This is a genomic window from Streptomyces sp. Y309, from assembly GCF_056712025.1.
In genome coordinates, this window is the sequence record NZ_CM160048.1 from 4,771,599 (window position 1) to 4,885,980 (window position 114,382).

Sequence of the window (114,382 nt, forward strand, 5' to 3'; positions counted from 1 at the left end):
GGCGACGACCTGGATGTGGTGCTGTCGTGCGTGGGTCACCGCGTCATCGTGCCATCGTCCGGGCGCCGCGGAACGCGCCGGTCCGAGTCGTCCGGCCGGACCGTCCGCGGCTGCCCGGGGCCGTCCGGCTTGCCCTTCCGAATCGGGTCGTTTCGCCCGCCGTGAACGCACAGCATCGGCTTATGGTGCCCTGACAGCCCATGGGAAAAGCTGACTACAGACAAAACTGAACCGATCTGATCGTTTGCTGCTCTCAGGCCGTGACCGAGTACGACAGCGTGGACCGAGGAGAAGAAGCTGTGAGCACCGAGAACGAGGGCACTGAGGTACCCCCGGCCCCGTCCGCACCTCCTGTGCCGGTGGACACTCCCGCTGCTTCCGCCCCCGACGCGCCGGAGCCGACGCCACCGGCGCCGTCGTCGGGCCCGTCCGGGCCGACCACCCCCGCCGCCTCCGAGGGCCCCGGAGGGGAGCAGCCCGCCGCACCGCCCCCCGCCCCGGCACAGACCCCGGCCGCCCCTGCCCCCGCCCCGAGCGTCCCCGATCCGTACGCACACACCGCCGCGCACGTCGGCGCGGGTCAGACCGCCGCCGGTCAGACCCCCTCCGGGCACGCGTCTTCGGGGCACGCCCCCGCCGGTGCCTGGCCGCCGCCCCCGCCGCCGGCCGTGCCGACGTATGCGCAGGGTGGCGGCTCCGGTTCCGGCTGGGGCGCGTCCTGGACGGCGGAGCAGCCGTCGGCGCCCAAGCCGGGCGGGCGGCGCGGCGGCCTGGTCGCGGCGGTGCTCGCGGCGGCGCTGGTCGCGGGTGGCGTCGGCGGCGGCCTCGGCTTCTGGGCGGCGGACCGCAACGAGGACACCGGCACGGACTCGACGACGGTCTCCGCGTCGGACTCCCCGGCCGACCTCAAGCGCGAGCCCGGCTCGGTCGCGGACATCGCGAACAAGGCGCTGCCGAGCGTCGTCACCATCGAGGCCCAGAGCGGCAGCGGCGAGGGCGGCACGGGCACCGGCTTCGTGTACGACGAGCAGGGCCACATCATGACCAACAACCACGTGGTGGCGTCCGCGGCCGAGGGCGGCAAGCTGTCGGCGACGTTCTCGAACGGCAAGAAGTACGACGCCGAGGTCGTGGGCCGGGCCGAGGGCTATGACGTGGCGATCATCAAGCTCAAGGACAAGCCGGCGAGCCTGAAGCCGATCCCGCTCGCCAACTCCGACAAGGTGGCCGTCGGGGACTCCACGATCGCGATCGGCGCGCCCTTCGGCCTCTCCAACACGGTCACGACGGGCATCGTCAGCGCCAAGAACCGCCCGGTGACCTCCAGCGACGGCGGCAGCAAGAGCTCGTACATGAGCGCGCTGCAGACCGACGCCTCCATCAACCCGGGCAATTCCGGCGGCCCGCTCCTGGACGCGCGCGGCGCGGTCATCGGCATCAACTCCGCGATCAAGCCCGCCGACAGCGGCGGCCTCGGGGGCGGCGGCCAGTCGGGCTCGATCGGCCTGGGCTTCGCGATCCCGGTGAACCAGGCGAAGAACGTCGCCCAGCAGCTGATCAAGACGGGCGAGGCGACGTATCCGGTGATCGGCGCGTCGGTGTCCCTGGGGGACACGTCGCACGGCGCGACCATCTCCGACCGCGGGGCCGGCGGCTCCGGCGCGGCGGTGGAGCCGGGCGGCCCCGCGGACAAGGCGGGCCTCAAGTCCGGCGACGTCATCAAGAAGCTGGACGACGTGGTCATCGACAGCGGCCCGACCCTGATCGGCCAGATCTGGACCCACAAGCCCGGCGACACCGTCAAGATCACCTACGAACGCGACGGCAAGGAGCGCACGGTCGACGTGGTCCTGGGCGCACGCAAGGGCGACGGCTGACCCGCTACTCTTGACCCCGCGCCGCCGCCGTCCACCGGCCGCGGGCGCGGGGTGGGTTGCCCGAGCGGCCTAAGGGAACGGTCTTGAAAACCGTCGTGGTTCACGCCACCGTGGGTTCAAATCCCACACCCACCGCGGGTGCCGGCCGTAAGGCCTGACGAGGCGGGGTGACCGAAGCTTTCGGTCACCCCGCCTCGTTTTGGTTTCCGACTCGAACTCCGCGTCGGGGCTCGTGTATCCGTGGGCCGCCCGGGTGAGGTGGCGGTACCTCGGTGGGGTGCGGGCGGGTTAAGGGGGCGGCAGGGCGGTGGGCAGTGGTCACGCGGGCCGGTGCCCCGGAGGTGCGGGCGTCGTGCCCCGTCGGGCGTGCTGCCGGAACTGGAAGGGGAGCTTCGGGCATGAGGATCGTTGAGGCTGTTGTGGGTGCGGTGGGCGCTGTGGGTGCGGTGAGCTCGGCGGGGGCCGTGGGCGCGGTCATGGTGCTGGGGGCGGCGGCGCCCGCGTCGGCCGCCGGGGAATCGTCGGGGGAGAGCCTGGCCGTCACGTCGTTGGTCGCGCGGGATTCGTTCGACGAGGTTCCCGGGGAGGAGATCATCGACGGCTCGGCGTTGCGCTCGCTGCCGATCGCCGGGCTGCCGCTTTCCTAGCCGGGGTTGGGGGTGGGGCCGGGGTTCTGGCCGGGGCCAGGGTTTCTTTCTGGCCGGGGCCGGTCGACCGCTCGCCTAGTCGTGGCCGGTCAGCCGCGCCGCGGACGCGATCGTCGAGCGGGCCTCGCGGAGGGTGAGGCCCACGCGGAGCGCCGCGTCCGTGAGGGGCCCGGCGAGGGCCTCGCCGAGGCCGTTCTCGTAGGCGCGGCAAGCCGCCCAGAACAGGCGGGTGTTGCGCTGGCCCTCGTGCGCGGCGAGGACGAACTGGACCAGGCCCTGGCCCTGTTGGGGTGCCGGCGGGCCGTCCGCGCGCGGGGGCGTGGACCTGCGGCGCGGTGACGGGGCGAGCAGGCGCAGGAGCGCGGGCGGGCAGGCGGCCGGCGGGAGGTGGGCCGTGCCGGGCACCGTGCTGTAGACGCCGTGTTCGGTACGGGAGCCGGGGCCGACCAGATAGCCGCCCGCGCCGCGGATGTCGATTCCGGGGGCAAGGCGTCCCGCCGAGTTGGGCACCACCGTGTCGGGCGGCCCCGACAGCCAGATGTGGCGGCCGCCGCTCGGCGTCGCCACGACGACGGTCTCCGGGATGGTGAACAGGTGCCGCAGCGCCAGCTCGCGCAGCGCGGCCGGGGCGTCGGCGCCGGACTTGGTGTCCAGGTCGATGCCGATCAGGTGGTACGGCGCGAGACCGCACGCGATGCCGTAACCGGAGGCCCAGGGCGCGGCGGCGAACAGTTCGCGGATGCGCAGCGGGTCGGTCGACGCGTCGTACACACCGTGCCCCATGCGGCCGCACTCGCCCCGGCACGCCGACGGCTGCGGGTCCTCGTGGTGCGGCGAGCGCAGCGCCGGGAGCTTGGTCCGGGAGAGCGGGATGACGGCGAGACCGCGCTCGGCCGCGGACAGGGCGTGGGCGAGCGCGAGCGTGGCGGTGTGCCGCTCGGCGGCGGAGCGGGGGTCGGGGGTGGAGCGTGGGCCGGGGGCGTTCCGGCCTACGGCGGGGCCGCGGTCCCTGACGGGGTCGTGGTCTCCGGCGGGTTCGTGGCCCCCGACAGGGTGGTGGTCCCCGGCGGGTTCGTGGCCCCCGACGCGGCCGTGGTCCCCGGCGGGTTCGTGGTCCCCGCCCGGGCAGCCCCGAGCGCGGCCTTCGGGTGCGGGGCCGGACGACATGGGCCTGCGGTCGGGCGCGTGGTCGGGCCTGCGGTCCGAGGCGGGGTCAGGCCTGCGATCAGGCGTGTGGTCAGGGGTGTTGCGGTCTGCGGCATGGCGGTCGATGGGAGCCATGAATTCATTTTCGTACAAGCGTTCGAAGAAGGGAAGGGGGGTGGCCCGGGGTGGCGCGTCGTGAGCGGACGGCGCCCCCTCACTTCGGGTGATTGCCGGAACGCTTCAGCCCGTGCGGCGACTGGGCCGCGCCCCCGGAGCGGCGCCGCGCCGACACGCTGCGGATGCAAAGCGGGTTTATCGACTTGTCCTCACGCTTGCGAGGGAATCGTGTCTTCCGGGGTGGTTCGGCGGGGATTCGGTGGGCAACTCTGGACTCGCGACGTCGTGCAGATCCAGAAACCGAGGCGGTCGGCCAACTGCCTTGGAGCAAGAGCTACTTGAGGCGCTCCCGGCTTCCCGCCGGTGCGTGACTCCCCGTCCTGGAGGAAAAACATGGCAAGCATCCGTACCGCCCGCGCCCTCGCCGCTGTCGCGGCCCTGCCCCTCGCCGCCGCTCTCTTCTCCGGTGTTGCGATGGCCGACAACGGCTCGTTCGCGGACGACGGATCCAACGCGGGTGTGGCTACGGTCACCGGCAGCGGCGTCGGCGACGACAACGAAGGCAACTCGTCCACTACGCAGCAGCAGGCGGTCGGCACGGGCGCCTCGAACCAGAGCAACACGGCCCAGGTGAACGGTTCCGCGTTCACGAACATCGAGCAGTCGAACAGCAACGTCTCCGTGAACTTCAGCGAACTGTGGTGACCACGGGCCTCGTCGGGGAGTGATCCTCGGGGGCCTGCTCAGTGGGGTGATGTGACGGCTGCGCGGCGGTGCCTGGGGCACCGTCGCGCAGCTGTGTTCGGGGCCGTGTGCCGGGCGGCGGTATGCGAGGCCGTGTTCGCCGGTTGCCGGGCACCTCCGGGACGCGCGACCCGCCACGGAGCCCGCCACGGGGCCTTGACGCCGGTTCTGTTTCTGACGGACAGTCAGAAATCCTTGCCGGTACGAGACGGAGAGGCCGCCGCCGTGCACCTCGCCCCCACCGAACGCCAGCAGCGCCTGCGCGCCGAGCTGCGCGCGTACTTCCGCGAACTGCTGCCCGACGGCCCGCCCGCGGGCGACGACCCGGCCGCGCAGCGCCGGATCCTGCGGCGGATCGGCGCCGACGGGCTGCTCGGCCTCGGCTGGCCCGTCGCGTACGGCGGCCAGGGGCGCGGCCCCGACGAGCAGTTCGTGTTCTTCGACGAGGCGTACCGCGCGGGCGCGCCCGTGTCGATGGTCACGCTGAACACCGTCGGGCCGACCCTCATGAAGTACGGGACCAAGGAACAGAAGGCCGCCTTCCTGCCCGGCATCCTGCGCGGGGAAACCGTCTTCGCGATCGGTTACAGCGAGCCGTCCGCCGGGACCGACCTCGCCGCGTTGCGCACCAAAGCCGTACGGGACGGCGGCAGCTGGGTCGTCGACGGGCAGAAGATCTTCACCTCCAACGCCCAGAACGCCGACTGGATCTGGCTCGCCTGCCGCACCGACCCGGACGCGCCCAAGCACCGCGGCATCTCGATCCTCCTCGTGCCGACCGACTCCCCCGGCTTCTCCTGGACCCCGATCGAGACCGTCGGCGGCCTGACCACGACGGCGACGTACTACGACGGCGTACGCGTGCCCGCGGGGAACCTCGTCGGCGAGGAGAACGGCGGCTGGGGCCTCATCACCGAACAGCTCAACCACGAGCGGGTCGCGCTCGCCGCGATCGGCATGCAGGCCGAGGACTTCTACGCGGCCGCGCGCACCGCGGCTTGCTCACCTGATCCGGTGACAGGCGAACGTCGGATTGACGCTCCGTGGGTCCGTTTGAAACTGGCCGAAGCGCATGCCCGGCTCGCGGCAACGCGCCTGCTCAACTGGCGTTTGGTGGGGGATGTGGGGGCCGGTCGGCTGGCCCCCGGGGACGCGAGCGGCGTGAAGTTCGCGGGAACCGAATCGGCGGTCGAGGTGTACCGAATATGTCAGGAGATCACGGGGGACGCGGGGCTCGTGCGGGCCGGCTCACCGGGATCCCTGGCGCTGGGTGCGCATCCGCGCACGGGGACGGGGACGGCCGGGGACGGGGAGCTGGAGCGGATGAACAGGGCGGCGCAGATCAACACCTTCGGGGGCGGGGTGAGCGAGGTGCAGCGGGAGATCGTGGCGACGATGCGGCTCGGGATGCGGAGGGGGCGGCGATGACGCGTGGGGCGACTGAAGCGACCGAAGCGACTGAAGCGGCGGATACGACTGAAGCGGCAGAGACGGCCGGGTCGGACGAGCTGTACGAGAAGTTGAAGGCGTACGAGGGGCGGGCCGCCGCCGTGGCGGGGCGCGGCAAGGACCCGGTGAACGGGCCGATGATCAGGCACTGGTGCGAGGCGATGGGGGACACCGACGCGGCGTACACCGGGCCGGAGGCCGTCGCGCCGCCGACCATGCTCCAGGTGTGGACGATGGGCGGCCTCTCGGGCCACAGCGGCCGTTCGGAGGCGTACGACGAACTGTTCGCCCTGCTCGACGACGCCGGTTACGCCTCGGTGGTGGCGACCGACTGCGAGCAGGAGTATCTGCGGCCGCTGCGCCCCGGGGACGAGATCACCTTCGACGCGGTGATCGAGTCGGTGTCCGAGCACAAGACGACCAAGCTCGGTACGGGGTATTTCGTGACGACGCGGATGGACGTCCGCGCGGACGGCGAACCGGCGGGGACGCACCGCTTCCGGATCCTCAAGTACGCGCCCGCGCGGCGGACGCCGAAGGCGGCGGCTCCCGCCGACGGGCGCAGGCAGCCAAGTGCCAGTGCCAGTGCCGGTGCCGGTGCCGGTGCCACGAGCAAGCGGCCGCGTCCCGTGATCAACAGGGACAACGCGGGGTTCTGGGACGGCGTGGCCCGGCACCGGCTGCTCATCCAGCGCTGCGGCGCCTGCGCCCGCCTGCGCTTCCCCTGGCTGCCGGGCTGCAACGCCTGCGGCTCGCCGGAGTGGGACACGGTCGAGGCGAGCGGCGAGGGCGCGGTTTATTCGTACGTCGTGATGCATCACCCGCCGTTTCCGGCCTTCACGGTGCCGGAGCACGCCGCCGACGCGACGGGTCCGGGGGCGGAGGCGGGGGCGGGGCCGTACGCGGTGGTGCTCGTCGAGCTGGCGGAAGGCGTGCGGATCATCAGCCAGGTGGTGGGGCTGCCGCACGACCGGGTGCGGATCGGGATGCCGGTGCGGCTGGAATTCCTGCGGGCGGACGAGGAGTTGGAGCTGCCGGTGTTCCGGCCGGTCACCGCTGGTGTCCCGGGGGGTGTGCGCTGACATGGACTTCACGCCCACACCGGAACAGGCCGCCGCCCGGGACCTGGCCGCGCGGATCTTCGGGGACCTGTCCACACCGGAGCGGCTCGCGGCGGCGGGCACCGGGACGGACGCCGAGCTGTGGAAGGCGTTGTGCGCGGCGGGCCTGCCGGGCGCGGTGGAGGAGGTCGGGCTGCTCGGCCTGGTGCTGCTGCTCGAGGAGCAGGGCCGGACGACGGCACAGGTGCCGTTCGCGGCGAGCTGTGTGTACGGACTGCTCGCGGTGACGGCGCACGGCTCGGCGGAGCAGCGGACGCGGCTGCTGCCCGGCCTGCGGGACGGGACGGAGGTGGCGACGGGCGCGTTCCCCGCGCGCGGGAGCCGGTTGCGGGCCGAGGGCGGCCGGCTGAGCGGGGCGGTGCCCTGGGTGCCGTGGCTGCGGGACGCCACGCTCGTCCTGGTCGCCGCGGCGGACCACAGCCTGTGGCTGGTGCGTACGGCCGACGTGACCTGCGATCCGGTCGAGCTGACGGCGCCCTGGCGGGCGGGCCGCCTCGAGCTGGACGGGGTGCGGGCGGAGCGGCTGGGTGCGTACGACGCCGGGGTGCCGGAGGAGTCTCCTCCGGGGGCCGCCTACGACGACGTGCTGGCCACCGCCCGTACGGCCTTCGCGGGGCTGCAGGCCGGGGTGTGCGCGGGGTCGCTGGCCCGGGCCGTCGCCCACACGAACGAGCGGGAGCAGTTCGGCCGCCCGCTCGCCGCGAAGCAGGCGGTCCAACTCCGGGCGGCGGACGCGTACATGGACACGGAGGCGATCCGCGTCACGGCGTACGAGGCGGCCTGGCGCCGTGACCAGGGCCTGCCGTACGGCGCGCACGCGCTGACCACCGCGTGGTGGGCGTCGGAGGCGGGTCGCCGCGTCGTGCACGCGGGCCAGCATCTGCACGGCGGCCTGGGCGCCGACGTCGAGTATCCGGTGCACCGGCACTTCCTGTGGGGCCGCCAGCTGGACGCGTATCTGGGGTGCGGCGGCGAAGTCCTGGCCGAACTGGGCGACTTGATCGCGACGGAGGAGGAGTCCGTATGAGCACCGCAGCATCCGGCTCCGGAGCCGCTGAATCCCGCTCCGGTAGCGCAGCGCCCCGCCCCGGAGCCGCTGAATCCCGCCCCGGGACCGCAGCACCTCGCCCCGGAGTCGCAGCGCCCCGCCCCGGGACCGCAGTGCCCCGCCCCGGAAGCGCGGCCCTCCGCCCGGGAGACGCCCTGTCGCCCCTGGAGATCCCGGTCACCCGCACCCTGATCGTCGCCGGGGCCATCGCCTCGCGGGACTACCAGGATGTGCACCACGACGCGGAGCTCGCCAAGGAGAAGGGCTCCCCCGACATCTTCATGAACATCCTCACGACGAACGGCCTGGTGGGGCGGTACATAACGGATCACCTCGGCCCGGGCGCCACCCTCCGGAAGGTGGCGATCCGGCTGGGGGCACCCAACTACCCCGGGGACACGATGACGTTGACAGGGACGGTCGAGCGGGTCGAGCCGGACGAACTGGCCGAGCCTGCCGAGCCGGACGGGGGCGCGGCGACGGTCACCGTCGGGGTCGTCGGCGCCAACAGCATCGGCAAGCACGTGACCGGCACCGTCACGGTCACGGTGCGCGGGGCGGGAGACGACACATGAGCGTACGAGGCAGGGACCGTCTCGGCGGCAAGGCGGCGATCGCCGGGATCGGGGCGACGGAGTTCTCCAAGGACTCCGGTCGCAGCGAGCTGAAGCTGGCCGTGGAGGCGGTGCGGTCCGCGCTCGACGACGCGGGCCTGCGCCCGGCCGACGTGGACGGCCTGGTCACGTTCACGATGGACACCAGCCCGGAGATCACCGTGGCGCAGGCGGCGGGCATCGGCGAGCTGTCCTTCTTCTCCCGCGTGCACTACGGCGGCGGCGCGGCCTGCGCGACCGTGCAGCAGGCGGCGCTCGCGGTGGCGAGCGGGGTGGCCGAAGTGGTCGTCTGCTACCGGGCGTTCAACGAGCGCTCGGGCCGCCGCTTCGGCTCCGGGGTGCGGCACCGCGAGCCGTCGGCGGAGGGCGCGGCGCTCGGCTGGTCGCTGCCGTTCGGGCTGCTCACGCCCGCGTCGTGGGTGGCGATGGCGGCCCAGCGCTATCTGTACACGTACGGCCTGACACCGGAGGTGTTCGGCCATGTGTCGGTCACCGACCGGAAGTACGCGGCGACGAACCCGGCCGCGTACTTCTACGGCAAGCCCATCACCCTGGAGGACCACGCCGCCTCGCGGTGGATCGTCAAGCCGCTGCGGCTCCTGGACTGCTGCCAGGAGACGGACGGCGGGCAGGCCCTCGTCGTGACGAGCGTGGAGCGGGCCCGCGCCCTGCCCCGCCCGCCCGCCGTGATCGCCGCCGCGGCCCAGGGCGCGGGCCGCGCGCAGGAGCAGATGACGAGCTTCTACCGCGACGACCTCACCGGGCTGCCCGAAATGGGCGTGGTCGCACGGCAGTTGTGGCGCACGTCGGGCCTCACGCCGGAGGAGGTGGACGTGGGGATCCTCTATGACCACTTCACGCCGTTCGTGCTGATGCAGCTGGAGGAGTTCGGGTTCTGCGGTCCCGGCGAGGCGGCGGAGTTCGTCGCGAAGGAGCGGCTGCCGCTGAACACCCACGGCGGGCAGCTCGGGGAGGCGTATCTGCACGGGATGAACGGCGTGGCCGAGGCGGTCCGGCAGGTGCGGGGCACGGCCGTGAACCAGATACCGGGCGCCGCGCGCACCCTCGTCACGGCGGGCACCGGTGTCCCCACATCGGGGCTGATTCTGACGGCGGACGGCTGAACGCGGCGCGTCCCCACGCCCGGTGGCACACGCGGCCCGTTCACTCGCTGTATGCGCCAACGAAAGCTGCTCTTGGGACTCGTGCTGGGCCTCGGCCTGGCGACGCTGGCCATGGACACCGACAGACCCACGGACACGGACCCGCCACCGGGAGGACCACTGCCGGAGACCGACTCGGCCTGGGCCGACGCGACCGACACCGACGCCATCGACTACGGCCGCGCCGCGGACACCTTCCAGGGCCGCGCCTTCGACACCTGCCAGGCGCCGTCCACGGATTCGATGCGGCGCTGGCTCGAGTCCGACTACGGCGCGGTGGGGGTGTACTTCGGCGGCCGCGGCCGGGCCTGCGCGGACCAGAAACACCTGAGCCGGGACTGGCTGCAGGCGGTCGACGGGATGGGCTGGCGGGTGCTTCCGGTGTACGTCGGCTCGCAGTCGCCGTGCGTCGTGGCACGCAACAAGCAGCACGTCCGCATCGGCAGCGACCCCTGGAAGCAGGGCACACGCGAGGGAGGAGACGCCGTCGAGAAGGCCCGGGGCCTGGGCATCGAGCCGGAGAGCCCGCTCTACCTGGACATGGAGTCGTACCGCCACGAGCAGAAGGCGTGCGCCCGCGACACGCTCTCCTTCGTCCGGGCCTGGAACCGCGAAGTGCGCAGCCACGGGTACGTACCGGGCTTCTACAGCAGCGCCAACTCCGGCGTACGGCACATGGACCAGGCACGGCGGGCGGGGGTGCGGGACCTGCCGTCGGTGATGTGGTTCGCGCGCTGGCACACCGCTCCGGACGTGGACGGCGAGCCCGTGCTCGGCCGGGACGCCTGGCAGCCCCACCGGCGGATCCACCAGTACGCGGGCGACGTCACGGAGCGGCACGGCGGCCGGACGATCACGATCGACCGCAACCTCGTGGATGCCCCCGTGGCCACGCTCGGCTAGCGGTTCTGCTGGTGCCCGGGGCCGGGCCCGGGCGGTGCGGGCGCGCAGCGCTTCGCTGGAAGTACCACGCGGTCCGTCGTCCGGCTGCGGCGCCGTAGTGGCTGGTCGCGCCCCGCGGCGGAGCCGCATGTCGATCCAGCCCCGCGCGCCGTCGGGGCGCTCCCGTACGCCGGGCGCGTACGCCCCGGCCGCCAGGCACTTTCGTACACCTCAGGGTTGAACCCTCAAGGGTCCGCCCCACCTCCTCCACCTTCAGGAGGTGGGGCTGGCTCCCCTCGTACAACCTGAGGCGGACAACGCTTCGGGACCTGCGGCCGATCCGCTGATGTAGGGGTCGCTTCTAGCGTGGAGCCATGACCGCATCCATGGTGTCCGTGTGCACCAGCGCATCGAAGGCGGCGACGCGGACCACGAGTCCTTCCGCCTATCCGTCGTTCGCCTCCTACGTCCGGGCCCGCCAGCCCGTGCTGCTGCGCACCGCCCGCTCGCTGACGGCGAACCCGAGCGATGCCGAGGACCTGCTGCAGACGGCGCTGACCAAGACGTATGTGGCCTGGGACCGGATCGAGGACCATCGGGCGCTCGACGGCTATGTGCGCCGGGCCCTGCTGAATACGCGCACGTCGCAGTGGCGCAAGCGCAAGGTCGACGAGTTCGCCTGCGACGAGCTGCCCGAACCCGAGACCGTGCCGGCCGGCGACCCGGCCGAGCAGCAGGCGCTGCACGACGCGATGTGGCGCGCGATCATGAAGCTGCCCGCGCGGCAGCGGGCGATGGTCGTCCTGCGGTACTACGAGGACCTGAGCGAGGCCCAGACGGCCGAGGTGCTCGGGGTCTCCATCGGCACCGTGAAGAGCGCCGTGTCGCGCGCCCTCGGCAAGCTCCGCGAGGACCCGGAGCTGACGCCGGTCCGCTGAGCATCGCGCTCCGCGCCGCCGGGCCATCGCCTGACAGGGGCACGCCACCCTCCTCACTCCGGCGCGGTCTTTTTCCCCTCACGTGCTCCCGCGGTAGTGACATACCGAGCGGTATGCGGCAAGAATCTGGGGCTACTGCCAGGTAGAGCGCCGGGAACGCCCGGACGCCTGTTGGCCGCGCCCACCGGGAGGACGCCGTGCTGAGCACCATGCAGGACGTACCGCTGACTGTGACCCGCATCCTCGACCACGGGACCACCGTGCACGGGGACGCGCAGGTCATCACGTGGACCGGCGACGGTGCGCCGCAGCGCCGCAGCTTCCGGGACATCGGCGCGCGCGCCGCCCGGCTCGCCCACGCCCTGCGCGACGACCTGGGCGTCCGGGACGACGAGCGGGTGGCGACGTTCATGTGGAACAACGCCGAGCACGTCGAGGCGTACTTCGCGGTGCCCTGCATGGGCGCCGTTCTGCACACCCTCAATCTGCGGCTCCCCGCGGACCAGCTCACCTGGATCGTCGGCCACGCCGCCGACCGCGTCGTCATCGTCAACGGCTCGCTGCTCGGGCTGATCGCGCCGCTGCTCGACCGCATGCCGACCGTCGAGCACCTGATCGTCTCCGGACCCGGCGACCGCTCCCTCCTGGAGGGCGCCCGCCCCCGCGTCCACGAGTACGAGGACCTCATCGCGGGCAAGCCGGACCGCTACGACTGGCCCGAGCTCGACGAACGCCGTGCCGCCGCCATGTGCTACACCTCCGGCACCACCGGCGACCCCAAGGGCGTCGTCTACTCCCACCGCTCCATCTACCTGCACTCCATGCAGGTCAACATGACCCAGTCGATGGGCCTCACGGACGCCGACACCACCCTCGTCGTCGTACCGCAGTTCCACGTCAACGCCTGGGGCCTGCCGCACGCCACCTTCATGACCGGCGTCGGCATGCTGATGCCGGACCGCTTCCTGCAGCCCGCGCCGCTCGCCGAGATGATCGAGTCCGAGCGGCCCACGCACGCGGCGGCCGTGCCCACCATCTGGCAGGGGCTGCTCGCCGAACTCACCGCCAAGCCCCGCGACATCTCCTGTCTCACCCAGGTCACCATCGGCGGCGCGGCCTGTCCGCCCTCCCTGATGGAGGCCTTCGACGGGCTCGGCGTCCGCGTCTGCCACGCCTGGGGCATGACGGAGACCTCCCCGCTCGGCACGGTCGCGCGGCCGCCCGCCCACGCCCTCGGCACCGACGAGGAGTTCGCCTACCGCCTCACCCAGGGCCGCTTCCCCGCCGGCGTCGAGGGCCGCCTGATCGGCCCCGACGGCACCCGGCTGCCCTGGGACGGCAAGTCCGCGGGCGAGCTGGAGGTGCGCGGCCCCTGGATCGCCGCCGCCTACTACGGCGGCGCGGGCGGCGAAGTCCTCAAGCCCGAGGACAAGTTCAGCCCCGACGGGTGGCTGCGGACCGGAGACGTGGGCGTCATCAGCGCCGACGGCTTCCTGACCCTCACCGACCGCGCGAAGGACGTCATCAAGTCCGGCGGCGAGTGGATCTCGTCCGTCGAGCTGGAGAACGCGCTGATGTGCCACCCGGACGTCGCCGAGGCGGCGGTCGTCGCCGTCCCTGACGAGAAGTGGGGCGAACGCCCGCTCGCCACCGTCGTCCTCAAGGAGGACGCCACCGCCGACTACGCGGTCCTGCGTGACTTCCTCGCCACGCGCGTCGCCAAGTGGCAGCTCCCCGAGCGCTGGTCGCTCGTCCCGGCCGTCCCCAAGACGAGCGTCGGCAAGTTCGACAAGAAGGTCCTTCGCAGGCAGTACGCGGCGGGCGAGCTGGATGTGACGCGGCTCTGACGCGCGGTACGGCCGCCGGGGTGCCGCGGGCGCGGGTGCCCCGCCCGGCCCGGGGCCAGGCCTTTTCCGCCCGGTCCGCGGGCGACGTCAGCCGCGGGCCGGTGCCCGCGTCCGGCGCCTCACCGCCGTATTCGCAGCGAACTCACGCCCCACCCCACAGTCAGGCAGCCCGCGGCCACCGCGCACACCCCGCCCCAGCCCCAGTGCGTGAACGCCGCGCCGGCCAGGGCCGAGGCGAGGGCGCCGCCCGCGAAACCGGCCACCACATAGGCGGTGTTGGCTACCGCCGGGGTGGAGGTGGTGGTCAGGGCCAGCGTCTGGTTGGCGATATGGCTCGCGACCAGCGCCGCGTGCACCGCGACCGCCGCCGCGCACAGCGCCCACAGCCGCTCGCCGCCCAGCCAGAACAGCGGCACGGACACCGCCGCGAGCCCATAGGCCGACGCCACCACCTTGGCCGCGCCGAACCGGTCCACGAGCCCGCCCGCGACCGGTGCCACCACGCTCGCCGCCAGGCCGAAGAGCCCGAACAGACCGGCGGCGCCGGTCGTCATGCCGTACCCCTCGCCGCCGTCGCCCGTGAGCAGGAGCGCGAGGGACGTCCACAGCGCGCTCCACGCGCCGTACATCCCGCCCTGGCGTATGCAGGCGCGCCGCAGCTCCGGTGACGCCCTGACGACGCGCGGGAGTTGGGCGAGGCCCGCGAACAGCGGACCCGTGCAGCGGCGGTTCTCCTTGGGCAGGGCGGCCGCGGAGGCCAGGCCGAGCACCGCCGTGAGCGCGGCCGCGCCAACGAAGACCGCCCGCCAGCCGAAGGCCTGCCCGGCGAGGCCGCCGACGACCCGTGCGGCGACGACGCCGGTGAAGAGACCGGCTATGACGGCCGCGACATGACTGGCCCGGCGGTGCGCCGGTGCCCGCTCGGCGACGAGCGGCACGAGCAGCTGCGGGACGACCGTCGCGGCGGAGGCGACCAGGACGGCGGCTGCCAGCGCGGTGGTGCCGGACGCGGCCGCGCCCAGGGCCAGCGCGGCCGTCGTCGCCAGCGAGAGCGCGGCGACCAGCCGCCGGCGGTTCACACGGTCGCCGAGCGGGGCGAAGAACAGCAGCCCGGCGGCGTACCCGAACTGGGCGACCGAGGCGATCCACGCGACGCCCGAGGGCGTGGAACCGAAGTCCTTGGCCATGAGGGGGAGCAGCGGGGCGGCGACGTAGATGTTCGCCGCTGTGACCGCCGTGCAGACGGCTATGAGCACGAGGAACAGGCGCGGCGGGAGACCCGCGTCGGGGTCGGGCGGGCCCGCGTGCGCCGTCGTCCTGCTGGGCCCGGGCCGGTCCGTCAGGGCGCCCGGCGGGGATGGCGTTGCTGAAGTCATGGGCGGCAGGGCTCCTCCGTGATCCGCGATCCGTAGCCAGAGATCCGAGACCGACCGGGACCAGGATCGGTCTGACAACCAACTGGTTGGTTGAAAAATTCTGCGCCCGCGCCCCGGCAACTGTCAAGCAACCAAATGGTTGGTTAGCCGCGGAAGTCGCTTACGCTGTTTCCATGGCAGTGAGAGACCCCGAGGCCACCAGGGCCCGGATCTTCGACGCGGCGGTCGCGGAGTTCGCGCGGTTCGGCATCGCGGGTGCCCGCATCGACCGCATCGCGAGCGAGGCGAAGGCCAACAAGCAGCTCATCTACGCCTATTACGGCAACAAGGCGGAGCTGTTCGCGCAGGTCCTCGAGAAGAAGATGCTCGATCTGGCCGTCAGCGTCCCCGTCGACGCCGACGACATCGACGGCTGGATGGACCGCCTGATCGACTACCACGCCACCCACCCCGAAGTGCTGCGCCTGCTCTTCTGGGAGGGCATCGAGTACGGCGGCACCGAGGAACTGCCGTACGAGTACGAACGCCAGGCGCACTACGACCGCAAGGTCGCCGCCTTCAAGGACGCCCAGGCGCGCGGTGTCATCACGGACGCCATCCCGGCGACCGACCTGCTGTTCATGCTGGTCGCGCTGGCCGGCTGGGCCTCGGCGGTGCCGCAGATGCGGCGCGTCCTGGTGGGCGCGGGGGACGAGGACCGCGCGCGCCTGCGTGCCTCGGTCCGCGCCGCCGCCCGCCGCCTCACGGCGCCCGCCGACGCCCCGGCGGCCACCGGCTAGTCCGTACCGGTCTGTTAGTTCGTACCGGTCTGTTAGTTCGTACCGATCTTCGCCAGCAGATCCACGATCCGGCTCTGTACCTCGCCGCTCGTGGACCGCTCCGCGAGGAACAGCACGGTCTCGCCCGCGGCGAGCTTCGGCAGGTCGGTCTCGTCGACGGCCGCCGTGTAGACGACGAGCGGGGTGCGGTTCAACTGCCCGTTCGCGCGCAGCCAGTCGATGATCCCGGCACGTCGGCGGCGTACCTGGAGCAGGTCCATGACCACCAGGTTCGGCCGCATCTGGGCGGCGAGCGTGACCGCGTCCGCGTCGCTCTCGGCCCGCACGACCTGCATGCTGCGCCGCTCCAGCGTCGCGGTCAGGGCGAGCGCGATCTCCTCGTGCTCCTCGATGAGCAGCACGCGCGGCGGATGCTGCTCGCTGTCGCGCGGTGCCAGGGCCTTCAGGAGTACGGCGGGGTCGGCGCCGTACGCCGCCTCGCGCGAGGCCTGGCCGAGTCCCGCCGTGACCAGCACGGGCACCTCGGCGGCGACCGCGGCCTGGCGCAGCGACTGCAGTGCCGTGCGCGTGATCGGCCCGGTCAGCGGGTCTACGAAGAGGGCCGCCGGGAACGCGGCGATCTGTGCGTCGACCTCCTCGCGCGAGTGCACGATGACGGGTCGGTAGCCGCGGTCGCTGAGGGCCTGCTGCGTGGTGACGTCCGGCGCGGGCCACACCAGGAGGCGGCGCGGGTTGTCCAGCGGCTCGGGCGGCAGTTCGTCGTCCATGGGCCGCGGCTGCGGCTGGTTGGACACCTCCACCGCGCCCCCGGGGCCGTCCAGGAGCTCGGGGCCCTCGTCGGCGTTCTCGTCCGGAGCGCCGATCGCGTACGCGCGGCCGGTGCCCTCGGTGGTCGGCGAAAGCCGGGGCTGCGGCTGCGCCTTGGCGGCCTGGGGTTGTGCCTGGGCGTGCGCTTGGGGGTGCTGGCGGGCCGCGTCCTGGCGCTCGTCGGTGCTTGCCGCAGACGCCGCGGTCGCCGCAGTTGCCGCGGGCGGCGTGGACAGGCGGCGCCGACGGCCCGAGCCTCCGGCCGACGGCTGCGCCGGGGTGTGGGACGGGTCCGGCTGCGCTCCCGGCTGTGTCCCCGGCTGTGGCAACGGGTGTGCCTGCGGGGGCTGTTGGGGCTGCGGCGGCTGCGCCTGCGGCAGTTGCTGCGGCTGTCCGGGCTGCGGGGCCGGTCCGGCCTGCCCCGGCTGCTTGCCGGCCTGGCGTCCGAACGGCACGCCTTGTCCGAGCGTTCGTACGCTGATGGCGCGCCCCTGCGTCGAGTTCGGGTCGACGGGAGCGGCCTCGGCGGGCAGCGGCTGGGCGGCACGCGCGCGTGGGTCGCGTTCCGGCGGCAGGGCGGCGCCTTGCGCGGGCGTCGGGATGCCCTGGGCGGGCGCTCCCTCGGCGACCGGGGTGCCGCCTGGCGGGGTGCCCTGAACCGGCATGCCCTGGGAGGGCGTCGCGGTCGCCGCGGGGCCGGCGGGCGGTGCCTGCCGGGCGCGCCGACGGCCGGTCGGGGCCTGCGGCTTGCCGGTCCGGTCTGCCGGAGCGGCCGGGTGGGCAGGCGTGGCCTGTCCGGCAGGCGTGGCCGACGCGGCCGGTCCGGCCTGGCCGGGCAGGGCCGGGGGCTGCGCGGGGTGCGGCTGCGGCGGGGTGTGGTCGTCGGCCGGATCGTGCAGCGCGGCGGCGTGCTGTCCGGTGTCGTGCTGTCCGGCGGGTACGACGGGGGGGCCTGCGGGCAGGCTGCCGGGAGCCGCCATGGCCGCGACGCCGTGCGGACCGGCGGCACCGTGCTGACCCGCAGCACCCTGCGCCCCTCCAACACCCTGCGCACCCGCAACACCCTGCGCCCCCGCAGGAACCCCACGCCGCGCCCCCGCGGCCCCGGCTCCCTGCGCGCCCTGTGCCGGGGCGGCCGCCTGCGCTCCCTGCGCATCGGCCGATCGCACTCCTCCGGACCGGGACCCCTGCGCCCCCGCGGCCACACCCTCCTGGACGTTGCCCTGCCTCTCGGGCGCACCGCCCTGCGCGGGCACGCCACCACGGGGGGCCGCCTGAAGTCCGGCCTGCACACCGGCCGGTACGTTCACCGAGGCGCCGACCTGCGCGTGTCCCCCGTGGGCGCCGCCGACGTGCGCGGGCCCGCCCTGCGGGCCACCCGCCTGCCCGGGCGCGCCGTACGGGACACCGGCCTGGGGAGCACCCGCGTGCACGGCACCCGCACCGACCGGAGCGCCCCCGACCGGCGCACCCCCGCCCTGCGGCACACCACCCTGCGGCACACCACCCTGCTCACCGGCCGCACCCTGCGCCACACCCACCTGCTCGGCCCCGCCGGGCGCCCCGCTGTCCGCGTCGCGGTCGGCCTCCGCCGGCGGCAGCGCGAACACGCGCCCGCTGGACGCCTCTTCAGCGGCGGCCCGCTCCCGCGCGGCGGCCAGCGCACGCCGGGCCCGTCGGCCACCGGAACGCGGCGCCTCCGCGCCCTCGCCCCCGAAGGAACCCTGCTCCGGGCCACCGGTCCCCGCCTGGCCCGTCCCCGAAGGCAACGCCAACGCCTGCTGCTCGCCCCCGCGCCGGGCCCGCCGTCCGGACGGCACGGCGACCTCCGCCGACCCCGGACCGCCCTGCGCCGGAACGCCCTGCGGCGGCACCGTCTCGCCGAGCGCCGCCGACCCGGCAGCGTGCTCGGCCGCCGTCATCACGGCACCCTCGGCCGGACTCGGCCGCCCGCGCCGCCGACCCGTACCTCCCGACGTACCGCCCGAAGACCCACCCGAAGAAGAACCAGCGGCCCCACTCCCGCCCGCGGCACCGGCACCCGGACCCCCACCCACAGAGGCCCCGGCACCCGCATCGGCCCCGGCCCCCGCGGCCCCCTCGGCCACGGCCCGCCGCCTGCGCCGCCCAGTACCGCCGGAACCGCCGGACCCGGAACCACCGACCTCGAAGGAACCAGTGTCATCAGAAGCACCACTACCGCCCACGGAACCACCCGGTCCGCCGGAAACGGCATCCCCCGGGGACACGCTCCCGCCGTCCCCGGGAACCGCGCTGTCCAAGAAGGAGTCCACCGAAGACCGCCGGGCCCGCCGACGCCCCCCTCCGGTGCTGCCTGCCGGACCCGTCGCCGTACCCGCCCCCTGTCCGGGCACCAGCGCACCCGAACCAGCAGTCTCCGTAGACCCCGAAGAACTGACCCCGGCCGGGCCCACGCCTGAAGCAGTGCCCGCACTGTCCCCGATGGGCACCTCAAGTACGTACGCGCTGCCGTTCATGCCCGGCACCTCGTGCGTCTGCAGCACGCCACCGTGTGCCTCGACGACGCCCCGCACGATCGGCTCGTGCACCGGGTCTCCCCCGGAGTACGGGCCGCGCACCTCGATGCGTACGACCTCGCCGCGCTGGGCCGCGGCCACGACCACCGTCGAGTCGACGTACGCACCCTGGCCGCCGGACGCACCCGAAACCGCGGCCCCCGCGCGCGTGTTGCCGGTGGCGTCGATTCCGGCGACGTCGGCGATCAGATGGGCCAGCGCGGTCGCGAGGCGCTGCGCGTCCACCGCGACCTCGATCGGCGGTGCGTGCACGGCGAACTGGGCGCGCCCGGGACCGATCAGTTCGACGGCGCCGTCGACACCGGCGGCGACGACGGCGTCGAGCAGCACGGCCGTACGGGACAGCTGCTCGGCCCCGGATTCGAGGCGCTGGTAGCCCAGCACGTTGTCGACGAGGGTCGTCATGCGCGCGTACCCGGCCGACAGGTGGTGGAGCACCTGGTTGGCCTCGGGCCAGAGCTGGCCCGCGTCGTCGGCGGCGAGCGCGGACAGTTCGCGGCGCAGCTCGTCGAGCGGCCCGCGCAGCGACTGGTCGAGGACGGCGACGAGCTGGCCGTGCCGGGCGGCGAGCGTGTCGTACCGCTCCTGTTCGCGCTCGGCCAGCTCTTCGTAGCGGTCCTTCTCGCGCTCGGCGAGGGCCGCGTACCGCTCCTGTTCGGCGGCGAGTTGCTCCGCGCGCAGTTCCGCGGCGGCCCGCAGCTCCTCCGCGCGCAGCTCGTGGGCTGCCCGCAGCTCCTCGGCGTGCTGGGTGAGCGCGTTCTCGTACTGCTCGGCGAGGGTGTCGTACGGCCGCCGGTCGGTGAAGGTCATGACGGCGCCGACGAGCTGGTCGCCGTCGCGCACAGGGGCGGTGGTCAGGTCGACGGAGACCTTCTCGCCGCTCTTGGACCACAGGACCTGCCCGCGCACGCGGTGCTTGCGGCCGGAGCGCAGGGTGTCCGCGAGCGGGGACTCCTCGTACGGGAAGGGCTCGCCGTCGGCGCGCGAGTGCAGGACGAGCGGGTGCAGTTCCTGCCCGCCGAGGTCGCTGGCGCGGAAGCCGAGTATCTGCGCGGCGGCCGGATTGACCAGCACGACGCGCCCGTCGGTGTCGGTCCCGACGACGCCCTCCGCGGCGGCCCGCAGGATCATCTCGGTCTGCCGCTGCGAACGCGCCAGCTCGGCCTCGGTGTTGAGCGCGCCCGACAGATCGCGGACGACGATCATCAGCATCTCGTCGCTGCCGTAGCCGCCGTACCCGCCCTGGCTGCCGAAGCGCTCGTCGTACGCGTGCCTGCTGTCCTGGAGGTTGGAGCTGGTGACCTCGACGGGGAACTCGCCGCCGTCGGTGCGGCGGGCCATCATCCGCTTCGGCTTGGTACGCCCTTGTTCGTCCGTCGTGTCCGGGCGGCGCATGGAGCCGGGGATGAGCCGGGAGTCGAACTCCGGCAGCAGATCGAGGAGTCCGCGCCCCACGAGCGCGGTGCCCGGCGCCTCGAATGCCTCGAGCGCGATGGCGTTCGCGTTCACCACCGTCCCGTTGGCGTTGACCAGCACCAACGCGTCCGGGAGCGCGTCGAGTATGGCTGCGAGGCGAGCAGCGCCTCGGGATGGCCTGCTGCTCACGACGACGCTTCCTCCCTGATTACCGCACCTTGCCGACCGCCCGAGCCATCTTGCCCCGCGGCTCGCGGCGTGTCACGGGAGGGAGTCTACGGGGAGTGGTTGCGGGCGCGACGCCGGATGAGAGGGAGGTCGCACGCAGAAGTCGTGAGCCTTCAGTAGTCCCTGGTCACGGAAGGGTTGCGAGCCCTCTTCACAAAAAGGGCACGTCGGTTCGGTCGCGCCGCGCGGTCGCTCAGGCGCCGGCGGCGGGGAGCACCGGCACGAGGCCGTTCCACCGCGAGATCTGGCACCCGTCGGTGCGCGAGAACGCGGCGTCCACGGCCCGCCCTTGCCACGTGCCCGTGATGTGCGCGGTCTCCGGGCCGCCGTACTGCTGGGTGCACGCGGCGTCGCGCGGGACCGGCTTGAAGGGGTCGGCGCCGTCCGCCGCGAGCTGATCAAGACGTTCGCACGCGTCATCGGGCGAAGGGTGGGTGCCGCCGTGCGTGCCGCCGCTCACGCCCGTCGGGGCGCATTCCAGGGTGTACGTTCCGTCGCCCGCGCCGCCGGTCCCGTCGACGGTGAGGGTGAGCCGGTGCGCGGCGGAGCGCTCGGGGGCGCCGGGATGGTCGGCCGGGCACGCGTGCGCCGCGGCGGGGAACGCGGCGGCCAGGACGGCGACGGACGCGGCGGCGGTGCGGAGGCGGCGGCGCGGGGTGCGGCGCCGCGCGGAGGGCCGGGTGGACGGCAGGGCGGAGGGCTTGGTGAGGGACTCGGTGGAAGGCCGGGCGGAGGGCTCGGTGAGGGACCCCGCGAGGGGCTGGACGGAGGGCCCGGTGAGGGACCCGGCGGAGGGCTGGGCGGACAGCTGGGTGGCGGGTTTCACGAGGGCTCCCTGGGGCGCGGGGTTCCGGCGGGGCGCGGCCGGCCGTCGGTGTCGGCGCCCACCGCGTCTAACGCCGCAGGCCCCGCCGCGTTGCGGCCCGGTTTTGTGCTTTGCCCTGCGGGCCGCCGGACTAGTACCGTGGAGGCCGCGATTGGTGACGCGCCCCCGGGCTGTGTCATCATCTGCACGCACCCCCGCGCTCGCGCGGGATGCAGGTTGGGAGGCGTCGCCTAGTCCGGTCTATGGCGCCGCACTGCTAATGCGGTTAGGGCCCTAAAGCCCTTCGAGGGTTCAAATCCCTCCGCCTCCGCACCACGATCCGAAGCCCCGGTCAACAGACCGGGGCTTCGGCCGTTCCCGGCGGACGGCCGCCGCGCGCCCCCGGCGCGCGGACCCCGCGCTGAGGCCCGCTGAGAGGCATTTGCCCAGCTCAGAGCGGGTACGGGAAACGGATTTCGCCTCACGGCGCAGGTCATGTAATGTTGTTCCCGCAACGCCGACCGGGCCGAAAAGCCCGGGAGGAAGAGCAACACAACAGAAAAATCAAGCACTCGTAGCTTAACGGATAGAGCATCTGACTACGGATCAGAAGGTTGCAGGTTCGAATCCTGCCGAGTGCACATCGACCAGAGGCCCTGTGGATCACTCCACGGGGCCTCTGGCTTTTCCGTTCTCAGGCCGCCGCCCTGACGGTTTTCAGGCCGCCGCCCCGACGGCCGAGGCGGCCTGGGCCCCCTCCCGTGCGACGACGCGGCGGCGTCGGGTCGGCATGCCGAGCATCGGGTTGGCGACGCCCCAGGCCGCGCCCTTGCAGACCAGTTCCTTGTAGACGGCGGCGAGCCGTCCTGTCAGGGCCGCCTTGACGGCGCGGTCGTCGGCGGTGACGTACTGGATCAGGCCTTCCTTGCGGCCCAGCGAGACGCACTGGTTGAAGTAGCGGAGCGGCGCCTTCGGGATCTTGGCGCCGGTCAGGCGGGCCGCGATCGCGTCGGCGGCCTGCCACGCCATGGGGATGCCCGTGGCGCACGACATCCGCAGCGGCTTGTCGCCGGGGCCCATCGCCATGGCCGCGTCCCCGACGGCGTACACGTCCGGGTGCGAGACCGAGCGCATGGTCGGGTCGACGACGATCTGGCCCGTGTCGGTGACCTCCAGGGCCGTGGCCCGCGCGATCGGGTGGACCGCGAAGCCCGTCGTCCACACGGTGACCGCGGCCGGCAGGTGCGTGCCGTCGGCGGTGGTGACGCGGTCGGCCTCGACGCCGGTGACGACGGCGTGCTCGTGCGCGGTGATGCCGAGCCTGGCAAGGACCTTGCGGGCGTGGTCGCGGCCCTTGGGCGAGAGCCAGTCGCCGAGGACGTCGCGGGCGGCGAGGGCCACGTCGAGGTCCGGGCGGCCCTCGGCGATCTCGGTCGCGGCCTCAAGCCCGGTGAGGCCGCCGCCGACCACGACCACGGGCTGTCCGGCGTCCAGGCGGGCCAGGCGCTCGCGCAGCCGGAGTGCTCCGGGGCGACTCGCGATCTGGTCGGCGAACTCGGCGGTGCCGGGGACGCCCTGGCTGTTCCAGCCGCTGCCGAGGGCGTACACGAGGGTGTCGTACTCCAGTACCTCGGTCGCCCCGGCTTCCCCGACTTCGACGGCTTCCCCCGCGTTCCCGGCGTCCCGGGCGGCGTGCACATCGATGACGGCGGTGACGTCGACGGTCTTGCGGTCGACGTCGACGGCGGTCACCTTCGCGAGCTTCAGTTCCACGCCGGTGCCCGCGAACATCTCGCTGAAGGGGCGGGGCTTGAGGTTCTGGCCGACCGCCAACTGGTGCATCCGGACGCGCTCGACGAAGTCGGGTTCGGCGTTGACGAGGGTGATGGCGACGTCCTCGCGGTGCAGCCGCCTGGCGAGGCGTCCGGCGGCGATGGCTCCGGTGTATCCGGCTCCGAGGACGATGATGCGGTGCTGCATTTCCCTGCTCCCTGTCGTCGGCTCTGCGGCGGGTTCGCTCCTTGATCCGCCCCTTGAACCGGGCAGCACGCCGTTTCCTGACAGGGGTGGGGTGTGAAGCACGTCACACCGTGAGGGGAGAGGAGGCGGGAGGTGTCAGAAGGCGGTGAACAGGGGGCTCCCGTGGTCCGCGGCCGCCCACCGCCGGGTCGCGCGGTCGAGCTTGTCGGGATTGACCTGGTTGCGGAACGCGGTGATGCCCTCGGCGGTGACCTCCAGGCACATGACGCCGATGACCCGGCCGTCGACGACCGCCACGACGGCGGGGGCGCCGTTGGCGGTCGCGGCGTAGACCTCCACGGAGCCGCCCACGATGGCGCGCTTGGCCTTGCTGGGCTTGAACAGACCCCGCATGAACTTCGCCACCGCGACGGCGCCTTCGAACGCCTTGGCGCGCGCCGGGACCTTGCCGCCGCCGTCGCCGATCGAGACGGCGTCGTCGGTGAGCATCCGCACGAGCTCCTCGGTCCGGCCGCTGGTGGCGGCGGCGAGGAACTCCTCGACGATCCGCCGGGCCGCGGCCTCGTCGACCTCGGTACGAGACTTCTCGGTGCGGGCCCTGCCGTCCGCGACGCGCTTCTTGGCGCGGTGGGAGAGCTGCTGGCTGGCGGCCTCGGTGATGTCGAGGATCTCGGCGATCTCCCGGTGCGGGTAGTCGAACGCCTCCCGCAGCACGTACACCGCCCGCTCGTTGGGGGAGAGGCGCTCCAGCAGGGTGAGGACCGCGTACGAGACCGATTCGCGCTGCTCGGCGGTGTCGGCCGGGCCGAGCATCGGGTCTCCGGAGAGAAGCGGCTCGGGGAGCCACTGGCCCACATAGGTCTCGCGCCGCGCGCGGGCCGAAGTGAGCTGGTTGAGGCACAGGTTGGTGAGGACCTTCGTCAGCCAGGCCTCCGGGACCTCGACGCGGTCGACGTCGGCGCCCTGCCAGCGCAGGAACGTCTCCTGCACGGCGTCCTCGGCCTCGCTCGCGGAGCCGAGGAGGCGGTAGGCGATGGCCTCCAGGCGGGGCCTGGAGGCCTCGAACCGGTCCACGTCGCTCATGGTCAGGGCCATGCCCGGATCCTAGCTTTCGCGGCGCGGAACGGCTGCCCCGCGTTGTGCGGAACGGCTGCCCTGCGTTTTGTGGAGCTGCCCCGCGTTCTACGGAGCCGCGGCCTCCAGCGCGTCGACCGTGCCGGACATGATCGTCCGCACGTGCGCGCCGATGTGTTCGGCGGGCCAGTCCCACCAGGCGATGTCGAGGAGGCGGGCCACGTCCTCGTCGTCGTAGCGGCGGCGGATGAGGGTGGCCGGGTTGCCGCCGACGATGCCGTAGTCGGGGACGTCGTCGACCACGACGGCGCCGGACGCGACGATCGCGCCGTGGCCGATGCGGACGCCCGGCATCACCATGGCCCGGTAGCCGAACCAGACGTCGTTGCCTATCACGGTGTCGCCCCGGCCGGGCAGGCCGGTGATCAGGTCGAAGTGCTCGGCCCAGGAGCCGCCCATGATCGGGAAGGGGAAGGTGGACGGGCCGTCCATGCGGTGGTTGGCGCCGTTCATGATGAACCGCACGCCCTCGCCCAGCGCGCAGTACTTGCCGATCACCAGCTTCTCCGGCCCGTAGTGGTAGAGCACGTTGCGGGTCTCGAAGGCGGTGGGGTCGTCGGGGTCGTCGTAATAGGTGAACTCGCCGACGTCGATCAGCGGTGAGGTGATCAGGGGGCGCAGCAGCACGACGCGCGGCTGCTGCGGCATCGGGTGCACCACCGTCGGGTCGGGCGGAAGGGTCGGGTCGGGCGGGACGGGCGGCATGGTGCGTCGGCTCCTTGTCTGGCGTCTGACGGCTACTTCGTCTGACAGGTGCCTGTCGGGCACTTCGTCTGACGGTTACTTCGTCAAATCATCGCCTGTGCCCGGGTTGTGACGGGACCTCGGGTTCGCCCCACGTGCCGACGGTCACCTCGTCGCCGACGGAGATCTTGCCGGGGCGCAGCACCGCGTACTTCGTGCCGAGGGCGACTCCGCCCTGTGGCGCCCTTCGGTACGAGGCAAGGGTGCGCAGGGGTTCCGGGCCCGCGCGGCGGCCGGCGTCCTGGTCGACCAAGGTGACGGCGCAGCGGATCGCCGGTTTTGTGTAGCCGAGTTCGGCGGTGCCGATCGTGAGGTGGTGGGCGCGGTCCTCGGTGTGCGGCTCGCCCCAGCCGGCGACCACGATGTTGGGGCGGAAGCGGTCCATGGGCAGGGCCTGTGCGCCCTGCTCGGCCAGCTTGCCGTTCAGGAGGTCCACGGTGGCGCGCGAGATGAGGTGCAGGGCGGAGCTGTCCGCGTAGCCGGAGGTGCCCGGGATCCTGCCGTCGGTCACGCGGTGGTGCTCCGGCGGTACGCGGACGAGTCTGCTCGGCGCGTCGAGGACGTCCGACAGCCACGCGGCGGCCGCTTCGCCCTGGTCGATGCCCTGGTACGCGGCCCCGAACAGGTCCACGTCCCGGCGGGGGCCGGACGTGTCGACGTCGATGTGCACGCCGTCGTGGCCGGGCGCGCGCAGCGTGAGCCGGGTGCCGGCGGTGTCGATCGCGGGCCGGATCAGCGCGAGACGCGGATCCCGCCGCTGCGTTCGATACACGCCCTCCGTGCTCACGACCATGAAGCTCCGGTCGTGCGCGAGGCCCGCGGGCGTCAGCACGGCCTCGCTCGCCGATGTCCCCGCGCAGCCCTTGACGGGGTAGTACGACAGCTCGGCGACGACGACGGTCATGCCTGGTCCCTTCTCCCGGTGACAGGAGGAGAACGTACGTGATCGCCGAGAAATGCCGCTGCCCCCGGGGGATCCGGGGGCAGCCGGTCAGGCATCACGCAGGCATCAGGCCGGGATCACGCAGGCGTTGGGCACATACCCCTTGGTGCCGCGGTAGTTGATGTAGCCCCAGCCGTCCCAGTTCTTGCCGCCGCACTTGGTGTACTTGCCGCCCGTGAGGCCCTTGTACCAGCAGCCCTTCGTGTTCTTGTACCAGAGGCGCAGGGCCTTGGCGTTGGCGTTGGGCTTCGTACGGATCTTCAGGTTCTCGCGTGCCTTGATGGTCTCGCAGGCCGCGGCGGCGGCCTTGGTGCCCGTCGGTGCCTGGACGGCCGCCGTGGCGGACGACGCCATCGTGAGCAGGGAGAGGGCCGCCACTGCCGTCGGAACGATCAGGCGCTTGTTCATGCACGTCTCCATGTGTCGTCTTCCCCGTGAGATCGCCGGGCGATCTTTCGGCCACATGTGTACCTGACAAGTCCTCGATCAACAAACGCGAGTCCTCCGGGAGTTCGGAGGTGGTGGGTGGTTCAGGCGGACTTGACCGTTCCGCCGTCGATGACGTGGTCCGCGCCCGTGATGTTGCCCGCGGCGTCCGAGAGCAGGAAGACGATCAGGGCCGCGACCTCGCCCGGTTCCGTGATGCGGCCCGAGGCGATGTCGAAGGACTGCGGGATCTGCTCCAGGAAGCGCCCGTGCTCGACGCCCGCCGCCGCGGCCACCTTGCCGCCGAAGCCGTTCGGGTCGTCCCAGATCGCGGTGCGCACGACGCCCGGCGAGACGGTGTTCACGCGCACCCCCTGCGGGCCGAACTCCTCGGAGAGCGCCTTGCCGAAGGCCGTGAGGGCCGCCTTGGCGGTGCTGTAGGCGATCGGGCCCGCGCCGGGGACGCGGGCGTTGATCGAGGACACGTTCACGATGGCGCCCCGCCGCTCGACGAGACCCGGCAGTGCCGCGCGGGCGGCGCGGATCGCGCTGAACAGGTTGAGCTCCAGGTTGGCCTGCCAGTGGGCGTCGTCGGTGGTGAGGAAGCCGCCGATGTTCACGTCGTCGCCGGCGCCGACGTTGTTGACGAGGAAGTCGATGCCGCCGAGTTCGGCGTGCGCGTGGCCGATGAGGGCGGCGGGGCCCTCGGGGGTGCCGAGGTCGGCCGCGTACGCGAGTGCTCCGGAGTCCTTCAGCTCGGGGGTGACGGTGCGGGCGGCGCCGACGACGCGGACGCCCTCGGCGATCAGGGTGTGGACGGTGGCCAGACCGATGCCGCGGCTCGCGCCGGTGACGACGGCGGTCCTGCCGGTGAGGTTGAGGTCCATGGGGTGGGGTCCCTTCAGTAATTGACCTGCGAGTACAGAAAATGGGTATGCGTGGGTGCGCGAGTACGCAAGGCTGGGTCAGAGGAGGTCGAGGACCGCCTGGATCGTGCGGCGCATGCCGTCCGGGCCGTCCGCGATCCGCGCGGTCACGCGCAGGCCGATGATTGTGTTCAGCAGCAGGCTGCCGATGGCCGCGGCGTCGCGGTCCGGGGCGATCTCGCCGGACCGCTTGCCCTCCTCGATCAGCGCCCGGAAGGCGCCTTCGGTGCGGGCGAACATGCCGCGGACGAGGTCGGCGGCCGTCTCGTCGGTGCGGGCGAGTTCGGTCGCCGTGTTCACGGCCATGCAGCCGCGCCGGTCCGGGTCGGCGAGGTCCATTTCCACCAGGAGCTCAAGTCCCTTGCGGAGCCGCCCCTTGACGGTTTCGCCGCCCTCGGCCAAGAGGTCGGTGAGCGCCTTCGCCTGGGTGTCGCGGTAGTGCCGCAGGGACAGCTCGAACAGGCCGTGCTTGCTGCCGAAGGCGTGGTACAGACTGCCTTTTCCGATGCCGAGGGTGTCGACGAGGTCCTGCGGGGTCGTGTGTCCGTACCCCTTGCTCCAGAAGACCTGCATCGCCTGTTCCACGGCGGTCTCCGGATCGAACTGCTTCGGCCGTCCCATGCGGAACAGTCTAACAAGGTTGTGTACTCGGAGGTCAAGAATTGGGTGTGGTGCGTATTGGCTGGTCACGGGGCGTTGTCAGTGGCGTGCGGCATGCTTTTTCCATGACGTGGTGGTGCACGGGGGTGCGGTGGCGGGCCGGCGGCGGGCCCGTCCTCGGGTGGTACGCGCCGGGGCGTGGCGAGCGGGAGAGTCCGCTGGCGTTCGGGGGCGCTGTGGCGTTCCGGGTCCGGGGCGGGCGGTGCTGCCTCGGGGTGCGGCGGGGCGGGCGGTGGACGGCGTGTCCGGCGGGCGCGGCGGTGGCGGGGCGGGCCACGCGGGCGCAGTGCGAGGAGTGCGCGCGCGTCGACCGGGCGCACTCGGTCGCCGCGGACACGTTCGCCGACGACCCGCGGCCGTATCGCGTGTACGTGGCGTGGTTCGGCCCCGGCCTGGTGAAGGTCGGCATCACCGGGGTCGCGCGGGGCGGGGCGCGGCTCCTGGAGCAGGGGGCCGTGGCCTACGCCTGGCTGGGGCAGGGCCCGTTGATGGCGGCACGCCGCACGGAGGAACTGCTGCGGACGGCCCTCGGCGTCCCGGACCGGATTCCGTACGCGCGCAAGCGGGCCCTGCGGGCGCGGCTGCCGGACCCGGCGGAGCGGGCCCGCGAGCTGACGGAGGTGCACCGGCGGGCGGCGGCGCTCGGCGGCTGGCCCGAGTCGCTGGAGCGGCTGCGGTGCGAAGTCGTGGACCACGGCGGGCCGTTCGGGCTCGACGCGCTCGGCCGGTTCGACGGATCCGCCGGGGCGGGGCGGGTCGTGGACGAGTTGACGGACGGCGGGGTGGTGGCCGGGACGCTGGTTGCCGCCGCGGGGCCTGATCTGCATCTGGATGTGGGGGTGGGCGGGCGTGGACATGAACGGGAGTTGGTGATCGACAGTCGGCTGATGAGTGGGTGGCGGCTTGTGGGGGCGGGGGAGCTGGACAGCAGGGCGGAGGTGACGGTTCCGGTGCGGGAGATACCTGTGGTGCAGGGCGGGTTGTTCTGAGGCTTCTTCGGGGCTTCGGCGAGGGCTTCGCTGACCGGAGGGCAAAGTCCTGTCGCCCGTTGGGCAAGAAGGAGGGCCGGAGGGTGGACAAGGGCTCGGCGTGAGGCCGACTGTGGGTGCCATGAGTGATCAAGAGCTTGGAGCTGTCGGCTCCATCGGCCCCGTCGGCCCTGTTGACGCGGTAGGTCCCGTCGGCCCCTTCGAACCCCCTTACTACGCCGTCGTGTTCAGCTCCCTGCGCACGCCGGGGGACAACGACTACGGCGCGACGGCCGAGCGCATGGAGGAGCTGGTGGCCGACGTGCCCGGGTTCCTCGGGATGGACTCGGCGCGCACGCCCGGCGGCTTGGGCATCACCGTCGGGTACTTCCGGGACGAGGAGGCCATCGCGGCCTGGCGCGGCGACCCGGAGCACCGGGAGGCGCGGGCGCGGGGCCGGAAGGAGTGGTACGAGAAGTACGTCGTGCACGTGGCCAAGGTCGAGCGGAGCTACGGCCATGAGTGAGGAGCAGCTCGGCGACGAGGCGGACGAGGCGTACGAGGTGGACGAAGCGGAAGCAGAAAGGGTCACCGCCTTCTGGGGGCGGCTCGGACTGCCGGGACTCGTCGACGTACACACGCACTTCATGCCGGAGCGCGTCCTCGCGAAGGTGTGGGACTACTTCGACTCGGTCGGGCCGCTGACGGGCGTGCGGTGGCCCATCGCGTACCGGCACGACGAGGAGCGGCGGCTCGCCGTGCTGCGGGAGTTCGGCGTGCGGGCGTTCACGTCGATGCTGTATCCGCACAAGGCGGGCATGGCGGAGTGGCTCAACGGCTGGGCGGCGGAGTTCGCCGCGCGGACGCCGGACTGTCTGCACACGGCGACGCTGTTCCCCGAGCCGGAGGCCGGGCGCTATGTGCGCGAGGCCGTCGAGGCCGGGGCGCGGGTGTTCAAGTCGCATGTGCAGGTGGGCGCGTACGACCCGAACGACGCGCTCCTCGACCCGGTGTGGGGGCTCCTCGCCGAGGCCGGGATCCCGGTCGTGATGCACTGCGGGTCGGGCCCGGCGCCCGGCAAGCACACCGGGCCCGAGCCGGTGGGGCGGCTGCTCGCGCGCCATCCGCGGCTGCGGCTCGTCGTGGCGCACATGGGGATGCCGGAGTACGCGGACTTCCTGGACCTCGCCGAGCGGTACGGGGAGGTGCGGCTGGACACGACGATGGCGTTCACGGACTTCGCCGAGCGGTCCGCGCCGTTTCCGCGGGCGGAGCGGGGGCGGCTCGCGGAGCTGGGGCTCGGCGGCCGGATCCTGCTGGGGACGGACTTCCCCAACATTCCGTACGGGTACGTCCACCAGCTCGACGCCCTGGAGCGGCTCGGCCTCGGCGACGACTGGCTCCGGGCGGTCTGCCACGGGAACGGGGCGCGGCTGTTCGGCCTGGAGTGAGGCGGCGCGACGGCGGGCGGCCCGAAGGCAGGGCGGCCCGGCGCGGCGGTGCGTTTTCTCAGGGAATTCACAGGTGGGCGAAAGCCGTCTCTCACCGCCGCCGCCCAGGCTGAAGCCATGACGACGACCTCGCCCCAGGGGCGTACCGAACTGCTCAGGCCGGACGGGAGCCCCGTCCGCGTACTCGTCGTGGACGACGAGGTGTCGCTCACCGAGCTGCTGTCCATGGCGCTGCGCTACGAGGGCTGGGAGATCCGCAGCGCCGACGACGGCGCGGGCGCGGTGCGGGCCGCGCGGAGCTTCCGGCCCGACGCCGTCGTGCTCGACATGATGCTGCCGGACATGGACGGCCTTGCCGTGCTCGGGCGGCTGCGCCGCGAACTGCCGGACGTGCCGGTGCTGTTCCTGACCGCCAAGGACGCTGTCGAGGACCGCATCGCCGGGCTCACCGCGGGCGGCGACGACTATGTGACCAAGCCGTTCAGCCTCGAAGAGGTCGTGGCGCGGCTGCGCGGGCTCATCCGGCGGGCCGGGGCGTCCGGGCGGCGCAGCGAATCGGTGCTCGCCGTGGGCGACCTGACCCTCGACGAGGACAGCCACGAGGTGACGCGCGGCGGGGAGTCCATCCACCTGACGGCCACCGAGTTCGAGCTGCTCCGCTACCTCATGCGCAATCCGCGGCGCGTGCTCAGCAAGGCGCAGATCCTCGACCGGGTGTGGAGCTACGACTTCGGCGGCCAGGCCAACGTCGTCGAGCTCTACATCTCGTATCTGCGCAGGAAGATCGACGCGGGCCGGGAGCCGATGATCCACACGCGGCGGGGCGCCGGGTATCTGATCAAGCCCGCCACCGTGGCGGTGTGAGACTCCGGCGCGGCTCTCGCACCCTGCGCACCCGCCTCGTCGTCTCCGCCGTCGTGCTGATCGCCGTCGTGTGCGCGGTGATCGGCACGGTCACGACGATCGCGCTGCGGTCGCATCTGTACGAGCAGGTGGACGGGTCGCTGAAGCAGGTCGCGGCGCGGGCCGCCGGGCCGCCGCCATCCGGGACCGAGCTGCCCGGGGGACACCGCGGCAAGGGGCCGGACGACGGCAATCCGCTGAAGTTCGTCACGGTCGGCCCGCAGGAGATCGGCACCGTCGGCGCCGTGGTCGGCGAGGACGGCACCCTCACCGAGGGCGACGTCAGCACCGAGCCCGACGCGTCGAGCCGCTCCCCCGAATCCATCGGCAAGCCCCTCGACGCCGCCCAGCTCGCCGCCCTCGCCCGCGTGGCCCGCGACGGCGAGCCGCACACCGTGGACGTGCCGGACCTCGGCGAGTACCGCGTCGAGTACGCCACCGGCGTCAACGGCGACTACCTCGTCGGCCTCCCGACCACCAAGGTCACCAACACCCTCAACACCCTTGTCGTCACCGAGGCCGGCGTCACCGCCGCAGGACTGGTCGCCGCCTCGCTCGCGGGCGCGGCGATGGTCGGCGTGGCCCTGCGCCCCCTGCGCCGCGTCGCCGGCACGGCGACCCGCGTCTCCGAACTCCCCCTGCACAGCGGCGAAGTGGCCCTCCACGAACGCGTCCCCGACGCCGAGGCAGACGCCCGCACCGAGGTCGGCCAGGTCGGCGCCGCGCTCAACCGCATGCTCGACCACGTCCACTCGGCGCTGCACGCACGGCAGCGGAGCGAGACGCGCGTACGCCAGTTCGTCGCCGACGCCAGTCACGAGCTGCGCACTCCGCTCGCCTCCATCCGGAGCACGGGCGCACCAAGTGGCTGGTGTGGGCGGGCGTCGCGGTCGGCCTCGCCTTCCTCGCCAAGACGCTGCAGGCGTTCCTGATCCTGCCGCCGCTGGCCGTGTTGTACGTGGTGTGCGCGCCGGTGCGGCTCGGCAGGCGGCTCGGCCAACTCGCCCTGTCCGGGCTCGCGATGGTCGTCGCGGGCGGCTGGTGGGTCGCGGTCGTCGAGCTGTGGCCCGCGTCCTCGCGCCCGTACATAGGCGGCTCGCAGCACAACTCCTTCCTGGAGCTGACCTTCGGCTACAACGGCCTCGGCCGCATCAACGGCGAGGAGACCGGCAGCGTCGGCGGGGGCGGTGGGCCGGGCGGCGGTGGCGGCGGCGGTCGGTGGGGCGAGACCGGCATCGGCCGGATGTTCAACTCCGAGGTGGGCGGCCAGATCTCGTGGCTGCTCCCGGCCGCGCTGATCCTGCTGCTCGCGGGCCTGATCGTGACGTGGAGGGCGCGCAGGACGGACACGGCGCGGGCGGCGTTCGTCGCGTGGGGCGGCTCGCTCCTGACGACCGCGGCGGTCTTCAGCTTCATGGCCGGGATCTTCCACCAGTACTACACGGTGGCCCTCGCCCCCTACCTCGCGGCGCTCATCGGCATGGGCGCGACGGTGCTGTGGGAGGAGCGCGCCAAGTGGTGGGCGGGCACGGTGCTCGGCGCCGCCGTCGCGGTGACGGCCTGGTGGGCGTACGAACTCCTCGGCCGGACGCCCGACTACGTGCCGTGGCTGCGGACGGCGGTCCTGGTCGCGGGGCTCGCGGGCGCGGCGGGGCTGCTGCTCGCGGCACGCCTGAGCCGACGGCTCGCCCTGACGGCCGTGGGGCTCGGCTTGGCGGCCTCGCTCGCCGGTCCGGTGGCGTACGCCCTGTCCACGGTGGACACCCCGCACACCGGGTCGATCGTGACGGCGGGGCCCGCGGGGGCCGCGGGGGCGGGGCGGATGGGCGGCGGGCCGGGCGGTCCCGGCGGTGGGCCGGGCGGCGGCCCGGGCGGCGGCGGGATGCGCATGCCTGCGCACGGCCAGGGCCAGGGGCAGCCGCAGGCCGGGGGCCGGCCTCCCACCCAGCCCGGCCGAGCCCAAGGCCAGAACCAGCAACGCGGCCTCCTCGACGGCGCCCAAGTCGGCACCAAGGCAAAGCGGCTCCTGGAGCAGAACGCCGGGGACTACACCTGGACCGCCGCCGCGATCGGCGCCCAGAACGCCGCGAGCTACCAACTCGCCACCGGCGCCCCGGTGATGGCGATCGGCGGCTTCAACGGCAGCGACCCGTCGCCCACCCTCGCCCAGTTCAAGAGCTATGTGGCCGACGGCCGGATCCACTACTTCGTGGCGGGCTCAGGCACGGGAGGCGGCGGAATGGGCGAAGGCATGGGCGGCCGCGGTGGAAGCGAAGGCACCTCGTCGAAGATCACGTCATGGGTGGCGCAGAACTTCACCAAGGTCACGGCGGGCGACGCCACGTTCTACGACCTGACCAAGCCTCTGACCTAAGTCGCTGTACACCGTAAGGGAACTTCCTCTACGGTGTACGTCGCCCCCTCGGCGTACACCGTAGAAGAGAAGGAGCCTCGCATGACGGCGACCACCGCCGACACCCCTGAGGCGGCCGCCGCGCCCGACGGCCGCCACCCGCAGCGCTGGCTGATCCTCGGCGTCATCTGCCTGGCCCAGCTCACCGTGCTGCTTGACAACACCGTCCTGAGCGTCGCGATCCCCTCGCTCACCAGCGAGCTCGACGCCTCGTCGGCCGACATCCAGTGGATGATCAACGCGTACTCGCTCGTGCAGTCGGGCCTGCTGCTCACCGCGGGCAGCGCGGCCGACCGCTACGGCCGCAAGAAGCTGCTGACCGCGGGCCTGGCCCTGTTCGGCATCGGCTCGCTCGCGGCGGGCCTGGCCCAGTCCTCCGGGCAGCTCATCGCGGCGCGCGCGGGCATGGGCGTGGGCGGCGCGCTGCTGATGACGACGACGCTCGCGGTCGTCGTGCAGCTCTTCGACGACGCCGAGCGGGTCAAGGCGATCGGCCTGTGGGCGACCGTCAACTCCCTCGGCTTCGCCGCGGGTCCGCTGCTCGGCGGCTTCATGCTCAACCACTTCTGGTGGGGCTCGATCTTCCTGATCAACATCCCCGTGGCGCTGATCGGCATCCTCGCGGTGGTCAAGATGGTGCCCGAGTCCAAGAACCCGCAGGGCGACCGCCCCGACCTGCTCGGCGCGCTGCTCTCGACCATAGGCATGGCCTCGGTGGTGTACGCGATCATCTCCGGCCCCGAGCACGGCTGGACCTCGGGCCAGGTCCTGGTGTCGGCGGGCGTCGGCGTGGTGGTCCTCGGCGCCTTCGCGCTGTGGGAGCTGCGGATCCCGTACCCCATGCTGGACATGCACTTCTTCCAGAACAAGCGCTTCATCGGCGCGGTGATGGGCGCGGTCCTGGTGGCCTTCGGCCTCGGCGGCTCGCTGTTTCTGCTCACCCAGCACCTGCAGTTCGTGCTCGGCTACGAGCCGCTGGAGGCGGGGCTGCGCACGGCACCGCTGGCGGTCACCGTGATCCTGCTGAACCTGGTGGGCGTCGGCGCGCGGCTGCACGCCAAGCTGGGCACGCCCGGGACGATCTTCACGGGCATGACGATGCTGGCGGGCGGCCTGGCCGTGGTCGCGTCGTTCGGCGCGCACGACTACCCGGGCATGCTGGCGGGCCTTGTCCTGATGGGCGCGGGCATCGCGTTCGCCATGCCCGCGATGGCCAATGCCATCATGGGCGCGATCCCGGTGGAGAAGGCCGGCGTGGGCGCGGGCATCAACGGCACGCTGGCGGAGTTCGGCAACGGCCTCGGCGTCGCCGTGCTCGGCGCGGTCCTCAACTCCCGCTTCTCGGCGCTGGTCGCGGTGTCCGCGACGTCGTTCCCGGCGGCCCTCGCGGCGGCGGGCTCGGCGGGCGAGCGGGAGCGCATCGCGGACGCGTTCTCCTCCGGCCTGGAGACGAGTCAGCTCGTCGGCGCGGTGGCCCTGTTCCTCGGCGGCGCGCTGGCGGCGGCGTTGCTGTGGCGGGCGGAGAGGGCAGACTCGGTGCAGCGGGCGGCGGAGTCCGTGACGGCGGACACGGCGGGTACGGCAGACACGACTGGTACGGCGGACACCGACGGGAAGACGTCGGCATAGCATCGGGGCGGGCCGGCCGGATCGCTCCGGCCACCCGCCCCACCGAGACCCCGCCCCGAGAACAGCACGAGCATCCGTACCAGGAAGTACCAGGAAGGTGCGCCATGACGAAGGCAGCCGACCGCGCGAAGCGAGCGGCGCGCACGAGCGTCTGGCTGGAGGGCAAGGCGCCCCGAGGCACCGGCCGCAAGGGGGCCCAGCCGACCGGCCTCGACCGGGACCGCATCACCGAGGCCACCATCCGGCTCCTGGACGCGGAGGGCCTCGCCAAGTTCTCCATGCGCCGCCTCGCCGCCGAGCTGAACGTGACGGCGATGTCCGTGTACTGGTACGTGGACACGAAGGACGACCTGCTGGAGCTGGCGCTCGACCGGGTCGCCGAGGAGCTGCGGCTGCCCGACCCCGAGGCCGTCCCCGGCGAGTGGCGCGAGCAGCTGCGCGAACTGGCCGCCGGATACCGGGATCTGCTGGTCCGCCACCCCTGGGTGTCGCCGCTGATCGGCGAGTTCCTGAACATCGGGCCGAACTGGCTGGCGTTCTCCCTCGCCATCCAGCGGGCCGTACGGAACACCGGGCTCACGCCCTACCGCCAGAACGGGGCGATCGCCGCGGTGTTCCAGTTCGTGTACGGATTCGGGACCATCGAGGGCCACTTCATCGCGCGTTGCGCGGCCGCGGGGATGACCCAGGACGAGTACTTCAGGGACGCGGTCGGCACCGTGAACGAGGAACTCGCCACCAATGAGGCGGTGCGGTCCGCCCACGAGCTGATGGAGGCCCGGAGCGAGGGCACCGTCTCCGAGATGTGGGAACGGGACTTCACCATCGCCCTCGACCTGATGATCGCGGGCATCGAGGCGCTCCTCGACCGGGACTGAGGCCTCCGGGACGGCCGCCTCAGGGGCTGACGCCGCAGGTCAGGCCTGCGGCAGGCTGTCGCCCTGCACGGCCTGGATGTCCAGCTCCACCTTCAGCGTCGTGCCGATCGCGGAGATGCCCGCCTGGAGGACCTGGTTGTAGTTCATGGCGAAGTCCTCGCGGCGCAGTTCGGCGGTGGCGCGGAAGGCCGCGCGGGTGCCGCCCCAGGGGTCGGCGCCGGTGCCGAGGTAGGCCAGGTCGAGGTCGACGGGGCGCACGACGCCGTGCATGCCGAGCTCGCCGTGCACCGTCCACCGGTCGGACCCGGCGGGCTCGAGTCCGGTCGACCGGTAGGTGATCTCCGGGTACGTCTCGGCGTCCAGGAAGTCCGCGGACTTCAGGTGCCCGTCGCGCATCGCGTTGCCCGTGTCGACGGACGCGGCCCGGATCACGGCCTCGACCCGCGACTTCTCCAGGTCCTCGGCGATCTCGACCCGGCCGGAGAACTCGTCGAACCGCCCGCGCACGCTGGAGATCCCCAGGTGCTGGGCGACGGCGGCCACGGACGAGTGGACGGGGTCGATGGTCCACGGTCCGGGCGGCGGCAGCTCGGTGCCGCTGGCGCGGGCGAGGACCACATTGCCGACGTCGGCCCGCCCGCTCGCGGTGACGAGGGCGGTGGAGGCGGCGGGCGCGTACCCGACGGCGGTGACGATGACGGTGTACGGCCCGGCGGCCAGCTCCGTGGCGTCCCGCACCACGCCCTCCCCGTCGGCCCCGGCGCGCAGCACCTGCGCACCCGTCATGTCCGTGACCGTCACGACGGCGTGCGGCACCGCCCAGCCGTCCCGAGTCCGGATCCGCGCGTTGAGTCCCACGTTTCTTTCTCCTTGCCGAAGTCCACAAGGCCGCGCACCACAAGGCCACAGCCCGCAAAAGCAATCGGCCCCCCGGCGGTGGCGACCGGCCGTCCCCAACCGTCGCGTCGCCACCGTCCCGGGGGCCCTACCGCACCGCCCGGGGGCCGCGTCCGCTCGAAGCGCGGCCCCAGGGCGGGGTCAACTACTCGCCCGGGTGGGCGAGTTCGATGTCGTGCCCGACGACGCTGCCGCCGTCGCCGCCGGTGCCCCCGACCGTCAGGCCGGTGGCGACGGGCGGGTACCCGGTCGCGATGACCGTGTACTCGCCGCCGTCCAGGTCGGTGAAGGCGTACTCGCCGTCCGCACCGGTCGTGGCGGTGGCCACGACATTGCCGGCCGCGTCGACGAGGGTGACGCGCGCGTCGTTCAGCGGCTCGCCCGCGGCCCGCACGGTGCCGAGCACCCGCGCGCCGGAGCGCAGTTCGACCTCGACGCGGGTGACGCCCACGCCGGACACCTCGACGGGCAGCGCCACCGGCCGGTGACCCGCCGCGTTCACGGCGACGGTCACGGGCCCGGGCACCAGCTCGGCGAAGGCGAAGTCGCCCTGTTCACCGGAGGTCCCGGTGGCGAGCACGTCGCCGCGCACATCGGTCACGACGACCATCGCCCCTGCCACGGGCAGCTTGGCGTCGGCGGTGCGCACGAGCCCGCTGAGCCCGCTGGTGCCGCTGAGCAGCAGGTCGTACGCGAGGGGCTCCTCGCCGACCACGACGGTCGAGGCCTGCGGCTGGAAGCCGTCGGCGGAGGCGATGAGGACGTACGAACCGGCGCCGGGCGCGTCCACCGCGTACGAGCCGTCGTCCTGGGCGACCGCCCGGCCCACCTGCCGCCCGCCGAGCGAGATCAGCGTGACCGCGGCCCGCGGCACGGGCGCGCTCTCGGCGCCGCGGACGAAGCCGCGGACCGGGACGCCACCGGTGGCCTGCGCGGACGCGTCACCGGAGCCCGCGCCCGCGACGGACGCCACGGCGGCGAGCCGCTGGGTGCCCTCGGGGCCGGTCCCGGTGTGCGCGGCCACGGAGGCGAGCACGGGCTCGTCGGCGACAGGCGCGACCGGGGCGGCGGCGGAGGCGGCCGAGACGGCGGGGGCCGCCGCGGGAGCGGGGGAGGACGACTCGGCGATCTGCGCCGCCGCCCCCGCCGTCCTCAGCGGCACCTCCTTGATGAACAGCGTCACGAGGAACGCGGCGAACGCGATCGGCGCGGCGATCAGGAACACGTCCGCGATGCCGTGGCCGTAGGCGCTCTCCATCACGGTCCGCAGCGGCGCGGGCAGCGCGTCCAGGTCGGGGATGCCGCCCCCGCCGGTGCCGCCGTGCCCTGCCGCTGCGCCCTTCGGACCGAGGTCGGCGAGGCCGTCCTTGACGTAGTCGGTGATGCGCGTGGCCATCACGGAGCCGAGCGCGGAGACGCCCATGGCGCCGCCGAGGGACCGGAAGAAGGTGACGACGGAGCTGGCGGCGCCGATGTCCTCGGGCGCGACCTGGTTCTGCGTGCACAGCACCAGGTTCTGCATCATCATGCCGATGCCGAGGCCCATCAGGGCCATGTAGCAGGCGATGTGCCAGTACGCGGTGTCGTACCGCATGGTGCCGAGAAGCCCCAGACCGGCGGTCAGCAGCACACCACCGCTGACCAGCCAGGCCTTCCACCGGCCCGTCTTGGTGATCAACTGCCCCGAGACGGTGGACGAGACGAACAGCCCCGCGATCATCGGGATCGTCATGACCCCGGACATCGTCGGCGACTTGCCGCGCGCCAGCTGGAAGTACTGGCTGAAGAACACGGTGCCCGTGAACATCGCGACACCCACGAACAGCGAGGCGATCGAGGCCAGCGTGATGGTGCGGTTGCGGAACAGCCGCAGCGGGATGATCGGCTCGCTCGCCCTGGACTCGACGAGCAGGAACAGCAGGCCGAGCACGATCGCGCCGCCCACCATCGAGTACGTCTGCCACGACAGCCACTCGTACTTCTTGCCGGAGCCGGAGCCCGCGAACGTCACCCACACCAGGAGCAGCGAGACGGCGGCCGTGATGAAGAAGGCGCCGCCCCAGTCGACCTTCACTTCCCGCTTCATGACGGGCAGCTTCAGGGTCTTCTGCAGCACGATCAGGGCGATGATCGCGAACGGCACGCCGACGTAGAAGCACCAGCGCCAGCCGAGCCACGAGGTGTCGGTGATGACACCGCCGAGGAGCGGGCCGCCGACGGTGGCGACGGCGAAGGTCGCGCCGAGGTAGCCGGAGTAACGGCCGCGCTCGCGCGGGGCGATCATCGCGGCCATGACGATCTGGGCGAGCGCCGACAGACCGCCGACGCCGATGCCCTGCACCACGCGGCAGGCGATCAGCATCCCGGCGTTCTGCGAGAGACCGGCCACGACCGAGCCGAGCACATAGATGACCAGGGCTATCTGGACGAGCGCCTTCTTGCTGAACAGGTCGGAGAGCTTGCCCCACAGCGGGGTGCTCGCCGTCATCGACAGCAGCGCGGCGGTGACGACCCAGGTGTAGGCGGACTGGCCGCCGCCGAGGTCACCGATGATCTCGGGCAGGGCGTTGGAGACGATCGTCGACGACAGGATCGCGACGAACATGCCGAGCAGGAGGCCGGAGAGCGCCTCCATGATCTGCCGGTGCGACATCGGCGCACCGTCGGCGCCGCCGCCGTGCCCTCCGTGCGCTCCGTGCTTGGCATGGGCGCCCCGCACACCGGCCGGTGTGGATGTTGCCATGGGCTTCCTTTTCCTGGTTCTTACGCGGGTGTACGGGTTGTTCTCACGCGGATGTACGAGGCGTACTCACGCGGGTGTACGGGTTGCTTCCTCGGTCGCGTGCGAGGTCTCGGGAAGCCGGGCCGAAGCCGCGCGGCAGTCCCCGAAGCTGGCACGCAGGCGCGCGAGCAACGCGCTCAACGAGCCGACGTCGTCGTCGGACCAGTCGTGCAGGTAGTGGGCGAGCGTCCGCATGGACAGCTCGGACAGCTCCGCGAACTTGACCTCGCCCGCGGGCGTGAGCCGCAGGATGCGCGAGCGCTTGTCCGCGGGGTCGGGGGCCCGGTCGATCCAGCCGCGCTCCGCGACGTGCGCGACATGGCGGCTGGTCACCGACATGTCGACGGCGAGCAGCTCGGCGAGCCTGCTCATCCGCATCTCGCCGTGCCGCTGCAGCAGCGTGAGCACGGCGGCGGAGCCGCCCGGGCAGTCCGCGGGCAGGCCACGGCCGAGGCCGCGCTTCACGGCGCCGATGGCGCTGAGCTGGCGGGCCAGCTCCTCGTATTCACGCTGTGCGGCCACGGACCCACCCTCACTTTCGTTGCTTAGGGCAACCATAAAGACAGTTGGTTGCCGCAGGCAAACTAAAACCGGACCAACGGCCTAAAGGCCTGGCAAAGGTCTCGGAGCCCACCCGTAAAGTCGCCGGTCAGCGGGGGTTGGGCCGGGCGGCGGGGATTCGCTAGGGCGTGTCCGATGGGTCCGGTCGGCTGTGTTCCGGGTGCCTGTCTGTGGGGCCGAGCGGTGTCTGGTGCGTGCGGCTGCAAGGCGGAGGAGGGCGTCGACGCGGAGCGTCGGCAACCGACGACAACGCCGCAGACGTGCGTGCCAGGCACCGCGACGCTGGCAGGACCCATCGGGCATGCCCTAGGGTCCTGCTCCATGGCACACAACCCCCATGCTCCCCAGGGCCCCGAGGGCCAGCCGGACCCGGCGGGCTCCACCCAGATGTTCCGCGCCTTCGTCGACGAGGCGCCGCAGGGCGGCCGCGGCGCCCAGCGGCAGGCGGCGGCCCCGGCGGGCCCCCGCATCGGCCTCATCGTCGGCGTGATCGCGGCGGTCGTGATCGTGGCCGCGGTCGCCTGGCTGGCGCTGAAGTAACGGTCCCGCTGATCAGGCCGGCTTGATCGGCTACTTCCACTCCACGTCGACGTCGCGCGTCTCGACGTGCATGCCGAGCGGAACGCGCCACCAGTCGACACAAATCGGCCAAGTCTTCTTGACGGTCTTCCCGGCCCCGATGGGCGCCGGGAGCTTCCGCGTGGACTCGATGGTCCCCCAGTCCACGCCGAGGGCGCCGATGATGTGCGTACCGAACGTGACGCGGCCCGAACGCACCGCTGAGCCACCGGTGTTGCGGAAGCTGACGGTCACGTCCTCGCACCAGCGCTTTTCCGCGGGCGCGCGCCGGGGCTCGCCGACCTTGAGGGCGGCGGGGCCGGGCGGGGCGCTGGTGCCGGGGGCGGACGGCGCCGACGGCGAGTGCGGTTTCTCGCCGCCCGGGGTGCCGGGGCGGGCGCCCTCGTTGCCCTCGCCGTCCCCGTCGTTGTCGTCGCCGCCACGGTCCGGTGGCGCGCCGCCCGGTGTGTCCGTCGGGCGTGAAACCCCGCCGCTGTCGGGCGACTTGTCGTCCGGTCCTGGTGTTGCCCCCGAACTGCCGCCGGACCCCGGGCCGTTGCCGTCGCCCTCGGCTCTGGCGCCCGCGTCGCCGCCCTCGCCGCCTCCCCGGGAGGGCTTGCCGCCGGGCCCGCCGGACGGCTTCCCGGAAGGCCGGCCGTCCAGCGGCACGTACTCCACGTCCCCGCTGGGTGCCACGGCCTCGCCACGGCTCTTCTCCGGGCCGTTCCCGGCCGCACCGGTGGCCACATAGCCGTCGCGTCCGTCGCCGCCGCAGGCGGCAAGCAGGCCGCCCAGGCACAGCAGCGCCGCCGAGGCGCCTGCCATCGCGCCCCGGCGGCCACGTCCGCCTCTCCACGCACCACGAAGCATCGCGCCAGTGTGGCTGACGCCCCGTCAATTAGGAACCCTGTCAGCAGGAATCCGCGCGATCCATCGGAACAGTCACGCGATCCACCGGAACGGCCACGCGACCCGCCGGAACGGCCGCACGACCCGCCGGAGCGGTCGCACGATCGGCCGGAGCGGTCGCGCGACCCCCCGCCGACCCGGTCAGTCGCCGATCAGCCCTTCCCGCAGCTGCGCCAGCGTCCGCGTGAGCAGCCGTGAGACGTGCATCTGCGAGATGCCGACCTCCTCGCCGATCTGCGACTGCGTCATGTTCGCGAAGAACCGCAGCATGATGATGCGGCGCTCGCGCGGTGGCAGCTTGGCGAGGAGCGGCTTCAGGGACTCGCGGTACTCGACGCCCTCCAGGGCCGAGTCCTCGTACCCGAGGCGGTCCGCGAGGGAGCCCTCGCCGCCGTCGTCCTCGGGGGCGGGCGAGTCGAGCGAGGAGGCGGTGTACGCGTTGCCGACGGCGAGGCCGTCGACCACGTCCTCCTCGGACACGCCGAGCACGGCGGCCAGTTCGGGCACCGTGGGCGAGCGGTCCAGGCGCTGGGCCAGGTCGTCGCTGGCCTTCGTCAGGGCGAGCCGCAGCTCCTGGAGCCGGCGCGGCACGCGCACGGACCAACTGGTGTCCCGGAAGAAGCGCTTGATCTCACCGACGACGGTCGGCATCGCGAACGTCGGGAACTCCACGCCGCGTTCGCAGTCGAAGCGGTCGATCGCCTTGATCAGGCCGATGGTGCCGACCTGGACGATGTCCTCCATCGGTTCGTTGCGGCTGCGGAAGCGCGCCGCCGCGTACCGAACGAGGGGGAGGTTGAGCTCGATCAGGGTGTCTCTGACGTAGGCACGCTCGGGGCTGTCCTGGTCGAGCGCGGCGAGCCGCAGGAAGAGGGAGCGGGACAGGGTGCGGGTGTCGATGGCTCCCGGGGCCGGGGATACGGCCTCGGAACCGTTGAGCGCGTCGGGCGCTGATTCGCTCGCACTGTCTTCGAGCGTGAGCGTGAGCACCTTCGAGCTGCCCTGGTCTGCGGACATGCCACCCCCTTGAGGTCGCGGACGGTCGCGGCCGGCGCTCCGCCGAAGGAACGCAGCCTCCACCTGAATACCGGCGGTGGGGCCCCGGCAAACGCGGTTCCAGCAGAATGTCACATGTCGGCAACACGCTGTAGTGACTTGTCGACAAGTGAGGGTGACGTCCGTGCAGGAAAGAGGGGGTCTGAGACTTTTTCGGCCCCGACTCCGTCGGTAACGGCCAAAAGACTGTTCCACCCGATACGGTTACGCCTCGATCCGATTTGCGGACCGAAGCCGCGCGAAGCTTCTGGCCAGCAGTCGTGACACATGCATCTGGGAAACGCCCAATTCCGCGCTGATCTGTGACTGGGTCAGATTGCTGTAGTAGCGCAGCAGCAGGATCCGCTGTTCCCGCTCGGGCAGTTGGACGAGCAGATGCCGTACGAGATCGCGGTGCTCCACGCCGTCCAGGGCCGGATCCTCGTACCCGAGCCGGTCGACGAGGCCGGGCAGCCCGTCGCCCTCCTGCGCGGCCTCCAGGGACGTCGCGTGGTACGAGCGTCCGGCCTCGATGCAGGAGAGCACCTCCTCCTCGGTGATCCGCAGCCGCTCGGCGATCTCGGCGGTGGTGGGCGAGCGCCCGAAGGCCGTGGTCAGGTCCTCGGTCGCCCCGGTGACCTGCACCCACAGCTCGTGCAGCCGCCTCGGTACGTGGACGGTGCGCACGTTGTCGCGGAAGTACCGCTTGATCTCGCCGACGACGGTGGGCATGGCGAAGGTCGGGAACTGCACGCCGCGGTCGGGGTCGAAGCGGTCGATGGCGTTGATGAGCCCGATGGTGCCGACCTGGACGACGTCCTCCATCGGCTCGTTGCGGCTGCGGAAGCGGGCGGCGGCGTACCGGACCAGGGGCAGGTTCGCCTCGATGAGCGCCCCGCGCACCCTGCTGTGCTCGGCGGTGCCCGGCTCGAGCTCCTTGAGCTGGGCGAACAGGACCTGGGTGAGGGCGCGGGTGTCGGCGCCCCGGGTGCTCGGCGCCTTCGCGGGCGGCACCTCGGGGGCTTCGGGCGCAGAACTGGCCGGCACGGTCAACGCCACCCCTTCTCCCGCGAGTCCGGCAGAGCTCGGTCAAGCTCGGTCGATCTCGGTCAACTCATCCGTCAAAAGCGGTCATAGCATCACAAGACATGTGCACTGTGTGCAAGCACCCGATAACTCCGTGTTGAGCGGCAAGTTGGGGCAGAAGACGCGAAGAGGCCCCGCACCATTCCGGTGCGGGGCCTCGGGAAGTTCTCGCGTGCGGGGCCCGTGGGGAAGGGCCCGCGCGGGTCAGAACTCGTAGTCGGCGATCACCCACGTGGCGAACTCGCGCCACGGCGCGACACCCGCCTGGTGGGCCGGGTGCTCCAGGTACCGCACCAGCGCATCGCTGTCGTCGACGGCCGAGTTGATGGCGTAGTCGTACGCGATGGGCCGCTCGGAGATGTTCCAGCCGCACTCCCAGAACCGCAGCTCGGGGATGAGCCCGCCGAGCTCCTCGAAGGCCTTGGCGGCGGCGACGACGCGCGGGTCGTCGCGCTCGACGCCGTCGTTGAGCTTGAAGAGGACCAGATGGCGGATCACGGGCGCTCCCAGCGGGTCGGGCAGTCGGGCCGCCGGGCTGCCCGGCTGCCCGGCTGCCCGGCTGCCGGACGGTACGGCGGTCAGTCGTCCTTGCCGCCGTTGGCGACCCACGTCATGAAGTCGCCGATGGCGTTGGCGGCGTTCGAAATGCCCTCGAACCCTACCTGGACGTAGTCCGCGGCCTTTTCCGGGTCGGTGATGATCACGTACAGGACGAACACCACGAGCACGAAGAGAACGATCTTCTTCGGGTCCTTCACGCTGTGGCCTCCCCTAGCCCGCTCATCCCCGTACTCATCCCCACCCCGTGGGCCGCTTGTTCCGCGGTTTGTTCCGCCTGTGCCGGGCGAGTCTAACGTGGCCCGAACTCACCTGGTTTTTAAGGACCAATGACCCGGCGGCACAGGCCCTTGGACTGCGGGTTCGCGGATTGACGAGGAGCAGGATGGGTGGTGAGCCCGGCGGATCTGGCAGGAATCACCGGGCGCGGGACTGGACTCCACTGCGGGGTCCGCGCCGTCCGCTTCCCCCGGTGACGGCGTTGACTTGTGAGTTCCGGTCCTCATCGGGGGAAGCGGCTTGTCCCCCCGATGCCGCTTCCCCCGTCCTATCGGGAGAAGGCCCCGGTGCCATGGCGGCGCCGGGGTTTTTCCGTGCCTAGGGCCGAAAAGTGAAGGGCCCCGTCCGTGTGGACGGGGCCCTTCAATCAAGAGCGGTAGCGGAGGGATTTGAACCCTCGGTGACTTGCGCCACACTCGCTTTCGAGGCGAGCTCCTTCGGCCGCTCGGACACGCTACCGAGAGAGATCCTAGCCCAAGGTGGGCCGTGCTCTGAAATCCGTTTGGGCTATGCCCCGGGGGGCGGGGTGCCGCGGTCGCGGAAGAAGCTCGTGAGGAGCCGCGCGCAGTCCTCGGCGAGGACGCCTTCGATCACCTCGGGCCGGTGGTTGAGCCGCCGGTCGCGCAGCAGGTCCCACAGGGAGCCCGCGGCACCGGCCTTGGCGTCACGGGCGCCGTACACCACCCGGTCCACCCGGGACTGCTGCAGCGCGCCCGCGCACATCACGCACGGCTCCAGCGTGACGACGAGCGTGCAGCCGGGCAGCCGCCACGAGCCGAGCTTCGCCGCGGCCCGGCGCAGCGCGAGCACCTCCGCGTGGGCGGTCGGGTCGGCGGCGGCCTCGCGTTCGTTGTGCCCGGTGGCCAGGACCGTCTCGCCGTCCACGGACAGCACGACAGCGCCGACGGGCACGTCACCGCCCCGGACGGCCCGTTCGGCCTCGTCCAGGGCGATCCGCATCGGCGCCCGCCAGCGGTCTCGTACCGGATCTGGGAGTTGTGTCACACAGCGAACTTACTTAACGGACGGTTTCGAGGACCTCCGCGGCTCCGAGGATGTCGGCGATCTCGTTGAGCGCGTCGCCGCTCTCCAGACCGAGCAGGTCCTTCTCCGGCACGCCGAGGTCGCTGAGGATCTCCGTGTCCCCGAGCGGCCCCGCCGGCACGGCGTCGCCCGTGGCCTCCGCCCCGTCCGGCTCGTCGTCGGCCTCGGACTCGCCGTCCTCCGTGCCGTCGAGGTCGAGCGCGTCCAGGTCGTCCGCCGAGTCGTCCGGGTCGCGGCCCAGCATCTCGTCGGTGAGCAGGATCTCGCCGTAGGCGCTGCGGGCGGCGGCGGCCGCGTCCGAGACGTACACGCGCGGGTCGTCCTCACCGTCCACCCGGACGACGCCGAACCAGGCGTCTTCCTGTTCGATGAAGACGAGCACCGTGTCGTCGGCCTCGACCTCGTCCCGGTGCTCCCGGGCCAGGTCGGTCAGATCCGACAGGGTCTCCACATTGTCGAGCTCCGTGTCGCTCGCTTCCCACCCGTCTTCGGTGCGCGCGAGCAGTGCGGCGAAGTACACCGTGACTCTCCCACTGTTCATAGGCGCCGGTTGGGGATCCCCCCGGCGGACGTCGGGGGCGGGAGTGCTGTTCCAAGCCCCGCCCACTCGGAATCGTGGCAGAAACAACGGCTCCAGGAGAGGTCTTCCGGCCGCTGTGTCCGCGTCGCGTTTCGAATCACAGGCCGCGTGCGCGCCGCGGCCCCCTCGCGGCTACCAGCGGAACGTACGCATACGCATCGCCTGTCGCAGTCTGGCCGCCCGGGCGCGGCGCGGTGTCACCCGGGCCCGCAGCTCGCGGGCCTCGGCGAGCTCGTGCAGGAACTGGGCCCGGCGCCTGCGTCGCTCGGCGTCGGTCTCGCGTGCTTCCCGGTCGGGCATCGGCCACACCACCCCAGTTCGTACGTCCACCTTCCCTCTGTGGCCGGGATTGATGCCACAGCGGGGGATCAGGAGGCCCGCGGGGGGATCGGGGGGCCAGTTCGCCCGGTTACTGTTGAACAATGCGGATCCACGTCGTCGACCACCCGCTGGTGGCGCACAAACTCACCACGCTGCGCGACAAGCGCACCGACTCCCCGACCTTCCGGCGCCTGGCCGACGAGCTGGTCACCCTGCTCGCGTACGAGGCCACCCGGGACGTGCGCACCGAGCAGGTCGACATCGACACCCCGGTGACCCGGACCACCGGCGTCAAGCTCTCGCATCCGCGGCCGCTGGTCGTGCCGATCCTGCGCGCCGGTCTCGGCATGCTCGACGGCATGGTCCGGCTCCTGCCGACCGCGGAGGTCGGCTTCCTCGGCATGATCCGCAACGAGGAGACGCTGCAGGCGTCCACGTACGCGACCCGCATGCCCGAGGACCTCTCCGGCCGTCAGGTGTACGTCCTCGACCCGATGCTGGCCACCGGCGGCACGCTGGTCGCCGCGATCCAGGAGCTGATCAAGCGCGGCGCGGACGACGTGACCGCCGTCGTGCTCCTCGCCGCCCCCGAGGGCGTCGAGGTCATGGAACGGGAGCTGGCGGGGACGCCGGTGACCGTGGTGACGGCGGCGGTGGACGAGCAGCTCAACGAGAACGGGTACATCGTGCCGGGGCTCGGCGACGCGGGGGACCGGATGTACGGGGCCGCGGAGTAGTACGGCGGTACGCCGGGATGTGCGGGGCCGCCGAGTAGCGCCTCGGGGTACGTCTGGGCGGGCGGTGGTCGGGCTGGTCCCGGGGGTCCGGTTTGGTCTCGGGCTGGTCCCGGGGGCCCGATCGGGTCCCGGGTTGGTCCGCTTTGTTCTGCGGGGCCGCTCGCTGTTCTGTGGCGTCGGCTCGTTCTGTTCTGCTGAGGCCTGGGGTCTCAGCAGTTCTTGCCGTCGGTCGACTCCGCTTTTTCGGGTGTCCGCTCGGGCTTGGCCAGTGCCGCCATGGCCCTGTCGGCGTCCTCCTTCTTCGCCAGGTCCTTGAACCGGCTGCCGAGGATCAGGTCGACCTCCCCGCCCTTGCGGGTGTCCGTCTGCTTCTCGGCGCCCGCGACCTGGGTGCCGAGCACCGGCAGCGCGGTGTCGGTGGCCGATTTCGCGCCGAGCACTATCCCGGGGCCCTCGACCTTCTTGTCGAACGCCTCCGTCGCGTTGCCCACCTTGCCGATGGCGAAGCCGCGCTTCTTCAGCTCGTCGGCCGCGTCCTTGGCGAGGCCGCTGCGCGGGGTCGCGTTGAAGACGTTGACGGTGATCTGGCCCGGCTTGGGGAGAGGTTTCTGCTTGGCCTGCCGCGCGGGGTCCGCCGGTGCCTTCTTCGTCGCGCAGTCCTTCGTCCCGCCCGCCGCCGACGCCTTGTCGTCGCCGGTGAACACGTCGATGAGCTGCAGGCTGCCCCAGCCGAGCAGGCCTGCCACGGCGAGCGACGCGACGGCCGCGAGCACGATCCGGCGACGGCCGCGCGGGCGGCGCATACGCGGGTATTTGTCCCCCGTGATGCGGTACTTGCCGCCCATGCCGGGGGGAGTGAGCATGCTCATGGGCGCAGCGTAGTGCTGTGCGGCGGCGATGCCTACTAAATGATCATTGCTCGGTGGCCAGTCCGACCCGATCGGCGGCCAGGCCAACCCGAAAGGGCCAATGCGGACCGGGCCGGGGGCGGATCAGCCCAGTTCGAGCACGCGGGCGTGCAGCACCTGGCGCTGCTGGAGCGCGGCGCGGACGGCGCGGTGCAGTCCGTCCTCCAGGTACAGGTCGCCCTGCCACTTCACGACGTGCGCGAAGAGGTCGCCGTAGAACGTGGAGTCCTCGGCCAGCAGCGTTTCCAGATCGAGCTGGCCCTTGGTCGTCACGAGCTGATCGAGGCGGACCGGGCGCGGCGCGACGTCCGCCCACTGCCGGGTGCTTTCCCGGCCGTGGTCGGGGTACGGCCGGCCGTTTCCGATGCGCTTGAAGATCACACGGAAAGCCTACCGGTCAAGGCTCTCCGGGCGCAGCCTCGGCGGCCGAGTGTGACCCTGGGAAATGCCGCCGGAAACCGGGGCAAACCGGAAACTCTCAAGCCGGGAGCAGGGGTCGAAGTGAGCGACAGCCAGCCGATGCCGTCCACACCCGAGGGCGGGAATCCCCCGAACGAGTCCGTGTCCGGTGCCGGGGTGACGCCCACCGGGGGTGGGGTGGCCGCGTCCGGCGGTGGTGCGGTGCCGTCCGGCGGTGGGGCGGCCGCGTCCGGCGGTGGCGCCGTGGCGGACGCGTTGCCCCCGGAGGCCGCCGCGATCGTTGCCGGGTACGCCTTCGGTGGGCCCGCGCTCGATCTCGGTGCCCTGTTGTGGGACGGGCAGTGCCACCCGGACGCCCAGGTGCGGATTCCGCTCCCCATGCTCAACCGGCACGGCCTCGTCGCCGGTGCCACCGGCACCGGCAAGACCAAGACCCTTCAGCTCATCGCCGAACAGCTCTCCGTCCAGGGCGTGCCCGTCTTCCTGGCCGACATCAAGGGCGACGTCTCCGGCATCTCCGCGCCGGGCGCGGTGAACGACAAAGTCACCGCGCGGGCGCGGGACGTGGGGCAGGCGTGGGAACCCCGCGGGTTCCCCTGCGAGTTCTACGCCCTCGGCGGCATGGGCGTCGGCATCCCGGTGCGGGCCACCATCACCAGCTTCGGGCCGCTCCTGCTCTCCAAGGTGCTCCAGCTCAACCAGACCCAGGAGCAGTCGCTCGGGCTGATCTTCCACTACGCCGACCAGAAGGGCCTCGAACTCGTCGACCTGAAGGACCTGCGCGCCGTCGTCGCGTTCCTCACCTCCGACGAGGGCAAGCCCGAGCTCAAGAACATCGGCGGGCTCTCCACCGCCACCGCCGGGGTCATCCTGCGGGCGCTGACCTCGTTCGAGGCGCAGGGGATGGGGGACTTCTTCGGGGAGCCGGAGTTCGACACCAGTGAGTTGCTGCGGGGCGCGGCGGAGGGGGGTGGGCTGGTCTCCGTACTTGAACTTCCCTCCGTGCAGGACAAGCCTGCTCTTTTCTCCACCTTTTTGATGTGGCTCCTCGCCGACCTGTACCACGATCTTCCTGAGGTCGGAGATCTCGACAAGCCCAAGCTCGTCTTCTTCTTCGACGAGGCCCACCTGCTGTTCAGCGGCGCCTCCAAGGCCTTCCTGGAGTCGATCACTCAGACCGTGCGGCTCATTCGGTCCAAGGGCGTCGGCGTCTTTTTTGTCACCCAGACCCCGAAGGACGTGCCCGCCGACGTCCTCGCGCAGCTCGGCAACCGGGTGCAGCACGCACTGCGCGCCTTCACACCGGAAGACGAGAAGGCCCTCAAGGCCACTGTCCGTACGTTCCCGAACTCCGCGTACGACCTGGAGGAGACGCTCACCGGTCTCGGCACGGGGGAGGCCGTCGTCACCGTCCTCAGCGAGAAGGGCGCGCCCACGCCCGTCGCGGTCACGCGGCTGCGGGCGCCGCAGTCGCTGATGGGGCCGGTGGAGGCGGGGGCGCTGGAGCGGGCCATCCGGGAGTCGCCGCTGCACGGGCGGTATGCGGAGGCTGTGGACCGGGAGTCTGCGTACGAGAAGTTGAGTGCGCGAGCTCCTGCGGAGGCCCCGGCGGGCGCGGAGGCTCCGCGGGAGCGGGAGCGGGAGCAGGCGAAGGGTGGTGGGGGGTCTGTTGTTGAGCAGGTGGTCGGCAGCGGGATGTTCAAGTCGTTGCTGCGGTCCATGGGTACGCAGATTGGTCGGGAGATCTCCCGGTCGGTTTTTGGGACCGCCCGTCGTCGCCGGTAGCGGCTTTCCCTTTGTGGGGGTTGCGCCGCCCATTGTTCGGTTGTGGGGCGGGGCCGCGCCGGTATGTCCGTGCTCGCGCCTGGGGCGCCAGAAACGTTGTCGGTACGGACGGCGTGGTCGGGCGAGCTGCGCGCGGACATACCGGCACGTCCCCTCCGGTTCGTTGGCGGCTTTCCCTCCGGTGGGGTTGCGGGCTCGGGTGTCCGTCCGGTGGGGGTTGCGGGTTAGTTTTTGGCGGCTTTCGCCGCCGCCTTCATTTCCTGTTTGTGGGTGCGGACCTTCTGGAGGGACTCCGGGCCCGTGATGTCCGCCACGGACCGGTACGCCTTCGGTTCGCCGTACGCCCCCGCCGCCTCCCGCCAGCCGGAGGGGCGTACGCCTAGTTGCTTGCCCAGCAGGGCCAGGAAGATCTGGGCCTTCTGCTTCCCGAAACCGGGGAGGTCGGTGAGGCGCCGCAGCAGCTCTTTGCCGTCGGTCACGTCCCGCCAGACTGCCTCCGCGTCCCCGTCGTAGTGCTCCACCAGGAATTGGCAGAGCTTTTGGACCCGTCCGGCCATCGCGCCGGGATAGCGGTGCACGGCCGGCTTGGCCGACAGGAGTTCGGCGAAGGAGTCGGGGTCGTAGGCAGTGATGTCGTGGGCGTCGAGGTCGTCTGCGCCCATGCGTTGCGCGATCGTGTACGGGCCCGCGAACGCCCACTCCATGGGCACCTGCTGGTCCAGGAGCATCCCGACCAGCGCGGCCAGCGGACTGCGGCTCAGGAGCGCGTCGGCCTCTTTTTGCTGGGCGAGGTGGAGGGTGGCGTTGGTGTTCGCGTTCATGGGGCGATCATCTCGCGGGAGTGACTGGTTCGCAGGGGGAGAAATTCGGGTGCGTGTGCGGTCTGGGGTGCCTAGCCTCGGGGGCATGTCTACGCCCCGCATCTCCTAGCCAGGACACACGCCCTCACGTCACCCGTGTGTCCTTTCGCTGTTGCGGAGCGTTTCCCTGTGATTTCTGTACGTGACGTCGACCTGTGCGTCGGCGCCCGGACCCTGCTGTCCGGTGTCTCCTTCCACGTCGGTCCCGGTGACCGCGTCGGCCTCGTCGGGCGCAACGGCGCCGGCAAGACCACCCTTCTGAAGGCGCTTGCCGGGCAGGCCCCCTGTGCCGCCGGGTGCGTCAGCCGTACCGGTTCGCTGGGGTATCTCGCCCAGGACCCTGCCCCCTCGGACCCCGCCGCCACCGTCACCGACCGCATCCTGTCCGCGCGCGGCCTCGATCGGGCGGTGCGTGCGCTGCGGGCCGCCGAGGCCGCCATGGCCGAGGGCGGTCACGATCGTGCCGCCATGGCCGCCTACGCCCGCGCCGACGACGAGTTCCAGGCCCGGGGCGGGTACGCCGCCGAGGCCGAGGCCGCCCGCGTCGCCGCCGGGCTCGGGCTGCCCGAACGGGTGCTCGCGCAGGCGGTGGGCGAGTTGTCGGGCGGGCAGCGGCGCCGGGTCGAGCTTGCCCGGATGCTGTTCTCGCGACATGACATCTTGCTGCTCGACGAGCCCACCAACCACCTCGACCGGGATTCCGTGGAGTGGCTGCGCGGGTTCCTCGGCGGCTATCCGGGGGGTGTGGTGATGGTCAGTCATGATGTCGGGCTGCTGGGCGATGTCGTCAATCGCGTCTTTCATCTGGATCCGGCCCGTGCCGCGCTCGACGTACACAACACCACCTGGCACGCCTATCTCGCCCAGCGCGCCGCCGACGACCGGCGGCGTGCCCGCGAGCGCGCCAACGCCGAGCGTAAGGCCGCCGCCCTGAAGACCCAGGCCGACAAGATGCGCTCCCACGTCGCCACCGCCACCGTCGCCAAGAACATGGCGCGCCGCGCCGACAAGTTGCTCGCCGGGACCGAGCCCGTGCGGCGCGGTGAGAAGGTCGCGCGCATCCGGCTGCCCGAGCCCGCCCCCTGCGGGCGGATGCCGCTGGGCGCGGTACGGCTGGAGAAGGCCTACGGGGCTGTGCGGGTGCTCAACGGCGTCGATCTTGCTGTGGACCGCGGCAGTCGGTTGGTGGTGCTCGGGTTCAACGGGGCCGGCAAGACCACACTGTTGCGGGTGCTCGCCGGGCGCGAGACGCCGGACGCGGGGCGGGTCGTGCGGGGGCACGGGCTGCGCCTCGGGTACTTCGGGCAGGAACACGACACCCTGGACGGGGACTTGACCGTACGGGGCAACCTTGCCGCCGCCGCGCCGCAGCTGACGGACGGCGAGGTGCGGCAGGTCCTCGGCGCCTTCCTGTTCCGCGGTGACGAGGTGGACAAGCCCGCCAAGGTGCTCTCCGGCGGCGAGAAGACCCGCCTCGCCCTGGCCGGGCTCGTGCACTCCGGCGCCAATGTGCTGCTGCTCGACGAGCCCACCAACAACCTCGATCCCGCCTCGCGCGACGAGGTCCTCGGCGCCGTGGGCACGTACCCCGGAGCGATCGTGATGGTCACCCACGACGAGGGCGCCCTCGCCGCCCTGCGCCCCGACCGCGTCCTCGTCCTGCCCGACGGCACCGAGGATCTTTGGAGTGCGGAGTATCGGGAGTTGGTCTCGTTGGTTTGAGGGGCGGGCCCCCTCCGGGCGGGGCGGGTGAGGATCTCGTTCCGGGGGGACGTCGCCGGGCCGCTGCTCGGTCACTACTGTGACGGTCACCGGCCGGGCAGGGGTGAGGGCGATGACGTCGTACGAGGACCAGGGCGGGGGCGGTCGTGAGGGGCTTGGCGGCCGGGGCGACCGGGGTGGCGGCCGTGAGGGTCGTGGCAGCCGCCAGGGTGGGGCCGATCCGTTTCCCGTGCTGAGTCCCGCCGCGCGCGCCCTCGCGGCCCGCTGCGAGCCCCGCGTCAACGAACTCGCCCGCCGCATGGCCCGCGAGGCCTTCGAGCGGCTGCCCGGATACGCGGCCCTGCCCGCCGACGTGAAGGACGTCGAGATCGCCGCGACCGCACGGCACGGCCTGCGGCTCTTCCTCGACCGGGCCGCGGGCGACCGGCACACCGCGCGCGCGGGCGCTCCGCCCGGCTACGACCTGTTCCGCGAGCGCGCCGCCCAGCGCGCCGACGAGGGCATGCCCCTGCATCTCCTCCTCGGCACCCACTGCTTGGGCGCGCACGTGCTGTGGCGGGCGCTGCGCGACGCGGCCGGGCCCGCCGAGGCGTCCGCGCTCGCCGAACTCAGCGACTACCTCTTCGCCGCCCAGCGGCGCGTGGTCACGGCCGTGACCGAGACCTACCTCGACGAACAGGCCGCCATCGCGGCCGAGCGGCGCGAGGAACGGCGCACGCTGGCCCGCGCGCTGCTCGACGGAACGCCCGCGCCGGGCGCCGCGGCCGCGGGGTTCGCCGGGCCCGCGCTCGTCCTGTGCCTGCGCCTCGACGACGGGGCACGGCTGGGGGCGAACACGGCCCCCGTCGCGGTACGCCGCCTAGTGCGCCGCCTCCAGTCCACCCTCGACCGGACCTTCGGCAGACAGGTGCTGATGCTGGTGGATGGGGGTGGCGGGCATGTGTTGGTGCCGGGGGTGGTGAGGGTGTCTGGGATGTTCGGGGTGCCTGGGGCGGTTGGGGGGCCCAGGCTGCTTGGGGCAGCTGGGGTGCCTAGGGGCCCTCGGGTGCCCGGCGGGTCCGGGGTGCCTTGGGACTCAGGGAAGCCCGGGAACTCAGGGATGCACGGGGAGCCCGGGGTGTCCCGGAGGCCCGGGGTGTCCTGCGACGCCGGGATGTCCTGCGACACCGAGGTGTCCAGGAAGGCCGGGGTGTCCAGGGAGGCCGGGGTACTCGGGGCACCCGGGAACTCAGGGATGCCCGGCGAGCCCGAGGTGCCCCAGGAGCCAGGCGAGGAAGCAACCGCCGCGCAACTGGAGCGCCTGGCCGGGGAGTTGCGCGGCCTCTGCGGCCCCGGCCTGCGCCTCGCCGCCGCCTCGGCCGCCGCGCCGTCCGGCATACCGGAAGCGGCCCGCACCACCGAGGAGATCATCCGCGTCGCCCGCGCGTGCGGCCGCCCGCCCGGCCCGCACCGGCTGGAGGACGTACTCCTCGAATACCACCTCTCGCGCCCCAGCGCGGGCAGCGACCGCATAGCCGCGCTCCTCGAACCCGTCGCCGGGCGGCCGGAGTTGCTGGAAACACTGCGTACGTACCTGAAGCTGCGCCAGGACCGCCGCGCCACTGCCCGCCTGCTCAGCCTGCACCCGAACACGGTCGACAACCGCCTGTCCCGCATCGCAACGCTGACCGGCCTGGACCTCACCAACTCCCACGGGACGTCACTCGCGCTCGCGGCACTGCTGCTGCGGGACGTCGGATAAGGGGTCCGGGACGGGGCGGACCAAGTCCCGCTCGGGGGATGGGTGGTGCTGTGCGGTGCGACGGCTTCAGCGGGGCCACAGCTCGGGCGGCCGGGCCAGTCCCCGGCGGCACGTTGGGGCCTAAGGCTCGGGTGGCCGGGCCCGTCTCCGGCAGTACCTCGGCGCCGACAGGAACAGGCGGCCGGGCCGTCTCCGGGCGGCGCCTCGAGGCCGACAGAACGGGCGGCCGGTCCTGTCCCCGGGCGGCACCGCGGGCCCCACAGCTCGGGCGGCCCCGCCCCGCCCCCGGGCGGCACCTTGGGGCCGACAGCTCGGGTGGCCCGCCCCGTCCCCGGCGGCACCTTGGGGCCGACAGCTCGGGCGGCCCGCCCTGTCCCCGGCGGCACCTCAAGGCCAACAGAAACGGGCGGCCGACCCCGTCCCCCGGCGGCATCGTGGGCCCCACAGCTCGGGCGGCCCGCCCCGTCCCCGGCGGCACCTCGGGGCCGACAGAAACGGGCGGCTGACCCCGTCCCCCGGCGGCATCGTGGGCCCCACAGCTCGGGCGGCCCGCCCCGTCCCCGGCGGCACCTCGGGGCCGACAGAAGCGGGCGGGTGGGTGGGAGAAGCCGCCGCGGAGCGGCGGCGGCAGGGTTGCCGCACGGCGCGACGGGGCCGACGGTTCGGCACTCCAGAGTGGCCGGGGGCCAGGACGTCCGGGGTGCCCCCGGGGTCAAGGGCGTCCCGGGTGCCCCGGGGGCAACGGCGTCCGGGGCCCCGGGGTCAACGGTTCCGGGGACCGGGTGACGGCACCGGTGGCGCAGCGGCCACTACGGCCGCCGCCTCGCGCAGGGCGTACAGAAACTCCCCCAGCACCGGCCCCCCGGGCGCCGTAGCCCGGACCGCCGCCCAGATCGACCGCACCGGCTCGGGGTCGTGGACCTCGCGGACGGCCAACTCGGGGTGGCCGTCCGCGAGGTCCACGCTCGCGGGGGCCGCAAGCCCCATCTCCGGGACCAGCGCCACGCCGACCCCCGCGGCCACGAACCCCTGCGCCGTCGCGTAGTCCCCGCTCTCCACCACGAAGTCCGGCGTGAAGCCGGCCGCCCCGCACGCGTCGAGCACGGCGTCCAGGCACGGACCGGGCAACTCGCTGCCCACCCAGGGCTCGTCGGCCAGGTCGGTGAGCCGGAGGACCGGGTGCGCGGCGAGCGGATGGGCGCGGGGGAGCACGGCGCGGTAGCGGTCGTCCAGGAGGTGGACGAAGCGGACGCCGTCGACCGGGGGCGCGTCATGGCGGCGTACCACCAGCGCCGCGTCCGTGCGGCCCGCCTTCACCTCGGGCAGCGGGTCGTCCGGGTCACTGAGGCGCAACTCGGCCTGCACGCCCGGGTGTTCGCGGCGCAGCCGGGCCAGCGCGGGGGCGACGAGACGGGCGCCCGCGGTGGCGAAATAACGTACCGAGATCCGTCCCGTCCGCCCGGCCCGCAGATCCGCGAGCGCCGTCTCCGCCTGCGCGACGTGCCGGCCGATCGTGGTCGCGCAGTCGGCGAGCAGCCGCCCGGCGTCCGTGGGCCGCACCCCGCGCCCGGTCCGCTCCAGGAGCGGCGTGCCCGCCTCCCGCTCCAGGGCCGCCATCTGCTGGCTGACCGCGGACGGGGTGTACCCGAGGTGCCGGGCCGCCGCGGTGACCGAGCCGCTCGTGACCACCGCCCGCAGGATCTGCATGCGCCGCATGTCGAGCATGCTCACCAGCCTACGCCCAGAATGCAGTTCAGCTTAAGTCTGGCTTCGGATCTTTTCGCTTGTCTTACGAGTGGGAGCGCGGCACCGTCGGCGACGTACGCCGAGTACGTGCGTACGCCGCCGCCGATGTACGTCGAGTAGGCCACGTACAGACCCGACCCACCCTGGAGCCCCGCATGCGCATCGCCGTCCTCGCCCTGCTCTGGGGCTCGAGCTTCCTGTGGATCAAGCTCGCCCTGGAGGGCGGCCTCGCCCCGCTGCACGTGACCGTCGTCCGCTGCGCGCTCGGCGCCGCCGTGCTCCTCGTCCTCGCCCGCGCGGCCCGCCAACGGCTGCCGCGCGGGCGCCGCGTCTGGGCCCACCTGGTCGTGGCGGCCCTGTTCTGCAACGCGCTGCCGTTCCTGCTGTTCAGCATCGGCGAGCAGACCGTCGACTCGGGCGTCGCGGGCGTCATGAACGCCACGACTCCGCTGTGGTCACTGGGACTTGGGCTCTTGCTCGGTACGGAGCGGGGGCTCGGCCCGAAGCGGCTCGCCGGGCTGCTGCTCGGCTTCGGCGGCACCCTGCTGATCTTCGCGCCCTGGCAGGAGTCGGGGCTCATGAGCCCGGGCGCCCTCGCGCTGCTCGCCGCCGCCGTCAGCTACGCCGTCGCCTTCGCGTACATGGCACGGCACCTCATCGGCCGCGGCACCCCGCCGCTCGCCCTGTCCGCCGCCCAGCTCCTGATGGCCACCGGACTGACCACCCTCGGCCTGCCCGCGAGCCCGCACACGGACTCGGCGCCGAGCCTCACCGGCGTGCTCGCCGTCGTCGTCCTGGGCGTCTTCGGCACCGGGCTCACCTTCCACCTCAACTCCCGCCTCATCGCGGACGAAGGGCCGACCGCGGCGGCCACGGTCGGCTATCTGCTTCCGGTCGTCTCGGTCGCGCTCGGGGCGCTGGTCCTCGGGGAGGAGATCGGTGCCCGGGTGGTGGGCGGGATGGCGGTGGTGCTCGTGGGGGTGGGGCTGACGCGGGTAGGGCCCACGCGGGCGGGCCGGGCCCGCCCGGTGCCGCCTCACCTGCCCAGCAGCGACCGGACCGCCGCCTTGTCCACCCCGTTGAGCGCGCGCACGACCAGCGGCGTGAGCAGCACGAGCAGCCAGCCCACGGCCGTGACGCCCGCCACCTGCCAGGGCGACTCGATGTAGTACGCGTGGTGCTCGCCGCCGGAGGTGAAGTCGTACACGCGGTAGCCCGGCCAGTCGAGGTAGTGCTCGAACACCCAGGAGTACGTGGGGAACAGCGCGATCGCCCAGCCGGTCACCCAGAGCGTCAGCGAGAGCACGAAGCTCGTCACCCGCCACGGGAACATGACGACCTGGAAGACCAGGGCCTTCCAGCCCGCCGCGTCCGCGAGCCGCGCCCGTACCCGCGCCCAGCCGCTGTCCCCGCCCGCCGTCCGCACGGGCGCGGGCTCTGCCACGTCCAGGCCGAGCCGCTCCCGAGCCCGCCGCCGCTCGACTGCGCCGAGCCCGCGCGCCCCGGCCAGCATCACCGCGAACACGGGCAGCCCGAGCAGCGTGACCGCGAGGCCCGCGCCGAGCGAGAACAGCGTGACGGCGAAGACGAATCCGGCGATGGCGATGGGGAGTGAGGTGAGGGTGTACCCGAACTCGCGGAAGGTGGCGGCGGCGAAGGGGGCGCGCCAGGCCGAGGGAGCCTTCTTCGGTGCCGGAGCGGTGGCGGTGGCGGTGGCCGTGGCGTAGGGAAGAGTTTCGATCGTCATGGTGGGCCTCTTGTCCGTCTGTCCGTCTGTTCGCCGAGGTGGGGACGTACCGTGCGACGTGCTGTGCGATGTCCTCAACTCTGCTGCGAGCGCGGGCTTCGCGGCATAGGGCGAGGCGGCGTCATGGGGGTGTACCTAGGCCCCCTGAGGGCGAGGTCGCGGCCCGGCGTCCACAGCCGCACCGCCGCCGTCCCCGCCCCCAGCGCGATCGCGCCGAGCACCGCGACCGCCCAGCCCAGACCGGCCGTCGCGCCCAGCCATCCGGCCAGAGGATAGGTCAGCAGCCAGCAGGCGTGCGAGAGCGAGAACTGGGCGGCGAAGGCGGCGGTACGTTCCCTCGGCGGCGCGGAGCGGCGGATGAGCCGCCCGGCCGGGGTCAGCACCAGCGAGGACGCGGCGCCGAACGCCGCCCAGGCCGCGAGCAGCGCGGGCCACCGCCAACCGCCGCCCGACGCGGCCGTGACGGCGCCGAGCGCGGCGAAGACGGCGCCGAGCAGGAGCCCGCCGCGCAGCATCACGGCGCGGTCCCCGACCCGTTCCAGGACCCGGGGCAGCACGAGGGCCACGGCCATCGACCCGGCACCGTACGCGCCGAGCGCGAGCGGCACCGCGCTGGCGGACCGGCCGAGGACGTCACGTACGTACACGACCGAGTTGACGGTGACCATGGCGCTGGCCGCCGCGACGGCGAGGTTGAGGGCGAGCAGGGAGCGCAGCCGGGGGACGGCGAGGAAGAGCCGGGTCCCGGCGGTTGCCTTGGAGTACACGCTTCCGGTGCGCGGCGCCGCGTCCGCGTTCGGCCCCGGACTCGCGCCCGGCTTCGGCAGCGCCGCGGACACCACCAGGACGGCCGAGGCGAGGAACCCGAGGACGGTGCCGGTGAACAGCCAGTTGTACGTGATCACGGAGAGGAGGACGGCGGCGAGCGCGGGGCTGAACAGGTTCTCCAGGTCGTAGGCGAGCCGGGAGAGGGACAGCGCCCGGGTGTAGTCGCGCTCCTCGGGCAGGACGTCGGGGATGACGGCCTGGAACGTCGGCGTGAAGACGGCCGAGGCGGCCTGCAGCAGGAAGACCAGGACGTACACCTGCCAGACCTGGCCGACGAACGGCAGGAACAGGGCGACGGCGGCGCGGGTCAGATCGGCGCCCACCATCAGCGTCCGGCGCGGCAGCCGTCCCGCGACCGCGTCGACGGCGGGGGCGATCAGGACGTACGCCACCATCTTGATCCCGAGCGCGGTCCCGAGCACCGAACCGGCGGCGGCCCCCGCGATGTCGTACGCGAGCAGCCCGAGCGCGACGGTGGCGAGCCCGGTGCCGACGAGGGCGATGACCTGGGCGGAGAAGAGGCGGCGGTAGGCGGCATGGCGCAGGACGGACAGCATGGGGGCTCCCGGTCGCGGTGGGGGCGGGCGGCGCACCGTGCCGTCGAGTCTAGCCTTCATGTGCGCAGTTGTGCACATGTTGACAGGATGGGTCTCAAGCCCGCCCGCTCTAGGCTGGTCGCATGCCCGCAAGCGACCCCGCCCCCGCCGTGCCGGACGCGCATCCGGGAGACCCGCACCTGCGCGAACCGGACGGCGCCCGCCTGACCGAGGCGACCCGGGTGTTCGCGCTGCTCTCGGACACGACCCGGCTGCACGTGCTGTGGCTGCTCGCCCTGGCGGAGGCGGACGCGGGATCCCTGGCCGACCGCTGCGAGGCCTCCCGCACGGCAGTCAGCCAGCACCTGGCGAAGCTGCGCCTCGCGGGCCTGGTCGAGACCCGCCGCGAGGGCCGCCACATCTACTACCGCCTCACCGACGGCCACCTGCGCCGCCTGGTCATGGAGGCCCTCAGCCACGCGGACCACCGGGTGAGCGGCCGGGCGCCGCACGACTGAGTAGCGGCCGTCGGTATCCGGGGCGTCGGCGTCGGCCGCCGTGACGTCACCAGGTCATGGCGGTGGGGTCGTTGCCGAGGGCGGCGGCGAGGAGAGTGCGGAGGTGGTCGGCCTCCGGGAGCAGCGTGGCCTCGATCTGGTCGTCGGTGCGGCCGGCCAGGGTGAGTTCCTGGATGCGCCGGAACATCAGCCGGTCCGCCGCGGCGATCAGGGCGGCGTCGGCCCGGGGCGCGATGGCCGGGTCGGGGTCCGGGGCGGCGGCGGTCAGCGCCGCGGCGAGCGCCTCCTCCCGCAGGTCGTGCAGTTCGCGCAGCCGGGCGGTGAGCGTGGGGCTGTCGGCGATCATGCGGGCGAACGCGGGGCCGGTGAAGCCGACGACGGGGCTGTGTTCCAGCAGGGCGGCGCGGAATGTCCGGCCCAGGGCGGTGAGCGGCTCCTCGCCGGGCCCGCGCTCGGCGACGGTCCGGGCCAGGCCCTCGGTGAACGCCTCGTATTGGTCGAAGGCCAGGTCTTCCTTGCGGGGGAAGTAGTTGGTGACCGTCTTCTTGGACACGCGGGCCGCGGCGGCGATCTCGGCGATGGTGGTCTGCTCGAAGCCCCGCTCGATGAAGAGCCTGGTGGCGCAGTCGGAGATCAGCTGCCGGGTCTCCTGCTTCTTGGACTCGCGGAGCCCCATCTCGGTAGTCATGAGGGAATCTTACATCCAGCGTAAAAATATGCTTGACCGACTGAGGGGTCGTGGCTAAAGTTACGTCCGTTGCAAAATTCCCCTGGGTGAACAGACCTGAATGCGCAAGCTCAAGCAGGAGGATCAGGGCGCCCAGGGGAGCAGGAGGACGTTCCGGCTCACGGCGTAAACCGGACCCGCACCTGTCGCACCCCGCACCCGCCCCGCCCCTACCTGCCAGGAGTTGCCCTGAACGTCACCGCCTCCACCCTGTCCCTCACCGTCGCCGACGTGGACGCCTCGACTGAGTTCTTCCGCACCCACCTCGGCTACCAGGTCGCCATGGCCGCCGACGGCTTCGCGTCCCTGACCCGCGGTGACGGTGCCGCTGACGTCGTACTGCTCCGCCGCGGCAGCGAGGTGCTCCCGCCCGAGCAGCGCGACCAACGGGCCGCGGGCCTGATCCTCGCGCTCACCGTCACCGGCATCGAGGCCGAGGAGCGGCGCCTGCGCGAGGCCGGTGCCCCGATCACCATGCCGCTGCGCGAAGAGCCCTGGGGCGAGCGGCTGTTCCAGCTGACCGACCCGAACGGCGTCGTAGTCCAGTTTGTCGAATGGGCCGTGCCGGACGAGCCCGCGCAGAACGACGAGTCCACGCAGGAAGAGGAGCCCGCCATGCACGTGATCACCCCCGCCGCCGAGAACGTCACCGAGTCCCCGAATGCCCGCATGACCGGCCTGGCCGCCCCCAGCCGCGGCAGCACGGAACTCAGCACCTGGACCGTCGAGATGGAGGCGGGCCAGAGCGGCCCCGAGCACGCCATCAGCCGCGAACAGGCCTGGACGGTGACCGCCGGCGTCCTCGACGTCACCTGCGACGGCCGCACCGAGAAGATCTCGGCGGGCCAGACCTTCGTCCTCCCGCCGGACGTGCTCCGCCAGGTCCACGCCCCGCAGGCGGCCGAGGCCCACGTCGCCATGCGCGCGGACGGAGTGGCCTCCGTACCGGGCACGGAAGGCACCCGCACCCTGCCCTGGGCTCAGTGACACCCCGTACAGCCCGGCGCAGGACCGCACCGACCCCCTCGCACCTCTTCCTCTGACGGAGACAGCTTGTCCATACGCATCACCGCCCTGACCGACCCCGAGGAGACCCCCGCGGGCCGCCGCCTGGCCTGGCTGGCCTCCGGTGCCGACGGCAGTCCCGCCGGGTACGCCTTCCTGCGCCTGTTCACCAGGGAGGGCCAGCGTCACCTCGCCGAACTCGACGTCCAGGTCCACCCCGCCGAACGGCGCGCGCGGGCGGGCACCCTGCTGCTCGACGCGGCCGTCGCCGCCGCCCGCCGGGACGGCCGGAGCACCGTCGTCGCCCAGGCCGCGGCCGGATCCCCCGGCGCCGCCTTCCTCACCGCCGGCGGCTTTCGCGCCGCGCTGGCCCTGACGTACGCCCGGCTGCCGCTGGCCGACGCGGACCTCCCCGCGCTCACCGCCCTCGCAGAGAAGCCGCACCCGGGCTACTCGTTGACGGCATGGGAGGGGACGGTGCCCGACGAACTCGCCGACACCTACGTGGCGTCGCGCCGGGCCATGGACGACATGCCGATGGGGGCCGTCGACTACGGCACGGTGGTCTGGGACCTCGACCGGGTACGGGCGGCGGCGGCCGCAGTCTCCGCGCGCGGTGACATCCTCCACACCGTGGCGGCCGTCGACCGCTCGGACGGTGCCATCACCGGCTTCACCGAACTGGTCGTCCCCGGTGACGGAACGGGCGACGCCCAGCACTACGGCACGGCGGTGCTGCCCGAGCACCGCGGCCACGGCCTCGCCCGCTGGATGAAGGCCGCCGCGATCGCCCGGGCCCAAGAACGCCACCCCCGCCTCGGCGGCCTCCTGACCGACACCGCCGACAACAACCCGCACATGCGGCGCGTCAACGACGAACTCGGCTACCTCCCGACGCACACGGCCCACGAGTACCAGCTCGACCTGTAGACCACCGCCGCTCGAAGCACACACGTCGGCCGGTCAAAGCACATGCGTCGCCCGGTCGAAGCGCACACGAAGAAGGGCCCCACCGCGAACGGTGGGGCCCTTCGACATCGTGCCCGGTGAGGCACTGGCGGAGGATACGAGATTCGAACTCGTGAGGGGTTGCCCCCAACACGCTTTCCAAGCGTGCGCCCTAGGCCTCTAGGCGAATCCTCCGCCGCAAACAATACAAGACGCGGAGGAGTGCTCGCGAACTCGTTCCGGTCCCGGGGACCTGGTGCGTTCTCGTGCGGGGAGCGGGCTCGTTCGCACCCCCCGGGATCGGCTAGGGTGGGGGACAGCCCCTCACGCGGCGCTATCTGACTGAACTCCCCCAGGGCCGGAAGGCAGCAAGGGTAGGTCGGCTCTGGCGGGTGCGTGGGGGGCGCTTTGCGTTCCGGGGCGGGCCGGGCCGGGCCGGGCCGGGCGGCGGGGCGGGCTTGCGGCTTCGGCGGTCCGGGTTGTCACTCGGGCGGTCCGGGTTGTCAGTGGGCGCCTATAACCTCGTATACGTGTCGTCTCTCGCGCTGTACCGCCGTTATCGCCCGGAGTCGTTCGCCGAGGTCATCGGGCAGGAGCATGTAACCGACCCGCTGCAGCAGGCGCTGCGGAACAACCGGGTCAATCATGCGTACCTGTTCAGTGGCCCGCGCGGCTGCGGCAAGACGACGAGCGCGCGCATCCTCGCCCGCTGTCTGAACTGTGAGCAAGGTCCCACTCCCACGCCCTGCGGCGAGTGCCAGTCCTGCCGCGACCTCGCGCGGAACGGGCCGGGTTCGATTGACGTCATCGAGATCGACGCCGCCTCGCACGGCGGCGTGGACGACGCGCGTGACCTGCGCGAAAAGGCCTTCTTCGGCCCCGCGTCCAGCCGGTACAAGATCTACATCATCGACGAGGCCCACATGGTCACCTCCGCGGGGTTCAACGCCCTGCTAAAGGTCGTCGAAGAGCCGCCGGAGCACCTCAAGTTCATCTTCGCGACGACGGAGCCCGAGAAGGTCATCGGGACCATCCGGTCGCGCACGCACCACTATCCGTTCCGGCTCGTGCCCCCCGGCACGCTGCGCGACTATCTCGGCGAGGTGTGCGGGCACGAGGGCATCCCCATCGAGGACGGCGTGCTGCCGCTCGTCGTGCGCGCGGGCGCCGGGTCCGTGCGTGACTCCATGTCCGTCATGGACCAGCTCCTCGCGGGCGCCCGCGAGGACGGTGTGACGTATGCCATGGCCACGGGCCTGCTCGGGTACACGGACGGCTCGCTCCTCGACTCCGTCGTCGAGGCCTTCGCCTCCGGTGACGGCGGCGCCGCCTTCGAAGTCGTGGACCGCGTCATCGAGGGCGGCAACGACCCGCGCCGCTTCGCCGCCGACCTGCTCGAGCGGCTGCGGGACCTGGTGATCCTCGCGGCCGTGCCCGACGCCGCCGAGAAGGGGCTCATCGACGCCCCCTCGGACGTCGTGGAGCGGATGCAGGCGCAGGCCTCGGTGTTCGGCGGCGCCGAGCTCAGCCGCGCCGCCGACATCGTCAACGAAGGCCTCACCGAGATGCGCGGGGCCACCTCGCCCCGGCTGCAGCTCGAGCTGATCTGCGCGCGCGTGCTGCTCCCCGCGGCGTTCGACGACGAGCGCTCGGTGATGGCCCGCCTCGACCGCCTCGAGCGCGGGGGCAACTTCATGGCCGGAGGGCCCGCCGCGGCTCCTTCCATGGGGTACGTCCCCGGGCCCGAGGCCCACGCCGGAGTGCGGCAGCCCGGGGTCGACGTGCCGCCGATGGGGCCGGGGGTGCCGCCCGGTCCGCCCGGTCCGGGTGTTCCGTCGATGTCGCAGGGTGCGCCGGGGCCGGAGATTCCGCCGGGGGGCGGGGCCGCGGCTGCTCGGGCCGCGGTGCGGGGGGCCGGGGCGGGTGGTTCCGGTGCGAGTGCTGGTTCCGGCGCCGTCGGCCAGCCCGACTCCGGCGCCGCTCCCACGGCTCCGACGACCCAGCCGTCCCAGGCAGCGTCCCAGCCGTCCCCGCAGGCGCCCACCACGGCTGCACCGGCGGCCCCCACCGGCAGCCCTGCCCAGCCGTCCGTCACCCCGGCGCAGGGCCCGGACCAGGCCTCGGCCCAGACCCCGCCCCCGGCGGCGCCCCCCGCCGCCAACCGCCCCGGAAGCTGGCCCACGGCCTCGGCCCCGGGCAGCGGCACCCCGGCGCCGGGCAGTGGCGCCCCCGCCCCGACCGGCGGCGCCACCCCCTCAGGCACCCCGGCCCCCGCGGCCAACCGCCCCGGCGGCTGGCCCACCGCGGCCCCCGCGGGCGGCAGCCCGGCCCAGCCCCCCGCCGCACCCCCGGCTCCGGCCCCGGCCCCGCCCGCGCCCCCGGCGGCCCAGACACCCACGGCGCCCCCCGCGGCGTACATGGGCGGCGGCCCGGACCCCCGCTCCCTCTGGCCGAACATCCTCGAAGCAGTCAAGAACCGCCGCCGCTTCACCTGGATCCTGCTCAGCCAGAACGCCCAGGTGGCCGGGTTCGACGGCACCACGCTCCAGCTCGGCTTCGTGAACGCCGGCGCCCGGGACAACTTCGCCAGCAGCGGCAGCGAGGACGTGCTGCGGCAGGCGCTGACCGAGCAGTTCGGGGTGCAGTGGAAGGTCGAGGCGATCGTCGACCCGTCCGGCGGCTCGGCACCGCCGCCCGCCGCGAGCGGTTTCGGCGGCGGCGCTCCGGCGGCCCCGCGCCCCGCGCCTCAGCAGCCCGCGCCGCCGCAGGCCCCCGCCCCGTCCCCGGCGCCGCAGCAGCAGGGGCCCGCCCGGCCCACCACCGCGTCCGCCGCACCGGCGCGAGGCTCGTCCCAGCCCTCCGCCCCGGACCCCGAGCCCAGCGCCCCCCGGCGGCACGTCGCCCTCGAGGACGACATCCCGGAGGACGACGACCCGGACCTGGTCGACTCGGCCCTCTCCGGCCACGAGCTGATCGTCCGCGAACTGGGCGCGACGGTGGTGGAGGAGTACCCGAACGAATAGGGGAGAACGAACAGAGGAGTACGTGAACGACCAGGCGCGGCCAAGGAGCGGCTCCGGCCCGATCAGGCGCGGCCAAGGCTCGGCCCGGCCCGCCCGAACAGGCCCGGCCAGACCGCCCCAACTGCCGCCCACCGCACGGCTATCGGCACCCCACGGACGTACCCAACGGACGTGCCCACCCCACCGCAGTCTGTAGGAACGTACATACAGACCCGCCCCGCCCCCTCGGATGCCCGGACAAAGGCGCCCCGCCGGACCCGGCTAGGCTGACCCCGTGAAGGTCCTTGTCATCGGCGGCGGTGCCCGCGAACACGCCCTGTGCCGCTCCCTGTCCCTCGACCCCGCGGTCACCGCCCTGCACTGCGCCCCCGGCAACGCCGGCATCGCGGACGTGGCCGAGCTGCACCAGGTCGACGCCCTCGACGGCAGGGCGGTGGCGGCCCTCGCCGCCGAGCTCGGTGCCGGACTCGTCGTCGTCGGGCCGGAGGCACCGCTCGTCGCCGGGGTCGCCGACGCCGTGCGCGAAGCGGGCATTCCGTGCTTCGGGCCGTCGAAGGAGGCGGCCCTCCTCGAGGGCTCCAAGGCCTTCGCCAAGGACGTGATGGCGGGTGCCGGCGTGCCCACCGCCCGCTCCTACGTCTGCACCACGCCCGAGGAGGTCGACGCGGCCCTCGACGCCTTCGGCGCTCCGTACGTCGTGAAGGACGACGGCCTCGCCGCGGGCAAGGGTGTCGTCGTCACCGCCGACGTCGAGCAGGCCCGCGAGCACGCCCTGGCCTGCGGCCGCGTCGTCATCGAGGAGTTCCTCGACGGCCCCGAGGTCTCCCTCTTCGCCGTCACCGACGGCGTGACCGTCGTCCCGCTGCGCCCCGCCCAGGACTTCAAGCGCGCCCTCGACGGCGACGAAGGCCCCAACACCGGTGGCATGGGCGCCTATTCGCCGCTGCCGTGGGCCGACCCGAAGCTCGTCGACGAGGTCATGGAGACGGTCCTCCAGCCCACCGTCGACGAACTGCGCCGCCGCGGCACCCCGTTCTCCGGACTGCTCTACGCCGGGCTCGCGATCACCAGCCGCGGCGTCCGCGTCATCGAGTTCAACGCCCGCTTCGGCGACCCCGAGACCCAGGTCGTCCTCGCCCGCCTGAAGACCCCCCTCGCGGGCCTCCTGCTCGCCGCGGCGAGCGGCAACCTCGCGGACCTCCCGCCGCTGCGCTGGAGCGACGACGCCGCGGTCACCGTCGTCATCGCCTCGCACAACTACCCCGGTACGCCGCGCACCGGCGACCCCATCGAAGGCCTCGCCGACGTCGCGGCCCAGGACGCCCCCGACGCGTACGTCCTGCACGCCGGGACCAGGCACGACGGCGACGCGGTCGTCAGCGCGGGCGGCCGCGTCCTCTCCGTGACGGCGACCGGCGCCGACCTCGCCCAGGCGCGCGAGCGCGCGTACGCCGCCGTCTCCCGCATCCGCCTCGACGGCTCCCAGCACCGCACGGACATCGCGGAGAAGGCAGCGCGGTCCGAGGTATAGCCGGTCCGAGGCGTAGCCGGTCCGAGACGTAGCCGGTCCGAGGCGCAGCCCGAGACGCGGCAGCGCTGTGGCGCGCGTCCTGCACGTGCAGGCGCGCGTCATGCGTTTTCGGGATCGGGCGTACGACGGCGTCCGCAACCCCCTCCTCCCGGGCGCCCCCGCCGTGTGCCGTACGTGACCACGGACGGCCGTAGACCCACGCGGCGATACGGAGCGTGAGCACTGAGCCCGCCGTATGACGGCCGCCGACTTGCCGGACCGGCGGGCCCGGTCGGCCCGGTGGACGTCGGCCCCGAGCCCCGCGCCGCCGCCCTCCGTGGAGCGGGTCAGCTTTGCCCAAAGCCATTCCATCGAGTGACCGCTCCCCCATCCGGCTGACGGTGCCCGGCACCCCAACTAGGGTTCGGCGCAGGCATTGAAGGCACTCAGAGCCAAACAGCCCACCGGCATTGCGATGTCGGTGGCGGGTGCCACAGTGGGGGAGTGTGCAACGCCATCGACGTGCGCCGTCGGCTCCGGCCGCCGGCCGAGCTCTAGGCAGCAGGGGGTGACTTCGGTCGTGTCAGGGATGGGTGTGGAGGCGGGTGCGCAGGCCGCGCGCTCGCGGGCTCTCGCCGTGCTGCGCATCCGCAGCCGGGCGCTGGCCGTCGCCCTGCTGCCCGCGGCCGTCGCCGTCGTGCTGCTCGCCGCCGCGGCCATGGGGCACATAGGCGGCGGCGGTTGGGACGCCGTGCGCTGGACGGTGACGGCGCTCGCGGTGCTCGTCCTGCTCGGCGCCGGGGCGGTCGCCCTCGTCGTCGCGCGCGCCAGACCCGCCATGAGCCCCACGGTCCCGATCCCGGAGGCCTCCGCCCCCGATCTGTACCGCCTGGTGCGGGACCTCGCCGACCGCCTCGAAGTCCCCGCCCCCTCGGCGATAGCGCTCACCCCGGACTGCGACAGCTGGCTGGAGGACCGCACCCACCGGGCGCACGGCACCCCGGCCGACGGCGGCGCGCCCCGCACAGGCATGGACGCCCCGGCCGGGGGCGGCCCGGACAGCAGCACCATGGCGGCGGACATGGGGCCGGGAGACGGAGCCACGGCGATACGCGGCGTCCGCGCAGGCCAGCGCCGCGCCCCCGCCGCTCCGGTCCTCGTCATCGGCTCGCCCTTCCTGTGGTGGATGCGGGTCGGCGAGCTGCGCGCGGTGCTCGCGCCGGTCGTCGCGGGCACGGGCCCGTCGGCGCACCCGGACATAGCGGCCGCCCGTCGTTTCGTACGCGGCCTGGACGCCGCCGTCGCCGTCGCGTCGGCACCCGGGCGCGGGCCGCTCACGGGCACCGTCCTCGGCGGCGTCGGCTGGGTGGCGCGGCTGCTGCTGCGCAGTTGCCGGATGCACGCCGCGGAGATGGAGCGAGGCGTCGCGGCGGCCGCGGCAGAGCGCGCGCAGACCGTGGACTATGGGGTGCGGATCGTCGCCCAGGAGCAGGTCGGCCTGGCGTACGCCGGGTGGGACCGGCTGCTGACCCGGGTCGCGCTGCCCGCCTGGCGCATGGGGCGCTGGCCCTCGCGGCTCGACGCCGGCGTGGTCTCCGCCCTCACCGAGCTCTCCCGCAGGGACCGCCTCGCCGAAGGCTTCGCGTCCCGGCTCGGCGAGCGGCCCGCGTGCGACCTCCTGGAGGAGCCCGGCGTGGTGGACGAGGCGGCCTCGCTGCTCGCCGCCCGGCTGTTCCACGGCGGCCCCGCCGAGCCGGGTCCCGGCTGGGCGCCGGTGGCCTGGCAGGAGTATCCCGACGAGGTCGTCGACCGGAAGTGGCGCACGGACGCGGCCCGCCTCCACCGCGTCCTGGACTCCCTCGGCGTCAGCCACTCCGCCGACCCCACGGCCCCCGACCCCAAGGGCCCGACCCTCGGCCGGGTCCTCGATCACCTCACGGACCCGGAGGCGACGGCACGCCGGGCGGCGGCGCAGGCGCGGGCGGACGCGGCGGAACGGGCCGAGGCCCGCACGGCCGCGGGCCCGACCGCGAGCACCGACGCCGCAGCCATCTCCGCCCCCGCAGCCACATCCACATCCGCTGCCACCCCCACACCCGCAGCCGCATCCGCTGCCCCGGACACCCCCTCCACCGCCGAAGCCACCACCGAATACATCGGCTTCGCCGACGACGAGGGCGACGAAGGGGACGCGTCCGAAGGCCGAGGCGGCACGCTGGCCGCCGGACTCAGCGCCGAGCTGGCCCGCGAGGAGGCCGCCGCGCCGCCCCGCCCCGCCCCGGCCGGGCAGGGGCCGGACGAGGCGCTCTGGGACGACGGCGTGCTGCCGCTGTTCCCGCTGCAACCGCCCCGCTCGGGCCGGGAGTTGCTGGCCGACCATGTCACGGCGATGGTGTGCTGCGCGGCCGTGGACACGGCGGGAGCGGCGCCCGGCCTCGACTGGCTGGACGGCCCCTCCCTCCTGATACGCGGCGAGCGTGCGGCCGACCTCACCCCCCGCGTCCTCACCCTCGTAGAGGACGGCGACCCCGAACCCCTCCGCCACTGGCTCACCACCCAGGGCATCCGCCCCGAAAAGCCAGTCCGCCTGGTCTGACGCCTCCAGGACGATCCCAGACCCACGGCACCCATCACGTAGACGACAAGCAACCCAACGGACAGCGCCCCCAAAGGATTTCACGACGAACGGTGACGGCCCGCGTGCGTAATGTGATGTGCTGGGGCCGGTAGCCGTGACAGGCACGCCAGCCCAGGCTCGGGGGAGCGAGGGAGGGGACAACGCATGGGACCGGAGCCGATCCGCCGCTGGGAGTCGGGCGCCCTCGCCCACGCCGTGACCGACCCGTTCGGCCAGGGCCCACTGCCCTGGCTCCGCGGCGCCGAGCACTACTTCGACGACACGGGCCAGGTCGTCCCCTGGTACGTCGACCACGCCCCGGGCGCCACCGCCCCCAAGTCGGTGCCCGCCCCCCGCCCCGCAGGCGGCCCCCGCACCGCCGACGACGTACACCGCCAGATCAAGGGCTTCACCGGCACCGGAGCCGCCGCCCCCGGTGAGGCGATCGACTTCCACATCACCGTGGACCCGCCCCAGCAGTTCAGCGTGGACATCTACCGCATTGGGCACTACAGCGGCGACGGCGCCCGCAAAATCACCACCAGCCCGCGCCTCGCGGGCATCGTGCAGCCGCCCCCGCTCACCGCCGACCGCACGGTCTCCTGCCACCACTGGTGGCTGTCCTGGCGCCTGCAGATCCCGTCGTACTGGAACATCGGGGCGTACGTCGCCGTCCTCACCACCACCGACGGTTTCCGCTCGCACGTCCCCTTCACCGTCCGCGACAGCGTCCAGCCGGGCACGGGCGAGCTGGGCGCGGGCGAGCTGGGCGCCCCCTCCGCCGACCTGCTCGTCCTGCTGCCCGACATCACCTGGCAGGCGTACAACCTCTACCCCGAGGACGGCCGCACGGGCGCCAGCCTCTACCACGCCTGGGACGAGCACGGCCGCCTCCTCGGCGAGAGCGAGGCCGCGACCACGGTCTCCTTCGACCGGCCGTACGCGGGCGCGGGCCTGCCCCTGCACGTGGGCCACGCCTACGACTTCATCCGCTGGGCCGAGCGCTACGGCTACGACCTCGCGTACGCCGACTCCCGCGACCTGCACGCGGGCCGCATCGACCCCACGCGGTACCGCGGCCTGGTCTTCCCCGGCCACGACGAGTACTGGTCGGTCGAAATGCGCCGCACCACCGAACTGGCCCGCGAGCACGGCACGTCCCTGGTCTTCCTCTCCGCCAACACCATGTACTGGCAGGTGGACTTGGGCCCCTCGCCCTCCGGCGTCCCGGACCGCCTGCTCACCTGCCGAAAACGCCGCGGCCCGGGAAAGGCCGCGCTCTGGCGCGAAGTCGACGTGCCGGAGCAGCAGTTGATGGGCATCCAGTACGCGGGCCGGGTCCCGGAGCCGCACCCGCTCATCGTGCGCAACGCCGACCACTGGCTGTGGGAGGCGACCGGCGCGCACGAGGGCGACGAGATCGACGGCCTGGTCGCGGGCGAGGCCGACCGCTATTTCCCGCGCACGGCGCTCCCCGAGCACCAGGACCGCATCCTGCTCGCCCACTCTCCGTACGCGGACAGCGAGGGCTCCGTGCGGCACCAGGAGACCTCGCTCTACCGCGCCCCGTCCGGCGCCCTCGTCTTCGCCTCCGGCACCTTCGCCTGGACCCCGGCCCTGGACCGCCCCGGCCATGTCGACCCGCGCGTCCAGCGCGCCACGGCCAACCTCCTCGACCGCATCTGCAAACGCGACTGAGCGCGCGCCACAGGCCGGACCGAGCACCTCCGCCGGCCGACCTGCCCGACCCATGGCCAAAACCATCCCCCCGCATACGGGAGAATCGGATCACTTGGACAGAACCACGGGGAGGAACCGTGTCCGGATTCGTCGAAAAGCCCGAACCGATCCAGGTTCCGGGCCTGGTGCATCTGCACACTGGGAAGGTGCGCGAGCTGTACCGGAACGAGGCGGGCGAGCTCGTCATGGTCGCCAGTGACCGCCTGTCCGCCTACGACTGGGTGCTGCCGACCGAGATCCCCGACAAGGGCCGGGTCCTGACCCAGCTCTCGCTGTGGTGGTTCGACCAGCTCGCGGACCTCGTCCCGAACCATGTGATCTCCACGGACCTGCCGCAGGGCGCCCCCGCAGACTGGGCGGGCCGCACCCTCATCTGCAAGTCCCTGCAGATGATCCCGGTGGAGTGCGTCGCCCGCGGCTATCTGACGGGCTCGGGGCTCGCCGAGTACAAGGAGTCCCGCACCGTCTGCGGCCTCGCCCTGCCCGAGGGTCTGGCCGACGGCTCGGAGCTGCCCGCGCCGATCTTCACGCCGGCCGCGAAGGCCGCCGTCGGCGAGCACGACGAGAACGTGAGCTATGAGGAGGTCGCCCGCCAGGTCGGCGCGGAGACGGCGGCCCAGCTGCGGCAGACGACCCTCGCCGTGTACGGCCGGGCGCGGGACGTCGCGCGGGAGCGCGGGCTGATCCTCGCGGACACGAAGTTCGAGTTCGGCTTCGCCGCGGACGAGCTCGTGCTCGCGGACGAGGTGCTGACCCCGGACTCGTCCCGCTTCTGGCCCGCGGACCAGTGGGAGCCGGGCCACCCCCAGCCCTCCTTCGACAAGCAGTACGTGCGCGACTGGCTCACCTCGTCCGCGTCCGGCTGGGACCGCGCGAGCGAGCAGCCGCCCCCGCCGCTGCCCGCCGATGTGGTGGACGCCACCCGCGCCAAGTACATCGAGGCCTACGAGCGCCTGACCGGGACTCCCTGGACCTAGCCGGGCCCGAAGCGCACGAGTCGAAGCACGCGAGACCCGAAGCACACGACGAAGCCCCCCAGTTCAAGGAACTGGGGGGCTTCTGTATGGAGCGGACGACCAGGTTCGAACTGGCGACCTCAACCTTGGCAAGGTTGCGCTCTACCAACTGAGCTACGTCCGCAGTGCGCCGAAGCGCGGTAGCCACTATACCCAACCTCGCTCGCGTGCGAGACGCACTGCCGCATGCCGGTTCTCCGCACCGATCTTCGTCACCGCCGAGGAGAGGTAGTTGCGGACGGTCCCCTGCGACAGCGCGGCCCGCTCCGCGATCTCCGCGACGGGCGCCCCGTCGGCGGCGAGTTCGAGCACCTCGGCCTCCCGCTCGGTCAGCGGGGAGTCCCCCGATGAGATCGCGTCGGCGGCCAACTCCGGGTCCACGAAGCGGTTTCCGGCGTGCACCGTGCGAATGATCTCCGCGAGCCGCTGCGCGCTCATCGTCTTCGGGACGAACCCCCGCACACCGACCGCGAGGGCCCGCTTGAGGTGTCCCGGTCTGCCATGACTCGTCACGATCATGACCTGGCAGTCCGGGAGTTCCGTACGCAGGGATGTGGCCACACTCACACCGTCGAGCCCCGGCATCTGCAGGTCGAGCACGGCCACGTCGGGCCGGTGGGCCCGCGCCATGGCCAGCGCCTCGGGCCCGGACGCGGCCTCGGCGACGACGGTCAGGTCGTCCTCCAGGGCCAGGAGCGCCGCCAGCGCACCTCGGATCAGATGCTCGTCGTCGGCGAGCAGCACACGCACGGTCACAGCGCCCTCGCCTCGGGGAGCACCGGCCGCGGCTCGGCGGCTCCGGCGCCCGGTTCGCGGTCGGGCAGCGGCACCCGCGCGGTGAGCCGGAAGCGGCCCCCGGCGCTGTCGTGCTCCAGGCTCCCGCTCACCTCGGCCAGCCGTTCCCTGAGGCCGGCGAGCCCGGATCCGCCCGGGGCCGCGACGGCCTCCGGCACTCCGTCGTTCTCGATGATCAATGTCGTACGTCCTTCCCCGGCCGAAAGCTCGATGGCGCAGCTTCGCGCGTCGCCATGCCGCAGTACGTTCGTCGTGCCCTCCCGCACCACCCAGCCCAGTGCCGACTGCACGGCGTCCGGCAGCCCGGCCGGCGAACCGGTGACCCGGCAGGCGATGCCGGCCGCCTCCAGGACGCCCTGGGCGCCGGTGAGTTCCACCCCGAGGTCGACGTCGCGATAGCCGCGTACGACTTCCCTGATCTCCCGCTGGGACTCCTGCGCGATCCGCTGCACCTCGATCATCTGCTCCACGGCCTCGGGCCGTCCGCGCCGGGCGAGCTGCACGGCGAGCTCGCTCTTGAGCGCGATGACGGCGAGGTTGCGCCCCATGACGTCGTGCAGGTCGCGGCCGAACCGCAGCCGCTCCTCGGCCACCGCGAGCCGGCCCTCGACCTCCCGGGCCCGGTCCGCCTCCCACATCACGGACAGCGACCAGGCCCCGCACCGCGCGGTCAGCAGGGCGGTCAGGCCGCCGAAGGCGACGAGTCCGACAAGGCCGAGCAACCGGCTGTCGCGCATGCCGACGGCGGCGAAGCCCGCCACCAGCACGGCGGCGCCCAGGGCGAGGCGGCGGAAGAAGCTCTTCATCGGTACGGCGAAGGCCAGGGCCTGCGCGTACGGAGTGATCAGGAACAGCGCGGCGAAGCTGATCAATCCGTCCGGGACGATGCCGTCGACGCGTTCGAGCGCCAGCGCGAGGGCGAAGGCGACGAGGGTGAGGGCGAGCGCGACGGCCAGGTCGCGGCGCGGCAGTTCCGCGCGGCCCAGGTAGTGGTCGAGGGACCGCCGCAGCGAGCGGTTCATGTGGGCGCACTGCAGCGCGCCCACCGCGATCAGGGTCCAGCCCAGGAGCTGCGCCGTGACTTCGTGCCGCAGGCTCAGGCCCACCGGCAGCACGGCCCAGCCGACGAGCAGGAACCACGGCATGACGCGCCACATGACCATGCTCTGGAACTCGACCTGCTCGATCTTCTTCAGACCACGCCAGTCGCGCCGCAATCGCCGTATCCGGCCCACCGTTCCCTATCCCTTCGCCCGCTCAGCAGCCCCTGGCAGGTCCTGCCCCCTGGGACCTAGCGACGCGGCTCCCAGCGGAACCACCTTCGTACAGCAAACACGCCGACCACGATCCAGGCCACCGCGACCGCGAGGGCGCCGAGCGCCTCGGACGCGGCCATGTCTCCGGTCCAGCCGCCGCGGAGCAGCTCGATCGTCGGGGTGAGCGGCAGCAGTTCGCAGACGGCGGCGACGTTGTCCGGCAGGACTTCGAGGGGCACGAACGTGCCGGAGCCGAGGAACGAGACGAACACCAGCGGCAGGGCCGCGACCTGGGCGCTCTCCACGCTCCGGCTGAAGCTGGCGGTGACCGCCGCGAGCACGGGCCACAGCACGAGGGCCAGGAGCAGGCCGAGGACGGCGTAGAGCGGCGCGTCGGGCACCCCGACGTCGAGAAGCGCCCCGCAGGCGACCGCCAGCACCAGGCACTGCGCGAGCCCGATGGCCACGGAGGGGATCGCGGCGCCCGCGAGGATCTCCAGGTCCCGCACCTCGCCGGTGCGCAGCCGCTTCAATACGAGTTCCTCGCGTCGTGCAGCGTAGACGCTCACCAGCGCCGAGTACACCGCGAAGAGGAGGGAGAAGCCGATCGAGGACGGCAGGACGACCGAGCCGACCGACAGGCCGGTGCCGTCCAGGTCCATTTCTTTGGTGGCCTGGCGCAAGCTGAACGGCATGATCAGCGGCACGAACAGCGCCGTGAACAGCACGCCCTTGCTGCGGCCGAGCAGCGTCAGCTCGGCTCGCGCCAGCGCCCGCAGCCGCCCCGCCGGGGTGGTCCGGGTGACGGACAGGTCGGCCACGCCCCGCGGCGCCGTGGTCGTCGAGCTCATGCCACCGTCTCCTTGTACGTCGTGTGGGAGCCGTCCGGAACGCCCGAGGTGCCGTCGGCCTTCTCGGCCGTCCGCGTCGCGTCCTGCGCGATCCGCAGGAACGCCTCCTCCAGTGAGGCGGCCCGCACGTCGAGCCTCCCCAGTTCGACTCCGGCCTGCTGGGCCCAGGTGAGCAGCGCGGTCGCGACCCGCTGGAGCTGGTCCGTGCGGAGCCGCACGGTGCGGCCCTCCACCTCGTGGCCGGTCACGCCGAGTTCGGCGAGCGGCGGCAGGTCGCCGGGGAAGTACCCCTCGGGCAGTTCGAAGGAGATGCGTGCGGGCTGGGCGGCGACGACGTCGGCGACGGTGCCGGTGGCGGCGATGCGCCCTTCGTGCAGGATCGCGAGCCGGTCGGCGAGCTGCTCGGCCTCTTCCAGGTAGTGGGTGGTGAGCAGCACCGTGGTGCCCCGCTCGCGCAGCGCGCGCACCAACTTCCAGGTCTCGCGGCGGCCTTCGGCGTCGAGCCCGGTCGTCGGCTCGTCCAGGAACAGCACTTCGGGGTCGCCGATGAGCGCCATCGCGAGGTCGAGGCGCCGCTTCTCGCCGCCGGAGAGCTGTTTCACGCGGACGCCGCCGCGTGCGGCGAGCCCGACGGCGTCGAGTGCCTCGCGGACGGGGCGCGCCCCGCTGGTGCATCCGGCCCACATGCGCGCGGTCTCGGCGACGGTCAGCTCGGAGGGGAAGCCGCCTTCCTGGAGCATCACCCCGATCCGGGGCCGCACCACGTCCCGCTCCCGGTACGGGTCGTGCCCGAGCACCCGCACCGCGCCGCCGGCCGGCTCCGCGAGGCCTTCGAGGAGCTCGACGGTGGACGTCTTGCCCGCGCCGTTGGTGCCGAGAAGAGCGAACAGTTCACCGCGGCCCACGGTGAACGAGATCCCTCGGACCGCCTCGAAACCGCCCGCGTAGCTGCGTCGCAGGCCGGTCACGTCGATCACTTGGTCAGTCATGACTCCAGGCTCGGCCGCCGTCGGGGCCGCGGGCAGTGCGCGTTGTCATCGACCCGCATGACAAATGTCAGATCCCCCGGGGAGGGGGACACGACGAAGGCCCGGCGCCTGGGGCGCCGGGCCTTCATATGTGGAGCGAACGACGAGGTTCGAACTCGCGACCTCAACCTTGGCAAGGTTGCGCTCTACCAACTGAGCTACGTTCGCATTGCCCCCGACCAGCTCTCACTGATCGGTGCGAGCACCAGCTTACCTCACCCGAATGGATGATCGGTGAGCGGTGCGGAGCGGGTGACAGGAATTGCACACTGCGCCTTCCCCCTGGAAGGGGGATGTTCTACTACTGAACTACACCCGCACGACTCCTCGGGGTTCGGCCTTTCGGCCTCGCCCCTCGGCGTGCTCCAGACTCTAGCTGACCAGCAGGGGTGCTGCGCAAGTCGGCTGCACAGCACCCCCGTACAGAGTTCGTCGGCGACTCCGTCCGAGATCGTCGGCGGCCCCCGTACCGAGTTCGTCGGCGCCCCCGCACCGGGATCGTCGGCAGCCCGGTACGGAGATCGCCGGCCGGCTCAGTTGGCGGCGGCGAACGCCTCGTACACCTTCTTCGGGATCCGCCCGCGCGGTGGCACGTCGAGCTGGTGGGAGCGGGCCCAGGCGCGCACGGCGGCCGGGTCCGGCGTCACCGCGGTGTGCCGGAAGACCTTGCCGGACTTCGTCTGCTTGCGGGCCGCCTGCAGGTAGGGGGCGAGCACCTTGCGGAGTTTCTCGGCATTGGTTTGGTTGAGATCGATCTCGTACGACTTCCCGTCAAGACCGAAGGCGACCGTTTCCGCCGCTTCTGAGCCGTCGATGTCGTCATAGAGAGTGACCACGACACGCTGCGCCACGAATATCGGTCCTTTCGTGCGACGCCACCGCATTGACGTGCAATGACGTGCGGTGATGCCGACTGTCCGGCAGTTATGGGACAAAGTATCGGCTATTGCCAATTCCTTTGTACAGTGCCTGGCATTGAATGGTGAAGCCGACGAAAACTGACCGCGTGTTCCGGCGCCGTGTCCGGGAGAATACGGGCAGGTCGGCCACTGCCCAAGCAGGGTGGGGGCGGCGGGGTGGCGGGCGCAATGGCGAACTGTGATCTTTTCCAGGATTTTTCGCGGACGTGTCCTGTTCGACGCCCCGACGACCGCCGTGAAGTGACTGCGGTCACGTATGTTGCTACGAATCTACGCGGGTAGAAATTTTGTACGGGTAGTCTGAAGGAACCTGCTCGGCGACCTGCTCAGCGCAGCCGGGCGATACCCCGCAAGCAGCACACGCAAGCACCACACACCGGGAGTGCCAGTGGCACGCGTCGTAGTCGACGTCATGCTCAAGCCGGAGATCCTCGACCCCCAGGGACAGGCGGTGCAGCGTGCACTGCCGCGCCTCGGTTTCCAGGGCATCTCCGACGTACGTCAGGGAAAGCGCTTCGAACTCGAGGTCGACGGGCCGGTCGACGAGGCCGCGCTCGCCCGTATCCACGAGTTGGCGGAAACCTTCCTCGCCAACACCGTGATCGAGGACTTCGTCGTAAAGGTCGAAGAGCCCGCGGAGCCCGCGGTGGGGGCGAAGTGACTGCTCGAATCGGAGTCGTCACTTTTCCGGGAACGCTCGACGACCGCGACACTCAGCGCGCCGTCCGTGTCGCCGGTGCCGAGGCCGTGCCGCTGTGGCACCGCGACAAGGACCTGAAGCAGGTCGACGCCGTGGTGCTGCCGGGCGGTTTCAGTTACGGCGACTATCTGCGGGCCGGCGCCATCTCGCGTTTCTCGCCCGTCATGGAGTCGGTCATCGACCAGGCCAGGGCCGGAATGCCGGTGCTCGGCATCTGCAACGGCTTCCAGGTCCTGACCGAGACGCACCTGCTGCCCGGCGCGATGCTGCGGAACAACCATCTGCACTTCATCTGCCGTGACCAGAAGCTGCGGGTGGAGACCAACTCGACTGCCTGGACGGCCGATTACGAGCCCGGCCAGGAGATCTCGATCCCGCTGAAGAACATCGACGGGCGGTACGTCGCGGACGAGCGCACCCTCGACATGCTGGAGGCCGAGGGCCGCGTCGCCTTCCGCTACCTGGACATGAACCCGAACGGCTCGCTGCGCGACATCGCGGGCATCACGAACGCGGCCGGGAACGTGGTCGGCCTGATGCCGCACCCCGAGCACGCCGTGGAGCCGCTGATCGGGACGGGCCGCACGGACGGCCTGGGCTTCTTCACCTCGATCCTGAAGAACCTGGTGGGTGCACGATGACCCTGGACACCGTCAAGCACGCCGAGCAGACCCCCGAAGCCGGCCAGCCCTGGGCCGAACTCGGCCTGAAGCCGGACGAGTACGAGCGCATCCGCGAGATCCTCGGCCGCCGCCCGACCGGTGCCGAACTCGCCATGTACTCGGTCATGTGGTCCGAGCACTGCTCGTACAAGAGCAGCAAGGTGCACCTGAAGCAGTTCGGCGAGAAGATCCCCGAGAACGACGCCATGCTCGTCGGCATCGGCGAGAACGCGGGCGTCGTCGACGTCGGGCAGGGCTACGCGGTCACCTTCAAGGTCGAGTCGCACAACCACCCCTCGTACATCGAGCCGTACCAGGGCGCCGCGACCGGTGTCGGCGGCATCGTGCGCGACATCCTCGCGATGGGCGCGCGCCCGGTCGCCGTCGTGGACCCGCTGCGGTTCGGCGCCGCCGACCACCCCGACACCAAGCGGGTGCTGCCCGGCGTGGTCGCGGGCATCGGCGGCTACGGCAACTGCCTGGGCCTGCCCAACATCGGCGGCGAGGTCGTCTTCGACTCCTGCTACCAGGGCAACCCGCTGGTCAACGCGGGCTGCATCGGCGTGATGAAGCACGAGGACATCCACCTCGCGAAGGCGTCCGGCACCGGCAACAAGGTCATCCTGTACGGCGCCCGCACGGGCGGCGACGGCATCGGCGGCGTGTCCGTACTCGCCTCCGAGACCTTCGACTCGACCGGCCCCGCCAAGCGCCCGGCCGTCCAGGTCGGCGACCCCTTCCAGGAGAAGCTCCTCATCGAGTGCACTCTGGAGATCTTCGCGGAGAAGCTGGTCGCGGGCATCCAGGACCTCGGCGGCGCGGGCCTTTCCTGCGCCACCAGCGAGCTGGCGTCGGCCGGTTCGGGCGGCATGCGCGTGGACCTGGACACGGTCCCGCTGCGGGACTCCTCGCTCTCGCCCGAGGAAATCCTCATGAGCGAGTCGCAGGAACGCATGTGCGCGGTCGTCGAGCCGGACAAGGTCGACCGGTTCATGGAGATCTGCGAGAAGTGGGACGTCATCGCGACCGTCATCGGTGAGGTGACCGAGGGCGAGCGCCTGGAGATCTTCTGGCACGGCGAGCAGATCGTCGACGTACCGCCGCGCACGGTGGCGCACGAGGGCCCGGTCTACCACCGGCCGTACGAGCGCCCGTCCTGGCAGGACGCGCTCCAGGCGGACGACGCCAACAAGCTGGCGCGCCCGGCGAATTCGGCCGAGCTGAAGGACCAGATCCTCAAGCTGGTCGCGTCCCCGAACCAGGCCTCCAAGGCGTGGATCACCGACCAGTACGACCGTTTCGTGCAGGGCAACACGATCCTCGCGCAGCCCGAGGACGCGGGCATGGTCCGCGTCGACGAGGAGTCGAACCTGGGCGTCGCGATGGCGACGGACGGCAACGGCCGGTACGCGAAGCTCGACCCGTACGCGGGCGCGCAGCTCGCGCTCGCGGAGTCGTACCGCAACGTCGCGGCCTCCGGCGCCAAGCCGCTCGCCATCTCCAACTGCCTGAACTTCGGCTCGCCCGAGGACCCGGACGTGATGTGGCAGTTCGCGGAGGCCACGCGCGGTCTCGCGGACGGCTGCCTGGCGCTCGGCACCCCGGTGACCGGCGGCAATGTCTCGCTGTACAACCAGACCGGCGAGACGGCGATCCACCCGACGCCCGTGGTGGCCGTGCTCGGCGTCATCGACGACGTCACGCGCCGCACGCCGATCGCGTTCAAGGAAGAGGGCCAGCTCCTCTACCTGCTCGGCGAGACCCACGAGGAGTTCGGCGGCTCGGCCTGGTCGCAGGTCGTGCACGACCACCTCGGCGGGCTGCCGCCGAAGGTCGACCTGGAGCGGGAGCGGCTGCTCGCCGAGATCCTGATCTCCGCCTCGCGCGACGGCATGATCGACGCCGCGCACGACCTGTCCGACGGCGGCCTGATCCAGGCGGTCGTGGAGTCCTGCCTGCGCGGCGGGGTCGGTGCGCGCCTGGTGGTGCCGGACGGGCTTGACGCCTTCACGTTCCTGCTCAGCGAGTCCGCGGGCCGTGCCGTGGTGTCCGTGCCGCGCAGCGAGGAGCTGCGGTTCACGGACATGTGCGGGGCGCGGGGGCTGCCCGCCACGCGGATCGGTGTCGTGGACGGTGACGCCGTCGAGGTGCAGGGCGAGTTCTCCCTGTCCCTGGAGGAACTGCGGGTGGCGCACACGGAGACGGTTCCGGGGTTGTTCGCCTGACGCGACCGTCACCAGACTCGCGGAAGCCCCCGTTCGGACGTGGTCCGGGCGGGGGCTTTTCCGTTCCCGACTTGATTGAGATTACGTAATTACGTAACTTAGAAGCGTGGATCTTGAAGAGCGCGTCGCCGAGCTGGAGCGACGCATGGCTGCCCTTGAGGGCGAAGACCGGCCGGCGCCCGCCGTCGGGCGCGGTGACTTCTGGGCGCTCGAAGGCCTGAAGGCCCAGCTCGCCGAGCTGGGCGCCGAGGACGGCGGCGTGCTGTACACCGGCGCCGTGCGACTGCCGACCGGGCAGCGCTACGAGTGGCAGACCGGGCAGGTCACCGACCGACTCCTCGAAGAGGACTGGGCGGCGGCCGCCGACGCGTTCGCCGCGCTCGGGCACCCGGTGCGCCTGCGCCTGCTCCGCGAGATCCTCGGCGGCCGCCGCACCGCCACCGAGCTGGCCGCGCTCGACGACATCGGCACGACCGGCCAGATCTACCACCACCTGCGGCAGCTCACCGCCGCGGGCTGGCTGCAGACCACCGGGCGCGGGCGGCACGAGGTGCCCGCGGGTCGGGTGGTGCCGCTGCTCGTGGCGCTGTCCATCGCATGCCCGTGACGCACACATCAGGGGGAACGACCATGTCCATACGCCTTCGCAAGCTCCTCTTCGTCATCAGCCGCGTCCTGTGGGTGGTCTTCTTCACCCAGGTGACCGTGGGCCTCTTCGTCGACCTGCCCTACAACTACTGGCTCACCTGGCTGCCCGCGCTCGGCGCGATCGCCCTCGAAGTCCTGCGGGGCCGTACCGCCAAGAACCACATCCAGGCGGAGTCCCGGGCGGCGGTCGAGGTCGGGCCGCCGGTCACCGGCCGCTGGTCCGCGCTGAACAGCCCGGCCGACAAGGTGCCGAGCCACGGCACGCACAACCTCGGCCAGACCTACGCCATCGACATCACGGCCGAGCCGGAGCAGGGGCCGGCCCGCCCGGCCCCCGTCTGGTTCTGGCCCGTCGCCCGGGGCGGCCGGGCATACCCCGCCTTCGGGGCGCCGCTGCACGCGGTGGCCGATGCCACCGTCGTGCACGCCGAGGACGGCCAGCGCGACCACCTCAGCCGCAGCTCGCTCGTCGGGGTGCTGTACTTCTGGCTGATCGAGGGCGTCGGCAGGACGATCGGCGGAAGCCGCCGCATCGTCGGCAACCACATCGTCCTCGACCTCGGCGAGGGAGTGTTCGCCATGTACGCGCACGTCCAGCGGGGCTCGCTCGCGGTACGGGCGGGGGACAAGGTCGTCGCCGGGCAGCGGCTCGGCGGCTGCGGGAACTCCGGCAACTCCACCGAACCGCATGTGCACTTCCAGCTCATGGACGGGCCCGACCTGGAGACGGCGCGGGGAATTCCCTTCCGGTGGCGGGGAGTCGGGGTGCCCGCCAACAAGGAGGTATTCACGGTGGACGCCAATTCGTATACTGAGTCCATTTTTCATCCGTAATCAAAATTCATCCTGGTATAGTCCCGACATGGCAGCACAAGGAGCCGCGTCGGCGGACGAGCCCGAAGTCCGCGAGCCGGGAGGCCGCACACTGGGGCTGCGGGAGCGCAAGAAGCAGCAGACCGCCACGCGGATCTGGGGTGCCGCGATGGAGCTGTTCGTCGAGCGCGGCTTCGACCAGGTGTCCGTCGCGGAGATCGCGGCCGCCGCCGACGTCTCGAAGATGACCGTCTTCAACTACTTCGGTACGAAGGAGGACGTGCTCCTCGCCCCCATGGAGGCGCACGTCGCGGACGCCGCCGACGCCGTGCGCGACCGCGCCCCGGGCGAGTCCGCCGCCGACGCGCTGCGCCGGCAGCTGCTCGACCTGATCGAGGCGCGGGACGCGTCCGTCGGCCTGAGCGACACCCCCCGCACGCTCCAGGTCATGCGCCTGATCACCGAGACGCCGGTGCTGCTGCACCGCGCGCACTCCTTCCACCTGCGCCGCCAGCAGCTCCTCGCCGACGTCCTCGCGGCGGAGACCGGGGACCCCGTCCTCGCGGAGGTCGCCGCGGCCCAGTTGATCGGCGTACGCAACGCGGTCTTCGCCGAGGTGCACCGCCGCCGCATGACCGACGCCCCCCTGGACCAGGTCGCCGCCGACGCCGCCCGGCTCGCCCGGGACGCCTTCGACCTGGTGGAAAAAGGACTCAGCGGATACGCCGTCAAGGCTTAGGCTCGCCCCCATGCCACCGGCCAAGAAGCGCACGCGCAGCTACGACCCGACGAAGATCCGCACCGCCGCCCTCACCCAGTTCGACACCGTGCGGGCGGCCGTCGCGGGCCTGACCCCGGAGCAACTGGCCGCGCCCACCCGGCTCGGGGACTGGACCGTGCGCGAACTGGCCGCCCACCTCACGATGGTGCTCGGCTCCGTTGCCCGCTATCTGGACGCCCCCGAGCCCGACAAGCTCGAAGTGCCGCTCCAGGACTGGCCGTTCCGCACCTCCTCGGCCGCGGGCCAGGTGGACGAGGACGTGCACGCCATTGTCGACGCGGGCACCGACCTCGACGCGCTGTTCGCGCACGCCGTCGACCGGCTCGCGGACACCCTCCCCGGCGCCGCCGGCACCCGCCTCGTGCCGTCCCGCTTCGGCGGCATGACCCTCGCCGACTTCATGGTCACCCGCACCGTCGAACTCGTCGTCCACACCGACGACTTGAACGACGCCCTGCCCGGCCTCGGCGTGCCGTACGACCGCCAGGCCCTGGCCGCCTGCACCCGGCTGCTCGCCGACGCGCTCGCCGCGAAGGCGCCCGGCGGCTCGGTGGAGGTCCGCGTTCCGCCGTACGCCGTGGTGCAGTGCGTGGCGGGCCCCCGGCACACCCGCGGCACCCCGCCGAACGTCGTCGAGACCGACCCGCTGACCTGGATCCGGCTCGCCACGGGACGCACGACATGGGCGGCGGCGCTCGACGCGGCGCAGGTCAGCGCGAGCGGCGAACGGGCCGACCTGGGCGGGCTGCTGCCGATCATGTCGTGACCGCCGTCGGCGGACGGCGCGACCGCGCGTGACCGCGAAGGGAACCGGTCCCGGACCCGCCCCGTCACAATGACATGTACAAGCAGCGTGTGACCCAGACCCTCACCGTCCTCGCCGCCGCCGGGCTGCTCGCTGCCTGCGGCTCCGAGTCCGGCTCCGGCGACGGCGGTTCCGACAAGGCCGGCCCCGGCACCGGCGGCTCCGGCAAGGGCGGCTCCGAGTCCGCCCTGACCGGTGTCCGCTGGAACGTCGAGAGCCTCACGGTCGACGGCAAGAAGCAGCAGGCACCCAGCGGCGCCTACGTGAAGTTCGGCGGCAAGGGCGGCACCGGCGGCAACTTCGGCTGCAACGGATACGGCGCCAAGGTGTCCGTGCGGGGCGACACCGTCGACTTCGAGCCAGGACCGCACACCGAGATGGCCTGCGACGCGCTCGAATTCGAGAAGAGCCTCGCCCGCGCCATGGACGGCAAACTCAAGGCCCAGGTGGACGACGAGCGGCTGACGCTCACCACCGCCAAGGGCGACCGCATCGCCCTCAGCGCCGAGGCCGGGGCGCCCCTGAAGGGCACCGAGTGGACCGTGACCTCCGTCGGCGACGGAAAGACCGCGACCTCGCTGCCGAAGGCGCTCGACGACAAGGTCAAGCTCACCTTCGGCAAGGACGGCAAGGTCAGCGGCAACCTCGGCTGCAACCACGTCACCGCCGACGCCGACGCCCGCGACGGCAAGATCACACTGGGCGAGCCAGGAGCCACCCGCAGGATGTGCCCCGGCAACGTCATGCCGACCGAACGCGCACTCCTGAAACTCTTCGGCACCAAGGTGTCGTACGAGGTGAACCACCGCACACTGACGCTGACGGCCGCGGACGGCAAGACGGTCGCCACGGCCCATGCACCGGCCTGACCTGCCCATACCGGCCCGACCCGCCCGGCGCCCGCACCACCGGGCTCGCCGGGCCGCCGGACCGGGGATCACGCTCCGTGCCGGCTTCGTATAGTCAATTCGGACCAGTGGTCGATCTCGCCTACACTCGGTGGCGTGCCACGTGGTGACGGTCGACTCAATCACGATCTGCTTCCCGGAGAGAAAGGCCCCCAGGACGCTTGTGGCGTCTTTGGTGTCTGGGCTCCGGGCGAAGAGGTCGCAAAGCTCACGTACTTCGGGCTGTACGCCCTCCAGCATCGGGGCCAGGAATCCGCGGGTATCGCGGTCAGCAACGGCTCCCAGATCCTCGTCTTCAAGGACATGGGGCTTGTTTCCCAGGTCTTCGACGAGACCTCCCTCAGTTCCCTCCAAGGGCACATCGCGGTCGGTCACGCCCGCTACTCCACGACGGGAGCCTCCGTCTGGGAGAACGCCCAGCCCACGTTCCGCGCCACGGCCCACGGCTCCATCGCCCTCGGCCACAACGGCAACCTGGTCAACACGGCGCAGCTCGCCGAGATGGTCGCCGACCTCCCCAAGCAGGAGGGCCGCACCACGCGCGTGGCGGCCACCAACGACACGGACCTGCTCACGGCTCTCCTCGCCGCCCAGACCGACGCCGACGGCAAGCCGCTGACCATAGAGGAAGCCGCCGCCGCGGTGCTTCCCCAGGTCAAGGGCGCCTTCAGCCTCGTCTTCATGGACGAGCACACGCTGTACGCGGCCCGCGACCCGCAGGGCATCCGCCCGCTCGTCCTCGGCCGCCTGGAGCGCGGCTGGGTGGTCGCCTCGGAGAGCGCGGCGCTCGACATCTGCGGCGCCGCCTATGTGCGCGAGATCGAGCCGGGCGAGTTCATCGCCATCGACGAGAACGGCCTGCGAACGTCTCGATTCGCGGAAGCGAAGCCCAAGGGCTGTGTCTTCGAGTACGTCTACCTGGCCCGCCCGGACACCGACATCGCCGGCCGGAACGTGTACCTCTCGCGGGTCGAGATGGGCCGCAAGCTGGCAGCCGAAGCCCCGGTCGACGCCGACCTCGTCATAGCGACCCCGGAGTCGGGCACGCCCGCCGCGATCGGCTACGCGGAGGCGTCCGGCATCCCCTTCGGCGCCGGCCTCGTCAAGAACGCCTACGTCGGCCGGACCTTCATCCAGCCCTCGCAGACCATTCGCCAGCTCGGCATCCGGCTGAAGCTGAACCCCCTCAAGGAAGTCATCAAGGGCAAGCGCCTGGTGGTCGTCGACGACTCGATCGTCCGCGGCAACACCCAGCGCGCGCTCGTGAAGATGCTCCGCGAGGCGGGCGCCGCCGAGGTCCACATCCGGATCTCGTCGCCGCCCGTGAAGTGGCCGTGCTTCTTCGGCATCGACTTCGCCACCCGCGCCGAGCTCATCGCCAACGGCATGAGCATCGAGGAGATCGGCACGTCACTGGGCGCCGACTCGCTCTCGTACATCTCCATCGACGGCATGATCGAGGCCACCACCATCGACAAGCCGAACCTCTGCCGCGCCTGCTTCGACGGCGAGTACCCGATGGACCTGCCCGACCCCGAGCTCCTCGGCAAGCAGCTCCTGGAGACCGAGCTGGCGGCAGGCCCGGCGGCCACGGCAGCGGCCGACGCGATTCGCCGTCCGTAAGCCGTCGCCTTCACGTAGTCAACGACACGAAAGCTCTCACCTCATGCCCACTGAGTCCTCTGAGCGCGCTCCGCACGCGGGCACCGGCGCCAGCTACGCCGCCGCGGGCGTCGACATCGAAGCCGGCGACCGCGCCGTAGAGCTGATGAAGGAGTGGGTGAAGAAGACGCAGCGCCCCGAGGTCGCGGGCCTCGGCGGCCTCGGCGGCTTCGCCGGCCTCTTCGACGCCTCCGCGCTGAAGCGCTTCGACCGCCCGCTGCTCGCCTCCGCCACGGACGGCGTGGGCACGAAGGTCGACCTCGCGCGCAAGCTCGGTGTGTACGACACGATCGGCCACGACCTCGTCGGCATGGTCGTCGACGACATCGTCGTGTGCGGCGCCGAGCCGCTGTTCATGACCGACTACATCTGCGTCGGCAAGGTCCACCCGGAGCGCGTCGCCGCGATCGTGAAGGGCATCGCCGAGGGCTGTGTCCTCGCGGGCTGCGCGCTGGTCGGCGGCGAGACCGCCGAGCACCCGGGCCTGCTCGGTCCGGACGACTTCGACGTGGCGGGCGCGGGCACCGGTGCCGTGGAGGCCGACCGCGTCCTCGGCGCCGATCGCATCCGTAAGGGTGACGCGGTCATCGCCATGGCGTCGTCCGGGCTTCACTCCAACGGGTATTCGCTGGTGCGGCACGTGCTCTTCGACCGCGCCGGGATGAGCCTCGACGCGCAGGTCGAGGAGTTCGGCCGCACCCTCGGTGAGGAACTCCTGGAGCCCACGAAGATCTACTCCCTGGACTGCCTGGCGCTGCTCCGCACCACCGAGGTGCACGCCTTCAGCCACATCACCGGCGGCGGCCTCGCGGCCAACCTCGCCCGCGTGATCCCCGACACCCTGCACGCCACCGTCGACCGCGCCACCTGGACGCCGGGCCCGGTCTTCGACCTCGTCGGCCGCGCCGGACAGGTCGAGCGCCTGGAGCTGGAGAAGACCCTGAACATGGGCGTCGGCATGATCGCCGTGCTCCCGCAGGAGTCGGTCGACGTGGCCCTGACGACCCTCGCCGACCGCGGCGTGGACGCCTGGGTCGCGGGCGCCATCGTGGACCGAAAAGAAAGCAGCACGGACCGTGGTGAGCACACGACCGGCGCCGAGCTCACGGGCACGTACGCACGCTAGGGGCGCCGCGGAGCGGGCAGCACAAAACCCGGTCCGGCGGTGTTCCCACCCCGGACCGGGTGAAGTGCGGTCGCTACGGAATCGGCGCGAACCGCGAATCCTCTGTGATGTACGAGTACCGCGAGGTCAAGCGCCGCGGCGCTGCGACGAAGGACCGGACTGGTCGTCCTCTTCGTCCTCGTCGTCGTTGTACAGATCCGCGTACTGCGCGTACGGGTCGTCTTCCTCGTCCTCGTCCTCGAACGGCTCGCCATTCGGCGGCTGCTGCGAAGTCGAAGCGCCCAGCTCGTTGGCCAGACGCGACAGGTCAGTCCCGCCGCTGTTGTACTTCAGCTGGCGGGCGACCTTTGTCTGCTTGGCCTTGGCCCGGCCGCGCCCCATGGCTCGACCCCCTCGGTATCGGGGCTTCATGGCCCCAGAGTCTTGACACGCGTTCATGATCTGGAACGGACTCTCCATGGAGAGACCGGTCCGTAGGGCTTCCACGGTACCTGCTCCTGCGGCCATACGGTACGTCGCCCGCAGGACGCGCCTAGGCGCACGACTGGCAAGGTGCCCTTTCCTCGCTGGTCAACCGCGATTTTAACCTCTTCTTGGCGGCGACCCGCCGACGGGGGTGAGTCTTGTCTCCCGAGGGCGTCGGCGGGCCCGGGCCCGAGGCTGTCCGGCGGCCGCCCGACGGTCGTCGGGCGGGGACGCGTCAGCGGCGGCGTGCCTCCGCGATGCGCTGCTCGGCGATCCGGTCGGCCGCCGCGGCGGGCGGAATCCCATCCGACTTCGCACGTGCGAATATGGCGAGGGTGGTGTCGAAGATCTTCGAGGCCTTCGCCTTGCACCGGTCGAAGTCGAAGCCGTGCAGCTCGTCGGCGACCTGGATGACGCCGCCCGCGTTGACCACGTAGTCGGGCGCGTAGAGGATCCCGCGGTCGGCGAGGTCCTTCTCGACGCCGGGGTGTTCGAGCTGGTTGTTGGCCGCGCCGCACACCACCTTCGCGGTGAGGACCGGCACGGAGTCGTCGTTGAGGGCGCCGCCGAGCGCGCACGGCGCGTACACGTCCAGGCCTTCGGTGCGGATCAGGGCCTCCGTGTCGGCGACCGCGGTGACCTGGGGGTGCTTGCCGGTGATGCGCCGCATCGAGTCCTCGCGCACATCCGTGATCACGACCTGGGCGCCGTCCTCGAGCAGGTGCTCCACGAGGATGTGGCCGACCTTGCCGACGCCCGCGACGCCGACCTTGCGGCCGCGCAGTGTGGGGTCGCCCCAGAGGTGCTGGGCGGAGGCCCGCATGCCCTGGAAGACGCCGTAGGCGGTGAGCACGGAGGAGTCGCCGGCGCCGCCGTGCTCCGGGGAACGCCCGGTGGTCCAGCGGCACTCGCGCGCGACCACGTCCATGTCGGCGACGTACGTCCCCACGTCGCAGGCCGTCACGTAGCGGCCGCCGAGCGAGGCCACGGCCCGGCCGTAGGCGAGCAGCAGCTCCTCGCTCTTGATCTCGTCGGGGTCGCCGATGATGACGGCCTTGCCGCCGCCGTGGTCGAGACCGGCCATGGCGTTCTTGTACGACATCCCGCGCGCGAGGTTCAGCGCGTCGACGACGGCCTCCTCCTCGGTGGCGTAGGGATAGAAGCGCGTGCCGCCGAGGGCCGGGCCCAGGGCGGTGGAGTGGATGGCGATGACGGCCTTGAGTCCGCTGGCGCGGTCCTGGCAGAGCACGACCTGCTCGTGGCCCCCCTGATCCGAGTGGAAGAGGGTGTGCAGGGCGCCGTCGGTTACATCGGTCACGGTGGTGACTCCCGGTTACGTAGCGGCGGTTGGGCGGGTGCCCGTGCGGGTGGCGGGCCCCCGTTTGCCATGAGAGTAGAGCCTGAGAGTAGAGCCTGAGGGGACCCGTCCGCCGGACGCCCTGGGCATCACTTTGCCCGGGCGCGGTGAGGGGCGCGCAATGTCCGGATTGGCGGGCGGAGGCGGATCCGACACCGGGGTCGCAGGACGGAGTACGGCACTGTTCGGCCATGGCACGATTTGCAGTGTTTTCCAGCCGGTACGCGGGGGAGGGGAGGAGCCGTGCCCAAGGTGTCCTCGGTGATCGTCCCGTACGCGTCGTACTTGCGTGTGTATGAGCCCCTCGCGGCCTTCCCCGAGCCCGAGCGCAGCCACTGGGCGCGCTACGCCCGGCGCCCCGGCCGCCCCTCCTACCAGGACGAACTCCGCCGCTCCCTGGCCGACTTGGTGCCCACGCCGCCCGTTCCGGTGCCGGTGCACGAGAGCAGCGACGCCTTCGTCCTGGAGAAGGACGGCGTGGTGTGCGTGTGCCCCTGGCGCACCCGGCTGCGCGGCTGGCAGGCCCTGGGCGAGCTCGCGGGGCAGTTGCCGATGCCGCTCCTGGACGCGGTGCTGCCGCCGGTGGTGCGCCGCCAGGCCGCCGCGGACTACGAGCAGTGGCTGGCCCGCAACCCCGACGCCCGCCCGTGGATCCGCACCGCGACCTGGCACGTGCCGCTGAACTGGTTCGTCCTGGTGTCGGACGAGGAGCGCTGCTTCGAGCGGTGCGCCGAGGACACCGGGGGCACCGAGGGTGTCGCGGGCGCGGGCGTGGAGGAGCCGTCCGGGGCCGGGGCGCCGGTGCTGCGGTACCGCACGCCGATGGTGGAGGCGCGGCGCCGGGTGGCGCGCGGCCTGAAGGCCCTGCGGGACGCGATGGACGAGGGGCCGCTCATCGACGGCCTGGTGGACGTCGGGCGGTGGCTGGAGGAGTTCCACCCGCGCTCCCTCGTGGAGCTCGACTACGGCGGCCTGGTGCACGCGCTGCCGGAGGAGCTGCTGGACGAGGACCACTCGGCGGCGGACGTGGCCGCGGGGATCGCGGCGCTGCGGGCCGGCGACGGGACGGGGGCCGGCGAGGCGTATGCGAGGCTCGTGGAGCGGTGGCGCGCGGTCCGGGAGCGCCAGTTCTCGAACTGAGGGCGCATTCGAGTCCTACCGCGTACGACATCATCCTGTTTTCCGCTGTCCCGGCGCCGGGACGTAGGTCCCGATCCGGGCCTTTGCCTCAAGCGTGATGGACCGCACTTAACTGACCCTTGCGCCGATCGGCCTTCCTCGTGCCAAAATAGGACAAGGAGTCCGGACAGGGCTCCTTCCGTCCAACTATGGGCGGAATGCTCAGCATTGCACGCTATGGGGGGTCCTGTTGACTCCTGATCGCTCTGTGACTGATCGTCACTGTGGCGTGACTGTCCGCTATGGCATGGTCCATCGGCTTCCGTCGCTGATGGACACCTGGGAGGGCAATTCCATCGGTTTGGCCGACGCGGCTGGACGGATGGTGTAGTTGTAGTGCCGAGGACAAGCCGTTCGTCCTATAACCGACTCGACTCGCGTCCGCCATTTCGGGCAACGCGGGTCAAGGTGCAGAATTTAGAGGAATGAACCGAGAAGGTTCGGTTCTCCCGAGGAGGCCGCTCATGACCGCTCGCACCCCTGATGCCGAGCCGCTGCTGACCCCGGCTGAGGTCGCCACGATGTTCCGCGTCGACCCCAAGACGGTCACGCGCTGGGCCAAGGCTGGCAAGCTCACGTCGATTCGCACGCTCGGCGGGCACCGCCGTTATCGCGAGGCTGAGGTCCGCGCTCTGCTGGCGGGTATTCCGCAGCAGCGCAGCGAGGCCTGAGCACGGCGTTTGTGCAGTAAGCAGCAGTAAGCAGTACACATCGGACGATGAGCACGACCACTGCCGGGTCCCCCAACCTGGCCGTAACGTCCGACATATAGCTACACACGACACGGGACCCGCCCCAACGGGCCCCACGCCTGTGCCACTTGGGTGCGTCGTTGATCGCGCTGGACTCCGCCGGGTCCAGCGCGATTTTTTTGTGCCCGCGCCGGCCCGCACCCGGCCTGTACCCCGCCCGCGCCCGTCCTGCGGGCGGCCCGCGCCCGGCGTGCGTTTCGGTCGATGCCCGCCGGCGCCCGCCGGTGCGCGCTGTTGGGGGCCTCTGTGAGCCGTCCTGTTGATCCCTGGGGGAGCCTGTCGGGCGTGCTCCGGGGGGTCTGGGAGGCGCGTCGTCAAGGCGGCGCGTCAGGTGGTGCAATTGCACATATTAGATTGACGCGTTGTAGGGCAGGTGTAAGTTCCGGGGTTTTCAAAAGCAGTTCGGTGACTACCGTCACACGGACCGTGGCTTGTTGCCCTCGATGTCCGTGCGCTAGGGGAGGCGCGGCGCTTCGGTATCGGGAGAACACTCCCGCCCTCCGTTCAGCTTCCCACCCGGCGGGCGTGCCGCGCCTCGGCTTTGGTCATGCCTTGGGAGGACTTTCGTCCTCGCATTGCTCTGGGGTCGCCTCGATGACCTCTGCGGCCTCTGTGAGCTCACGGGCGTCGCCGGAGGGCTCCATGGCGAGGCGCAGGAGCTGGTGGCAGATGGGGCAGTGCCGGGTCAGGTGGCGGTAGCTGGTGGCCGCCGCGAGGTGGGCGCGCAGCAGGGCGCGTGTCTCGTGCCGAGCGGATGCGGGGTATGCGGGCATGCGCCACCTCCTCGGGAGCGGGCGGCTCGCTCCCTTTTCCGGGGTACCGGCGGAATGTGACGCCGTCAACCCTGGCGTGTGCGGCGGGCATACGCCCGCCGAGGCAGTGAGGCCCGCACCTTGGCACGGCTGCGGGTCCCTCAACGCAGCGAGGGGCCGCACCCTTACGGGTGCGGACCCCAACGCAATGAGGCCCGCACCCTCACGGGTACGAGCCTCACATGCACTGCGGTCCTGACGGGATTTGAACCCGCGGCCTCCACCTTGACAGGGTGGCGAGCACTCCAAACTGCTCCACAGGACCAGGTTTCGCAGCTCCGATTGTTGCTCTGGGCTGCGAGAAAAGACTGTACAGCAGCTCGGCTTCCTGGTCGAACTCGCTCTCTGTGAGCCACCAGTTACAGCCGTACGGCTAGAGGGCGGCGGCGTCGATGGCCTTCACGATGCGTTTGTCCGAGACGGGGTACGCCGTGCCGAGCGCGTGCGCGAAGTAGCTGACGCGGAGTTCCTCGATCATCCAGCGGATGTCCAGGACCTCCCGCGGCACGGGCCGCCCCGGCGGCAACTGCTCGAGCAGCCACGCGTACTCGTCGCGCATCTCGCGGACCTTCTCCATGCGCGTGGTGTCCCGCTGGACGTTCGTCGGCATCTGCTGGAGCCGGCGGTCGGCGGCGACCATGTAGCGCATCAGGTCCGGCAGCCGCCTGAGGCCCGTCTCCGTGACGAAACCGGGCTTGATGAGGGCGTCGAGCTGCTCGCGGACGTCCGCGAGGTTCGCGAGCAGCGCCGGGCTCCCGCTGGACTTCAGGCGCCGCTCGCAGGCCTGCCAGGCGGCGAGGACCTGCTGGACCTGCGCGACCGCGTGCACGGTCGTGTCGACGATCTCGGCGCGCACCTTCTCGTACAGCTTGCGGTACGACTCCTCGTCCCACGCGGGCCCGCCGAAGTCCGCGATGAGCTTGTCCGCGGCGGCCGTGGCGCAGTCGTCGAAGAGGGCCTGCATGGAGCCGTGCGGGTTCGCGGACAGGGCGAGCTTCTGCTGGTTGGTGAGCTTGTCCTGGGCGAACTTGGCCGGGTTCACGGGGATGTTGCGCAGGATCAGGCGGCGGGTGCCGCGCCACATCGCCCGCGCCTGCTCCGCCTCGGTGTCGAAGAGGCGTACGGAGACGGTGTCGCCGTCGTCGACCAGCGCCGGGTAGGCCTTCACGGGCTGGCCCGCGCGCCTGGCCTCGAAGACGCGGGAGAGGGCGCCTATCGTCCAGTCCGTGAGGCCGGTGCGCTCCACGGACTCCCCGCCGGAGCGCTCGGCGGTCGCGGCGGCCGCCTGCGACAGGGCCTTGCGGGCCTTCGGCCTGAGCCGGAGCTTCAGGGCCTCCAGGTCCTTGTCCTCGGCCAGCTTGCGGCGCCGCTCGTCGGTGATCCGGAACGTGATCTTCAAGTGGTCCGGTACGCGGGTCAGGTCGAAGTCGTCGGCGCCCACCGGCACGCCGACCATCTGCTGCAGCTCGCGTGCCAGCGTGACGTGCAGCGGCTCCTGCCGGGGCGTGGCCCGCTGCAGGAACTCCTTGGCGTAGTTGGGCGCGGGCACGTAGTGGCGGCGGATCGGCTTGGGGAGGGAGCGGATCAGTTCGGTCACGACTTCCTCGCGCAGACCCGGGATCTGCCAGTCGAAGCCCTCCGGCGACACCTGGTTGAGCACCTGGAGCGGGACGTGGACGGTCACACCGTCCGCGTCCGCGCCCGGCTCGAACTGGTACGTCACCCTGAACTTCAGTGGGCCCTGACGCCACGTGTCGGGATAGTCGTCCTTCGACACGTCCCCCGCGCGCTCGTTGATGAGCATCGACCGCTCGAAGTCGAGCAGCTCCGGCTCCTCGTGGCGCTTCTTCTTCCACCAGGAGTCGAAGTGCGCGCCCGACACGACGTCTTCGGGCACGCGCTGGTCGTAGAAGTCGAAGAGCGTCTCGTCGTCGACGAGGATGTCGCGGCGCCGGGCGCGGTGCTCCAGCTCCTCGACCTCGGTGAGGAGCCGGCGGTTGTCGGCGAAGAACTTGTGGTGGGTGCGCCAGTCGCCCTCGACGAGGGCGTTGCGAATGAAAAGGTCGCGGCTCGTCTCCGGGTCGATGCGGCCGTAGTTCACCTTGCGGTCGCTGATGATCGGGACGCCGTACAGCGTCACCTTCTCGTACGCCATGACGGCCGCCTGGTCCTTCTCCCAGTGCGGCTCGCTGTACGTGCGCTTGAGCAGGTGCTGGGCCAGCGGCTCGACCCACTCCGGTTCGATCTTCGCGTTGACGCGGGCCCACAGGCGGGACGTCTCGACGAGCTCGGCCGACATGATGAAGCGCGGGGGCTTCTTGAACAGGGCCGAGCCCGGGAAGACCGCGAACTTGGCGCTCCGGGCGCCGAGGTACTCGTTCTTCGCGCCGTCCTTCACGTCCTTCATGCCGACGTGGGAGAGCAGTCCGGCGAGGAGCGAGACGTGCACGTGCTGCTCGGCGGCGTCGTCCTCGTTGAGGTGGATGCCCATCTGCTTGGCGACCGTGCCCAGCTGCGTATAGATGTCCTGCCACTCGCGGATGCGCAGGAAGTTCAGATACTCCCGTTTGCACATGCGGCGGAAGGCGGAGGAGCCGAGCTCCTTCTGCTGCTCGCGCACGTACCGCCACAGGTTCAGATACGCGAGGAAGTCGGACGTCTCGTCCTTGAAGCGGGCGTGCTGCTGGTCGGCCTGCGTCTGCTTGTCGGCGGGGCGCTCGCGCGGGTCCTGGATGGAGAGCGCGGCGGCGATCACCATGACCTCGCGTACGCAGCCGTTCTTGTCGGCTTCGAGGACCATGCGGGCCAGGCGCGGGTCGACGGGGAGCTGGGCGAGCTTGCGGCCCTGCTGGGTGAGGCGCTTCTTCGGGTCCTTCTGCGTCGGGTCGAGCGCGCCCAACTCCTGGAGGAGCTGTACGCCGTCCCGGATGTTGCGGTGGTCCGGCGGGTCGATGAACGGGAACTTCTCGATGTCCCCGAGGCCGGCCGCGGTCATCTGCAGGATGACGGAGGCGAGGTTCGTACGGAGGATCTCCGCGTCAGTGAACTCCGGGCGGGCGAGGAAGTCGTCCTCGGAGTACAGCCGGATGCAGATGCCGTCGGACGTACGGCCGCAGCGGCCCTTGCGCTGGTTGGCGCTGGCCTGTGAGATCGCCTCGATGGGCAGGCGCTGCACCTTGGTGCGGTGGCTGTAGCGGGAGATGCGGGCCGTGCCCGGGTCGATGACGTACTTGATGCCCGGGACGGTCAGGGACGTCTCGGCGACGTTGGTTGCCAGGACGATTCTTCGGCCCGAGTGCTGCTGGAAGACGCGGTGCTGCTCGGCGTGCGAGAGCCGGGCGTAGAGCGGGAGCACCTCGGTGAACCGATAGTTCTTCTTGTTCAGCGCGTCCGCCGTGTCCCGGATCTCGCGCTCCCCGGAGAGGAAGACGAGGATGTCGCCCTTGCCCTCGGCCTGGAGCTCCTCGACGGCGTCCGTGATCGCGGTGATCTGGTCGCGGTCCGGGTCGTCCGTGTCCTCTTCGAGGAGAGGGCGATAACGGACCTCCACCGGATACGTGCGTCCGCTGACCTCGACGATCGGGGCGTCCCCGAAGTGGCGCGAGAAGCGCTCCGGGTCGATGGTCGCGGAGGTGATCACGACCTTCAGGTCCGGGCGCTTCGGAAGCAGCTGCGCGAGATAGCCGAGCAGGAAGTCGATGTTGAGGGACCGTTCGTGCGCCTCGTCGATGATGATCGTGTCGTACGCGCGCAGCTCGCGGTCCGTCTGGATCTCGGCGAGCAGGATGCCGTCCGTCATCAGCTTCACGTACGTACCCCCGCTCACCTGGTCGGTGAAGCGGACCTTCCATCCGACGGCCTCGCCCAGCGGCGTGTTCATCTCCTCGGCCACGCGCTCGGCGACCGTGCGGGCCGCGATGCGGCGGGGCTGGGTGTGGCCGATGAGGCCGCGCACGCCGCGGCCCAGTTCGAGGCAGATCTTCGGGATCTGGGTGGTCTTGCCGGAGCCGGTTTCACCCGCGACGATCACGACCTGGTGGTCGCGGATCGCCGCGAGGATGTCGTCCTTCTTCTGGCTGACCGGGAGCTGCTCGGGATACGTGATCGCGGGCACGCCCGCGGCGCGGCCCGCCATCCTGGCCTCCGCCTTCGCCACGTCGTCCGCGATCTCCGCGAGGACGGCGGCGCGGGCCTCGGGCTTGCGGATGCGGCGCGCGCCTTCGAGCCGCCGGCCGATGCGGTGCTCATCGCGCAGCGAGAGCTCCGTCAGGCGGGGGGCGAGGGCGTCGAGGGTGAGGGCGGGCTGCGTAGACATACGCGGTCCAGGATCTCACCCGCCGCTCGGGAACGGCCAACCGATTTCCCGTGGGGCTCGGGGGAACACGTACGATTCCGGGCATGTGGTCCCGTGCGCGGCTTGCGTGGTGCTCCCTGGTGGGGGTGCTGGTCGTCGTGCTCGGGGTCGGTGTGCTTTGTGGCTCCGCCGGGGCTGTTGGCTCCGCCGGGGCGCAGGTGGCCGGGTCGGCCGGGGTTCAGGTTGCCCGGTCGGCGGAGGCCGGCGTCTTCGTTCAGGCCGCCGACGGGCAGGGTGTGCCCGGCTGCGGCAAGGGCGGCCGGGAGGACGACGGGCAGCGGCCCGCCGCGCCGCCGCGGTCCCCCACCTCGTACGAGCTGCTGCCCGCCCTCTACGACACCCGTGCCGCCTCCGGCTCGTGGATCGCCGACCAGGCCGTCCTGACCGTCTCGCCCGGCCGCGCGCCGCCCGCGCTGGTGCCGCCCTCGCCGATAGACCTCTCCGTTCTGCGCGTGTAGGAGGCCCCTGTCTCAGGGGTTTCTCAGCTACGTACGTCACACGCAACGCAACAGGAGAAGTGCATCACCATGCCGTCGTCCAAGGGCAAGTCGTCCGCACGCAAGAAGAAGAACGTCGCCGTCGTCGCCGGAGTGGCCGTCGCCGCCGCGCTGCTCGGTGTCGCCTCGTACACCGCCACCAAGCCCGAGAAGCCGTCCGTCGCGAGCGCCGAGAAGGGCTCCGAAGCCGGGGCCCGTGACGCCTCCGCCGCCCCGCGCCCGGGCGTCTTCCCCGAGCTGGAGGCGCTCGCCCGGCGCGACGCCAAGGATCCGCTCGCCCAGGGCAAGGCGGACGCGCCCGTCGTCATGATCGAGTACGCCGACTTCAAGTGCGGGTTCTGCGGGAAGTTCGCGCGGGACACCGAGCCGGAGCTGGTGAAGAAGTACGTCGAGGACGGGACGCTGCGCATCGAGTGGCGGAACTTCCCCATCTTCGGCGAGGACTCCGAGCGGGCCGCACGCGGTGCGTGGGCCGCCGGGCGGCAGGGCAAGTTCTGGCAGTTCCACGAGGCCGCGTACGCGGACGGCGCCAAGGAGAAGGGCTTCGGGGACGGGCGGCTGAAGGAACTCGCCCGCGAGGCCGGGGTCGGGGACGTCGGGCGGTTCATGCGCGACGCGGGCAGTGACGCCGCGAAGGCCGCCGTGAAGAAGGACCAGGACGAGGGGTACAAGCTCGGCGCCACCTCCACTCCGTCGTTCGTGATCAACGGGCAGCCGATTGCGGGGGCGCAGCCGGATGCCGTGTTCGAGCAGGCCATCGAGGCGGCGAAGGCCTCTGCGGCCGGCGGCGGTAAGGGTGGTTCCGGTGGGGGCCAGGGTGGTTCCGGTGGTGGCAAGGGTGGCGACAAGTGAGCGCCGACGTCGGGTACTTCGCCGCGTTTCTTGCGGGGCTGCTTGCTCTCGTCAGTCCTTGTAGTGCGCTTCTGCTGCCCGCCTTCTTCGCCTACTCGATCGACTCGAAGTCGCGGCTGCTCGCCCGTACCGGGATCTTCTACGCCGGACTCGCCACGACGCTGGTGCCGCTGGGGGCCGCCGGGTCCGTGGCCGGGCGGTTCTTCTTCGGGCACCGGGAGCAGCTCGTCTTCTGGGCCGGGTGGCTGATCATCGCCCTTGGTGTCGCGCAGGTGGTGGGCCTCGGCTTCGCCTCGCGGCGCATGGCCGAGCTGTCCGGGCGGATCCGGCCCACCACGGCGGTGTCCGTGTACGCGCTGGGGGCGGTGTACGGGCTTGCCGGGTTCTGTGCGGGGCCGATCCTCGGGAGTGTGCTGACGGTGGCCGCGGTGAGCGGGAGCCCTGTGTATGGGGGTGCTCTGCTGGCGGTGTACGCCCTGGGCATGGCTGTGCCGTTGTTCGTGCTCGCTGTGTTGTGGGAGCGGTTTGAGCTGGGGCGGCGGCGGTGGCTGCGGGGGCGGGTGTTCCGGGTGGGGCGCTTTGAGCTGCATACGACGTCGGTGCTGTCGGGGTTGTTCTTTGTGCTGCTCGGGGCGCTTTTCCTGGCGTACGACGGGGCTGCGGCGTTGCCTGGGCTGCTGAATGTGGACGACTCGTTTGCCGTGCAGGAGTGGGCCGGGCGGGTGGGGGACGCTGTGCCGGACTGGGTGCTGCTGGTGGGGGTCGTGGTGGTGGCCGGGGTGGTGTTCCTGGTGCGCCGGCGGTCCGCCGCGGCGCCGGAGGCCGAGGCCGACGCCTCGTCGTCTTAGCGGTTGTCTCTCCCGCCGTGGGGGTTGCTGCCCCGCCTCTCTTCGGTTGTGCGGCGGGGCCGCGGCGGTATGTCCGTGCTCGCGCCTGGGGCGCCGTAGGCATTGCCCTGATGGACGGCGTGGCTGGGCGAGCTGCGCGCGGACATACCGCCACGTCCCCTCCGGTCCGTCGGCGGCTCTCCCCCGGTGGGGGTTGCGGGTTCGGCCGTCTCTCCGGTGGGGGCCGCGCGTCCGGCTGCCGGGCCATGTGTGCTGCTACGTGCTGTGGGCAGCTGGGCCGCCAGGGGCGGCACGGGTGGGCACAGCCTAGGCCGACGGTGCTGTTGATGTGAGGGGTGAGGTGGGGCCCAGGCCGACGGTGCCGGTATGTGGAGGGGGTGGGGCCCGGCCCCGGGCGCACGCGGCGAAGGCCTCGTCCAGGTGGACGAGGCCTTCGGAGAGGTGGCTGGGGCCGGGATCGAACCGGCGACCTATCGCTTTTCAGGCGATCGCTCGTACCAACTGAGCTACCCAGCCACGCGACCCCGCGAGCGGAAATCGCAAGCGGTCCTGACGGGATTTGAACCCGCGGCCTCCACCTTGACAGGGTGGCGAGCACTCCAAACTGCTCCACAGGACCAAGCGTTGTGCGAGCACTAGTCTCGCACAAGTGTTGCGTGCCCCCAACGGGATTCGAACCCGTGCTACCGCCTTGAAAGGGCGGCGTCCTGGGCCACTAGACGATGAGGGCTAAGAGGCCCGCCGTGGGCGCTTTGCAGCGCGTCGGGGACGTGAGAAGCATATGGGATGGGGGGAGGGATCGCCAAAACGCTTATCGGGGGCCCGGGGGCCGCTCCCTGGAAGACCGGGGCGGGGAGGGGGTCGGCGGGGGCGTGGAGGGGTCGGCGCCGGGCTGGTTCTCCTTGGGGAGATGGCGGCTGACCTCCGCCTTCGTCAGGCCGAGCCCGCCCAGTTTGATCTCGTCCCAGGCCTGGAGGCGTTTGGTGGTGCGGTCCAGGTAGAGGACCGATGTCTCGACCGGGTCAGGGTGTTCTCCTTCGACCGCGCGCAGCCCGCTGCCGCCCGTCGAGCCCTCTACGCGCAGCCGCGTGCCCTCGTCCATGACCTCCATCTCTTGGTGGTGCAGATGGCCCGCCAGGACGAGTGGCACCGTGCCGTCCGTCTCTCGTGCGGCCGTGGGGTTGTGCGTGACCGCGATGTCGACCGGCCTGCCCTTGGCGGCCTGCTCGCGCAGCGACATGGCCAGGTTGATGCCCGCCATCTCCTCGACCGGGTTGTCCTCCTGCTTCACCGAGCGGTCCGGCGTGAACTGGGGGTCCCCGATGCCGGCGAAGCGCAGGCCCGCGATGTCGACCGGCTTGCTGCCGTCGAGTACGTGGGTGTTCTTGAGCTTCTTCAGGTAGCGCTGCGTCGCGAACGAGTCGTGGTTGCCGCGCACCCACACGTACGGCGCCCCCAGGTCCTCGATCGGGTCCAGGAACGCGTTCTCGGCCGCGGTGCCGTGGTCCATCGTGTCCCCGGAGTCGACGATGACGTCGATCTCGTACTGCTCCACGAGGGAAGAGATGATCTTCCAGCTCGCCGGATTCAGGTGGATGTCCGAGACGTGCAGGAGGCGGATCGTGGAGGGGTCCGGTTCGTATGCGGGGAGGGTGGATGTGACGTCGTAGAGCTTGGTCACGTTGGTTACCAGGCGGGCCAACTCCCGCTGGTAGACGTCGAATTCGCTGACGATGTTGCGGGCGTTGCCGACCACGGAAGGGGCGCTGCTGAGGAGCCCGGAGAACTTCGGTTCCAGGACCGATTTGGGGTTCCAGGTCGCGTACGCAGCCGTGCCGGAGGCCGCCAGGAGGGTCAGGGCCAGGCCGCCCGCCGCCAGGGCGCGGCGCGGGCGGCGGTAGACGGCCAGGCCGAGCGCCGTGGCTCCCGCGACCACGGCGGCGCAGGAGCGTACCGCCAGGTCGAGCGTGCCCGTGACGACGTCGTCCGCCACCTCCTCCTGCATGCCCGAGATCCGCTCCGGATGGTCGACGAGCGCCTCCGAGCGCACCGGGTCCAGGCGGTCCACCTCCACGTCCAGGCGGATCGGCGCCACGTGCGAGTTCAGCTCCAGGGCACCGAGCGGCGACACGTCGATCTTCGTGCCGCCGGTCAAGGAGGGGCGCAGCTGCATGCGCGTGTCCATGGGCCCCACGGACGTACGTACGCTGCCGACGACCAGCAGGCCCAGCCACGCCCCGAGGAGCACCACCGCCACCAGGCCCACCGCACGGCCGAACGGGTGCGGGGTGCTCGTGAGGTCCGTGCTCGGGGGCCGGTGACCTGCGCGGTAGCGGCGCACGAGAACTTTTGGCGCCCTGCGCAGATCGCGCAGCAGGTTCCGCAGAACGACCGTCGCGTCGCGCCCCATTGGGCGCGTATGCCCATGCGGGACCGCGGCTATGCCGGTGCGGGGAGGTGGTGCGGGCGTGGCGTGGTCGACAATGGGCGTGTGCTGGAGATGACGCGCGAGGAGTTCGAGGAACTGGTGGCCGAGGCGCTCGACCGGATTCCTCCCGAGCTGACGCGGCTCATGGACAACGTGGCGGTGTTCGTCGAGGACGAGCCACCGACCGACGATCCCGAGCTGCTCGGTCTGTACGAGGGCACCCCGCTCACGGATCGCGGCGAGTGGTACGCGGGGGTGCTGCCCGATCGCATCACCATCTACCGCGGGCCCACGCTGCGGATGTGCGAGTCGCGCGAGGACGTCGTCGCCGAGACCGAGATCACTGTGGTGCATGAGGTGGCGCATCACTTCGGGATCGATGACGAGCGGTTGCATGCGTTGGGGTACGGCTGATGGCTGACGCTTGGTGGCTGGCGGCTGTGGCTGGCGGCTGTGGCTGGCGGTTGCTGGTGGGCGGTTGACGGTTGGTGGCTGGTGGTGGGCCGTTGGGTGTTGTGGGTGTGTGGGGCACGGGTCACTAGCGGGTGCGGACGGTCCGTGTCTTCTTGCGGGGCGCGGGAGTTGGGCAGGGCGTCCCTTCCCCCAGCGCCTTCGGAGGTGCTCGGCCGTGCGCCAGTTGTACGTTTCCGTCCGGTGGGCCGCGGCCGTGGTGGCCGTCGCGGCGACCGCGGGCTGTATGAGCGTCGGCGACGACGGGAGCGGCGCTCCCGCCCCCGCGCGGTCCGCCGGTGACCGGAGCGGGGCCGCCGCCCCGGACGGAGGAAGTGTCACGCCCGGCGGTGCGCGCGGGGAACGGCGGGAGGACGGCCGCCGGGGCGACGACGACAAGGACGGCAAGGGCGGCAAGGACGACCGGAAGGGCGGCGGCAAGGGCGGCAGGAAGGCGGCCGCCGGGCGCGGGAAGGACGCCGCGCCGGGGGACAAGCCCTCGTCGGGCGGGTCCGGGGGCGGCGGCTCGACCGTCGCGCCCACCAAGGACGGCGGACGGCCGTCGCCGACCCGTACGCGGCCCGGCCCCCGGCCGACCCGGAGCACGCCCACGCCGGACCCGACCTCCCCGGCCCCCTCGCCCACGTCCCCGGATCCGTCCCCGCCCGAGCCGTCGTCCTCCGCGCACGGCGGGGTGGGGGAGCCGGCGGGACGCGGGGAGCCTTCGCCGCAGGCGGGGCCGGCGTAAAGAGAGGGCGGGCGGGGCGTACGGGGAGCGGTCCGGAGGCAGGGGCTCGGGGAGTGGTCCGGAGGCGGGGGCGGAGCCCGTCGGCGGGGCCCGTAGCCCCGTTATGGTGGGCGTTTGCCAATTGGGGTGGGGGGTGCGTATGGTGGTAGATCGTTTGATCCCATTTGCCCGGCGCCGCCAAAGAGAGCGCCGCGTGGCGCGTACTCTCCCTTGCCGTGGCTGACCGCATAGAGGCGGTCCATTGCGAAATCACGGAGTTGTGGGCGCGTGCCGAGACTCCGGAAGGTTTCGCATTTCGCATGTCCATTTCCAGTTTTGACGTTCAGCCTGCCCAGGTCCAGGACGAGACCGAGATCGCCGAGGTCACGGCCTCGGTCGTGACCGTGACTGAGACCCAGGCCGAGGCTGCCGACGTCGCCGCCGTCGAGACGGTCGAGTCCCCGGCCGTCGTCGAGTCCCCGGCCGCCGAGGCCGCCGACTCGACCGAGCAGGCCGCCGAGGCCCCCGCCTCCGTCTCCGACGACACCCCCTCCGACTCCGCCGAGGAATCCGAGGAAGAGGGCGGCATCACCTTCGCCGACCTCGGCCTCCCCGACGGCGTCGTCCGCAAGCTCGCGCGCAACGGCGTGCACACCCCCTTCCCGATCCAGGCCGCGACCATCCCGGACGCCCTGGCCGGCAAGGACATCCTGGGCCGCGGCCGCACCGGCTCCGGCAAGACCCTCTCCTTCGGTCTGCCGATGCTGGCCCAGCTGGCCGAGGGCCGCACCGAGAAGAAGAAGCCCCGCGGCGTCATCCTCACCCCGACCCGTGAGCTCGCGATGCAGGTCGCGGACGCCCTCCAGCCGTACGGCGACGTGCTCGGCCTGAAGATGAAGGTCGTCTGCGGCGGTACGTCGATGGGCAACCAGATCTACGCCCTCGAGCGCGGCGTCGACATCCTCGTCGCCACCCCCGGCCGCCTGCGCGACATCATCAACCGCGGCGCCTGCTCGCTGGAGAACACCCAGATCGCCGTCCTCGACGAGGCCGACCAGATGTCCGACCTGGGCTTCCTGCCCGAGGTCACCGAGCTGCTCGACCAGGTCCCGGCCGGCGGCCAGCGCATGCTGTTCTCCGCCACGATGGAGAACGAGATCTCCACGCTGGTCAAGCGCTACCTGAACAACCCGGTGACGCACGAGGTCGACAGCGCCCAGGGCAACGTCACGACCATGACGCACCACATCCTGATCGTGAAGCCCCGCGACAAGGCGCCGGTCACGGCCGCGATCGCCTCGCGCAAGGGCCGCACCATCATCTTCGTACGCACCCAGCTCGGCGCCGACCGCATCGCCGAGCAGCTCCGCGACGCCGGTGTGAAGGCCGACGCGCTGCACGGCGGCATGACGCAGGGCGCGCGTACGCGGACGCTGGCCGACTTCAAGGACGGCTACGTCAACGCGCTCGTCGCCACCGACGTCGCCGCCCGCGGCATCCACGTCGACGGCATCGACCTGGTCCTGAACGTGGACCCGGCCGGCGACCACAAGGACTACCTGCACCGCTCCGGCCGTACGGCCCGCGCGGGGCGCTCCGGCACGGTCGTGTCGCTGTCCCTGCCGCACCAGCGCCGCCAGATCTTCCGTCTGATGGAGGACGCGGGCGTCGACGCCTCGCGTCACATCGTCAACGGCGGCGGCGCGTTCGACCCGGAGGTCGCCGAGATCACCGGCGCCCGTTCGATGACCGAGGTCCAGGCGGAGTCCGCGGGCAACGCGGCCACCCAGGCCGAGCGTGAGGTCCGCGACCTCACCAAGGAGCTTGAGCGCGCCCAGCGTCGCGCCGCCGAGCTGCGCGACGAGGCCGACCGCCTGACCGCCCGCGCCGCCCGCGAGCGTGGCGACGACCCGGAGGCCGCGGTCGCCGAGGCCACCGCCGAGACCCCCGCCGCCGAGGCCGTCACCGAGGCCGTCGCCGTGGTGCCGGAGCAGCAGGCGGCCGAGCGCGCCGAGCGCCCCGTCCGTGACGACCGCCCGGCTCGCGACGACCGTCCCGCCCGCGACGACCGTCCCTCGTACGACCGCCGTCCGGCCCGTGACGAGCGCGGCAACTACGAGAAGGACCGCCGCTCCTTCGACCGCCGCGACGACCGGGGCGACCGTGGCGGCTTCCGCCGTGACGACCGTCGTGACGATCGCGGTGGCCGTTCCTTCGAGCGTCGTGACGACCGTGGTGGCAGCGGCTTCCGCCGTGACGACCGTGGCGGCAGCGGTTTCAACCGTGACCGCCGTGACGACCGTGGCGGCAGTGGCTTCAACCGCGACAACCGCGACGACCGCGGCGGCCGTTCCTTCGAGCGTCGTGACGACCGCGGCGGTCGCCCCTTCGAGCGCCGCGACGACCGTGGCGGCAGCGGCTTCAACCGCGACCGTCGTGACGACCGTGGTGGCAACGGCGGCAACGGCGGCTTCCGCCGTGACGACCGTCGCGACGACCGCGGTGGCCGTCCCTTCGAGCGCCGTGACGAGCGGGGCGGCTTCCGCCGCGACGACCGCCCGTCCGGCCACCGGGGCAGCGACCGCCCGTTCAACCGCGACCGCCGCGACGACCGCCCGGCCGGCGGCCACCGCTCCGGCGGCCACGACCGCCCGTCGTACAACCGCGGCTCCGGCTCGGGCGGCGGCTCCTTCGGCCGCCGCGACGACAAGCCGCGCTGGAAGCGCAACGGCTGACGCCTGAGCGTCCGCCAGGACCACGGCAACGGGCCCGCCCCCACCCAGGGGGCGGGCCCGTTCCGCTCGGCCCCCACCCCGACACCCGTCCGACAGGCCCCAACGGCGATACCCGATCGGAAGCCGGGGCCCGGCGGGCTATGCTCATGGGTGCGCCGACACCATGTCGGCGAGGACCGTTAGCTCAATTGGCAGAGCAGTGGACTTTTAATCCATTGGTTGTGGGTTCGAGTCCCACACGGTCTACCGCACACCGGACGCCCGGGTCGGCCTTGGTCGGCCCGGGCGTTCGTGTGTCCGCGTGCCTGTGCGTCCGTGTCTGTGTGTCCGTGTGTCAGAACTCGAAGAGCGCTCCCGTGTGTTGGTGCAGCTCGCAGTCGTTGCCGTACTTCTTCTTGAAGTTGACCGGGCGGCCGTCGTAGGTGCCGGTGGCCTCGGCGACGACCGGGGCGTAGATCATGGTGCAGACGCCGCCGGCGGGCGGCTGTTCGATGGTGCCCTGCCTGGAGCCGAGGTCCGCGCACGCGGCCCGCGCCGCGGGGTGTGTGCCGCCCGTGGGGCCGCACTTGAGGGTCGTCGTGCGCGCACCGGAGGTCCTGTCCTGCGGATGGGTCAGGGTCAGGCGCAGGTCGGCGGGGTGCGCGGCCCGTGGTTTCTGTTCCGGTGTTCCGGGGGCGGACGCCTGCGCTGTGCCGGTCAGGACGGCGCTCGTGCCGAGAGCGAGCAGAGCGAGCAGGGTGGCCGTGATCCTCGTGGTGGTCTTCGTCGTGGTGCTCGTGGTGGTCTTCACGGCCGGTTCAACGAAGGGGGCGAGTCCCGGGCACGAGGCGGGCGTGCGGCGGCAATGTCCGGCCGGTTCGCTTTCTGTGCCCCGCATGGCGTACTGTTCAGTTTACCGACGCGGGGTGGAGCAGCTCGGTAGCTCGCTGGGCTCATAACCCAGAGGTCGCAGGTTCAAATCCTGTCCCCGCTACTGAAGAAGTAGCCCTGAGGCCCGGAATCACTTGGTGATTCCGGGCCTCAGGCGTTTCTCGGGTGTTCCTCAGGCGTTCTTGCGCCGACTCACGTGCCCTGCGTAGCTTTGTGGTCACTATGAGTCGGCTGCGGTACGTGCTGTCGGTGGTGCTCCTCACCACCTGCGCGTTGTTCGCCGGTGTGTGCCACGGGCCGCACGGGCTCGGCGCCGCGAACGCCGTCACCGCGGCCCAGCCCGTCCACCACCACGCCTGCCCCGGCCCCGCCCACGGCGAGCACGCCGGATCGGCGCACCCCGCGGCGCTCGTCGGCAAGGCCGTCGACCGGGAGCGGCCCGACGGGCTGGACGGCAAGGGCGGCAAGGGCAGCGGTGAGCGGGCCGCGGACGCGGCGTCCGGCGCGGGCGGAGCGGACGTGGTGGCCGGGTGTGCGCCGCCGAGAGCCGGGCCCTGTTGCGGAGCAGCGGGCCAGCGACTCCTCGTCGCCATCGGGGTGGACCGGAACTGAGGGGGCCTCGGAGTCCCGGTGCGGACTCCCATGCCACCCCCCTCCATCCACGTACGCACACGTACGGAATCCACGCACGTATGGAATCCCCGTACGCACCCGTGCGCAGCACCCGAAGGACACCTCCGCATGATCGGCAACCTTCAGCCCGCGGCGGCCGCCGTGGGCAACACGCCCGTGCTCTGGATCGACGAACCCTCACCGGAGGGCGGCCGCGGCTACTGGGCCAAGCTCGAAGGCTTCAACTTCGGCGGCATCAAGGACCGCGCCGCCCTCCATATGGTCGAACGCGCCCGCGCCCGCGGGGAGTTGCGGCCCGGCGCGCCCATCGTCGAGTCGACCTCCGGCACCCTCGGCCTCGGGCTCGCGCTGGCCGGCGTGCACTACGGCCACCCCGTGCACATCGTCACCGACCCCGGCCTCGAACCCATCGTGGAGCGGATGCTGACCGCGCACGGCGCCCGCGTCCATCTCGTACGCGAACCCGGGGCCGTGGGCGGCTGGCAGCAGGCCCGCGTCGACCGGGTCACCGCGCTGATGGGCCGCCCGGAATTCGCGGGCGCCTGGTGCCCGAACCAGTACCACAACCCCGACAACCCCACGGCGTACGAGCCGCTGGCCGCCGAACTCGTCCGGCAGATCGGGCAGTTCGACGTGCTCGTGTGCGCCGTCGGCACCGGCGGGCACTCCGCCGGGATCGCCCGGACGCTGCGCGCGACGGCCCTGCCCGGGCTCGAACTCGTCGGCGTGGACAGCGTCGCCTCGACCATCTTCGGGCTCGCCGCCGGGCCCCGGCTGATGCGCGGGCTCGGCTCGTCGATCCACCCGCGCAACGTCGACCACGCCGCGTTCGACGAGGTCCACTGGGTGGGGCCCGCCGAGGCCGTGCGCACCGCGCGGCGGCTCGCCGAGCGGCAGTTCGCCACCGGCGGCTGGAGCGTGGGCGCGGTCGCGCTCGTCTCGGCGTGGCTGGCCCGCACGAGGCCTCGCGGGACGCGCATCGCGGCGGTGTTCCCGGACGGCCCGCAGCGGTACTTCGACACGGTCTTCAACGACGAGTACTGCCGTGAGCAAGGGCTGCTCGGCGGCACCGGTGCCGGTGCCGTTCCGGACGAGCCGCGGGAGGTGGCCGGGCCGGTCGACGGGATCGTGGAGTGGAGCCGGTGGCGGGCGGGGCGGTGCGCTTCGGCGGTGCGGCGGGACGTTGTGGGCGCCGGTGTGGGACAGCCCGCGCCCGCGCAGCCGGTCGCCACCTCCGCGCAGCCGGTCGCCACTCCCGCGCAGCCGGTCGTCACTCCCGCGCAGCCGGTCGGCACCCCCGCCCAGCCCGTCGGCGCCGCCCCCGCCGAAGGCGTCGTCCAGTGACCGGCGTCTGGGTCCGCGCGCGGGCCTTCGAGCCCGCCGTGCAGCTCCTCTTCGTCAACCAGTTCAGCATCAACCTCGGCTTCTACATGCTGATGCCGTACCTCGCGGCCCACCTCTCCGGCCAACTCGGGCTCGCCGCCTGGGCGGTGGGCCTGGTGCTCGGCGTACGCAACCTCTCCCAGCAGGGCATGTTCCTGGTCGGCGGCGCGCTCGCCGACCGGCTCGGGTACAAGCCGATGATCGTGGCCGGCTGCGCCCTGCGCACCGGCGGCTTCGCGGCGCTCGCCTTCGCGCAGACGCTGCCGGTGCTGATAGCGGCGTCGGCGGCGACCGGGCTCGCGGGGGCGCTGTTCAACCCGGCGGTACGCGCGTACGTCGCCGCCGAGGCGGGCACGCCGGAGCGCCGCGTGGAGGCGTTTGCGCTGTTCAACGTCTTCTACCAGACCGGCATCCTGGTCGGCCCGCTCGTCGGACTCGCCCTGACCGGCGTGGACTTCAAGCTCACCTGCGCGGTGGCGGCGGTGCTGTTCGCCGTCCTTTCGGTGGTGCAGGTGCTGCGGCTGCCGGGGCGGCGGAGCGGGGACGCGGACGCGGCCGCGGGGGACAACGGCGGCGCGGGGCGCGGGCAGTGGCGGGCGGTGTTCGGCAACCGGCCGTTCTGGCTGTTCTCGCTCGCGATGACCGGGTCGTACGTCCTGTCGTTCCAGGTGTACCTCGCGCTGCCGCTGGAGGTGGAGCGGCTGCTTGGCGGGGGTACGGCGACGACGGCCGCGACCAGCGCGCTGTTCGTGGTGTCGGGAATCGTCGCGCTCGTCGGGCAGTTGCGGATCACCGACTGGTGCAAGCGGACGTGGACGCGGGAGCAGTGTCTGGTCGCCGGGCTCGGCCTGATGGGTGCCGCGTTCCTGCCGCCCGCGCTGGGCGGGCCGGGGTACGCGGGCGTCGCGGCGCTGCTGCTGTGTGCGGCGGCGCTGGCGGCCGCGAACGCGGTGCTGTACCCGTTCGAGATGGACACCGTCGTCTCGCTCGCGGGCGAGCGGTGGGTGGCCACGCACTACGGCCTCTACAACACGGTGTGCGGCGTCGGCATCACCGTGGGGAACCTCGCGATGGGCGCGCTGCTCGACGTGGGGGAGAGCCGGGGGCTGCCCGCGGTGCCGTGGCTGGCGCTCGCCGCCCTCGGCGCGGGCTGCGCGGTGGCGCTGCGCTCGCTGAGCAGATCGGGACGGCTCGCGACGCCGGTGCCTGTGCTGGGGGGTGGGGCGGGGTGACGTACGCGGCGCCGGTTGCCTGGGCACGGTGACGTACGCGGCCGCCTGACCGCATCCGGTCGGTGCCCCGGCGCGTGGGCGGCGGGTCCGCTCGCGCCCGGGGCGCCGGCCGACCGGTCCGCGCGGCCCGACGCACCCGGGCGCGGCCGGGCCCGCCCGTCGCTCACCCGGTCGGCCCACATCAGGTCGCCCCGAGGCCCCGCTGCGGGAAGCCTGGGTGGGCCGACGCGGCACGGATGCGGCGGGACCGCGGCCGGGCCGCGGCGGGAATGGAGCGGTGGTGGTTGCTGTGCGTGGTGGGGGGCAGGGCGCTGCGCGCGGCGACGGAAACCCGGACAGCGAGCCGCGCCCCCTGGCGCGAGACCTCCCGCGCGAGGGCACCCACGTCCTCCGTGAGCGCGACCTCCCCCGCGAGCACCCCCACGTGGCCCGCGAGCGCACCCTCCCCCGCGAGCGCGCCCTCGTCCGTGCTCTGCCCCCGCTCCTCCTCGTCGCCGGCATCTGCTTCGACATGGTCACGCCGCCCGAGTTCACCGCGTCCCCGTTGTTCGCCGCCGCTCCCCTGATCACCGCCCCGTTCTTCCGGCTTCGCACCACCGTGGCGGTCGCTGCCGCGTCCTGCGCCGCCGTGCTCGGGCTGTGGCTGTCCCACCACGTCGGAGGCTCCGGCGTCCATGTCGTCACCGAGTTCCTGACCATGCTGACCGTCGGCATCCTGGCCGTCGTCATCAACCGCGTGGTGCGCCGCGGCGACGCCCGCCTCGCCTCCGCGCGCTCCATCGCCGAGGCGACCCAGCGCGCCGTGCTGCCGCAGCCCGACGCCCGCATCGGCGGACTCGACGTCGCCGCGCGGTACGAGGCCGCGCAGGCCGACGCCTTCATCGGCGGGGATCTGTACGCGGTGCAGAACACCCCGCACGGCGTGCGGCTCGTCGTCGGTGACGTACGGGGAAAGGGGATGGGCGCGGTGGCCGCCGTCGCCGTCGTGATCGGTGCCTTCCGGGAGGCCGCCGAGCAGGAGGCCACGCTGGAGGCGGTGGCGGAGCGCCTGGAGCGGGCCCTCGCGCGGGAGGGCATGCGGCGCGACGGGCTCGACGCCTTCGAGGGGTTCACCACGGCCGTCCTCGCGGAGATCCCGCGCGGCGACCACGGCATCGTACGGATCATCAACCGCGGCCACCCCGAACCGCTGCTGCTCCGGGCCGACGGGCGGCTGTGCGTGCTCACGCCGTCCGAGCCCGCGCTGCCGCTCGGCATGGGCGAGCTCGGCCGCTGGCCGGACCGCGTCGACGAGACCCCGTTCCCGCCCGGGACCACGCTGCTGCTGTACACGGACGGGCTCTCGGAGGCCCGGAACGAGCACGGCGAGTTCTACGACCCCGCCACCCGCCTCGGCGGCCGGATCTTCCCCGGACCCAGCGGCACCGACGCGCTCCTCGCCACCCTCGTGGACGAGGTCCGCCGGCACACCGGGGGCGGCGCCACGGACGACCTGGCACTGCTCGCCGTACGCCGCCCCGTCACGCCGTGTGACTGAACCGCACCCCTCCGCACAGCAGCTGACGCCATGTCAGTCAGCTGTGAAGGTCCACAACGCCGCGGTGCGTCAAGAATCGCGCTCAACTCGCCCTGTTCCAGCCGCTGATGTCCCTTGTGTTCGTGACGTAAGCGTTAACGATCAACCGGAACGGCTTGGAATACGGCCCCGCCGTCTATTAACGTTCGATAACGCAGCGCGGTCGTCCCAGCCGACACTCGAGTCGGCTCCGTGCGCACACGCCTAATCCCGCAAGGGAGCCGGGGAACCACCAACTTGGGGTGAATCGGTCATCTCTCGTACGGAAGTCTCGTACGCGGAGAGATGCCCGTAGGAGACCTTCCTGCTCCGAACCCGTCAGCTAACCCGGTAGGCGAGAAGGAAGGAAAGGAGTGCGCCCCCGTGGCGTCCAACCGGCCTGCCCCCGAAGCGCTCTACGTACCGAACGACTCCGCCGAAGGACCTGACGGTTCCCCCGGGTTCGCCGCGTACGCCCCCCAGGAGCCGTGGGAGGAGTGGAACCCCACCGCGGAGTCCGTCCGCCCGGTGCGAGGCCGGCACCGTGTCCACAAGAAGGGCGGCGGCGGGCTCGCGCGCAGCTCCACCGTCCTCGGCGTCGGCGTCATCGCGGCCGTGGGCGCGGGCGGCATCGCCACCGCGCAGGGCGGCAAGCCGCCGGTCTCCATCGCCATGCCGGACATGTCGGCGGTCACGGACAAGCTGCCGGAGGCCGAGTCCCTGCCGGGCGTGGGCGCGCTGATATCCGACGAATCCGACTCCGGCTCCGGCGAGAGCGCCACCACGACCGCCGCGGCCGCCGCCCCGCTCAGCTCCGCCGGCGTCACCACCGCCGACGCCGAGCAGGGCACCACCGGCGCGGGCGAGGCGCTGCGCGCCCGCATCATGCAGCAGGCCGAGAACCAGCAGAACCAGGCGGACGACGCCGTCCGCAAGGCGGCCGAGGACGCCGCCGTGAAGAAGGCGGCCGCGCAGGCCAAGGCCCAGCAGGACAAGGCCACGGCGGCAGCCAAGGCCAAGGCCGCCGAGGAGAAGCGCAAGAAGGAGGAGGCGGCCCGCAAGAAGGCCGAGGCGGAGCGCCTCGCCAAGCTCGCCAAGAGCTTCTCGCTGCCCACCTCCTCGTACACCCTCACCTCGCACTTCGGCGACGCCGGCTCCATGTGGTCCTCCGGCCAGCACACCGGCCTGGACTTCGCCGCCCCCACCGGCACGCCGCTCAAGGCCGTGCACACCGGCACCATCAAGGAGGCCGGCTGGGCGGGGGCGTACGGCTACCGCACCATCCTCGAACTCGAGGACGGCACGGAGATCTGGTACGCCCACCAGTCCTCGGTGAGCGTCAGCGCCGGCCAGAAGGTCACCACGGGCGACGTCATCGGCCGCGTCGGCGCGACCGGCAACGTGACGGGACCGCACCTCCACATGGAGGTGCACACGAGTGGCGGCGCCAACATCGACCCGCTGGCGTGGCTGCAGGGCAAGGGCCTCAACCCGTAGGACGCGCAAGGTCCCGCACGGGCCACGGGCCCGCAAGGTCCCGCCCCACCGGCCGCGGCTCACCCCACCGACTCCGGCGGTCCTGGCGACAACCCCCCGACGTCAGGGCTGCCGGAATTCCTTCTTCCGTGCGGGCGTTGAGTTCTGTATGACCACTCTTCGCCCGCTGGGCTCCTCCGACCTCGAAGTCTTCCCGCTCGCGCTCGGCGGCAACGTCTTCGGCTGGACCGCCGACGAGACCCAGTCCTTCGCCGTCCTCGACGCCTACACCGCCGCCGGCGGCAACTTCGTCGACACCGCCGACGTGTACTCGGCGTGGGTGCCCGGCAACAAGGGCGGCGAGTCCGAGACGGTCCTCGGCCGCTGGCTCGCCGCGCGCGGCAACCGCTCCGACGTCGTCATCGCCACGAAGGTCGGCGCCCACCCCGACTACAAGGGCCTCTCCGCGAGCACCATCAAGTCCGCCGCCGAGGAGTCCCTGCGCCGCCTCGGCACCGACTACATAGACCTGTACTACACGCACTACGACGACCCGTCCGTGCCGGTCGAGGAGTTCGTCACCGCTCTCGACGACCTGGTGCGCTCCGGCAAGGTCCGGGCGATCGCCGCCTCCAACATCACCGCCGAACGCCTCCAGGAGTCCCTCGACTTCTCCGACCGCGAGGGCCTCGTGCGGTACGTGGCGCTGCAGCCGCACTACAACCTCGTCTCACGCGACACCTACGAGGGCCCGCTCCAGGAGGTCGCCTCCCGCTCCGGCCTCGCGACCATCCCCTACTACGCGCTCGCCTCCGGCTTCCTGACGGGCAAGTACCGCCCGGGCACCGAGGTCGACAGCGCGCGGGCCGGCAAGGCCGGCGAGTACCTGGCCACCGAGCGCGGGCAGCGCGTCCTCGCCGCCCTTGACGAGATCGCCGAGGCCCGCGGCGCCCAGCACGCGACGGTGGCCCTCGCCTGGCTCGCCGCCCAGCCGACGGTGGCCGCGCCGCTGGCCTCCGCGCGCACGGTGGAACAGCTTCCGGCGCTGCTCGCGGCGGCCGACCTGGAGCTGACGGACGCCGAACTGGCGCGCCTCACGGCGGCGTCGGCGTGAGCCGGACGGGCTGAGCCGGGCCGGGCTTCAGGTGCGGTAGGGGTTGTACGAGGGATACGCGGGGGCGCCGGGGGTTCCTGGTGAGCCGGGTTGGCCGTACACGACGTACGGGCCGTAGACGG

97 protein-coding genes, 14 tRNA genes, 1 other RNA gene, 3 pseudogenes and 1 riboswitch (2 of these 116 only partly in view) are annotated in these 114,382 nt (G+C 72.3%); of the genes and pseudogenes, 64 read left to right on the plus strand and 51 right to left on the minus strand.

From position 1 onward, the window contains the following. Positions 1–39 carry the start of a glycerophosphodiester phosphodiesterase gene (locus AC0KTA_RS19230; protein WP_481049464.1) on the minus strand. Its footprint begins 807 nt before the window's first position, so 39 of the gene's 846 nt are visible here — the first part of the coding sequence; its start codon is at positions 37–39; its stop codon lies off the left edge, out of view. Positions 40–299: 260 nt separating this feature from the next. Between AC0KTA_RS19230 and AC0KTA_RS19235 the strand changes: the two genes are divergently transcribed. From AC0KTA_RS19235 to AC0KTA_RS19245, 3 genes are all read left to right on the plus strand, one after another. Continuing rightward, positions 300–1,877: a S1C family serine protease gene (locus tag AC0KTA_RS19235; protein ID WP_481049465.1), complete on the plus strand. Its 1,578-nt coding sequence runs from the start codon at positions 300–302 to the stop codon at positions 1,875–1,877. A 50-nt stretch (positions 1,878–1,927) separates the two neighbouring features. Further along, positions 1,928–2,012 (plus strand) — tRNA-Ser (locus AC0KTA_RS19240). A 263-nt stretch (positions 2,013–2,275) separates the two neighbouring features. After that, positions 2,276–2,524 carry a hypothetical protein gene (locus tag AC0KTA_RS19245; RefSeq protein ID WP_481049466.1) on the plus strand — a complete coding sequence of 83 codons (249 nt, stop codon included), beginning with the start codon at positions 2,276–2,278 and terminating at the stop codon, positions 2,522–2,524. Between the two features lie 75 nt (positions 2,525–2,599). Here AC0KTA_RS19245 and AC0KTA_RS19250 read toward each other — a convergent pair whose 3' ends face one another. Then, positions 2,600–3,427: a bifunctional DNA primase/polymerase gene (locus AC0KTA_RS19250; protein ID WP_481056482.1), complete on the minus strand. Its 828-nt coding sequence runs from the start codon at positions 3,425–3,427 to the stop codon at positions 2,600–2,602. 753 nt (positions 3,428–4,180) lie between these two features. Between AC0KTA_RS19250 and AC0KTA_RS19255 the strand changes: the two genes are divergently transcribed. From AC0KTA_RS19255 to AC0KTA_RS19295, 9 genes are all read left to right on the plus strand, one after another. Next, positions 4,181–4,492: a hypothetical protein gene (locus AC0KTA_RS19255; RefSeq protein ID WP_481049467.1), complete on the plus strand. Its 312-nt coding sequence runs from the start codon at positions 4,181–4,183 to the stop codon at positions 4,490–4,492. A 264-nt stretch (positions 4,493–4,756) separates the two neighbouring features. Then, positions 4,757–5,959 carry an acyl-CoA dehydrogenase family protein gene (locus AC0KTA_RS19260; RefSeq protein ID WP_481056483.1) on the plus strand — a complete coding sequence of 401 codons (1,203 nt, stop codon included), beginning with the start codon at positions 4,757–4,759 and terminating at the stop codon, positions 5,957–5,959. Then, positions 5,956–7,062: a bifunctional MaoC family dehydratase N-terminal/OB-fold nucleic acid binding domain-containing protein gene (locus tag AC0KTA_RS19265; RefSeq protein WP_481049468.1), complete on the plus strand. Its 1,107-nt coding sequence runs from the start codon at positions 5,956–5,958 to the stop codon at positions 7,060–7,062. The genes AC0KTA_RS19260 and AC0KTA_RS19265 overlap by 4 nt, the downstream gene beginning before the upstream one ends. Position 7,063: 1 nt before the next feature. Next, entirely contained in the window at positions 7,064–8,128 is a 1,065-nt protein-coding gene (locus AC0KTA_RS19270; RefSeq protein ID WP_481049469.1) for an acyl-CoA dehydrogenase family protein, read from the plus strand. A gap of 134 nt (positions 8,129–8,262) precedes the next feature. Next, complete coding sequence (locus AC0KTA_RS19275; protein WP_481049470.1) at positions 8,263–8,724, plus strand: MaoC family dehydratase; 462 nt, start codon at positions 8,263–8,265, stop codon at positions 8,722–8,724. Further along, positions 8,721–9,887: a lipid-transfer protein gene (locus AC0KTA_RS19280; protein WP_481049471.1), complete on the plus strand. Its 1,167-nt coding sequence runs from the start codon at positions 8,721–8,723 to the stop codon at positions 9,885–9,887. The genes AC0KTA_RS19275 and AC0KTA_RS19280 overlap by 4 nt, the downstream gene beginning before the upstream one ends. Positions 9,888–9,938: 51 nt before the next feature. Further along, the gene (locus tag AC0KTA_RS19285) at positions 9,939–10,829 is read left to right on the plus strand and encodes a DUF1906 domain-containing protein (protein ID WP_481049472.1); all 891 of its coding nucleotides are present in this window, start codon (positions 9,939–9,941) and stop codon (positions 10,827–10,829) included. A 353-nt stretch (positions 10,830–11,182) separates the two neighbouring features. Continuing rightward, positions 11,183–11,746 carry a SigE family RNA polymerase sigma factor gene (locus tag AC0KTA_RS19290; protein WP_481049473.1) on the plus strand — a complete coding sequence of 188 codons (564 nt, stop codon included), beginning with the start codon at positions 11,183–11,185 and terminating at the stop codon, positions 11,744–11,746. A 197-nt stretch (positions 11,747–11,943) separates the two neighbouring features. Beyond that, a complete protein-coding gene (locus AC0KTA_RS19295) occupies positions 11,944–13,593 on the plus strand; it encodes a long-chain fatty acid--CoA ligase (protein WP_481049474.1) in 1,650 nt (549 codons plus the stop codon). 119 nt (positions 13,594–13,712) lie between these two features. On the opposite strand, the gene AC0KTA_RS19300 is transcribed toward AC0KTA_RS19295, so the two are convergent. After that, positions 13,713–14,969 carry an MFS transporter gene (locus AC0KTA_RS19300; protein ID WP_481049475.1) on the minus strand — a complete coding sequence of 419 codons (1,257 nt, stop codon included), beginning with the start codon at positions 14,967–14,969 and terminating at the stop codon, positions 13,713–13,715. Positions 14,970–15,142: 173 nt separating this feature from the next. On the opposite strand from AC0KTA_RS19300, the gene AC0KTA_RS19305 reads away from it, so the two are divergent. Continuing rightward, the gene (locus AC0KTA_RS19305) at positions 15,143–15,748 is read left to right on the plus strand and encodes a TetR/AcrR family transcriptional regulator (RefSeq protein WP_481049476.1); all 606 of its coding nucleotides are present in this window, start codon (positions 15,143–15,145) and stop codon (positions 15,746–15,748) included. A gap of 32 nt (positions 15,749–15,780) precedes the next feature. On the opposite strand, the gene AC0KTA_RS19310 is transcribed toward AC0KTA_RS19305, so the two are convergent. Beyond that, positions 15,781–20,718: a PAS domain-containing protein gene (locus AC0KTA_RS19310; protein ID WP_481049477.1), complete on the minus strand. Its 4,938-nt coding sequence runs from the start codon at positions 20,716–20,718 to the stop codon at positions 15,781–15,783. Positions 20,719–20,950: 232 nt separating this feature from the next. Beyond that, entirely contained in the window at positions 20,951–21,583 is a 633-nt protein-coding gene (locus AC0KTA_RS19315) for an SSI family serine proteinase inhibitor (protein WP_481049478.1), read from the minus strand. Positions 21,584–21,802: 219 nt separating this feature from the next. Between AC0KTA_RS19315 and AC0KTA_RS19320 the strand changes: the two genes are divergently transcribed. Both AC0KTA_RS19320 and AC0KTA_RS19325 read left to right on the plus strand, forming a co-directional pair. Next, positions 21,803–21,893, plus strand: a tRNA-Ser gene (locus AC0KTA_RS19320). Between the two features lie 237 nt (positions 21,894–22,130). Continuing rightward, a tRNA-Arg gene (locus AC0KTA_RS19325) sits at positions 22,131–22,203 on the plus strand. Between the two features lie 76 nt (positions 22,204–22,279). On the opposite strand, the gene AC0KTA_RS19330 is transcribed toward AC0KTA_RS19325, so the two are convergent. From AC0KTA_RS19330 to AC0KTA_RS19360, 7 genes are all read right to left on the minus strand, one after another. Continuing rightward, a complete protein-coding gene (locus AC0KTA_RS19330; protein WP_481049479.1) occupies positions 22,280–23,542 on the minus strand; it encodes an NAD(P)/FAD-dependent oxidoreductase in 1,263 nt (420 codons plus the stop codon). 135 nt (positions 23,543–23,677) lie between these two features. Further along, complete coding sequence (locus AC0KTA_RS19335) at positions 23,678–24,637, minus strand: RNA polymerase sigma-70 factor (protein WP_481049480.1); 960 nt, start codon at positions 24,635–24,637, stop codon at positions 23,678–23,680. 87 nt (positions 24,638–24,724) lie between these two features. After that, positions 24,725–25,381 carry a CatB-related O-acetyltransferase gene (locus AC0KTA_RS19340; protein WP_481049481.1) on the minus strand — a complete coding sequence of 219 codons (657 nt, stop codon included), beginning with the start codon at positions 25,379–25,381 and terminating at the stop codon, positions 24,725–24,727. An 88-nt stretch (positions 25,382–25,469) separates the two neighbouring features. Further along, positions 25,470–26,324 (minus strand): MOSC domain-containing protein, encoded by an 855-nt coding sequence (locus tag AC0KTA_RS19345; protein WP_481049482.1) that lies wholly within the window; start codon positions 26,322–26,324, stop codon positions 25,470–25,472. A gap of 105 nt (positions 26,325–26,429) precedes the next feature. Next, entirely contained in the window at positions 26,430–26,771 is a 342-nt protein-coding gene (locus AC0KTA_RS19350) for a hypothetical protein (RefSeq protein WP_481049483.1), read from the minus strand. 122 nt (positions 26,772–26,893) lie between these two features. Beyond that, a complete protein-coding gene (locus AC0KTA_RS19355; protein WP_481049484.1) occupies positions 26,894–27,676 on the minus strand; it encodes an oxidoreductase in 783 nt (260 codons plus the stop codon). Positions 27,677–27,754: 78 nt separating this feature from the next. Next, the gene (locus AC0KTA_RS19360) at positions 27,755–28,336 is read right to left on the minus strand and encodes a TetR/AcrR family transcriptional regulator (RefSeq protein ID WP_481049485.1); all 582 of its coding nucleotides are present in this window, start codon (positions 28,334–28,336) and stop codon (positions 27,755–27,757) included. Positions 28,337–28,440: 104 nt separating this feature from the next. On the opposite strand from AC0KTA_RS19360, the gene AC0KTA_RS19365 reads away from it, so the two are divergent. The 8 genes and pseudogenes from AC0KTA_RS19365 (at position 28,441) to AC0KTA_RS19400 (ending at position 36,617) form a co-directional block, all read left to right on the plus strand. Beyond that, positions 28,441–29,364: a DUF2797 domain-containing protein gene (locus tag AC0KTA_RS19365; RefSeq protein ID WP_481049486.1), complete on the plus strand. Its 924-nt coding sequence runs from the start codon at positions 28,441–28,443 to the stop codon at positions 29,362–29,364. A gap of 121 nt (positions 29,365–29,485) precedes the next feature. Further along, entirely contained in the window at positions 29,486–29,869 is a 384-nt protein-coding gene (locus AC0KTA_RS19370; protein WP_481049487.1) for an antibiotic biosynthesis monooxygenase family protein, read from the plus strand. Continuing rightward, positions 29,862–30,794 (plus strand): amidohydrolase family protein, encoded by a 933-nt coding sequence (locus tag AC0KTA_RS19375; protein ID WP_481049488.1) that lies wholly within the window; start codon positions 29,862–29,864, stop codon positions 30,792–30,794. Before AC0KTA_RS19370 ends, AC0KTA_RS19375 begins: the two co-directional genes overlap by 8 nt. Before the next feature lie 117 nt (positions 30,795–30,911). Then, positions 30,912–31,658: a response regulator transcription factor gene (locus AC0KTA_RS19380; protein ID WP_481049489.1), complete on the plus strand. Its 747-nt coding sequence runs from the start codon at positions 30,912–30,914 to the stop codon at positions 31,656–31,658. Further along, positions 31,655–32,545 (plus strand): annotated as a pseudogene (locus AC0KTA_RS19385) (HAMP domain-containing protein); the annotation flags it as partial. The gene AC0KTA_RS19380 and the pseudogene AC0KTA_RS19385, both read left to right, overlap by 4 nt. After that, positions 32,545–34,071, plus strand: a pseudogene (locus AC0KTA_RS19390) (mannosyltransferase YkcB-related protein); the annotation flags it as partial. The pseudogenes AC0KTA_RS19385 and AC0KTA_RS19390, both read left to right, overlap by 1 nt. 81 nt (positions 34,072–34,152) lie before the next feature. Next, entirely contained in the window at positions 34,153–35,739 is a 1,587-nt protein-coding gene (locus tag AC0KTA_RS19395) for an MFS transporter (RefSeq protein WP_481049490.1), read from the plus strand. Between the two features lie 104 nt (positions 35,740–35,843). Next, positions 35,844–36,617, plus strand: a complete 774-nt coding sequence (locus tag AC0KTA_RS19400; RefSeq protein ID WP_481049491.1) for a TetR/AcrR family transcriptional regulator — start codon at positions 35,844–35,846, stop codon at positions 36,615–36,617. A gap of 39 nt (positions 36,618–36,656) precedes the next feature. On the opposite strand, the gene AC0KTA_RS19405 is transcribed toward AC0KTA_RS19400, so the two are convergent. The 3 genes from AC0KTA_RS19405 to AC0KTA_RS19415 all read right to left on the minus strand — a co-directional run bounded on the left by AC0KTA_RS19405 (position 36,657) and on the right by AC0KTA_RS19415 (position 40,818). Further along, positions 36,657–37,475, minus strand: coding sequence for a YceI family protein (locus tag AC0KTA_RS19405; RefSeq protein ID WP_481049492.1), 819 nt, complete (start codon positions 37,473–37,475; stop codon positions 36,657–36,659). 184 nt (positions 37,476–37,659) lie between these two features. Beyond that, positions 37,660–40,167, minus strand: a complete 2,508-nt coding sequence (locus tag AC0KTA_RS19410) for an MFS transporter (RefSeq protein WP_481056484.1) — start codon at positions 40,165–40,167, stop codon at positions 37,660–37,662. Between the two features lie 156 nt (positions 40,168–40,323). Beyond that, the gene (locus tag AC0KTA_RS19415) at positions 40,324–40,818 is read right to left on the minus strand and encodes a MarR family winged helix-turn-helix transcriptional regulator (protein ID WP_481049493.1); all 495 of its coding nucleotides are present in this window, start codon (positions 40,816–40,818) and stop codon (positions 40,324–40,326) included. 360 nt (positions 40,819–41,178) lie between these two features. Between AC0KTA_RS19415 and AC0KTA_RS19420 the strand changes: the two genes are divergently transcribed. Then, complete coding sequence (locus tag AC0KTA_RS19420; protein WP_481049494.1) at positions 41,179–41,397, plus strand: hypothetical protein; 219 nt, start codon at positions 41,179–41,181, stop codon at positions 41,395–41,397. 30 nt (positions 41,398–41,427) lie between these two features. Here the strand turns inward: AC0KTA_RS19420 and AC0KTA_RS19425 are convergent, their stop codons facing one another. The 9 genes from AC0KTA_RS19425 to AC0KTA_RS19465 form a co-directional block, all read right to left on the minus strand. Then, entirely contained in the window at positions 41,428–42,240 is an 813-nt protein-coding gene (locus AC0KTA_RS19425; protein ID WP_481049495.1) for a hypothetical protein, read from the minus strand. Between the two features lie 225 nt (positions 42,241–42,465). Then, entirely contained in the window at positions 42,466–43,341 is an 876-nt protein-coding gene (locus AC0KTA_RS19430; RefSeq protein WP_481049496.1) for an RNA polymerase sigma factor SigF, read from the minus strand. Between the two features lie 243 nt (positions 43,342–43,584). Next, positions 43,585–44,418 carry an RNA polymerase sigma factor SigF gene (locus tag AC0KTA_RS19435; RefSeq protein ID WP_481049497.1) on the minus strand — a complete coding sequence of 278 codons (834 nt, stop codon included), beginning with the start codon at positions 44,416–44,418 and terminating at the stop codon, positions 43,585–43,587. A 231-nt stretch (positions 44,419–44,649) separates the two neighbouring features. Continuing rightward, positions 44,650–44,943: a Dabb family protein gene (locus tag AC0KTA_RS19440; protein WP_481049498.1), complete on the minus strand. Its 294-nt coding sequence runs from the start codon at positions 44,941–44,943 to the stop codon at positions 44,650–44,652. 80 nt (positions 44,944–45,023) lie between these two features. Further along, the gene (locus tag AC0KTA_RS19445) at positions 45,024–45,203 is read right to left on the minus strand and encodes a hypothetical protein (RefSeq protein ID WP_481049499.1); all 180 of its coding nucleotides are present in this window, start codon (positions 45,201–45,203) and stop codon (positions 45,024–45,026) included. 453 nt (positions 45,204–45,656) lie between these two features. Further along, positions 45,657–45,741, minus strand: a tRNA-Ser gene (locus AC0KTA_RS19450). 48 nt (positions 45,742–45,789) lie between these two features. After that, positions 45,790–46,242, minus strand: a complete 453-nt coding sequence (gene tadA, locus AC0KTA_RS19455) for a tRNA adenosine(34) deaminase TadA (protein WP_481056485.1) — start codon at positions 46,240–46,242, stop codon at positions 45,790–45,792. 58 nt (positions 46,243–46,300) lie between these two features. Beyond that, on the minus strand, positions 46,301–46,846 hold the full coding sequence (locus AC0KTA_RS19460) for a tRNA adenosine deaminase-associated protein (protein WP_481056486.1): 546 nt from the start codon (positions 46,844–46,846) through the stop codon (positions 46,301–46,303). A gap of 192 nt (positions 46,847–47,038) precedes the next feature. Beyond that, entirely contained in the window at positions 47,039–47,236 is a 198-nt protein-coding gene (locus AC0KTA_RS19465) for a hypothetical protein (RefSeq protein ID WP_189731691.1), read from the minus strand. Between the two features lie 92 nt (positions 47,237–47,328). Between AC0KTA_RS19465 and upp the strand changes: the two genes are divergently transcribed. After that, entirely contained in the window at positions 47,329–47,964 is a 636-nt protein-coding gene (gene upp / locus AC0KTA_RS19470) for a uracil phosphoribosyltransferase (RefSeq protein ID WP_481049500.1), read from the plus strand. Between the two features lie 209 nt (positions 47,965–48,173). Here the strand turns inward: upp and AC0KTA_RS19475 are convergent, their stop codons facing one another. Next, on the minus strand, positions 48,174–48,833 hold the full coding sequence (locus AC0KTA_RS19475) for a LytR C-terminal domain-containing protein (RefSeq protein ID WP_481049501.1): 660 nt from the start codon (positions 48,831–48,833) through the stop codon (positions 48,174–48,176). A 123-nt stretch (positions 48,834–48,956) separates the two neighbouring features. Further along, positions 48,957–49,253, minus strand: a complete 297-nt coding sequence (locus tag AC0KTA_RS19480; protein WP_003955420.1) for a type II toxin-antitoxin system VapB family antitoxin — start codon at positions 49,251–49,253, stop codon at positions 48,957–48,959. 120 nt (positions 49,254–49,373) lie between these two features. Between AC0KTA_RS19480 and AC0KTA_RS19485 the strand changes: the two genes are divergently transcribed. Further along, the gene (locus AC0KTA_RS19485) at positions 49,374–51,077 is read left to right on the plus strand and encodes a helicase HerA-like domain-containing protein (protein ID WP_481049502.1); all 1,704 of its coding nucleotides are present in this window, start codon (positions 49,374–49,376) and stop codon (positions 51,075–51,077) included. Between the two features lie 224 nt (positions 51,078–51,301). Here the strand turns inward: AC0KTA_RS19485 and AC0KTA_RS19490 are convergent, their stop codons facing one another. Continuing rightward, complete coding sequence (locus AC0KTA_RS19490; protein ID WP_481049503.1) at positions 51,302–51,898, minus strand: HhH-GPD-type base excision DNA repair protein; 597 nt, start codon at positions 51,896–51,898, stop codon at positions 51,302–51,304. A 168-nt stretch (positions 51,899–52,066) separates the two neighbouring features. Between AC0KTA_RS19490 and AC0KTA_RS19495 the strand changes: the two genes are divergently transcribed. Together AC0KTA_RS19495 and AC0KTA_RS19500 are read left to right on the plus strand one after the other, a co-directional pair. Continuing rightward, complete coding sequence (locus AC0KTA_RS19495) at positions 52,067–53,659, plus strand: ABC-F family ATP-binding cassette domain-containing protein (protein WP_481049504.1); 1,593 nt, start codon at positions 52,067–52,069, stop codon at positions 53,657–53,659. Positions 53,660–53,771: 112 nt separating this feature from the next. Then, a complete protein-coding gene (locus AC0KTA_RS19500) occupies positions 53,772–55,400 on the plus strand; it encodes a PucR family transcriptional regulator (RefSeq protein WP_481049505.1) in 1,629 nt (542 codons plus the stop codon). 762 nt (positions 55,401–56,162) lie between these two features. On the opposite strand, the gene AC0KTA_RS19505 is transcribed toward AC0KTA_RS19500, so the two are convergent. Next, positions 56,163–57,125, minus strand: a complete 963-nt coding sequence (locus AC0KTA_RS19505) for a LysR family transcriptional regulator (protein ID WP_481049506.1) — start codon at positions 57,123–57,125, stop codon at positions 56,163–56,165. Between the two features lie 176 nt (positions 57,126–57,301). Here AC0KTA_RS19505 and AC0KTA_RS19510 point away from each other — a divergent pair, with 176 nt between their 5' ends. After that, the gene (locus AC0KTA_RS19510) at positions 57,302–58,315 is read left to right on the plus strand and encodes a DMT family transporter (RefSeq protein WP_481056487.1); all 1,014 of its coding nucleotides are present in this window, start codon (positions 57,302–57,304) and stop codon (positions 58,313–58,315) included. Here AC0KTA_RS19510 and AC0KTA_RS19515 read toward each other — a convergent pair. Further along, positions 58,252–58,893 (minus strand): annotated as a pseudogene (locus tag AC0KTA_RS19515) (sensor domain-containing protein); the annotation flags it as partial. The gene AC0KTA_RS19510 and the pseudogene AC0KTA_RS19515 overlap by 64 nt on opposite strands. A 74-nt stretch (positions 58,894–58,967) precedes the next feature. Beyond that, on the minus strand, positions 58,968–60,278 hold the full coding sequence (locus AC0KTA_RS19520; RefSeq protein WP_481056488.1) for an MFS transporter: 1,311 nt from the start codon (positions 60,276–60,278) through the stop codon (positions 58,968–58,970). Positions 60,279–60,400: 122 nt separating this feature from the next. Here AC0KTA_RS19520 and AC0KTA_RS19525 point away from each other — a divergent pair, with 122 nt between their 5' ends. Further along, the gene (locus AC0KTA_RS19525) at positions 60,401–60,775 is read left to right on the plus strand and encodes an ArsR/SmtB family transcription factor (protein ID WP_481049507.1); all 375 of its coding nucleotides are present in this window, start codon (positions 60,401–60,403) and stop codon (positions 60,773–60,775) included. Between the two features lie 46 nt (positions 60,776–60,821). Here AC0KTA_RS19525 and AC0KTA_RS19530 read toward each other — a convergent pair whose 3' ends face one another. Further along, the gene (locus AC0KTA_RS19530; protein WP_481056489.1) at positions 60,822–61,451 is read right to left on the minus strand and encodes a TetR/AcrR family transcriptional regulator; all 630 of its coding nucleotides are present in this window, start codon (positions 61,449–61,451) and stop codon (positions 60,822–60,824) included. A gap of 261 nt (positions 61,452–61,712) precedes the next feature. Here AC0KTA_RS19530 and AC0KTA_RS19535 point away from each other — a divergent pair, with 261 nt between their 5' ends. Both AC0KTA_RS19535 and AC0KTA_RS19540 read left to right on the plus strand, forming a co-directional pair. After that, positions 61,713–62,489, plus strand: a complete 777-nt coding sequence (locus AC0KTA_RS19535; RefSeq protein WP_481056490.1) for a VOC family protein — start codon at positions 61,713–61,715, stop codon at positions 62,487–62,489. A 66-nt stretch (positions 62,490–62,555) separates the two neighbouring features. Continuing rightward, positions 62,556–63,437 carry a GNAT family N-acetyltransferase gene (locus AC0KTA_RS19540; RefSeq protein WP_481049508.1) on the plus strand — a complete coding sequence of 294 codons (882 nt, stop codon included), beginning with the start codon at positions 62,556–62,558 and terminating at the stop codon, positions 63,435–63,437. Between the two features lie 125 nt (positions 63,438–63,562). Here the strand turns inward: AC0KTA_RS19540 and AC0KTA_RS19545 are convergent. After that, positions 63,563–63,650, minus strand: a tRNA-Ser gene (locus AC0KTA_RS19545). Positions 63,651–63,770: 120 nt separating this feature from the next. Between AC0KTA_RS19545 and ffs the strand changes: the two genes are divergently transcribed. The 6 genes from ffs (at position 63,771) to AC0KTA_RS19575 (ending at position 73,322) form a co-directional block, all read left to right on the plus strand. Beyond that, positions 63,771–63,869, plus strand: an RNA gene (gene ffs, locus AC0KTA_RS19550) — signal recognition particle sRNA small type. Positions 63,870–63,985: 116 nt separating this feature from the next. Next, positions 63,986–66,478, plus strand: a complete 2,493-nt coding sequence (locus tag AC0KTA_RS19555) for a DNA polymerase III subunit gamma and tau (protein WP_481049509.1) — start codon at positions 63,986–63,988, stop codon at positions 66,476–66,478. A 274-nt stretch (positions 66,479–66,752) separates the two neighbouring features. Next, positions 66,753–68,009 (plus strand): phosphoribosylamine--glycine ligase, encoded by a 1,257-nt coding sequence (gene purD / locus AC0KTA_RS19560; RefSeq protein WP_481049510.1) that lies wholly within the window; start codon positions 66,753–66,755, stop codon positions 68,007–68,009. Positions 68,010–68,577: 568 nt separating this feature from the next. Then, complete coding sequence (locus AC0KTA_RS19565) at positions 68,578–70,584, plus strand: hypothetical protein (protein WP_481056491.1); 2,007 nt, start codon at positions 68,578–68,580, stop codon at positions 70,582–70,584. Between the two features lie 186 nt (positions 70,585–70,770). Then, a complete protein-coding gene (locus AC0KTA_RS19570; RefSeq protein WP_481049511.1) occupies positions 70,771–72,303 on the plus strand; it encodes a N,N-dimethylformamidase beta subunit family domain-containing protein in 1,533 nt (510 codons plus the stop codon). A 119-nt stretch (positions 72,304–72,422) separates the two neighbouring features. Further along, a complete protein-coding gene (locus tag AC0KTA_RS19575; RefSeq protein ID WP_481049512.1) occupies positions 72,423–73,322 on the plus strand; it encodes a phosphoribosylaminoimidazolesuccinocarboxamide synthase in 900 nt (299 codons plus the stop codon). Between the two features lie 87 nt (positions 73,323–73,409). Here the strand turns inward: AC0KTA_RS19575 and AC0KTA_RS19580 are convergent. The 8 genes from AC0KTA_RS19580 to AC0KTA_RS19615 form a co-directional block, all read right to left on the minus strand. Then, a tRNA-Gly gene (locus AC0KTA_RS19580) sits at positions 73,410–73,485 on the minus strand. A 23-nt stretch (positions 73,486–73,508) separates the two neighbouring features. Then, the gene (locus AC0KTA_RS19585; RefSeq protein WP_481049513.1) at positions 73,509–74,117 is read right to left on the minus strand and encodes a response regulator; all 609 of its coding nucleotides are present in this window, start codon (positions 74,115–74,117) and stop codon (positions 73,509–73,511) included. Beyond that, complete coding sequence (locus tag AC0KTA_RS19590) at positions 74,114–75,391, minus strand: sensor histidine kinase (protein WP_481049514.1); 1,278 nt, start codon at positions 75,389–75,391, stop codon at positions 74,114–74,116. Before AC0KTA_RS19590 ends, AC0KTA_RS19585 begins: the two co-directional genes overlap by 4 nt. A 56-nt stretch (positions 75,392–75,447) precedes the next feature. Beyond that, entirely contained in the window at positions 75,448–76,263 is an 816-nt protein-coding gene (locus AC0KTA_RS19595; RefSeq protein ID WP_481049515.1) for an ABC transporter permease, read from the minus strand. Continuing rightward, entirely contained in the window at positions 76,260–77,252 is a 993-nt protein-coding gene (locus AC0KTA_RS19600; protein ID WP_481049516.1) for an ABC transporter ATP-binding protein, read from the minus strand. The genes AC0KTA_RS19595 and AC0KTA_RS19600 overlap by 4 nt, the downstream gene beginning before the upstream one ends. A 131-nt stretch (positions 77,253–77,383) precedes the next feature. Next, positions 77,384–77,459, minus strand: a tRNA-Gly gene (locus AC0KTA_RS19605). Between the two features lie 79 nt (positions 77,460–77,538). After that, positions 77,539–77,610 (minus strand) — tRNA-Gly (locus AC0KTA_RS19610). A gap of 214 nt (positions 77,611–77,824) precedes the next feature. After that, positions 77,825–78,142, minus strand: a complete 318-nt coding sequence (locus tag AC0KTA_RS19615) for a histone-like nucleoid-structuring protein Lsr2 (RefSeq protein ID WP_481049517.1) — start codon at positions 78,140–78,142, stop codon at positions 77,825–77,827. Positions 78,143–78,599: 457 nt separating this feature from the next. Here AC0KTA_RS19615 and purS point away from each other — a divergent pair, with 457 nt between their 5' ends. From purS to purM, 10 genes are all read left to right on the plus strand, one after another. Further along, positions 78,600–78,872 (plus strand): phosphoribosylformylglycinamidine synthase subunit PurS, encoded by a 273-nt coding sequence (gene purS, locus AC0KTA_RS19620; RefSeq protein WP_481049518.1) that lies wholly within the window; start codon positions 78,600–78,602, stop codon positions 78,870–78,872. Then, complete coding sequence (gene purQ / locus AC0KTA_RS19625; RefSeq protein ID WP_481049519.1) at positions 78,869–79,552, plus strand: phosphoribosylformylglycinamidine synthase subunit PurQ; 684 nt, start codon at positions 78,869–78,871, stop codon at positions 79,550–79,552. Before purS ends, purQ begins: the two co-directional genes overlap by 4 nt. Continuing rightward, entirely contained in the window at positions 79,549–81,798 is a 2,250-nt protein-coding gene (purL, locus tag AC0KTA_RS19630; RefSeq protein ID WP_481049520.1) for a phosphoribosylformylglycinamidine synthase subunit PurL, read from the plus strand. Before purQ ends, purL begins: the two co-directional genes overlap by 4 nt. A gap of 106 nt (positions 81,799–81,904) precedes the next feature. After that, positions 81,905–82,405 carry an ArsR/SmtB family transcription factor gene (locus AC0KTA_RS19635; RefSeq protein ID WP_481049521.1) on the plus strand — a complete coding sequence of 167 codons (501 nt, stop codon included), beginning with the start codon at positions 81,905–81,907 and terminating at the stop codon, positions 82,403–82,405. 23 nt (positions 82,406–82,428) lie between these two features. Then, positions 82,429–83,280 (plus strand): M23 family metallopeptidase, encoded by an 852-nt coding sequence (locus tag AC0KTA_RS19640; protein ID WP_481049522.1) that lies wholly within the window; start codon positions 82,429–82,431, stop codon positions 83,278–83,280. A 28-nt stretch (positions 83,281–83,308) separates the two neighbouring features. Next, positions 83,309–83,998, plus strand: a complete 690-nt coding sequence (locus AC0KTA_RS19645) for a TetR/AcrR family transcriptional regulator (RefSeq protein ID WP_481049523.1) — start codon at positions 83,309–83,311, stop codon at positions 83,996–83,998. A gap of 10 nt (positions 83,999–84,008) precedes the next feature. After that, on the plus strand, positions 84,009–84,806 hold the full coding sequence (locus AC0KTA_RS19650) for a maleylpyruvate isomerase family mycothiol-dependent enzyme (RefSeq protein WP_481049524.1): 798 nt from the start codon (positions 84,009–84,011) through the stop codon (positions 84,804–84,806). An 89-nt stretch (positions 84,807–84,895) separates the two neighbouring features. Further along, on the plus strand, positions 84,896–85,714 hold the full coding sequence (locus AC0KTA_RS19655) for an META domain-containing protein (protein ID WP_481049525.1): 819 nt from the start codon (positions 84,896–84,898) through the stop codon (positions 85,712–85,714). Positions 85,715–85,849: 135 nt separating this feature from the next. After that, on the plus strand, positions 85,850–87,376 hold the full coding sequence (gene purF / locus AC0KTA_RS19660; RefSeq protein ID WP_481049526.1) for an amidophosphoribosyltransferase: 1,527 nt from the start codon (positions 85,850–85,852) through the stop codon (positions 87,374–87,376). Positions 87,377–87,419: 43 nt separating this feature from the next. Further along, positions 87,420–88,541, plus strand: coding sequence for a phosphoribosylformylglycinamidine cyclo-ligase (gene purM, locus AC0KTA_RS19665; RefSeq protein ID WP_481049527.1), 1,122 nt, complete (start codon positions 87,420–87,422; stop codon positions 88,539–88,541). Positions 88,542–88,667: 126 nt separating this feature from the next. Here purM and AC0KTA_RS19670 read toward each other — a convergent pair whose 3' ends face one another. Both AC0KTA_RS19670 and AC0KTA_RS19675 read right to left on the minus strand, forming a co-directional pair. Beyond that, a complete protein-coding gene (locus tag AC0KTA_RS19670; protein ID WP_189177758.1) occupies positions 88,668–88,922 on the minus strand; it encodes a DUF3073 domain-containing protein in 255 nt (84 codons plus the stop codon). Positions 88,923–89,241: 319 nt separating this feature from the next. Then, a complete protein-coding gene (locus tag AC0KTA_RS19675; RefSeq protein ID WP_481049528.1) occupies positions 89,242–90,324 on the minus strand; it encodes a Leu/Phe/Val dehydrogenase in 1,083 nt (360 codons plus the stop codon). 282 nt (positions 90,325–90,606) lie between these two features. Here AC0KTA_RS19675 and AC0KTA_RS19680 point away from each other — a divergent pair, with 282 nt between their 5' ends. Together AC0KTA_RS19680 and bldC are read left to right on the plus strand one after the other, a co-directional pair. Continuing rightward, on the plus strand, positions 90,607–91,503 hold the full coding sequence (locus AC0KTA_RS19680; RefSeq protein WP_481049529.1) for a DUF8083 family protein: 897 nt from the start codon (positions 90,607–90,609) through the stop codon (positions 91,501–91,503). A 503-nt stretch (positions 91,504–92,006) separates the two neighbouring features. Continuing rightward, a complete protein-coding gene (bldC, locus tag AC0KTA_RS19685) occupies positions 92,007–92,213 on the plus strand; it encodes a developmental transcriptional regulator BldC (protein ID WP_003949541.1) in 207 nt (68 codons plus the stop codon). 626 nt (positions 92,214–92,839) lie between these two features. On the opposite strand, the gene AC0KTA_RS19690 is transcribed toward bldC, so the two are convergent. From AC0KTA_RS19690 to hrpA, 3 genes are all read right to left on the minus strand, one after another. Then, complete coding sequence (locus tag AC0KTA_RS19690; RefSeq protein ID WP_481049530.1) at positions 92,840–93,067, minus strand: DUF6274 family protein; 228 nt, start codon at positions 93,065–93,067, stop codon at positions 92,840–92,842. A 229-nt stretch (positions 93,068–93,296) separates the two neighbouring features. After that, a tRNA-Asp gene (locus tag AC0KTA_RS19695) sits at positions 93,297–93,371 on the minus strand. A 108-nt stretch (positions 93,372–93,479) separates the two neighbouring features. Beyond that, entirely contained in the window at positions 93,480–97,421 is a 3,942-nt protein-coding gene (gene hrpA / locus AC0KTA_RS19700) for an ATP-dependent RNA helicase HrpA (protein ID WP_481049531.1), read from the minus strand. 83 nt (positions 97,422–97,504) lie between these two features. On the opposite strand from hrpA, the gene AC0KTA_RS19705 reads away from it, so the two are divergent. The 3 genes from AC0KTA_RS19705 to AC0KTA_RS19715 all read left to right on the plus strand — a co-directional run bounded on the left by AC0KTA_RS19705 (position 97,505) and on the right by AC0KTA_RS19715 (position 99,657). Then, the gene (locus AC0KTA_RS19705) at positions 97,505–97,918 is read left to right on the plus strand and encodes a hypothetical protein (protein WP_481049532.1); all 414 of its coding nucleotides are present in this window, start codon (positions 97,505–97,507) and stop codon (positions 97,916–97,918) included. Positions 97,919–97,987: 69 nt separating this feature from the next. Next, a complete protein-coding gene (locus AC0KTA_RS19710) occupies positions 97,988–98,809 on the plus strand; it encodes a DsbA family protein (RefSeq protein ID WP_481049533.1) in 822 nt (273 codons plus the stop codon). Further along, positions 98,806–99,657, plus strand: a complete 852-nt coding sequence (locus tag AC0KTA_RS19715; RefSeq protein WP_481049534.1) for a cytochrome c biogenesis CcdA family protein — start codon at positions 98,806–98,808, stop codon at positions 99,655–99,657. Before AC0KTA_RS19710 ends, AC0KTA_RS19715 begins: the two co-directional genes overlap by 4 nt. 442 nt (positions 99,658–100,099) lie before the next feature. Here the strand turns inward: AC0KTA_RS19715 and AC0KTA_RS19720 are convergent. The 4 genes from AC0KTA_RS19720 to AC0KTA_RS19735 form a co-directional block, all read right to left on the minus strand. After that, positions 100,100–100,173, minus strand: a tRNA-Phe gene (locus AC0KTA_RS19720). 28 nt (positions 100,174–100,201) lie between these two features. Further along, positions 100,202–100,276: transfer RNA gene (locus AC0KTA_RS19725), tRNA-Asp, on the minus strand. Positions 100,277–100,314: 38 nt separating this feature from the next. After that, positions 100,315–100,387, minus strand: a tRNA-Glu gene (locus tag AC0KTA_RS19730). An 81-nt stretch (positions 100,388–100,468) separates the two neighbouring features. Continuing rightward, on the minus strand, positions 100,469–102,067 hold the full coding sequence (locus AC0KTA_RS19735) for a metallophosphoesterase family protein (protein WP_481049535.1): 1,599 nt from the start codon (positions 102,065–102,067) through the stop codon (positions 100,469–100,471). An 81-nt stretch (positions 102,068–102,148) separates the two neighbouring features. Between AC0KTA_RS19735 and AC0KTA_RS19740 the strand changes: the two genes are divergently transcribed. From AC0KTA_RS19740 to AC0KTA_RS19755, 4 genes are all read left to right on the plus strand, one after another. Further along, complete coding sequence (locus AC0KTA_RS19740) at positions 102,149–102,499, plus strand: metallopeptidase family protein (RefSeq protein WP_481049536.1); 351 nt, start codon at positions 102,149–102,151, stop codon at positions 102,497–102,499. 214 nt (positions 102,500–102,713) lie between these two features. Further along, a complete protein-coding gene (locus AC0KTA_RS19745; protein WP_481049537.1) occupies positions 102,714–103,283 on the plus strand; it encodes a hypothetical protein in 570 nt (189 codons plus the stop codon). A 299-nt stretch (positions 103,284–103,582) separates the two neighbouring features. Then, positions 103,583–105,997 (plus strand): DEAD/DEAH box helicase, encoded by a 2,415-nt coding sequence (locus AC0KTA_RS19750; RefSeq protein ID WP_481049538.1) that lies wholly within the window; start codon positions 103,583–103,585, stop codon positions 105,995–105,997. Between the two features lie 173 nt (positions 105,998–106,170). Continuing rightward, positions 106,171–106,243 (plus strand) — tRNA-Lys (locus tag AC0KTA_RS19755). 88 nt (positions 106,244–106,331) lie between these two features. Here the strand turns inward: AC0KTA_RS19755 and AC0KTA_RS19760 are convergent. Next, a complete protein-coding gene (locus AC0KTA_RS19760) occupies positions 106,332–106,787 on the minus strand; it encodes an SSI family serine proteinase inhibitor (RefSeq protein ID WP_481049539.1) in 456 nt (151 codons plus the stop codon). A 109-nt stretch (positions 106,788–106,896) separates the two neighbouring features. On the opposite strand from AC0KTA_RS19760, the gene AC0KTA_RS19765 reads away from it, so the two are divergent. The 7 genes from AC0KTA_RS19765 to AC0KTA_RS19795 all read left to right on the plus strand — a co-directional run bounded on the left by AC0KTA_RS19765 (position 106,897) and on the right by AC0KTA_RS19795 (position 114,260). Beyond that, positions 106,897–106,970, plus strand: a tRNA-Met gene (locus AC0KTA_RS19765). A gap of 119 nt (positions 106,971–107,089) precedes the next feature. Continuing rightward, positions 107,090–107,479 (plus strand): hypothetical protein, encoded by a 390-nt coding sequence (locus tag AC0KTA_RS19770; RefSeq protein ID WP_481049540.1) that lies wholly within the window; start codon positions 107,090–107,092, stop codon positions 107,477–107,479. Between the two features lie 129 nt (positions 107,480–107,608). After that, entirely contained in the window at positions 107,609–108,844 is a 1,236-nt protein-coding gene (locus AC0KTA_RS19775) for a PLP-dependent cysteine synthase family protein (protein ID WP_481049541.1), read from the plus strand. Continuing rightward, positions 108,841–110,115 carry an MFS transporter gene (locus AC0KTA_RS19780; RefSeq protein WP_481049542.1) on the plus strand — a complete coding sequence of 425 codons (1,275 nt, stop codon included), beginning with the start codon at positions 108,841–108,843 and terminating at the stop codon, positions 110,113–110,115. The genes AC0KTA_RS19775 and AC0KTA_RS19780 overlap by 4 nt, the downstream gene beginning before the upstream one ends. A gap of 280 nt (positions 110,116–110,395) precedes the next feature. Next, on the plus strand, positions 110,396–111,652 hold the full coding sequence (locus AC0KTA_RS19785) for a PP2C family protein-serine/threonine phosphatase (protein WP_481049543.1): 1,257 nt from the start codon (positions 110,396–110,398) through the stop codon (positions 111,650–111,652). Between the two features lie 230 nt (positions 111,653–111,882). Continuing rightward, positions 111,883–112,043, plus strand: a riboswitch (cyclic di-AMP (ydaO/yuaA leader). Positions 112,044–112,054: 11 nt separating this feature from the next. Further along, a complete protein-coding gene (locus tag AC0KTA_RS19790) occupies positions 112,055–113,167 on the plus strand; it encodes a M23 family metallopeptidase (protein ID WP_481049544.1) in 1,113 nt (370 codons plus the stop codon). Positions 113,168–113,315: 148 nt separating this feature from the next. After that, entirely contained in the window at positions 113,316–114,260 is a 945-nt protein-coding gene (locus AC0KTA_RS19795; RefSeq protein WP_481049545.1) for an aldo/keto reductase, read from the plus strand. Positions 114,261–114,287: 27 nt separating this feature from the next. On the opposite strand, the gene AC0KTA_RS19800 is transcribed toward AC0KTA_RS19795, so the two are convergent. After that, positions 114,288–114,382: the 3' end of a PrsW family intramembrane metalloprotease gene (locus AC0KTA_RS19800; RefSeq protein WP_481049546.1), read on the minus strand. Its footprint extends 1,288 nt past the window's final position; only the last 95 of its 1,383 coding nucleotides appear in the window; the start codon falls outside the window, past its right edge; it ends in the stop codon at positions 114,288–114,290.

Coding starts and splice junctions, on each gene's coding strand:
- purL (WP_481049520.1), top strand. CDS start 79,549: ATGACCCTGGACACCGTCAAGCACGCCGAGCAGACCCCCGAAGCCGGC.
- AC0KTA_RS19690 (WP_481049530.1), bottom strand. CDS start 93,067: ATGCCCGCATACCCCGCATCCGCTCGGCACGAGACACGCGCCCTGCTG.
- AC0KTA_RS19565 (WP_481056491.1), top strand. CDS start 68,578: ATGGGTGTGGAGGCGGGTGCGCAGGCCGCGCGCTCGCGGGCTCTCGCC.
- AC0KTA_RS19285 (WP_481049472.1), top strand. CDS start 9,939: ATGCGCCAACGAAAGCTGCTCTTGGGACTCGTGCTGGGCCTCGGCCTG.
- AC0KTA_RS19645 (WP_481049523.1), top strand. CDS start 83,309: ATGGCAGCACAAGGAGCCGCGTCGGCGGACGAGCCCGAAGTCCGCGAG.
- AC0KTA_RS19270 (WP_481049469.1), top strand. CDS start 7,064: ATGGACTTCACGCCCACACCGGAACAGGCCGCCGCCCGGGACCTGGCC.
- tadA (WP_481056485.1), bottom strand. CDS start 46,242: ATGCGGATCGCCCTGGACGAGGCCGAACGGGCCGTCCGGGGCGGTGAC.
- AC0KTA_RS19400 (WP_481049491.1), top strand. CDS start 35,844: ATGACGAAGGCAGCCGACCGCGCGAAGCGAGCGGCGCGCACGAGCGTC.
- AC0KTA_RS19770 (WP_481049540.1), top strand. CDS start 107,090: ATGAGTCGGCTGCGGTACGTGCTGTCGGTGGTGCTCCTCACCACCTGC.
- AC0KTA_RS19705 (WP_481049532.1), top strand. CDS start 97,505: ATGTGGTCCCGTGCGCGGCTTGCGTGGTGCTCCCTGGTGGGGGTGCTG.
- AC0KTA_RS19595 (WP_481049515.1), bottom strand. CDS start 76,263: ATGAGCTCGACGACCACGGCGCCGCGGGGCGTGGCCGACCTGTCCGTC.
- AC0KTA_RS19795 (WP_481049545.1), top strand. CDS start 113,316: ATGACCACTCTTCGCCCGCTGGGCTCCTCCGACCTCGAAGTCTTCCCG.
- AC0KTA_RS19370 (WP_481049487.1), top strand. CDS start 29,486: ATGAGTGATCAAGAGCTTGGAGCTGTCGGCTCCATCGGCCCCGTCGGC.
- AC0KTA_RS19265 (WP_481049468.1), top strand. CDS start 5,956: ATGACGCGTGGGGCGACTGAAGCGACCGAAGCGACTGAAGCGGCGGAT.
- AC0KTA_RS19525 (WP_481049507.1), top strand. CDS start 60,401: ATGCCCGCAAGCGACCCCGCCCCCGCCGTGCCGGACGCGCATCCGGGA.
- AC0KTA_RS19490 (WP_481049503.1), bottom strand. CDS start 51,898: ATGAACGCGAACACCAACGCCACCCTCCACCTCGCCCAGCAAAAAGAG.
- AC0KTA_RS19305 (WP_481049476.1), top strand. CDS start 15,143: ATGGCAGTGAGAGACCCCGAGGCCACCAGGGCCCGGATCTTCGACGCG.
- AC0KTA_RS19775 (WP_481049541.1), top strand. CDS start 107,609: ATGATCGGCAACCTTCAGCCCGCGGCGGCCGCCGTGGGCAACACGCCC.
- AC0KTA_RS19520 (WP_481056488.1), bottom strand. CDS start 60,278: ATGCTGTCCGTCCTGCGCCATGCCGCCTACCGCCGCCTCTTCTCCGCC.
- AC0KTA_RS19375 (WP_481049488.1), top strand. CDS start 29,862: ATGAGTGAGGAGCAGCTCGGCGACGAGGCGGACGAGGCGTACGAGGTG.
- AC0KTA_RS19300 (WP_481049475.1), bottom strand. CDS start 14,969: ATGACTTCAGCAACGCCATCCCCGCCGGGCGCCCTGACGGACCGGCCC.
- AC0KTA_RS19505 (WP_481049506.1), bottom strand. CDS start 57,125: ATGCTCGACATGCGGCGCATGCAGATCCTGCGGGCGGTGGTCACGAGC.
- AC0KTA_RS19750 (WP_481049538.1), top strand. CDS start 103,583: ATGTCCATTTCCAGTTTTGACGTTCAGCCTGCCCAGGTCCAGGACGAG.
- AC0KTA_RS19570 (WP_481049511.1), top strand. CDS start 70,771: ATGGGACCGGAGCCGATCCGCCGCTGGGAGTCGGGCGCCCTCGCCCAC.
- AC0KTA_RS19345 (WP_481049482.1), bottom strand. CDS start 26,324: ATGACCGTCGTCGTCGCCGAGCTGTCGTACTACCCCGTCAAGGGCTGC.
- AC0KTA_RS19340 (WP_481049481.1), bottom strand. CDS start 25,381: ATGCCGCCCGTCCCGCCCGACCCGACCCTTCCGCCCGACCCGACGGTG.
- AC0KTA_RS19430 (WP_481049496.1), bottom strand. CDS start 43,341: ATGTCCGCAGACCAGGGCAGCTCGAAGGTGCTCACGCTCACGCTCGAA.
- AC0KTA_RS19280 (WP_481049471.1), top strand. CDS start 8,721: ATGAGCGTACGAGGCAGGGACCGTCTCGGCGGCAAGGCGGCGATCGCC.
- AC0KTA_RS19500 (WP_481049505.1), top strand. CDS start 53,772: ATGACGTCGTACGAGGACCAGGGCGGGGGCGGTCGTGAGGGGCTTGGC.
- AC0KTA_RS19335 (WP_481049480.1), bottom strand. CDS start 24,637: ATGGCCCTGACCATGAGCGACGTGGACCGGTTCGAGGCCTCCAGGCCC.
- AC0KTA_RS19710 (WP_481049533.1), top strand. CDS start 97,988: ATGCCGTCGTCCAAGGGCAAGTCGTCCGCACGCAAGAAGAAGAACGTC.
- AC0KTA_RS19290 (WP_481049473.1), top strand. CDS start 11,183: ATGACCGCATCCATGGTGTCCGTGTGCACCAGCGCATCGAAGGCGGCG.
- AC0KTA_RS19530 (WP_481056489.1), bottom strand. CDS start 61,451: ATGGGGCTCCGCGAGTCCAAGAAGCAGGAGACCCGGCAGCTGATCTCC.
- AC0KTA_RS19360 (WP_481049485.1), bottom strand. CDS start 28,336: ATGGGACGGCCGAAGCAGTTCGATCCGGAGACCGCCGTGGAACAGGCG.
- AC0KTA_RS19600 (WP_481049516.1), bottom strand. CDS start 77,252: ATGACTGACCAAGTGATCGACGTGACCGGCCTGCGACGCAGCTACGCG.
- AC0KTA_RS19255 (WP_481049467.1), top strand. CDS start 4,181: ATGGCAAGCATCCGTACCGCCCGCGCCCTCGCCGCTGTCGCGGCCCTG.
- AC0KTA_RS19670 (WP_189177758.1), bottom strand. CDS start 88,922: ATGGGGCGCGGCCGGGCCAAGGCCAAGCAGACAAAGGTCGCCCGCCAG.
- bldC (WP_003949541.1), top strand. CDS start 92,007: ATGACCGCTCGCACCCCTGATGCCGAGCCGCTGCTGACCCCGGCTGAG.
- AC0KTA_RS19735 (WP_481049535.1), bottom strand. CDS start 102,067: ATGGGGCGCGACGCGACGGTCGTTCTGCGGAACCTGCTGCGCGATCTG.
- AC0KTA_RS19410 (WP_481056484.1), bottom strand. CDS start 40,167: ATGTCGCACCGGCAGATCATGGAGGCGCTCTCCGGCCTCCTGCTCGGC.
- AC0KTA_RS19355 (WP_481049484.1), bottom strand. CDS start 27,676: ATGGACCTCAACCTCACCGGCAGGACCGCCGTCGTCACCGGCGCGAGC.
- AC0KTA_RS19650 (WP_481049524.1), top strand. CDS start 84,009: ATGCCACCGGCCAAGAAGCGCACGCGCAGCTACGACCCGACGAAGATC.
- AC0KTA_RS19350 (WP_481049483.1), bottom strand. CDS start 26,771: ATGAACAAGCGCCTGATCGTTCCGACGGCAGTGGCGGCCCTCTCCCTG.
- AC0KTA_RS19245 (WP_481049466.1), top strand. CDS start 2,276: ATGAGGATCGTTGAGGCTGTTGTGGGTGCGGTGGGCGCTGTGGGTGCG.
- AC0KTA_RS19475 (WP_481049501.1), bottom strand. CDS start 48,833: ATGAGCATGCTCACTCCCCCCGGCATGGGCGGCAAGTACCGCATCACG.
- AC0KTA_RS19330 (WP_481049479.1), bottom strand. CDS start 23,542: ATGCAGCACCGCATCATCGTCCTCGGAGCCGGATACACCGGAGCCATC.
- AC0KTA_RS19395 (WP_481049490.1), top strand. CDS start 34,153: ATGACGGCGACCACCGCCGACACCCCTGAGGCGGCCGCCGCGCCCGAC.
- AC0KTA_RS19510 (WP_481056487.1), top strand. CDS start 57,302: ATGCGCATCGCCGTCCTCGCCCTGCTCTGGGGCTCGAGCTTCCTGTGG.
- AC0KTA_RS19380 (WP_481049489.1), top strand. CDS start 30,912: ATGACGACGACCTCGCCCCAGGGGCGTACCGAACTGCTCAGGCCGGAC.
- AC0KTA_RS19640 (WP_481049522.1), top strand. CDS start 82,429: ATGTCCATACGCCTTCGCAAGCTCCTCTTCGTCATCAGCCGCGTCCTG.
- AC0KTA_RS19420 (WP_481049494.1), top strand. CDS start 41,179: ATGGCACACAACCCCCATGCTCCCCAGGGCCCCGAGGGCCAGCCGGAC.
- purM (WP_481049527.1), top strand. CDS start 87,420: ATGCCCACTGAGTCCTCTGAGCGCGCTCCGCACGCGGGCACCGGCGCC.
- AC0KTA_RS19365 (WP_481049486.1), top strand. CDS start 28,441: ATGACGTGGTGGTGCACGGGGGTGCGGTGGCGGGCCGGCGGCGGGCCC.
- hrpA (WP_481049531.1), bottom strand. CDS start 97,421: ATGTCTACGCAGCCCGCCCTCACCCTCGACGCCCTCGCCCCCCGCCTG.
- upp (WP_481049500.1), top strand. CDS start 47,329: ATGCGGATCCACGTCGTCGACCACCCGCTGGTGGCGCACAAACTCACC.
- AC0KTA_RS19425 (WP_481049495.1), bottom strand. CDS start 42,240: ATGGCAGGCGCCTCGGCGGCGCTGCTGTGCCTGGGCGGCCTGCTTGCC.